This is a genomic window from Pseudomonas sp. BIC9C (genome assembly GCF_034541995.1).
Classification (GTDB): Bacteria; Pseudomonadota; Gammaproteobacteria; order Pseudomonadales; family Pseudomonadaceae; genus Aquipseudomonas; species Aquipseudomonas fluorescens_CC.
Window position 1 is genome coordinate 518,084 of sequence record NZ_JAWDGM010000003.1, and the last position, 113,697, is coordinate 631,780.

General features: G+C 58.4%; 101 protein-coding genes and 11 pseudogenes (2 of these 112 only partly in view). 62 read left to right on the forward strand and 50 right to left on the reverse strand.

Features of this window, described 5'->3' with window-relative positions; genetic code table 11:
• The 12 genes and pseudogenes from RS887_RS16980 to RS887_RS17035 form a co-directional block, all read left to right on the forward strand.
• A protein-coding gene (locus tag RS887_RS16980; protein ID WP_322616240.1) for a hypothetical protein crosses the window boundary here: on the forward strand, positions 1–323 show its 3' portion. It extends 781 nt beyond the left edge of the window; the window shows 323 of its 1,104 coding nt (coding positions 782–1,104); its start codon lies off the left edge, out of view; the stop codon is at positions 321–323.
• A gap of 33 nt (positions 324–356) precedes the next feature.
• Complete coding sequence (gene asnB / locus RS887_RS16985) at positions 357–1,547, forward strand: asparagine synthase (glutamine-hydrolyzing) (protein ID WP_322616241.1); 1,191 nt, start codon at positions 357–359, stop codon at positions 1,545–1,547.
• Positions 1,534–2,280, forward strand: a complete 747-nt coding sequence (locus RS887_RS16990) for an asparagine synthase C-terminal domain-containing protein (protein ID WP_322616242.1) — start codon at positions 1,534–1,536, stop codon at positions 2,278–2,280. The genes asnB and RS887_RS16990 overlap by 14 nt, the downstream gene beginning before the upstream one ends.
• 24 nt (positions 2,281–2,304) lie before the next feature.
• Complete coding sequence (locus tag RS887_RS16995) at positions 2,305–3,444, forward strand: glycosyltransferase family 1 protein (RefSeq protein ID WP_322616243.1); 1,140 nt, start codon at positions 2,305–2,307, stop codon at positions 3,442–3,444.
• Positions 3,445–3,447: 3 nt separating this feature from the next.
• Positions 3,448–4,692 (forward strand): glycosyltransferase family 4 protein, encoded by a 1,245-nt coding sequence (locus RS887_RS17000; protein WP_322616244.1) that lies wholly within the window; start codon positions 3,448–3,450, stop codon positions 4,690–4,692.
• Positions 4,689–5,545 (forward strand): annotated as a pseudogene (locus RS887_RS17005) (dTDP-4-dehydrorhamnose reductase family protein). Before RS887_RS17000 ends, RS887_RS17005 begins: the two are co-directional and overlap by 4 nt.
• A 33-nt stretch (positions 5,546–5,578) precedes the next feature.
• Complete coding sequence (locus tag RS887_RS17010; protein ID WP_111281838.1) at positions 5,579–6,589, forward strand: nucleoside-diphosphate sugar epimerase/dehydratase; 1,011 nt, start codon at positions 5,579–5,581, stop codon at positions 6,587–6,589.
• Positions 6,582–7,709 (forward strand): non-hydrolyzing UDP-N-acetylglucosamine 2-epimerase, encoded by a 1,128-nt coding sequence (gene wecB / locus RS887_RS17015; RefSeq protein ID WP_277530657.1) that lies wholly within the window; start codon positions 6,582–6,584, stop codon positions 7,707–7,709. The genes RS887_RS17010 and wecB overlap by 8 nt, the downstream gene beginning before the upstream one ends.
• 20 nt (positions 7,710–7,729) lie before the next feature.
• Positions 7,730–8,692 carry an SDR family oxidoreductase gene (locus tag RS887_RS17020; protein ID WP_322616245.1) on the forward strand — a complete coding sequence of 321 codons (963 nt, stop codon included), beginning with the start codon at positions 7,730–7,732 and terminating at the stop codon, positions 8,690–8,692.
• A gap of 64 nt (positions 8,693–8,756) precedes the next feature.
• A complete protein-coding gene (locus RS887_RS17025) occupies positions 8,757–9,782 on the forward strand; it encodes a glycosyltransferase family 4 protein (RefSeq protein ID WP_322616246.1) in 1,026 nt (341 codons plus the stop codon).
• A gap of 103 nt (positions 9,783–9,885) precedes the next feature.
• Positions 9,886–11,880: a nucleoside-diphosphate sugar epimerase/dehydratase gene (locus RS887_RS17030; protein WP_322616247.1), complete on the forward strand. Its 1,995-nt coding sequence runs from the start codon at positions 9,886–9,888 to the stop codon at positions 11,878–11,880.
• A 112-nt stretch (positions 11,881–11,992) separates the two neighbouring features.
• Complete coding sequence (locus RS887_RS17035) at positions 11,993–12,328, forward strand: helix-hairpin-helix domain-containing protein (protein ID WP_322616248.1); 336 nt, start codon at positions 11,993–11,995, stop codon at positions 12,326–12,328.
• A 116-nt stretch (positions 12,329–12,444) separates the two neighbouring features.
• Here RS887_RS17035 and RS887_RS17040 read toward each other — a convergent pair whose 3' ends face one another.
• Complete coding sequence (locus RS887_RS17040) at positions 12,445–14,211, reverse strand: calcium-binding protein (protein ID WP_322616249.1); 1,767 nt, start codon at positions 14,209–14,211, stop codon at positions 12,445–12,447.
• A 288-nt stretch (positions 14,212–14,499) separates the two neighbouring features.
• On the opposite strand from RS887_RS17040, the gene RS887_RS17045 reads away from it, so the two are divergent.
• The 3 genes and pseudogenes from RS887_RS17045 to RS887_RS17055 all read left to right on the forward strand — a co-directional run bounded on the left by RS887_RS17045 (position 14,500) and on the right by RS887_RS17055 (position 18,986).
• Complete coding sequence (locus RS887_RS17045; protein WP_322616351.1) at positions 14,500–16,245, forward strand: type I secretion system permease/ATPase; 1,746 nt, start codon at positions 14,500–14,502, stop codon at positions 16,243–16,245.
• 13 nt (positions 16,246–16,258) lie between these two features.
• Positions 16,259–17,581: pseudogene (locus RS887_RS17050) on the forward strand (HlyD family type I secretion periplasmic adaptor subunit).
• Positions 17,582–17,607: 26 nt separating this feature from the next.
• Positions 17,608–18,986 (forward strand): annotated as a pseudogene (locus RS887_RS17055) (TolC family outer membrane protein).
• Positions 18,987–19,131: 145 nt separating this feature from the next.
• Here the strand turns inward: RS887_RS17055 and RS887_RS17060 are convergent.
• Positions 19,132–20,412, reverse strand: coding sequence for a Wzz/FepE/Etk N-terminal domain-containing protein (locus RS887_RS17060; RefSeq protein WP_322616250.1), 1,281 nt, complete (start codon positions 20,410–20,412; stop codon positions 19,132–19,134).
• A gap of 490 nt (positions 20,413–20,902) precedes the next feature.
• Between RS887_RS17060 and RS887_RS17065 the strand changes: the two genes are divergently transcribed.
• Together RS887_RS17065 and fabF are read left to right on the forward strand one after the other, a co-directional pair.
• Entirely contained in the window at positions 20,903–21,697 is a 795-nt protein-coding gene (locus RS887_RS17065) for an SDR family oxidoreductase (RefSeq protein ID WP_322616251.1), read from the forward strand.
• Between the two features lie 31 nt (positions 21,698–21,728).
• Positions 21,729–23,002: pseudogene (gene fabF, locus RS887_RS17070) on the forward strand (beta-ketoacyl-ACP synthase II).
• Here fabF and RS887_RS17075 read toward each other — a convergent pair.
• The 6 genes from RS887_RS17075 to rfbB form a co-directional block, all read right to left on the reverse strand.
• A complete protein-coding gene (locus RS887_RS17075) occupies positions 22,999–23,556 on the reverse strand; it encodes a TetR/AcrR family transcriptional regulator (protein WP_322616252.1) in 558 nt (185 codons plus the stop codon). The pseudogene fabF and the gene RS887_RS17075 sit on opposite strands and share 4 nt — an antisense overlap.
• 167 nt (positions 23,557–23,723) lie before the next feature.
• Positions 23,724–23,891: a DUF2897 family protein gene (locus RS887_RS17080; protein WP_080963123.1), complete on the reverse strand. Its 168-nt coding sequence runs from the start codon at positions 23,889–23,891 to the stop codon at positions 23,724–23,726.
• A 140-nt stretch (positions 23,892–24,031) separates the two neighbouring features.
• On the reverse strand, positions 24,032–25,396 hold the full coding sequence (gene eat, locus RS887_RS17085; RefSeq protein WP_322616253.1) for an ethanolamine permease: 1,365 nt from the start codon (positions 25,394–25,396) through the stop codon (positions 24,032–24,034).
• A 239-nt stretch (positions 25,397–25,635) separates the two neighbouring features.
• Entirely contained in the window at positions 25,636–26,505 is an 870-nt protein-coding gene (rfbD, locus tag RS887_RS17090; protein ID WP_322616254.1) for a dTDP-4-dehydrorhamnose reductase, read from the reverse strand.
• A 46-nt stretch (positions 26,506–26,551) separates the two neighbouring features.
• Positions 26,552–27,427, reverse strand: coding sequence for a glucose-1-phosphate thymidylyltransferase RfbA (gene rfbA / locus RS887_RS17095; RefSeq protein ID WP_322616255.1), 876 nt, complete (start codon positions 27,425–27,427; stop codon positions 26,552–26,554).
• Positions 27,424–28,506 (reverse strand): dTDP-glucose 4,6-dehydratase, encoded by a 1,083-nt coding sequence (gene rfbB, locus RS887_RS17100; protein ID WP_322616256.1) that lies wholly within the window; start codon positions 28,504–28,506, stop codon positions 27,424–27,426. The genes rfbA and rfbB overlap by 4 nt, the downstream gene beginning before the upstream one ends.
• A gap of 344 nt (positions 28,507–28,850) precedes the next feature.
• Between rfbB and kdpF the strand changes: the two genes are divergently transcribed.
• The 6 genes from kdpF (at position 28,851) to RS887_RS17130 (ending at position 36,924) form a co-directional block, all read left to right on the forward strand.
• Positions 28,851–28,940, forward strand: coding sequence for a K(+)-transporting ATPase subunit F (gene kdpF / locus RS887_RS17105; RefSeq protein WP_007899818.1), 90 nt, complete (start codon positions 28,851–28,853; stop codon positions 28,938–28,940).
• An 8-nt stretch (positions 28,941–28,948) separates the two neighbouring features.
• Positions 28,949–30,643, forward strand: coding sequence for a potassium-transporting ATPase subunit KdpA (kdpA, locus tag RS887_RS17110; protein WP_322616257.1), 1,695 nt, complete (start codon positions 28,949–28,951; stop codon positions 30,641–30,643).
• Positions 30,644–30,653: 10 nt separating this feature from the next.
• Positions 30,654–32,714 (forward strand): potassium-transporting ATPase subunit KdpB, encoded by a 2,061-nt coding sequence (gene kdpB, locus RS887_RS17115; protein WP_322616258.1) that lies wholly within the window; start codon positions 30,654–30,656, stop codon positions 32,712–32,714.
• 141 nt (positions 32,715–32,855) lie between these two features.
• Complete coding sequence (gene kdpC / locus RS887_RS17120; protein ID WP_322616259.1) at positions 32,856–33,401, forward strand: potassium-transporting ATPase subunit KdpC; 546 nt, start codon at positions 32,856–32,858, stop codon at positions 33,399–33,401.
• 127 nt (positions 33,402–33,528) lie between these two features.
• Positions 33,529–36,180, forward strand: a complete 2,652-nt coding sequence (locus RS887_RS17125; protein ID WP_322616260.1) for a sensor histidine kinase KdpD — start codon at positions 33,529–33,531, stop codon at positions 36,178–36,180.
• Between the two features lie 48 nt (positions 36,181–36,228).
• Entirely contained in the window at positions 36,229–36,924 is a 696-nt protein-coding gene (locus RS887_RS17130) for a response regulator (RefSeq protein WP_322616261.1), read from the forward strand.
• Positions 36,925–37,074: 150 nt separating this feature from the next.
• Here the strand turns inward: RS887_RS17130 and RS887_RS17135 are convergent, their stop codons facing one another.
• Entirely contained in the window at positions 37,075–38,112 is a 1,038-nt protein-coding gene (locus tag RS887_RS17135) for a patatin-like phospholipase family protein (RefSeq protein WP_322616262.1), read from the reverse strand.
• 221 nt (positions 38,113–38,333) lie between these two features.
• Between RS887_RS17135 and RS887_RS17140 the strand changes: the two genes are divergently transcribed.
• The 3 genes from RS887_RS17140 to RS887_RS17150 all read left to right on the forward strand — a co-directional run bounded on the left by RS887_RS17140 (position 38,334) and on the right by RS887_RS17150 (position 40,500).
• On the forward strand, positions 38,334–38,612 hold the full coding sequence (locus RS887_RS17140) for a hypothetical protein (protein ID WP_008017838.1): 279 nt from the start codon (positions 38,334–38,336) through the stop codon (positions 38,610–38,612).
• 100 nt (positions 38,613–38,712) lie between these two features.
• A complete protein-coding gene (locus RS887_RS17145) occupies positions 38,713–39,471 on the forward strand; it encodes a CHAD domain-containing protein (RefSeq protein ID WP_322616263.1) in 759 nt (252 codons plus the stop codon).
• A 231-nt stretch (positions 39,472–39,702) separates the two neighbouring features.
• A complete protein-coding gene (locus RS887_RS17150) occupies positions 39,703–40,500 on the forward strand; it encodes a thioesterase family protein (protein WP_322616264.1) in 798 nt (265 codons plus the stop codon).
• On the opposite strand, the gene RS887_RS17155 is transcribed toward RS887_RS17150, so the two are convergent.
• The 3 genes from RS887_RS17155 to RS887_RS17165 all read right to left on the reverse strand — a co-directional run bounded on the left by RS887_RS17155 (position 40,501) and on the right by RS887_RS17165 (position 43,503).
• Complete coding sequence (locus tag RS887_RS17155) at positions 40,501–40,866, reverse strand: Mpo1-like protein (protein ID WP_322616265.1); 366 nt, start codon at positions 40,864–40,866, stop codon at positions 40,501–40,503.
• A gap of 244 nt (positions 40,867–41,110) precedes the next feature.
• A complete protein-coding gene (locus tag RS887_RS17160; RefSeq protein WP_322616266.1) occupies positions 41,111–42,592 on the reverse strand; it encodes a methyl-accepting chemotaxis protein in 1,482 nt (493 codons plus the stop codon).
• A gap of 101 nt (positions 42,593–42,693) precedes the next feature.
• The gene (locus RS887_RS17165) at positions 42,694–43,503 is read right to left on the reverse strand and encodes a TatD family hydrolase (RefSeq protein WP_322616267.1); all 810 of its coding nucleotides are present in this window, start codon (positions 43,501–43,503) and stop codon (positions 42,694–42,696) included.
• Between the two features lie 236 nt (positions 43,504–43,739).
• Here RS887_RS17165 and RS887_RS17170 point away from each other — a divergent pair, with 236 nt between their 5' ends.
• The 3 genes from RS887_RS17170 (at position 43,740) to RS887_RS17180 (ending at position 46,256) form a co-directional block, all read left to right on the forward strand.
• The gene (locus RS887_RS17170; protein WP_322616268.1) at positions 43,740–45,161 is read left to right on the forward strand and encodes a transglycosylase SLT domain-containing protein; all 1,422 of its coding nucleotides are present in this window, start codon (positions 43,740–43,742) and stop codon (positions 45,159–45,161) included.
• Between the two features lie 103 nt (positions 45,162–45,264).
• On the forward strand, positions 45,265–45,699 hold the full coding sequence (locus tag RS887_RS17175) for a DoxX family protein (protein WP_322616269.1): 435 nt from the start codon (positions 45,265–45,267) through the stop codon (positions 45,697–45,699).
• A 248-nt stretch (positions 45,700–45,947) separates the two neighbouring features.
• Positions 45,948–46,256 carry a hypothetical protein gene (locus RS887_RS17180; RefSeq protein WP_008001428.1) on the forward strand — a complete coding sequence of 103 codons (309 nt, stop codon included), beginning with the start codon at positions 45,948–45,950 and terminating at the stop codon, positions 46,254–46,256.
• 3 nt (positions 46,257–46,259) lie between these two features.
• Here the strand turns inward: RS887_RS17180 and greB are convergent, their stop codons facing one another.
• Genes greB through RS887_RS17195 form a run of 3 tightly spaced genes read right to left on the reverse strand, consistent with a single transcriptional unit; the run spans position 46,260 to position 49,979 of the window.
• Positions 46,260–46,757 (reverse strand): transcription elongation factor GreB, encoded by a 498-nt coding sequence (gene greB / locus RS887_RS17185; RefSeq protein ID WP_007973570.1) that lies wholly within the window; start codon positions 46,755–46,757, stop codon positions 46,260–46,262.
• Between the two features lie 34 nt (positions 46,758–46,791).
• Positions 46,792–49,296, reverse strand: a complete 2,505-nt coding sequence (locus RS887_RS17190; protein WP_322616270.1) for an ABC transporter permease — start codon at positions 49,294–49,296, stop codon at positions 46,792–46,794.
• On the reverse strand, positions 49,296–49,979 hold the full coding sequence (locus tag RS887_RS17195) for an ABC transporter ATP-binding protein (protein ID WP_007991765.1): 684 nt from the start codon (positions 49,977–49,979) through the stop codon (positions 49,296–49,298). Before RS887_RS17195 ends, RS887_RS17190 begins: the two co-directional genes overlap by 1 nt.
• Positions 49,980–49,989: 10 nt before the next feature.
• On the opposite strand from RS887_RS17195, the gene RS887_RS17200 reads away from it, so the two are divergent.
• The 4 genes and pseudogenes from RS887_RS17200 to RS887_RS17215 all read left to right on the forward strand — a co-directional run bounded on the left by RS887_RS17200 (position 49,990) and on the right by RS887_RS17215 (position 54,267).
• Positions 49,990–50,595 carry an arylesterase gene (locus RS887_RS17200; protein ID WP_322616271.1) on the forward strand — a complete coding sequence of 202 codons (606 nt, stop codon included), beginning with the start codon at positions 49,990–49,992 and terminating at the stop codon, positions 50,593–50,595.
• Between the two features lie 56 nt (positions 50,596–50,651).
• The gene (locus RS887_RS17205) at positions 50,652–50,945 is read left to right on the forward strand and encodes a hypothetical protein (RefSeq protein WP_003226812.1); all 294 of its coding nucleotides are present in this window, start codon (positions 50,652–50,654) and stop codon (positions 50,943–50,945) included.
• 477 nt (positions 50,946–51,422) lie between these two features.
• A pseudogene (locus tag RS887_RS17210) lies at positions 51,423–52,446 on the forward strand (IS110 family transposase).
• Between the two features lie 846 nt (positions 52,447–53,292).
• A complete protein-coding gene (locus RS887_RS17215; RefSeq protein WP_008023297.1) occupies positions 53,293–54,267 on the forward strand; it encodes a L,D-transpeptidase family protein in 975 nt (324 codons plus the stop codon).
• 123 nt (positions 54,268–54,390) lie between these two features.
• On the opposite strand, the gene oprI is transcribed toward RS887_RS17215, so the two are convergent.
• Positions 54,391–54,642 carry an outer membrane lipoprotei OprI gene (gene oprI / locus RS887_RS17220; protein WP_003199355.1) on the reverse strand — a complete coding sequence of 84 codons (252 nt, stop codon included), beginning with the start codon at positions 54,640–54,642 and terminating at the stop codon, positions 54,391–54,393.
• A gap of 639 nt (positions 54,643–55,281) precedes the next feature.
• Between oprI and RS887_RS17225 the strand changes: the two genes are divergently transcribed.
• On the forward strand, positions 55,282–55,569 hold the full coding sequence (locus RS887_RS17225) for a GNAT family N-acetyltransferase (protein ID WP_008023295.1): 288 nt from the start codon (positions 55,282–55,284) through the stop codon (positions 55,567–55,569).
• Positions 55,570–55,654: 85 nt separating this feature from the next.
• Here the strand turns inward: RS887_RS17225 and RS887_RS17230 are convergent, their stop codons facing one another.
• Both RS887_RS17230 and RS887_RS17235 read right to left on the reverse strand, forming a co-directional pair.
• Positions 55,655–56,731 (reverse strand): 3-deoxy-7-phosphoheptulonate synthase, encoded by a 1,077-nt coding sequence (locus tag RS887_RS17230; RefSeq protein WP_322616272.1) that lies wholly within the window; start codon positions 56,729–56,731, stop codon positions 55,655–55,657.
• A gap of 187 nt (positions 56,732–56,918) precedes the next feature.
• The gene (locus RS887_RS17235) at positions 56,919–57,362 is read right to left on the reverse strand and encodes a PilZ domain-containing protein (RefSeq protein ID WP_043302712.1); all 444 of its coding nucleotides are present in this window, start codon (positions 57,360–57,362) and stop codon (positions 56,919–56,921) included.
• Here RS887_RS17235 and RS887_RS17240 point away from each other — a divergent pair.
• The 5 genes from RS887_RS17240 (at position 57,361) to cysB (ending at position 61,315) form a co-directional block, all read left to right on the forward strand.
• Positions 57,361–57,747: a thioredoxin gene (locus RS887_RS17240; protein ID WP_322616273.1), complete on the forward strand. Its 387-nt coding sequence runs from the start codon at positions 57,361–57,363 to the stop codon at positions 57,745–57,747. The genes RS887_RS17235 and RS887_RS17240 overlap by 2 nt on opposite strands.
• Positions 57,744–58,697, forward strand: a complete 954-nt coding sequence (locus tag RS887_RS17245) for a putative 2-dehydropantoate 2-reductase (protein WP_322616274.1) — start codon at positions 57,744–57,746, stop codon at positions 58,695–58,697. Before RS887_RS17240 ends, RS887_RS17245 begins: the two co-directional genes overlap by 4 nt.
• 25 nt (positions 58,698–58,722) lie before the next feature.
• Positions 58,723–59,628 carry a 5'-nucleotidase gene (locus RS887_RS17250; RefSeq protein WP_057397252.1) on the forward strand — a complete coding sequence of 302 codons (906 nt, stop codon included), beginning with the start codon at positions 58,723–58,725 and terminating at the stop codon, positions 59,626–59,628.
• Positions 59,629–59,723: 95 nt separating this feature from the next.
• Positions 59,724–60,227: a universal stress protein gene (locus RS887_RS17255; protein WP_322616275.1), complete on the forward strand. Its 504-nt coding sequence runs from the start codon at positions 59,724–59,726 to the stop codon at positions 60,225–60,227.
• A 113-nt stretch (positions 60,228–60,340) separates the two neighbouring features.
• Positions 60,341–61,315 carry an HTH-type transcriptional regulator CysB gene (gene cysB, locus RS887_RS17260; RefSeq protein ID WP_008023282.1) on the forward strand — a complete coding sequence of 325 codons (975 nt, stop codon included), beginning with the start codon at positions 60,341–60,343 and terminating at the stop codon, positions 61,313–61,315.
• A gap of 9 nt (positions 61,316–61,324) precedes the next feature.
• Here the strand turns inward: cysB and RS887_RS17265 are convergent, their stop codons facing one another.
• Both RS887_RS17265 and RS887_RS17270 read right to left on the reverse strand, forming a co-directional pair.
• Positions 61,325–61,807, reverse strand: coding sequence for a GreA/GreB family elongation factor (locus RS887_RS17265; RefSeq protein WP_085715325.1), 483 nt, complete (start codon positions 61,805–61,807; stop codon positions 61,325–61,327).
• 2 nt (positions 61,808–61,809) lie between these two features.
• Entirely contained in the window at positions 61,810–62,220 is a 411-nt protein-coding gene (locus RS887_RS17270) for a hypothetical protein (protein WP_322616276.1), read from the reverse strand.
• 124 nt (positions 62,221–62,344) lie between these two features.
• Here RS887_RS17270 and earP point away from each other — a divergent pair, with 124 nt between their 5' ends.
• From earP to RS887_RS17285, 3 genes and pseudogenes are all read left to right on the forward strand, one after another.
• Positions 62,345–63,487, forward strand: a complete 1,143-nt coding sequence (gene earP / locus RS887_RS17275; RefSeq protein WP_322616277.1) for an elongation factor P maturation arginine rhamnosyltransferase EarP — start codon at positions 62,345–62,347, stop codon at positions 63,485–63,487.
• 48 nt (positions 63,488–63,535) lie between these two features.
• Positions 63,536–64,105 (forward strand): elongation factor P, encoded by a 570-nt coding sequence (locus tag RS887_RS17280; RefSeq protein WP_007983530.1) that lies wholly within the window; start codon positions 63,536–63,538, stop codon positions 64,103–64,105.
• A 124-nt stretch (positions 64,106–64,229) separates the two neighbouring features.
• Positions 64,230–65,253 (forward strand): annotated as a pseudogene (locus RS887_RS17285) (IS110 family transposase).
• A 396-nt stretch (positions 65,254–65,649) separates the two neighbouring features.
• On the opposite strand, the pseudogene RS887_RS17290 reads toward RS887_RS17285, so the two are convergent.
• The 6 genes and pseudogenes from RS887_RS17290 to RS887_RS17310 all read right to left on the reverse strand — a co-directional run bounded on the left by RS887_RS17290 (position 65,650) and on the right by RS887_RS17310 (position 70,289).
• Positions 65,650–66,665: pseudogene (locus RS887_RS17290) on the reverse strand (alpha/beta hydrolase).
• 34 nt (positions 66,666–66,699) lie between these two features.
• Positions 66,700–67,119, reverse strand: coding sequence for an organic hydroperoxide resistance protein (locus RS887_RS17295; RefSeq protein ID WP_046031808.1), 420 nt, complete (start codon positions 67,117–67,119; stop codon positions 66,700–66,702).
• A gap of 586 nt (positions 67,120–67,705) precedes the next feature.
• Complete coding sequence (locus tag RS887_RS30620; protein WP_416339977.1) at positions 67,706–68,008, reverse strand: transposase; 303 nt, start codon at positions 68,006–68,008, stop codon at positions 67,706–67,708.
• Positions 67,914–68,717, reverse strand: coding sequence for an IS110 family transposase (locus RS887_RS17300; protein WP_322616278.1), 804 nt, complete (start codon positions 68,715–68,717; stop codon positions 67,914–67,916). Before RS887_RS17300 ends, RS887_RS30620 begins: the two co-directional genes overlap by 95 nt.
• Positions 68,718–68,803: 86 nt before the next feature.
• Positions 68,804–69,264 (reverse strand): annotated as a pseudogene (locus RS887_RS17305) (MarR family winged helix-turn-helix transcriptional regulator).
• 67 nt (positions 69,265–69,331) lie between these two features.
• Positions 69,332–70,289 (reverse strand): annotated as a pseudogene (locus tag RS887_RS17310) (LysR family transcriptional regulator).
• Positions 70,290–70,399: 110 nt separating this feature from the next.
• Between RS887_RS17310 and RS887_RS17315 the strand changes: the two are divergent.
• Entirely contained in the window at positions 70,400–71,149 is a 750-nt protein-coding gene (locus RS887_RS17315; RefSeq protein WP_322616279.1) for a sulfite exporter TauE/SafE family protein, read from the forward strand.
• Here the strand turns inward: RS887_RS17315 and RS887_RS17320 are convergent.
• Positions 71,139–71,993 (reverse strand): LysR substrate-binding domain-containing protein, encoded by an 855-nt coding sequence (locus RS887_RS17320; protein ID WP_322616280.1) that lies wholly within the window; start codon positions 71,991–71,993, stop codon positions 71,139–71,141. The two genes, RS887_RS17315 and RS887_RS17320, sit on opposite strands and share 11 nt — an antisense overlap.
• Before the next feature lie 95 nt (positions 71,994–72,088).
• On the opposite strand from RS887_RS17320, the gene RS887_RS17325 reads away from it, so the two are divergent.
• Positions 72,089–72,304, forward strand: a complete 216-nt coding sequence (locus RS887_RS17325) for a DUF1127 domain-containing protein (protein ID WP_008017198.1) — start codon at positions 72,089–72,091, stop codon at positions 72,302–72,304.
• An 80-nt stretch (positions 72,305–72,384) separates the two neighbouring features.
• Positions 72,385–73,614, forward strand: a complete 1,230-nt coding sequence (locus tag RS887_RS17330) for a winged helix-turn-helix domain-containing protein (protein WP_322616281.1) — start codon at positions 72,385–72,387, stop codon at positions 73,612–73,614.
• 98 nt (positions 73,615–73,712) lie between these two features.
• Here the strand turns inward: RS887_RS17330 and RS887_RS17335 are convergent, their stop codons facing one another.
• Entirely contained in the window at positions 73,713–75,059 is a 1,347-nt protein-coding gene (locus RS887_RS17335; RefSeq protein ID WP_322616282.1) for a class II 3-deoxy-7-phosphoheptulonate synthase, read from the reverse strand.
• 150 nt (positions 75,060–75,209) lie between these two features.
• On the opposite strand from RS887_RS17335, the gene RS887_RS17340 reads away from it, so the two are divergent.
• On the forward strand, positions 75,210–75,965 hold the full coding sequence (locus RS887_RS17340) for a spermidine synthase (protein ID WP_322616283.1): 756 nt from the start codon (positions 75,210–75,212) through the stop codon (positions 75,963–75,965).
• A 111-nt stretch (positions 75,966–76,076) separates the two neighbouring features.
• Here the strand turns inward: RS887_RS17340 and RS887_RS17345 are convergent, their stop codons facing one another.
• Entirely contained in the window at positions 76,077–76,868 is a 792-nt protein-coding gene (locus RS887_RS17345; RefSeq protein WP_322616284.1) for a crotonase/enoyl-CoA hydratase family protein, read from the reverse strand.
• 423 nt (positions 76,869–77,291) lie between these two features.
• Between RS887_RS17345 and RS887_RS17350 the strand changes: the two genes are divergently transcribed.
• Complete coding sequence (locus RS887_RS17350; RefSeq protein WP_007973525.1) at positions 77,292–78,965, forward strand: DEAD/DEAH box helicase; 1,674 nt, start codon at positions 77,292–77,294, stop codon at positions 78,963–78,965.
• A 187-nt stretch (positions 78,966–79,152) separates the two neighbouring features.
• Here RS887_RS17350 and RS887_RS17355 read toward each other — a convergent pair whose 3' ends face one another.
• Positions 79,153–79,920, reverse strand: a complete 768-nt coding sequence (locus tag RS887_RS17355) for a class III extradiol ring-cleavage dioxygenase (protein WP_322616285.1) — start codon at positions 79,918–79,920, stop codon at positions 79,153–79,155.
• 102 nt (positions 79,921–80,022) lie between these two features.
• Between RS887_RS17355 and RS887_RS17360 the strand changes: the two genes are divergently transcribed.
• Positions 80,023–80,679 carry a thiopurine S-methyltransferase gene (locus tag RS887_RS17360; RefSeq protein WP_322616352.1) on the forward strand — a complete coding sequence of 219 codons (657 nt, stop codon included), beginning with the start codon at positions 80,023–80,025 and terminating at the stop codon, positions 80,677–80,679.
• Between the two features lie 180 nt (positions 80,680–80,859).
• Here RS887_RS17360 and htpX read toward each other — a convergent pair whose 3' ends face one another.
• Both htpX and RS887_RS17370 read right to left on the reverse strand, forming a co-directional pair.
• Entirely contained in the window at positions 80,860–81,750 is an 891-nt protein-coding gene (htpX, locus tag RS887_RS17365; protein ID WP_007973520.1) for a protease HtpX, read from the reverse strand.
• Positions 81,751–82,066: 316 nt separating this feature from the next.
• A complete protein-coding gene (locus RS887_RS17370) occupies positions 82,067–83,278 on the reverse strand; it encodes a pyridoxal phosphate-dependent aminotransferase (RefSeq protein ID WP_322616286.1) in 1,212 nt (403 codons plus the stop codon).
• A gap of 226 nt (positions 83,279–83,504) precedes the next feature.
• On the opposite strand from RS887_RS17370, the gene msrB reads away from it, so the two are divergent.
• The 3 genes from msrB to RS887_RS17385 all read left to right on the forward strand — a co-directional run bounded on the left by msrB (position 83,505) and on the right by RS887_RS17385 (position 85,039).
• Positions 83,505–83,900, forward strand: a complete 396-nt coding sequence (msrB, locus tag RS887_RS17375) for a peptide-methionine (R)-S-oxide reductase MsrB (protein ID WP_322616287.1) — start codon at positions 83,505–83,507, stop codon at positions 83,898–83,900.
• A gap of 195 nt (positions 83,901–84,095) precedes the next feature.
• Positions 84,096–84,581 carry a glutathione peroxidase gene (locus RS887_RS17380; RefSeq protein WP_008002671.1) on the forward strand — a complete coding sequence of 162 codons (486 nt, stop codon included), beginning with the start codon at positions 84,096–84,098 and terminating at the stop codon, positions 84,579–84,581.
• On the forward strand, positions 84,578–85,039 hold the full coding sequence (locus RS887_RS17385; RefSeq protein ID WP_322616288.1) for a MarR family winged helix-turn-helix transcriptional regulator: 462 nt from the start codon (positions 84,578–84,580) through the stop codon (positions 85,037–85,039). The genes RS887_RS17380 and RS887_RS17385 overlap by 4 nt, the downstream gene beginning before the upstream one ends.
• Here RS887_RS17385 and RS887_RS17390 read toward each other — a convergent pair.
• Complete coding sequence (locus RS887_RS17390; RefSeq protein WP_322616289.1) at positions 85,023–87,344, reverse strand: hybrid sensor histidine kinase/response regulator; 2,322 nt, start codon at positions 87,342–87,344, stop codon at positions 85,023–85,025. The genes RS887_RS17385 and RS887_RS17390 overlap by 17 nt on opposite strands.
• Positions 87,345–87,509: 165 nt before the next feature.
• Here RS887_RS17390 and RS887_RS17395 point away from each other — a divergent pair, with 165 nt between their 5' ends.
• Positions 87,510–88,400, forward strand: coding sequence for an ATP-binding protein (locus tag RS887_RS17395; protein WP_322616290.1), 891 nt, complete (start codon positions 87,510–87,512; stop codon positions 88,398–88,400).
• On the forward strand, positions 88,397–88,879 hold the full coding sequence (locus tag RS887_RS17400) for a GAF domain-containing protein (RefSeq protein WP_322616291.1): 483 nt from the start codon (positions 88,397–88,399) through the stop codon (positions 88,877–88,879). The genes RS887_RS17395 and RS887_RS17400 overlap by 4 nt, the downstream gene beginning before the upstream one ends.
• On the opposite strand, the gene RS887_RS17405 is transcribed toward RS887_RS17400, so the two are convergent.
• From RS887_RS17405 to RS887_RS17440, 8 genes are all read right to left on the reverse strand, one after another.
• Positions 88,880–91,825, reverse strand: a complete 2,946-nt coding sequence (locus RS887_RS17405; RefSeq protein ID WP_322616292.1) for an HD domain-containing phosphohydrolase — start codon at positions 91,823–91,825, stop codon at positions 88,880–88,882.
• A 49-nt stretch (positions 91,826–91,874) separates the two neighbouring features.
• Complete coding sequence (locus RS887_RS17410) at positions 91,875–95,516, reverse strand: transporter substrate-binding domain-containing protein (RefSeq protein ID WP_322616293.1); 3,642 nt, start codon at positions 95,514–95,516, stop codon at positions 91,875–91,877.
• Between the two features lie 8 nt (positions 95,517–95,524).
• Positions 95,525–96,151: a response regulator transcription factor gene (locus tag RS887_RS17415; RefSeq protein WP_322616294.1), complete on the reverse strand. Its 627-nt coding sequence runs from the start codon at positions 96,149–96,151 to the stop codon at positions 95,525–95,527.
• A 247-nt stretch (positions 96,152–96,398) separates the two neighbouring features.
• A complete protein-coding gene (locus tag RS887_RS17420) occupies positions 96,399–96,791 on the reverse strand; it encodes a response regulator (protein WP_322616295.1) in 393 nt (130 codons plus the stop codon).
• A 178-nt stretch (positions 96,792–96,969) separates the two neighbouring features.
• Positions 96,970–98,298 carry a deoxyguanosinetriphosphate triphosphohydrolase gene (locus RS887_RS17425; RefSeq protein ID WP_008020358.1) on the reverse strand — a complete coding sequence of 443 codons (1,329 nt, stop codon included), beginning with the start codon at positions 98,296–98,298 and terminating at the stop codon, positions 96,970–96,972.
• A gap of 312 nt (positions 98,299–98,610) precedes the next feature.
• Positions 98,611–98,955 (reverse strand): hypothetical protein, encoded by a 345-nt coding sequence (locus RS887_RS17430; protein ID WP_322616296.1) that lies wholly within the window; start codon positions 98,953–98,955, stop codon positions 98,611–98,613.
• On the reverse strand, positions 98,952–99,341 hold the full coding sequence (locus tag RS887_RS17435; protein ID WP_322616297.1) for a phage holin family protein: 390 nt from the start codon (positions 99,339–99,341) through the stop codon (positions 98,952–98,954). The genes RS887_RS17430 and RS887_RS17435 overlap by 4 nt, the downstream gene beginning before the upstream one ends.
• Position 99,342: 1 nt before the next feature.
• Positions 99,343–99,657 (reverse strand): DUF883 family protein, encoded by a 315-nt coding sequence (locus RS887_RS17440; RefSeq protein ID WP_008020361.1) that lies wholly within the window; start codon positions 99,655–99,657, stop codon positions 99,343–99,345.
• A gap of 330 nt (positions 99,658–99,987) precedes the next feature.
• Between RS887_RS17440 and RS887_RS17445 the strand changes: the two genes are divergently transcribed.
• From RS887_RS17445 to RS887_RS17460, 4 genes are all read left to right on the forward strand, one after another.
• A complete protein-coding gene (locus RS887_RS17445; RefSeq protein WP_322616298.1) occupies positions 99,988–101,196 on the forward strand; it encodes an ammonium transporter in 1,209 nt (402 codons plus the stop codon).
• A 140-nt stretch (positions 101,197–101,336) separates the two neighbouring features.
• Positions 101,337–101,573, forward strand: a complete 237-nt coding sequence (locus tag RS887_RS17450; protein WP_322616299.1) for a glutaredoxin family protein — start codon at positions 101,337–101,339, stop codon at positions 101,571–101,573.
• 172 nt (positions 101,574–101,745) lie between these two features.
• On the forward strand, positions 101,746–102,063 hold the full coding sequence (locus RS887_RS17455) for a transcriptional regulator (protein WP_322616300.1): 318 nt from the start codon (positions 101,746–101,748) through the stop codon (positions 102,061–102,063).
• 71 nt (positions 102,064–102,134) lie between these two features.
• Positions 102,135–103,025 carry a pseudouridine synthase gene (locus RS887_RS17460; protein ID WP_322616301.1) on the forward strand — a complete coding sequence of 297 codons (891 nt, stop codon included), beginning with the start codon at positions 102,135–102,137 and terminating at the stop codon, positions 103,023–103,025.
• Positions 103,026–103,109: 84 nt separating this feature from the next.
• Here the strand turns inward: RS887_RS17460 and RS887_RS17465 are convergent, their stop codons facing one another.
• Both RS887_RS17465 and mobA read right to left on the reverse strand, forming a co-directional pair.
• On the reverse strand, positions 103,110–103,331 hold the full coding sequence (locus tag RS887_RS17465) for a YgdI/YgdR family lipoprotein (protein ID WP_322616302.1): 222 nt from the start codon (positions 103,329–103,331) through the stop codon (positions 103,110–103,112).
• A gap of 76 nt (positions 103,332–103,407) precedes the next feature.
• Positions 103,408–104,010, reverse strand: a complete 603-nt coding sequence (mobA, locus tag RS887_RS17470) for a molybdenum cofactor guanylyltransferase MobA (protein ID WP_322616303.1) — start codon at positions 104,008–104,010, stop codon at positions 103,408–103,410.
• A gap of 81 nt (positions 104,011–104,091) precedes the next feature.
• On the opposite strand from mobA, the gene moaB reads away from it, so the two are divergent.
• Together moaB and glp are read left to right on the forward strand one after the other, a co-directional pair.
• Entirely contained in the window at positions 104,092–104,631 is a 540-nt protein-coding gene (moaB, locus tag RS887_RS17475) for a molybdenum cofactor biosynthesis protein B (RefSeq protein ID WP_008020368.1), read from the forward strand.
• Positions 104,615–105,841, forward strand: a complete 1,227-nt coding sequence (gene glp, locus RS887_RS17480; RefSeq protein WP_322616304.1) for a gephyrin-like molybdotransferase Glp — start codon at positions 104,615–104,617, stop codon at positions 105,839–105,841. The genes moaB and glp overlap by 17 nt, the downstream gene beginning before the upstream one ends.
• A 64-nt stretch (positions 105,842–105,905) precedes the next feature.
• On the opposite strand, the gene RS887_RS17485 is transcribed toward glp, so the two are convergent.
• Positions 105,906–106,196 carry a hypothetical protein gene (locus RS887_RS17485; RefSeq protein ID WP_322616305.1) on the reverse strand — a complete coding sequence of 97 codons (291 nt, stop codon included), beginning with the start codon at positions 106,194–106,196 and terminating at the stop codon, positions 105,906–105,908.
• 225 nt (positions 106,197–106,421) lie between these two features.
• Between RS887_RS17485 and RS887_RS17490 the strand changes: the two are divergent.
• Positions 106,422–106,725 (forward strand): annotated as a pseudogene (locus tag RS887_RS17490) (lipid kinase YegS); the annotation flags it as partial.
• Here the strand turns inward: RS887_RS17490 and RS887_RS17495 are convergent.
• The 3 genes from RS887_RS17495 to RS887_RS17505 form a co-directional block, all read right to left on the reverse strand.
• A complete protein-coding gene (locus RS887_RS17495) occupies positions 106,709–107,368 on the reverse strand; it encodes a response regulator transcription factor (RefSeq protein ID WP_007990177.1) in 660 nt (219 codons plus the stop codon). The pseudogene RS887_RS17490 and the gene RS887_RS17495 overlap by 17 nt on opposite strands.
• Positions 107,365–108,258, reverse strand: coding sequence for a sensor histidine kinase (locus RS887_RS17500; protein WP_322616353.1), 894 nt, complete (start codon positions 108,256–108,258; stop codon positions 107,365–107,367). The genes RS887_RS17495 and RS887_RS17500 overlap by 4 nt, the downstream gene beginning before the upstream one ends.
• Positions 108,259–108,760: 502 nt before the next feature.
• Entirely contained in the window at positions 108,761–109,231 is a 471-nt protein-coding gene (locus RS887_RS17505) for a hypothetical protein (RefSeq protein ID WP_322616306.1), read from the reverse strand.
• A 463-nt stretch (positions 109,232–109,694) separates the two neighbouring features.
• Here RS887_RS17505 and RS887_RS17510 point away from each other — a divergent pair, with 463 nt between their 5' ends.
• Both RS887_RS17510 and RS887_RS17515 read left to right on the forward strand, forming a co-directional pair.
• Positions 109,695–110,630 carry a chemotaxis protein CheV gene (locus RS887_RS17510; RefSeq protein WP_322616307.1) on the forward strand — a complete coding sequence of 312 codons (936 nt, stop codon included), beginning with the start codon at positions 109,695–109,697 and terminating at the stop codon, positions 110,628–110,630.
• 174 nt (positions 110,631–110,804) lie between these two features.
• Positions 110,805–111,611: an MOSC domain-containing protein gene (locus RS887_RS17515; protein WP_322616308.1), complete on the forward strand. Its 807-nt coding sequence runs from the start codon at positions 110,805–110,807 to the stop codon at positions 111,609–111,611.
• A 282-nt stretch (positions 111,612–111,893) separates the two neighbouring features.
• Here the strand turns inward: RS887_RS17515 and RS887_RS17520 are convergent.
• The 3 genes and pseudogenes from RS887_RS17520 to RS887_RS17530 form a co-directional block, all read right to left on the reverse strand.
• A pseudogene (locus RS887_RS17520) lies at positions 111,894–112,915 on the reverse strand (IS110 family transposase).
• Between the two features lie 147 nt (positions 112,916–113,062).
• Positions 113,063–113,347: a pyrimidine/purine nucleoside phosphorylase gene (locus tag RS887_RS17525; protein ID WP_007940055.1), complete on the reverse strand. Its 285-nt coding sequence runs from the start codon at positions 113,345–113,347 to the stop codon at positions 113,063–113,065.
• 69 nt (positions 113,348–113,416) lie between these two features.
• Positions 113,417–113,697: the 3' portion of an exonuclease domain-containing protein gene (locus RS887_RS17530; RefSeq protein WP_008020376.1), read on the reverse strand. The gene runs 262 nt beyond the window's last position; only the last 281 of its 543 coding nucleotides appear in the window; its start codon lies beyond the right edge, outside the window — the gene reads right to left on this strand; it ends in the stop codon at positions 113,417–113,419.

The following is a 113,697-nucleotide window of genomic DNA, read 5'->3' on the forward strand; positions in this document are numbered from 1 at the left end:
AAAAGCCCATTATGGTGGATAATCCGGCCCTCTGGTATTACATTACCGGACTCGGTGGGATCCACGTTGCTGGTGTGGCTTTTGAAAATTTCGGATTGTTTGGTGTTTTCCTCAATGGATTCATCAGTGTCTGCTTCTTGCGGTTGATCGACTCGCGCTGCCGCGAGGATGATTTTTTGCGGATTTTCTTATATATGCTGTGTGCCGCATCGGTCATGCACTGGGTTTGGTACGGTGAAATATATTTGCTGAACTCGTTGGTTTTTTATGTGATGGCGTTAGGGTTATTCTTCACGATGAAGCTCGTTCGGGTTTTGAAGTGAGTTTTAATATTTCATTGGATTGAGAGAGTAGGTATGTGCGGAATTGCGGGAGTTGTCGGGTGGAAGCTGGATCAGCAGGGCGCCGTTGCCGTTGGCAAGATGGTGGATGCGCTGATACATCGTGGGCCCGACGATGGAGCAGTTTGGTCAGATGCCGATAGTGGAGTGTCGCTGGGGCACCGACGGCTTTCGATCTTGGAACTGTCGGTGCACGGAAGTCAGCCGATGGTTTCCGATGATGAGCGGTTTATTATTGTTTTCAATGGTGAAATATATAACTTTAATGAGTTACGCGAGAAGCTGATTGCGTCAGGTTTGACTCGTGTTTGGCGTGGGCACTCTGATACAGAAGTGTTGCTGGCAGCGCTCGGTGCATGGGGGGTACAAAAAACCCTTGAAAATCTGGTGGGCATGTTTGCCTTTGCTGTCTGGGATAAAGTTTCCAAAACGATTACATTGGCACGAGACAGAATGGGAGAAAAACCACTCTATTACGGTATTGTGGGCAACCGTTTTGTTTTCTCCTCCGAATTGAAGGCGATCAAGGCAGCATTTGGCAGTGATCTGCGGATTGATCGTCATGCGTTAGCGAAGTTCGTAAGGTACGGCTATGTTCCGGCTCCGGAGTCTATCTATGAAGGCATTAAAAAACTGGAGCCGGCGCATTACTTGAGTGCTGGCTCGTTTTCCTGTGCGATAGAGCCCATTTCATACTGGTCGTTGCCGCAAGCTGGCGAATTAAAGTACGAGCTGGCGCAGGCCAGCGATAAGGAAGTTGTAGACCTGGTCGGTGAAAGATTGTCTGCTGCGGTAAAGTCGCAAATGATCGCCGATGTTCCACTTGGGGCGTTTTTATCGGGCGGCGTCGATTCAAGCTTGATCGTTTCGTTGATGCAATCGCAAAGCTCTACTAGCATCAACACTTATACGATCGGCTTCAACGAACCTGAGTTTGATGAAGCACCATACGCCAAGGCTATTGCCAAGCACTTGGGGACTAACCACACCGAGTTTTATCTAGGTGCCGACGATGCTGTTTCAATAATTCCGCATTTGCCGGAAATATACGACGAGCCTTTTGCTGACTCCTCTCAAATCCCTACAATCCTTGTCTCCAGGATGACAAAGCAGCATGTATCCGTTGCCTTGTCCGGTGACGGTGGCGATGAGCTTTTGCCGGATATCCCCGCTATCAGATTACTGCAGGACTATGGACGCGCATAAAAAGCTGCCGTTGCCTGCACGCCAGGTCATGGCCTATTCACTTCGCTCGCTTTCGTCCAAAGGTTGGGACAACGTCTGTTCGGTTTTGCCCGGCAGCCTTCGAGCCAAAGTTAATGGTCGACGCATCTACAGAATGTCCGAACTGTTAGGCTCTGAAAATCTGGCGCAGATGTATACCGGTTTGATGTCTCAGTGGCAGTCGAACGACAATGTCGTCCTGGGTATCGATGCTCAACATCAAGGCGTTGCGTCTTGGGAGTCGGCAGTGGATTACATCGAGGAAATGCGTCGCTGGGACGTCTCTCAGTATTTACCTGATGATTTGCTGGTTAAAGTGGATCGTGGCGCGATGAGCGCAAGCCTGGAAACCCGTGCTCCATTGCTTGATCATCGAGTTGCAGAGCTCGCATTTTCCTTGTCGTCAGACCAACTGATAAAAAATGGTGCGGGGAAATGGCCACTTCGCGAGCTTCTCAAGCGATACGTTCCTACTTCATTTTTTGAAAGGCCGAAGGCTGGCTTCTCCATTCCACTGGCGCAATGGTTACGTGGGCCGCTCAAAGAGTGGGCAGAGGAGTTGTTGACGGAGGAGCGACTCAAGAGAGAGGGCTACTTCGATTGTCAGAAAATTCGCTCGGCGTGGCTCCAGCATCAGAATGGAACATACGATCGCAGTCTTCATTTGTGGAATATTCTAATGTTCCAATCCTGGCTCGATAAAAATAGCCACTAATTCAGATTGAGCAAAAGGTTTTCCATGAAGATAGTTTTCAACGCACTCTCTGCCCGTCTTGGTGGAGGCCAGACATATCTGATTAATCTTTTTCAGTTCGTACCTGACCATGCGGATCTCGAGATTCTGGTTTTTGCACCAGCGTCACTCAAGCTGCCGGATCACCCGAGGATCAGGCGGGTCGAACCTGCCTGGCCGACTGAAAATCCGATTGTGAGAGCCGTGTGGGAGCGGTGGGTGCTGCCCGGTATTTTGAAGGCTGAGAAGGCTGACGTTCTGTTTTGTCCCGGCGGTGTAGTGGGCACCTCTGTACCAGCGGGTTGCAAAGTTGCAACGATGTTTCGGAACATGATTCCATTTGATTTGCGAGTACGCAAAAGCATCCCGCTTGGGTTGCAGCGCCTGAGAAACTGGCTGTTGAATCGTATTATGCTCAAAAGCATGCGCGAAGCAGATTTGACGATATTTATTTCCAATTACGCACGAAGTGTCATTGAGTCACTAACCAATATTAAAAACGCGGTTACGATTCCTCACGGGATTGGATCGATATTTCGCACTCATGGCGATTCTGCGGTTCCTCGGCCGGAGTTTTTACCAGTTGGTGAATACATTTTATATGTGTCGAGATTTGATGTTTACAAGCATCATCATGAAGTGGTCAGTGCTTACGCTGAGCTGCCAAAAGAGCTTCGTGACAAATTTCCATTGGTTCTTGTGGGCGAAACAAACCTGCCGGAAGCCGAACGCGTCAAGTCCCTCATTGCAACGTTAGGTCTTGAAGGTAAAGTACTGTTATTGGGCGCTATTCCCTATCAGAGTCTTCCTGAACTTTATCATCATGCCTATCTGAATCTCTTTGCCTCTTCGTGTGAGAACTGCCCTAATATTCTTCTTGAGGCGCTCGCTTCTGGCAGACCGATGATCTGCTCCAACGTAATGCCGATGCCGGAATTTGGAGCGGATGCAGCCCTGTATTTTTCTCCGTTTGATCCAAAAAATATAAATAACGTATTGTCTGAAGTATTAACAAGCCCTGATCTTTTACAGTCACTGTCCGTTGCGGCGGTGACACAGAGCGATAAGTTTGACTGGGAAAAAACCTCAAGAAAAACATGGTCAGAGTTGCTGGCATTGGCCGTGTGCCCAGAAAAAGGTGTTTGATAAATGAAGGTTCTTGTGGTGTCGCAATATTTTTGGCCAGAGTCTTTTATTATCAATGACCTGGTCAAAACATTATCTGTCCAGGGCCATGTCGTAAAAGTTCTTACCGGAAAGCCCAATTACCCGGATGGTGCAGTCTTTAGCGGCTACAGTGCTTCCGGGGCCCAGGAAGAAAAGTTCGAGTCCTCTGTCAGTGTTTTCCGTGCACCACTCAGGCCACGTGGTACATCAGGTGCGAAAAATCTCGTATTAAACTACCTGTCATTTATCTTCAATGGCTTGAAACACTACCCCCGCGCAGTAAAAGGGGAGGCTTATGACGCGATTTTTGTATTTGCGCCATCTCCAATTACATCGGTCATCCCGGCGATTTTCTTGAAGTGGAAACTCAAGAGTCATCTGGTTGTATGGGTTCAAGATCTTTGGCCGGAGAGTTTGAGTGCGACCGGGTTCATCAGGAACAAAGCAATATTGCGCGTTGTTGGCTGGCTGGTGAAAGGCATTTACGCCTTCGTCGATACGCTTCTTGTTCAGTCGAGGGCATTTCGAGAGCCAGTCGCCCGTTATGCCAAGCCTGACAAGGTTGTGTATTACCCCAACTCCTATCAGGACGTACCGCCGAGTGTAGAAGAGCCCCGGATTCCTGCACCCTTGCTCGCGGAGCTCGAACGTCATTTCTGTCTAGTTTTTGCCGGTAACCTTGGGACCGCGCAGTCGGTCGAAACCCTCGTTGAAGTTGCTGACAAGCTTCGCCATTTGTCGGAACTCAGGATTGTTTTGGTCGGAAGCGGCAGTATGTTGGGCTGGATTGAAAGCCAGAAGAAAACCCGGGCTTTGGACAACCTTATTCTTGCCGGACGCTTCGCAGCCACTGAAATGCCACATTTTTTCAGCCGTGCGGAGGGATTGTTGGTGACGTTGAAGCAGGATGAGGCGTTCTCCTATACCATCCCCAGTAAAGTTCAGGCTTACCTGGCAGCGGGGAGGCCGATCATCGCCGCTCTGGACGGGGAGGGTGCGCGCGTCATTCAAGAGGCGGGAGCCGGCCTGACCACCGCGGCGCAAGACGCCGATGGTATGGCCAACTGCATTGAGCAACTTTTTCGCATGACTTCGGATGAACGGGAATCGTTGGGACGGGCGGGTCGGGCGTACTACCTCGAGCATTTCGAGATGCAGCGGCAAAGCCAGCGTTTGGTCGAAATCCTCAGTAGCAGGATCAATGAATTAAAAGGTAGCTCAAAATGAAAGTTCTCGTGTTAGGGGTCACCGGAATGCTGGGTAGCACAGTGTTCAGGCAATTCCATGGAAACCCGCACTTTGAGGTGTGGGGCACTTTGCGCAATCCGGGCGGCGCAAAATACTTTCTGAGGACATGCACAGTTCGTTGATCAGTAACGTCGACGTGCTTGACCAGGACTCACTGGTTTCGGTTCTGGCGCGGGTCAAGCCGGATGTCGTTGTCAACTGCGTCGGGCTGATCAAACAATTGGCCGATGCCAAGGACCCCCTTTCCGCACTCCCTATCAATGCCATGTTGCCGCATCGCATTGCCAAGTTGTGCGCGTTGTCCGGTTCTCGCTTGATTCACATCAGTACCGATTGCGTGTTTTCCGGCCGTAAAGGCATGTACACCGAGGACGATATCTCCGATGCGGAGGACCTCTACGGTAAGTCCAAGTACATCGGGGAGCTTCACTCGGACCTGAATGCCATCACGCTGCGAACCTCGATCATTGGTCACGAACTGGGGAGCCAGTATTCGCTGGTGGACTGGTTCCTCTCCCAGAACGGGCCGGTCAAGGGTTATGAGAAAGCTATTTTTTCCGGGCTTCCAACCGTAGAGCTGGCGCGTGTCATTCGCGACTACGTGATCCCGAATCCACAGCTCAACGGCCTGTATCATGTTTCGGTGGCGCCGATCGACAAGCTGTCTCTTCTGAAGCTGGTAGCGGAAGTTTACGAAAAGGAAATCGATATCATCGCGGATAGCCAGGTAGCTATAGATCGCTCGCTGGACTCTTCGAAATTTCAGGCAGCAACCGGTTACGTTCCACCTTCATGGTTGGAATTGGTTAAATCGATGCGCGCGTTGCGTTGATCATTAAATTCAATCAGGTTTGGGAAGGTAGTTATGTTCGATAATAAGGTTTTGATGATCACGGGCGGTACGGGCTCGTTTGGCCATACGGTGTTGAAGCGCTTTCTGGATACCGATGTAAAGGAAATTCGCGTATTCAGCCGTGACGAGAAGAAACAGGAAGATATGCGCATTGCCTTGTCGAATGACAAAGTGAAGTTCTATATCGGTGACGTACGTGACCGCGATAGCCTCGATCAGGCGATGGTGGGGGTGGATTACATTTTCCACGCCGCAGCGCTGAAGCAGGTGCCTTCCTGCGAGTTTTATCCGATGGAAGCCGTGCGTACCAACGTCATGGGTACCGAAAACGTGTTGAATGCGGCCATCGCTTCGGGTGTGCAGCGCGTTGTTGTACTCAGTACCGACAAGGCTGTTTACCCGATCAATGCCATGGGTATTTCCAAAGCCATGGCTGAAAAGCTGATGGTTGCCAAATCGCGGATGATTCCGGCGACAGGCCCGGTGATTTGCGCAACTCGCTACGGTAACGTCATGGCATCACGCGGTTCGGTGATCCCGTTGTTCATCAATCAACTGCAGAACGGCGAACCGCTGACTGTCACCGACCCGAACATGACACGTTTCCTGATGTCGCTCGAGGACTCTGTCGACCTGGTTCTGCACGCGTTCGAGCATGCCGAGCAAGGTGATATTTTCGTCCAGAAAGCACCTGCCTCGACAGTGGCGGACCTGGCGCAAGCGCTCAAGGAACTGTTTGCTCGCGACAATGCCGTCAAGGTCATAGGTACTCGCCATGGCGAAAAGCTTTACGAGTCGCTGATCTCCCGTGAAGAAATGGCCAAGGCCGAAGACATGGGACGCTACTACCGTATTCCTTCGGACAATCGCGACCTTAACTACAAGAAGTTTTTTGTCGAGGGTGAACAGGAGATATCCGATCTCGACGACTACACCTCCCACAATACAGAACGTCTCGATGTAGAAGGCGTGAAGAAAGTTCTTTTGAATCTGGATTACATTCAGGAGCAACTTGATGCTTAAGGTCATGACGCTGGTTGGTACGCGACCAGAACTTATCAAGATGAGCCGCGTCATTGCCGAGCTTGATAAACAGGTTAATCATGTTTTGGTTCACTCGGGCCAAAACTACGACTTCGAATTGAACCAGGTTTTTTTCGATGACCTTGAAATTCGCAAGCCTGATTACTTCCTGGGTGCCGCCGGCGATACCGCAGCCAAGACCATCGCCGAAGTGATTTCGAAGGCGGATGAAGTATTTGAGGCCGAAAAGCCTGATGCACTTCTGCTTTACGGCGATACCAATACCTGTCTGGCCGTCATTGCCGCCAAGCGCCGCAAGATTCCGGTGTTCCATATGGAAGCCGGCAACCGCTGTTTTGACCAGCGCGTCCCTGAAGAACTGAATCGCAAGGTGCTCGATCACCTCAGCGATATCAATATGGTCCTGACCGAGCATGCCCGGCGTTACCTGATCGCTGAAGGGATTCGCCCTGAAACCATCATCAAGACCGGATCACACATGGAGGAGGTGCTCGACTATTACATGCCGAAAATCCTTACCTCCGACGTGCTGGCGCGAGAAGGCCTGGAGCAGGACAAGTTCTTCATCATCAGCGCTCACCGCGAGGAAAACGTCGATACGCCGGAGAACCTTCGCGACTTGCTCAAAACGCTGCGAGCCCTGGCCGACAAGTACCAGTACCCCATTATCGTTTCCACGCATCCTCGTACTCGCAAGCGTCTGGAAGCGATAGGTGAGTCGCTGGACCACCCTCTTATTCGTTTCTCGAAGCCATTCGGTCTGCTCGACTACATCAAGTTGCAGATGTCGGCGTTTTGCGTGTTGTCCGATAGCGGCACCATCACAGAGGAAGCGTCTCTGCTGAACCTGCCTGCCATTACTATTCGTAATGCGCACGAGCGTCCAGAAGGGATGGATGAGGGCACCCTCATCATGAGTGGCCTGAAAACAGAGGGCGTTCTCGATGCCGTACGTGTGGTAACCAGCCAACATGATCGTACACAGCGCGTTATCCCGGTCGTGAGGGATTACCAGGCAGGTCCTGTGTCGAAACAGGTAGTTCGGGTCGTGTTGAGTTACACCGACTACATCAATCGTACTGTCTGGTCGAAATCCTGAGCGCCGTCGAGGTTTGAAAAATGCGTGTTTTATTGACAGGTGCTACGGGTTTCGTTGGTCGCGCAGTATTGGGCCGTTTGGCGGCCTCTGACGATCTGGAACCGGTGGCAGCCATTCGTGGGCACGCCTTGCCTGACTGTCCGTCGCGCGTTACTACCATTCGAACCGCCGGGCTCAGTGCTGATACCGATTGGTCGCAGGCGCTGGATCGGGTGGAGGTTGTCATTCATGGCGCGGCTCGCGTTCACGTCATGAATGACACTGAATCCGATCCGCTGGAGGCGTTTCGCAAGGTCAATGTCGAGGGCACGTTAAGCCTCGCTCGGCAAGCCGCCTCGTCGGGTGTTCGTCGCTTTGTGTTCATCAGTTCGATCAAGGTGAATGGCGAAGGTACGCCGCTTAATCAGCCTTACTTCGCCGACGCGACACCCGCGCCTGGCGATCCGTATGGCATTTCGAAAATGGAGGCCGAGCAAGGGCTGCGCGAAATTGCGAGCGTCTCCGGGATGGAAGTGGTGATCATCCGTCCGGTGCTGGTTTACGGCCCGGGTGTGAGAGCCAACTTTTTGAACATGATGCGTTGGCTGGACAAGGGAATGCCCTTGCCATTCGGGGCTATCCATAATCGGCGCAGCCTGGTCGCGCTCGAAAATCTTTCTGATTTGATCGTGACCTGCATCCGTCATCCGGCCGCTGCCAATCAGACCTTCCTTGTCAGTGATGGGGAAGATTTGTCCACGACACAATTGTTGACGCGGATGGCGCAGGCATTGGGTAAACCTGCACGCTTGTTGCCTGTGCCGAGCGTGTTGCTCGAGCGGGCTGCACAGCTTCTGGGCAAGCGGGCTTTGTCGCAACGACTGTGCGGCTCATTGCAAGTCGATATAAGCAAAACTCGAGAGTTGCTGGGCTGGACTCCTCCGGTCAGCGTCGATGACGCGCTTGTGTCGGCTGCCAACTACTACAAGGAAAGGCAGCGCTAAGCTGGCTAATGACAGTGCCGGTTCAATTGCAGAATTGATTTTGGCTGTTTCAGGAAGTTGACTTTTGAACACAATTTGGTTGCTGGCGTTGGTGGTGGGTGTTTCATTCTTGGGCACAGGTGCATTGCGTAAATACGCGTTGGCACGCAGCTTGATAGATATTCCTAATGCGCGTAGTTCACACTCGGTCCCAACCCCTCGGGGCGGTGGTGTGGCTATCGTCCTGAGCTTTTTGCTTGCGCTGCCTGTCCTGGCCTGGACAGATACCGTCGCCTGGCCGATGGCGCTGGCTCTGCTGGGGGCCGGCAGCTGGATCGCGATCATTGGTTTTCTCGACGACCATGGGCATATTGCCGCGCGTTGGCGCCTGCTCGCGCATTTCGGTGGTGCCATTTGGGCATTGTTCTGGATTGGGGGAATGGCGCCGATCAGTCTGTTCGGCTACGAGTTCAGTCTCGGCTGGCTCGGTTATGTCATCGCAGCGTTCTATCTGGTCTGGATGCTCAACCTCTACAACTTCATGGATGGTATTGATGGCTTGGCCAGCGTCGAGGCGATTTGCGCCTGTGTCGGTGCTTGCCTGGTCTACTGGATCGCAGGCCACACCAGCCTTGCCATTGCTCCTCTTGTACTGGCTATGGCGGTGTTGGGTTTCCTTGTCTGGAATTTCCCGCCAGCGAAGATCTTCATGGGCGATGCCGGCAGTGGTTTTCTGGGTATCGTGTTGGCGGTGATGTCACTTTATGCGGCATGGACGAATCCACTGTTTCTCTGGGCCTGGCTTATCTTGTTGGGCGTCTTTATCGTCGATGCCACCTTTACCCTCATTCGTCGGCTGTTGCGCGGGGATAAGGTTTATGAGGCCCATCGCAGCCACGGATACCAGTATGCTTCACGAAAATATGGCAGCCATCGGGTGGTCACGCTGACAATCGCCGCGATCAATTTGTTGTGGTTAGTACCAGTGGCTATATTGGTCGTCATGCAATATATCGATGGCGTGGCAGGATTGGTCCTGGCCTACGTGCCTCTGGTGTTGCTGGCTTTCAAATTTCACGCAGGCGAGTTGGAAATCGCTGGCAAGGCGTGATGGACGCATTGGTTTTTGAGTATTGCTTTGTCGGTAAGTGAATTGCCGAAAGCTGTAGTTGCTGTATCAATGCTAGGAGCTTCTAGAGGTGTTTAGAGGGGTTATGGATAAGATTCGGGCAAAGTTGTTAAGTCTGCCAAGACGACATAAACGCATTCTGCAGGTTCTGACTGATATTTCATTGGTCTGGTTTGCCCTGTGGATGGCGTTTGTTGTGCGACTTGGGCTGGACGAGTTAGTCAACCCGTTCACTCAGCACGTCTGGCTTTTTGTCAGTGCACCTGTCATCGCCATTCCTCTTTTCGTCCGCTTTGGCATGTACCGTGCGGTCATGCGGTACTTTGGAAATGACGCGCTCATTGCCATTATCAAGGCGGTGACACTATCGTCCTTGATACTTGGCGTTGTGGTGTACTGGTACAGCAATCATCAAAACGTCGTTCCGCGTTCGATCATTTTCAACTATTGGTGGTTGAGCCTGATCATGATCGGCGGGCTGCGCCTGGCCATGCGTCAGTACTTCATGGGTGACTGGTTCAGCGCTGCCCAGCATGTCCCGTTCACCAGTCGGGATGACGGTCTGCCGAAAGTGGCTATCTACGGCGCGGGAGCAGCGGGTAATCAACTTGTTACCGCCTTGCGGATGGGGCGCGCCATGCGACCTGTTGCTTTTATCGACGACGATAGCGGAATCGCCGACAGGGTGATCTCCGGATTGCAGGTGTACAAGCCCAAGCACATTCAGGAGATGATCGATAACACGGGCGCTCAGGAAATTCTCCTCGCCATTCCATCGTCCAACCGTGGACGCCGTCGCGAGATTCTCGGGTTTCTCGAAGGTTTTCCGTTGCACGTACGAAGTGTCCCGGGTTTCATGGACCTGGCCAGCGGCCGGGTCAAGGTCGACGATATCCAGGAAGTAGACATTGCCGACCTGCTTGGGCGTGACGCAGTCCCGGCCCAGGCTGACTTGCTCGAACATTGCATCACGGGGCAGTCCGTGTTGGTCACGGGCGCCGGGGGCTCCATTGGCTCCGAGCTTTGCCGACAAATACTGACGCTGCGCCCGACAACGCTTCTGCTGTTTGAACACAGTGAATTCAATCTCTATTCCATCTTGTCCGAGCTGGAGCAGCGAGTCGCTCGAGAGTCGCTGTCCATCCGCCTTTTGCCGATTCTCGGGTCGGTTCGTAACCCGGACAAGTTGCTGGATGTCATGAAAACCTGGCGAGTAGACACGGTGTATCACGCCGCCGCCTACAAGCATGTCCCCATGGTCGAACACAACATTGCCGAAGGTGTGCTCAATAATGTGATAGGCACGCTTAATACGGCCCAGGCCGCACTTCAGGCAGGAGTGGCCAACTTCGTCTTGATTTCGACGGACAAGGCCGTGCGACCGACCAATGTCATGGGTAGCACCAAACGCCTTGCCGAGTTGACGTTGCAAGCGCTGAGTCGCGAGTTGGCACCGGTGTTGTTCGGTGATACGAGCAATGTTTCGCGTGTGAACAAAACGCGGTTCACGATGGTGCGGTTTGGTAATGTCCTGGGATCGTCGGGTTCGGTCATTCCGTTGTTTCACAAACAGATCAAATCGGGCGGTCCGCTGACTGTCACGCATCCGAAGATCACTCGATACTTCATGACCATCCCTGAAGCGGCGCAGTTGGTGATTCAGGCGGGCTCGATGGGGCAGGGCGGCGATGTTTTTGTCCTGGACATGGGCGAGCCGGTGAGGATCGTCGAGCTGGCCGAGAAGATGATCCATTTGTCCGGCCTGAGCGTCCGCTCGGAAAGAAACCTGCATGGCGACATCGCTATCGAGTTCACCGGGCTGCGTCCGGGTGAGAAGCTTTACGAAGAACTTCTGATCGGTGACAACGTGGCGGCCACTCAGCACCCGATGATCATGACCGCCAACGAGGACCACCTGTCCTGGGATGTGCTGAAGGTCAAACTGACCGAGTTGCTTGCCGCGGTGGATCAGGACGACTATGCGCGCGTCCGCCAGCTGTTGCGCGACACTGTCAGCGGCTATACCCCGGACGGTGAGATTGTCGACTGGATCTATCAGCAGCGCCGCCTGGAACCCTGATTGTTTCATATCCAGTAACGTACACATTTTTGACAGTCCCGTGGCATAGCCTACGTTTGGAGAGCAGCTTCGGAAAAGCTGCTTTCTAAAACGATGGCAAGGAGCTTCTCTAATGCGTACAAGCAGTTTCTACTCTCTGGTTTTTGCTCTTCTCAGCAGCATCTCTCTTACGGCAATCGCCGCGCCTGGTAGCGCACCTGAGGTGGTGAATGCGCCTCTGGTGCAGGATGTGGCCGCCAAGGCGCAATCCGGCAAAGTCGATTTGAATAGTGCTGATGCACCTACGCTACAGCGTGAGTTGGCTGGAGTGGGCGAGGCAAAAGCCAAGGCGATTGTTGCTTATCGTGAAAGTAATGGTGCATTTGCGTCGGTTGACGAATTGCTGGAAGTGAAGGGTATCGGCAAAGCGATTCTGGATGGAAACCGCGACAAGATCGAGGCGAACTAAGGGTGTGAGCGAACGACAAAGGCCGATCATTGATCGGCCTTTGTCTGTAGCGAGACTTATGCCTGGAGGGCCAGTCGTCTGTACTTGTGCGGTTCGTTAATATCGGTCACCCGAATTCAGCCAAAGTACAGGTCGGCATTGTTCAGCAGCGTGGTCTGCCCAAGTAGCGTGATATTGCCGCCGTGAGCGCCATCACCGGCGGTATCGAAGGTCACAACCAGCCCATTGTCTTGCAGCGTTTGCGTCACGGCCTTGGTAGTCGTCCAGCCGTAGACATACAGGGTGTCTTCACCTTGTTTGAAATCCTGGAGGGTATCCGAGCCTGAGCCTGCATTGAATACGAAGACATCGCGCCCATTTCCGCCAATCAACAGATCGTTGCCGGTGCCTCCGACAATGAAGTCGCTGCCGTTTCCTCCAACCAATACGTCGTCGCCATCGTGGCCGTACAGCGAGCAGTTTGCATCCGAGTGAGACTGGATGGTGTCATTGCCACTGTTTTTTCCGCTGGTACTGCCAGCCAGTTCTGCGCCTAGCGTACCGGTGTAGAGGATTTTATCTGCCGCGCTGCCGCCGTAGATTTTTTCGGCGTACCCGGCCCCAGGATTGCCGGCGACAATAGTTGTGTTGAAGCCTTTGAGTGGGTCAGCGTTGAAAATAAAAGTAGAGTCGCTGGCGGTGAGCAGCGACGTACGGCCTTCGATCAACATCCCGCCATCAAAACGTGCGTCGCCATCGATGTCGTAGCGAAGATAGACGCCGTCCGAGGTCAATTTCTGGTCGACCCTGAAATTGAACTCTTTTTCCGAAATTTGCGTACGGCCTGTACCGCCTGTACCGCTGACACCGAGGAAAACAAGTTGATCGGCACCTGTACCGAAACTGTCGATGAAGTCGTTGAAACCGTCGCCCTTCGAAAACGCATACTGGTCAGCGCCACCTCCGCCAGACATGTAGTCGTCACCTGTGCCACCGACCAGGAGATCTGTGTACTGCCCACCAATCAGGACATCATTGCCCTCATTACCGTACAGTTGACCGGCAGAAAGACGCAGCGCGAGCGTGTCATTGCCCGCGCCACCGATCAGCGTGGCGAACACCGGGCTGAGTGAACTGCCGTCATATGAAATAAAGTCCGCGCCCGAAGTTCCGGTGATCGTGGCTCTGCCATTGTTGGTAACGGCGTCGCTATCTGTAAGGTGCGTGGAGACCAGACTGCTCATGGAACTCGCCAGCGTGTAGTCGAAAACACCACTAAGCGAATTGGAAATGCTGTCCAGTAAGGTATCGCTCAAACTGTCGTTACTGGTATAGAGCTTATGCTCCGAAGTTATCATTTGGGCTGCATAGAGATTGGCCTGGCGCAAGGCATCGGCACCTGTTTCTGCCCATCCGGTCGCATTTGCATTATTAGGAATGAAAGATTCAACATCGTCTGCGTTTATCATGTCCATGACACCGATACGTTCGCCCGTGCGAACATCGGTGTAATAGACGTTATAGTCCGCGTCCTGGATTTCCCACTTGTTGGTTGTGGTATTGAAAACTTCCAGGTACGTATGTCCCTGAAAGAAACCCTGGGAGTCTGAATACGTCCAGATGCTGCGTTTTTGCAGGCCCAGCTCTGCGCAGAGGCCGCTGAACACGTTAACCATATTGCCGCACAGCAGTTCTGCACGTTCGGCAGTCGGATCGCCTGTGACCGTTTTATAAATTTGCTCGGCAGTATAGAAAGGGTCATTGCCGTGGGCAGCCCACCAGGCACCATCCGAGTGAGTGGTATTGTTGGCCAATAATTCGCGTGCGATATCCTGAAGCAACATGCCGGTTGCAGTCGCCTCTTCCCTGACGATATCGGCGAGTAAAGAAAAATAATTGATCAAGATTGACTCCGTATTGATTGGGTGCCGCTCCCGATATCCGAATCGTTGTGTAAACGGCGTTGCTGGCCAAAATTTCACATATGTTACAGTTCTTTGGCTGGTATGTTAAAGAACCATTATCAACTATTGCGAAATTATAAATCTTCAGAGAGTGACGACCAGTGCTGCTCGTCGTTTGCATTGCAACGCCAGGATACTGGCGATTTCATGCTGGAAACGGTGCTCAGGTGGTACACTCGCGCGCCCTGCAATGCCCGATCAACACACCAGGTTGTCAGTTCCGAGATGATACGCAGTACACCCGAAAACAGCTTGCAAGTAGCCCTGAGGGCCTGCAGGAACAGTTTCATGTCGGTGGGTTTTTTCAGTCTGTTCATCAACGCACTGATGTTGGTCCCGACCTTCTACATGCTTCAGGTCTACGGGCGGGTAGTCACGGGCGGTAGCCTGACGACGCTGGCCATGCTGACCATTATCCTGACCTTCCTGCTTGTGACGATGGGCCTGCTGGAGTGGGTGCGCTCACGGATCATGGTTCGCGTCAGCACCAGGCTTGACGTGTTTCTTGGCCGCGATGTCTACAGGGCCAGTTTCAAACGGGCCCTGGAAAGCGGGGGCCTGGACGCGTCGGCCCAGTCGCTCAGCGACCTGACCGGGCTGCGCCAATTCATGTCCGGGAATGGCCTGTTCGCGTTTTTCGACGCGCCGTGGCTGCCGATCTATGTCGCGGTGCTGTTCCTGTTTCACCCCTGGTATGGCTGGACGGCAATTGGTTGTGCGGTGATTTTGCTGGCGCTGGCCTGCATCAATGAGCAATCCACGGGCAAAGTTCTGGCAGAGGCCAATAAAGAGAGCATTGGCACGTCGCTGCATACCAACAAGAATTTGCGCAATGCCGAAGTGATCGAATCCATGGGCATGCTTGATTCCCTCATGTCACGCTGGAGTCTGCAGCACAAGAAGGTACTGTTGTTGCAATCCCGGGCCAGCGATCGCAGCGGGATCATCACGTCGATATCAAAAACCTTCCGTCTGCTCGTTCAATCACTGATTCTCGGCCTTGGCGCCTATCTGGCGGTTAGCCATGAGATCAGTCCCGGGCTGGTGATCGCAGGTTCCGTGCTGTTGGGTCGAACTCTGGCCCCTCTGGACTTGATGATCGGCAGTTGGAGAGGATTCATCACTGCCCGGTCACAATACGCGCGCCTGAACAGCATTCTCGACCGGCAAAATACCGAACCTGAACGTATGCAGTTGCCCGCTCCCATCGGCCATGTAACGGTAGAGAACCTCACCCTGGGGGCTCCCGGCGCAAATACCCCGATCATCAAGGGCATCGGCTTCAACGCCCCAGCAGGCGCAATGATCGGTGTCGTCGGCCCCAGCGCCTCGGGCAAGTCGACGCTTGCCAAGGCCTTGATGGGCGTGTGGAAGCCACAGCATGGCGTAGTTCGCCTGGATGCTGCCGATATCGCCAATTGGGACAAGAACCAATTGGGACCGCACCTCGGGTATTTACCGCAAGACATTGAATTGTTCGAAGGCACTATCAGCGACAACATCGCGCGTTTTGGTGTCGTGGATCCGGACAAGGTGGTGCTGGCGGCCAGGACCGCCGGTGTCCACGAAATGATTCTGATGCTGCCCAATGGTTACGATACGGTCATTGGCGAGGGAGGCATCAATCTGTCGGGTGGGCAACGACAGCGTATCGGGTTGGCCCGGGCAATCTATGGCAGCCCGCGGCTTATCGTTCTGGATGAGCCGAACGCTCACCTGGACGAGGTCGGCGAACGTGCACTGGCGTTGGCGCTGCAACAGATAAAACTTACCGGTGCGACAGTTTTCGTAATCGCCCACCGGACCTCGATCCTGGCCCAACTCGACCGCTTGCTGGTGATGAACGCCGGCACGATCAGTATGTACGGCCCGCGGGATCAGGTCCTCGCGCAACTCAATGCGCATCCATTGGCTGCCCGGCAAAAGCCTGCTGGTGCACGGGCCGGCACAGACGTCGTTTCGACCGGCGTTTGACAGGAAGCTATCGATGAACCGCACGCTCACTACTCCTGCCGATACTTTTGCAGATCTGCCCACGTCCGACAGATCCGTACGCTGCAAAGGATTTCTCATTGTCTTCGTGACGTTCGGCCTGTTTGGCGGATGGGCGGCGTTTGCTCCGCTCGATGGCGCGGCCTATGCGCCAGGTGTCGTCACCGTGCAAACGTATCGCAAGACGGTGCAGCATCTGGAGGGCGGCATCGTCAAGGACCTGCTTGCCCATGATGGCGATGTCGTGAAAAAGGGTGACCCGATCATCGTGCTCGATGACGTTCAACTGCGTTCCGAGTATGAGATGACCCGCAGCCAGGTAATCGCTGCCAGGACAATGGAAGCGCGCTTGCTCGCCGAGCGGGATGACCTGCCGGTGATCGCATTCCCGAATGACCTCAATTCCGACAGTCAGCGCAGTTCCGAGGCACGTTACGGCGAGACTCAGGTGTTCAACGCGCGGCGTAGCTCGCGGCTTGGGCAAGTCGCAGTCCTGCAGGAGCGCATTGGTTAGTTGAATCAGCAAATCAAGGGAACCGACACCATGATCGGTACCAAGACCAACTTGCAAGAATCCTACAACGGTGAAATTGCCGAATTGAAAGAGTTGCTGGCCCAGGGTTTTGTCGACAAGCAGCGGATGCTGGAACAGGCGCGCAAGCTGGACTTGCTCAAGTCTGAAGTGGCGGATCATCGCTCGACAAACATCAAGACCAGGTTGCAGATCAACGAAACCCAGTTGCAGATTCTGCAGATCGACAAAGACTTTAACGCCGACGTTACCAGGCAATTGGCAGAGACTCAGACCAAGGCCTACGACCTGCAGGAAAAAGCCTCGGCGCTGGAGGATCGACTGAGCCGGGTGGTTATCCGTGCTCCGGAAGACGGGATGGTGATTGGGATGACGGTTCACACCATCGGTGGCGTTGTGCGACCTGCGACGCCGTTGCTGGATATTGTTCCATCCGTTTCCGATCTGGTGGTCGAGGCGCAGGTCTCGCCCAATGACATTGATCGAATCGCTATCGGCAAGTTGGCGGACATTCGCTTCAGCGCCTTCAACACAGCCACGACACCCGTCATCGAAGGTCGAGTGACGAGTGTCTCCGGCGACCGCTTGATCAACGAGAAAACCAGCGCACCGTATTACCTGGCCCGGATCAGTGTGACGCGGGAGGGGGCGCGGAAACTGGGCGATCGCAAGCTGTTGGTGGGTATGCCGGCAGACGTATTGATCAACACCGGAGAGCGCACCATGTTGCAATACTTGATGCAGCCGGCACGTAACGTTATCGCCCAGTCGATGATCGAGGAGTGATCGTGCGTCTGTTTCCCTGCCTGGTGATGGGTTCGATGGCGTTGCCTGTCCACGCCGTCGAAGCGCCCACCGCACGGTTCTCTGTCACTACGCCGCCAGCGGCTTCGGTCAGTAAGCAGAACTACTCGGTTGACTTGATGCAGTTGTACCGCGAGTCGCGCCTGGAAGATCCTCGGGTGATCGCTTCTTACTCCAAGGCTCAATCCGGGGTCGAACAGCAAAACCAGGCATTTGGCAGTCTGTTGCCCTCGGTGACGGCTGACGCCGGTTACAACCGGATTAAACAGACCAACCTTCAAATCGACGAGGCCTACAACAGTCGCAATTATTCGGTGGGGTTGACCCAGCCTTTGTATAACAAGGCTGCCTGGGAAAACTACCAGCACTTCAAAAGCCTGGCAAAGCAGGCAGACGCCGAGTCAAAAGAGGCCCAGGCCGAGGCCACGGTGGATCTTGCGCAGCGTTATTTCGCTGCGCTGGCTGCCGATGATGAACTTGAACTGGTGCAGGCCGAACGCAGGGCTACCCAGAAAAACCTCGACAGGGTCAGTGCGCTTTACAGCAAACAACTGGCGATGGTTACCGATTTGCTGGATCTCAGGCTCGGGTCGATTCGCTGGCCGCCCAGGAAGTCGATGCGCGTAACCAGTCCAGTCTGAGCCGTGTGGCGTTGTCGGAAATTATCGGACGGCCGGTCAAAGAGAAGCTGAGCCGTGTGCGTAATGACGTCGAGTTGAAGGTATCCGCCGAAAGCCTGGAGAGTTGGGTCAATTTGGCGATCGCTGGCAATCCGGCCATCAAGGCCAGTGAAAATGCTCAGGAGGCTGCTGAGGCTGCCCTGCGTGCCGGTAAAGGCGGGCACTATCCCACGGTCAATCTGAACCTGAGTGCGCAACAGACCAACGAGGGATACAACAATTCGTTGGCGCCGCAGACCGACAGCTATGTTGCGGGTGTGGGAGTACAGATTCCCATATATAGCGGTGGCACGACGTCCGCGCGGGTAAGGCAGCTGTATCAGGATCAACTCACTGCAGAACAGCAATTGGTGGCGACGCGTCGTCAGGTGGTCAAGGAAACGACAAACGCGTATTTGACTGCAGACTCAAGCGTGGAAAAGATTCACGCCAATCGCAATGCACTGGCCTCGGCCGAGCAATCGCGCATTGCAGCAGAAAAAGCATTTACCTATGGCGTGGTCAATGCCGTGGATGTTTTGACCGCTGTGCAGAACGAATTCAAAGCGCGTCGCGATCTGCTCAAGGCTCAGTACGACTTTATAACCAACCTTTTTATCCTGAATCGTTGGGCCGGAAAGTTGTCGGAACAGAGTGTCGAAAGCGTCAATGTCTGGTTGAGCGGGAATGATCAAGCGATCTCTTCACCAGAGACTCTGCGGGAATAAGTTGTCGTCCGTTAAAGACTTGTCGCGTTTGACAAGATATGGATCGTCCAAAAAAATATTGTTTGTTTTTGTAGCGATAAAGGCAGGCACTAAAGCAGTGGGGCAAGCCGGGCTGCGCTTGAAGAGCAAGCGCAGCCCTCGACAATTAACGACGAGATGGGCGCAGTGAGAGTACGGCGCGGCGAATAATGGCGACACCCAGGCCAAGTATGAATCCGAAGATCAGGCCAAATCCGACGATCAGGGCTTTCTTCGGTTTTACTGGCGCTTGAGGTTCCGTCGCATCTTTATCAAGTCGAACCAGGTTGAAGTGATCGAAGTTTACATTCAGTTGCTTCAAGTGAGTCAACTCACCGCGGATGTCTGCGAAGTCCTTGAGAAACAGCTCGGGATGGTTCCGCTCTTTGAGAAGAGCTGCTTCGCGGTTGGTAGCCAGCAGGCTGAGTTCTTTTTGGATCTCATCAACCCGCGGCTCGGTGAAGTCATCGGAATGACGAGCTACCAGGGTGGCGCGTTCTGCTTCCAGTGCTGCCTGTCCCAGGAAGTACAGGGGGATTTTCTGATTGTTGACTTCCGTGCGGATCATGTTGCCCTGTCGTGCTTGTTCTCCATCTCCCAGCGCCGAGGGCGTGGTGGGTTTTACAATTCCGAGTTTCTTGGCGATGACGATGGCTTCATCAAGCTCTTTGATGCGGTTCTGCCTGCGGCTTTGCAGTTGTTGACGCAACGCTTTGAGTTCGTCTTGAAGTACTTGTTTTTTTAGCTGATCTTTTTCCAGCAAGAGGGCAATTTTAGAGTCTTTCTCCGCCTCATAGGCAGATTTTTTTGACTCCAGCTTCTTTTCTACCTGGTCGATGCGGTTGGCGATCAGTGTTTTTAAATTTGAAGCCACTTTTTCTTTTTCGTCTTTCACGACGAAATCGGTAAAGTCTTTCAAGATGCCTACTCCATCTACACCTTGAGGGTATCTGAGGCTAAGGCCAACGGCTTCGGAAAGGCTGGAGCTTTTTTTGGGGTCAACTTTTACAAGCGAAAATGATTTTTCGTTGAACTTCTCAAATGTGTTTTCAATGGTTTGCCCTGGTGCCTGCAGTGGCGCGAGGTACTGAGGATTGGCTTGGAAGAACTTCAGGCGGACATAATAAGATTGCATCGATGCGCCAATGTTATTTAGTGCGTCTTTTGGCAAGAGTTTGTAAAGTCCGGACTCATTCAGCTCGTCCAGGTCTGCCAGCGGGACAGGTCGGACATAAGTTTCAACTTCATATTCCGGAGTTGCCAAGAGGGCATAAGCGATAGCGGCGGTAACGGTGAGTGCAGTAAACAGTAAAACAATCGCCCTTTGATCCCAAAGGCTACCGATAAGCTCCTTTACTTCAGCAACTTCGTGTCGGGGGGTATCAATTGTGTTTACTGGAATATTCATCACGCGCTCTAAAAATTTGGACAGACGCTCCAAAATATTTCTGGAAAATTACCGTCATCCAGGTTGGAAAATTGTACATATGATTTTTTTTATTTTCTAGCATTTGTTAGCAAACAGCAAGGGTGAGAAACAGACGCAGATACGACCGCAGAGCGGACCAGGCATCGCGTTGATGGTCTTGAGTACGGGTTTGACGCATGGGACACCTTTCGCTCAGTCACCGTTGAAGGCGCTCCGGTCATCCCCCCCTAAAAAAAAGACATCGGTCAGTTCGCGATACCGTTCATTCCATCGCAGAGGTTTGGCTGGGTTTCGCGTTTATTCTGGGTCTACTCTCATTCTGGGCAGGCCACCGACGAGAACCGACCGTTCCTCGGGGATGAAAAATTACGACTATCATATCTGGTTTGAATTATGGCTATAATATAAATCGCTTGCGCCGAATTGCTTTGGCGCCGGGCATCCATAGGCATCCTTCAGGAGCACAGTCATGAATTCGATTCAGTCCCAAGGCACGGCCCTTGTCACAGGTGCCTCTTCCGGTATCGGGGCGGTTTACGCTGAGCGGTTGGCAGCCCGTGGTTTTGATCTGTTGCTGGTGGCTCGCGACGAGCAGCGACTGGAGGCTGCGGCGAGCAGTCTGCGTTCGCAGCATGGGATCAAGGTCGAAGTGCTGAAGGCGGATCTGACCCAAAAACAAGACGTGCTGCAGCTCGAACAGCGGTTACGCAGCGATTCGAGTATCAGCCTGTTGCTCAATAACGCCGGCGTGGCAGCGGACGGGCTATTGGCCAATGCCGATACCGATCAACTGGAACGAATGATTCAGTTGAACATTACTGCTGTCACGCGATTGGCCGCGGCGGCTGCAGCCAGTTTTACCAAGGCCGGGCGCGGCACGATCATCAATATTGCATCGGTTGTGGCATTGTTTCCCGAGCGTTTCAACGCGACGTACAGCGCCAGCAAGGCCTATGTATTGAGCTTGACTCAATCGTTGAACGCCGAGCTGGATGGCACCGGAGTGAAGATCCAGGCGGTCCTGCCCGGTGTGACACGCACCGAGATCTGGGAGCGCTCTGGTATCGATGCGTCACAGATTCCTGCGGACATGGTGATGGAAGCGGGCGAGATGGTCGATGCGGCGTTGTCGGGTCTGGACCAGGGTGAATTGATCACTATTCCTTCGTTACCGGATGCGGGCGATTGGGATGCCTTTGTGGCGGCGCGTCTTGTGATGGCGCCTAACCTTTCCAAAAGCAAGGCCGCTGCCCGTTATCGGTAAGCGCCATCAACCGGCTTGAGGTATGTGTGGTATGAGTGATCGACGCGTAGTTGTAACAGGTATGGGCCTGGTATCGCCGCTTGGGAGCGGTGTCGAAGCAGTCTGGAAGCGGCTGCTGGCCGGGCGTTCCGGGCTGCGCAATCTGCCGCAAGAGGTGGTTGCCGATCTGCCGGCCACGGTCGGTGGTGCCGTGCCTGCGCTGGCTGATGATCCGGAGGCGGGGTTCGATCCGGACCGGGCAACGCCGCCGAAGGAACAGAAGAAGATGGACCGCTTCATTCTGTTCGCCATGGAAGCGGCACGTCAGGCGCTGGAGCAAGCCGGCTGGCAAGCGCTGGATGCCAACGCCCAGGAGCGCACGGCCACCATCATCGGTTCGGGAGTAGGTGGTTTCGGTGCCATTGCCGACGCGGTGCGCACCACCGACAGCCGTGGTCCGAGACGTTTGTCACCATTCACGATCCCTTCATTTCTGGTTAACCTCGCGGCAGGTCATGTGTCGATCCAGCATGGCTTCAAGGGGCCATTAGGCGCGCCGGTCACGGCATGCGCCGCCGGGGTTCAGGCGATTGGCGACGCGGCGCGGCTGATTCGCGCGGGGGAGGCGGATATTGCGGTGTGCGGCGGCGCGGAAGCGGCGATCGATCGGGTCAGCCTTGCCGGGTTTGCGGCTGCTCGCGCCTTGTCCAGCGCTTACAACGACACGCCTGAGCGCGCTTCACGACCTTTCGACAGTGGTCGCGACGGCTTTGTCATGGGCGAAGGGGCCGGGCTGCTGGTCATCGAATCTCTGGACCATGCGCTGGCCCGGGGCGCCCAGCCCTGGCGGAGCTGGTCGGCTACGGCACCAGCGCCGATGCCTTTCACCTGACCGCCGGCCCCGAGGACGGCAGCGGTGCGCAGCGAGCGATGTCGTTGGCATTGGCACAGGCAGGTGTGTCACCGGCTCAGGTCCAGCATCTGAATGCTCATGCAACTTCGACTCCGGTGGGGGATCTGGGTGAGCTGGCGGCGATCAAAGCCTTGTTCGGGACGCAAAATGGCATCGCTGTGACATCAACCAAATCGGCGACCGGGCATTTGCTCGGTGCAGCAGGTGGGCTCGAAGCGATCTTTACGCTGCTGGCGATCCGCGATCAGATCGTGCCGGCCACCCTCAATTTCGAGAACCCGGACCCTGCCACTGAAGGTGTGGACATCGTTCATGGCGCCGCGCGGCCGATGGCCATCGAGTACGCGTTGTCCAACGGCTTCGGATTTGGCGGAGTCAATGCCAGTGTGTTGTTCAAGCGTTGGCAGGGTTAATCCTGTGAGTGTTTGAGGTGTTCGCGTGCGACGTCGAGAATCCGTTGGGCAAACTCGGCGTCGGCCACGCTGCGGGACAACAGCAAGGCACCGACCAGCGTGGACATGATGACGATGCTGCGGTCGACGGTGTGCTCTCCGTCCAGGGTGCGCTGGATCTGATCGAGTCGCGCCTGGAGCACGACGTCGCTGGTCGGGCTCGGTTGTCCACGCAGCCCCAGTTCCGAAGAGATGGTCGGCAGCGGGCAACCTTCGTGAGGCGAGGTTTGATGCCATTCGGAGAGGTAGGTGTCGATGAAGGCTTCGAGTGGATGCTCCTCTGCGAAGATTTGCGCGCACAACTCGTCGACCTGTACACCAGCCTCCTGCAAGGCTTTCTCCACCAGTTCGTCTTTGGACTTGAAGTGCGAGTAAAAGCCGCCGTGGGTCAAGCCCAGAGCTTTCATCAGGGGTTGCAGCCCGGTCGCGCCAATACCATCGCGTCGAAATCGCGCTGAAGCTTCCTTGATTATGCGTTGGTGGGTCTGGGCTTTATGGTCCTGCGAGTAACGCATCTGATATCTCCGCATCAATGCGGCCCATATTAACCAATGAAAATTGCATGGTGACTGTACTTCTACTTCTAAAAAGCATGCAGATGCTTCGATATCAGTACAAAGCGGCATGATTGCAGGCACTTTCACACCAAAACAAACCCCGCCGGTCAAGGCGGGGTTTTCAGTCAGCGGTCCCGCGCTTCCTTGGCGTCCATTTCGGCATTGCGTTCGGCGACGCGCTTACGTTGCTCTTCGGTCAGTTCGACCTTGTTGGCGGTGTCGCGCAGCATCATCAGACCACCAACGATCGAGCCGATGGCAACGACCAGAATCAACCAGGCATACCAGGGCATAGGACTCTCCTTGAAAACAGGCGGTTGGCGACGATTCGCCAACCGATCGTGCATACCACTTTGAGCGATGGGGTTTCACCGCAGTTCCATGGCTGTTACTCCCATTCTATGCCTGTTGTTCAAGGTGCACTCGAACGCATTCAATGTCCGGTGAGCATCGCATCTGCCGGTGCGTCGGCGCGCAATTGCGCGGTGAGCATGAAATACACGAAACCTGCCGCCATGAAGGCCAGGAAGATCAGACCGATCAAGGTGTTGAACCAGGCCATCGCCACCAGGCACACCACCGCCAGCATCAGTGCAATGAACGGCACCAGCGGGTAGCACGGGGCGCGGAAGCTGCGTTCCAGGTTGGGCTCGGTTTTACGCAGTTTGAACAGGCTGAGCATGCTCATGATATACATCACGATGGCGCCGAACACGGCTATGGTGATCATCGCGGCGGTCAGCGTCATGCCGCCAAGGTTGATCAGCCCGTCGCTGTAGATGGCTGCAATGCCGATTACTCCACCGGCGATGATCGCCCTGTGCGGGGTTTGAAAGCGCGACAACCTGGCCAGGGACGCCGGCAGGTAACCGGCCCGGGCGAGGGCGAAGAACTGCCGCGAGTAGCCAAGGATGATCCCGTGGAAGCTCGCTACCAGACCGAACAGACCGATCCACACCAGCATGTGCAGCCAGCCCGAGCTTTCGCCGACCACGGTTTTCATCGCCTGCGGCAGCGGGTCGTTGATGTTCGACAGGGTGCGCCAGTCGCCGACGCCACCGGCGAAGAACATCACACCCATCGCCAGCAGCACCAAGGTCAGGATGCCGCTGATGTACGCCTTGGGAATCGTGCGTTTCGGGTCCTTGGCTTCTTCGGCAGCCATGGCTGCGCCTTCGATGGCGAGGAAGAACCAGATGGCAAAGGGGATCGCCGCGAACATCCCGGCAATCGCCGGAGCACCGAACACGTCAGAGCCGGCCCAGCCATTGAGTGCGAAGTTGCTGAAGCTGAACGCCGGGGCAACCACGCCCATGAATACCAGCAATTCAGCGACCGCCAACACACAGACCACCAGTTCGAAGGTCGCCGCCAGTTTCACCCCGAGGATGTTGAGGCCCATGAATACGATATAGGCACCGACTGCCGCGTGTTTTGGGTCCAGGGCTGGAAACTGGACATTGAGGTAGGCGCCAATGGCCAGGGCAATCGCCGGTGGGGCGAAGACGAATTCGATCAGTGTCGCCAGCCCGGCAATCAACCCGCCTTTTTCGCCAAAGGCGCGACGGCTGTAGGCAAAGGGGCCGCCAGCGTGAGGAATGGCGGTGGTCAGCTCGGTGAAACTGAAGATGAAGCAGGTGTACAGGGTAGCGACCATGAACGAGGTGACCAGAAAGCCCAAAGTCCCGGCCACGCCCCAGCCATAGCTCCAGCCGAAATACTCCCCGGAAATCACCAGCCCGACCGCAATGCCCCACAGGTGCAACGTGCCCAGCGTGGGTTTGAGTTGTGTGTTCATGGGTTTGCTCCCTGAGTGGTTTGGAAAGCTCGGGGGAGGGCTGTGCAGTGGGCGTGCCATTTCGCGATTGTGCGTCGTAATGGGCTGAAAGCTGTCGTATCGGGGATGTTCGCCCCTGAATACACGAAATTTATGCGTCAGTCAGGGGCGTCGCTACTTCAAATGCCGCTTTCGCGAGCAAGCCCGCATGCCCGCTACCGTTGCAACGCGGGTATGCCGGTGCGGGCAGCGGTTGATGCTCAGGTTTGTTCGGTAAGGCATTCGCGCAACGCCGTTTGCCAGTCAGGTTGACTGACGCCCCAATCGCGTTGCAAGCGACTGCAATCCAGGCGTGAGTTGAGCGGTCGGGCGGCGGGTGTCGGGTAGTCGCTGGACGGAATCGGTAACAGGTTGGCGCAGGGCTTGCCCTGTTGTCGCAATGCCTCGCCGATCGCCTGGGCAAAGCCAAACCAGGAGGTTTCACCTTGAGCGGCCAGGTGATAGGTACCCCAGTTTGCAGCCGTGTTCGTCTGCCAGCGTTCAATCAAGGCAAGGGTGCTGTTGGCGATTGTACCGGCCCATGTAGGGGCGCCGATTTGATCGGCGACGACACGTAGCTCCGGTTTTTCTTGCAGCAAACGTTGCATCGTCAGCAGAAAGTTACGGCCATGAGTCGAATAGACCCAACTGGTACGCAGGATCAGGTGTTTACCTTGCACGTCCCTGATCGCCTGCTCACCGGCCAGCTTGCTCTTGCCGTATACCCCGAGCGGATTGGGCGTGTCGTCCTCGTTGTAAGGCCCGGCTTTCGTCCCGTCGAATACATAGTCCGTGGAGTAATGAATCAACGGGATGTCGAGAGCCAGCGCTTCTTCAGCAACAATGCCGGGAGCAACCGCGTTAATGGCAAAGGCTGATTGCGGCTCGCTTTCTGCCAGATCAACCGCCGTATGGGCCGCTGCGTTGATGATCAGATCGGGCCGGATGTTTTGCACCTGACGGCGAATCTGATCGGGTTGCGCGAGATCGAGCTGATCGCGACCCAATACGATCAGTTCGCCGACAGCCCCCAGTCGCCGCTGCAACTCATGTGAAACCTGACCGGGCCGGCCATTGATGAGTACTTTCATGGGAGCAGTCCAGTCTCGTCGCCGGGCAAATCGGGTTCACCCAGGTTCATTGCTCTTCCCCTGCCAGTTTGGCCAGGTACTGGCCATAGCCGGTTTTGCCGAAGTATCGGGCGCGCTCCAGCAACTGCTCGCAGTCGATCCAGCCATTTTCATAGGCTATCTCTTCGAGACAGGCGACTTTGAGGCCCTGGCGGTGTTCGATGGTTTGCACGTACTGAGAGGCTTCGAGCAGGCTATCGTGGGTGCCGGTGTCGAGCCAGGCGAATCCTCGACCAAAACGCTCGACCTGCAGATCCCCACGCTGCAGATAGGCATTGTTGACGTCGGTGATTTCCAGCTCGCCACGTGGCGAAGGTTTCACCGCCTTGGCGATCTCGATCACATCGTTGTCGTAGAAATACAGGCCGGTCACGGCATAGCTGGATTTCGGCTTTTTCGGTTTTTCTTCGATCGAAAGCGCACGCCCGTCGCTGTCGAAATCGATGACACCGAAGCGCTCGGGATCTTTGACCCAGTAACCGAACACGGTGGCGCCGGAGGGGCGTTTTGTCGCGTTCTGCAATTGTTCGCCAAAATGCTGACCATGGAAGATGTTGTCGCCCAGGATCAGGCACACAGGATCATCGCCAATGAACTCTTCGCCGATCAGAAAAGCCTGGGCCAGGCCGTCCGGTGATGGCTGTTCGGCAAAGCTGAAGTTCACCCCGAACTGGCTGCCGTCACCCAGCAGATTGCGATACTGAGGTAGATCCTGCGGGGTGGAGATCAGCAGGATATCCTTGATGCCGGCCAGCATCAGCACCGAGATCGGATAGTAGATCATCGGCTTGTCGTAGACCGGTAACAGCTGTTTCGACACTCCGAGCGTAATCGGGTGCAGGCGCGTGCCCGAGCCACCCGCCAAAACGATACCTTTCATCATGCGAGCAACTCCTTGGGATTGATGGCGCCAAGGCGTTCACCCTGATAGCTGCCATCTTGAACGCGGCGGCACCACTCCATGTTGTCCAGGTACCATTGAACGGTTTTGCGCAAGCCGGTTTCGAACGTTTCTTCGGGCACCCAGCCCAGTTCGCGTTCAATCTTGCTGGCATCGATGGCGTAGCGTAAGTCATGACCAGGACGATCCTGGACGAACGTGATCAGGTCGGCGTAATGCGCAACGCCCTCAGGCTTGTGCGGTGCCAGTTCTTCAAGCAGGGCGCAGATGCCCCGCACCACGTCGATGTTCTTTTGTTCGTTGTGCCCGCCGATGTTGTAGGTCTCGCCGACGGTGCCGGTGGTCACCACTTTGAGCAGTGCCCGGGCGTGATCTTCGACGAACAACCAGTCGCGCACTTGCAGGCCATTGCCATACACCGGCAGTGGCTTGCCGCCCAAAGCATTGAGGATGACCAGCGGAATCAGTTTCTCGGGGAAGTGGAACGGCCCGTAATTGTTCGAGCAATTGGTCAGCAGCACCGGCAGGCCATAGGTTCGCTGCCAGGCGCGGACCAGGTGGTCGGACGCTGCCTTGCTGGCGGAATAGGGCGAGCTCGGCGCGTAGGGCGTCGTTTCCGTAAACAGATCGTCGACACCGTGCAGGTCACCGTAAACCTCGTCAGTGGAAATGTGATGAAAGCGGAAGGCGCTTTTCTCAGGCTCCGGCAGGGCTTGCCAATAGGCGCGGGTGGCCTCGAGCAGGCTGTAGGTGCCGACGATGTTGGTCTGGATGAATTCCGATGGTCCGTCGATGGAGCGATCGACGTGGGACTCCGCTGCCAGGTGCATGATCGCGTGAGGCTGGAAACGAGCCAGCACGGCTGCGACGGTCACCTGATCCACGATATCGGCCTGAACGAACTCGTAGCGCGTATCGTTGGCAATACTGGTCAGTGATTCAAGATTGCCAGCATATGTCAGTTTGTCCAGGTTGAGCACTTCATGCTCAGTGTGTTGAATCAGCTCGCGAACAAGGGCCGAGCCTATGAAACCGGCTCCGCCGGTAATAAGGATACGCACGTTGGGCCAGCCTTTTTCAGTAATGCGAATGGCGGTAGCTTGCAGGCGCGAGCGGGGAGGTGCAAGAATTCTTGACCCCATAGGGTTGCGTCGCGCCAATCAGGCTGGATTATCCATGACTTGCGGCCACCACTCACTACTCTCGTGCAAAATTCGGGGCATCAGGCACAACACGTCCGGTTTTCTCCGTACCGGAACGCCTTCCCGCGCCCTGTAACCCCTGCGTAAACCCACTCTTTACGCTTTCTTTATGTCCCGCCCACACCCTCGATCTCGTTCCTTTACAGCCTCCTTTCCGACAATGACTCCACACGCGGCAATACGCCGTAACACGGAGAACTTCCATGAGCGTTCTGGACGGGGTGTCGCTGCTGCTGGCAGTGGGGCTGTTCATTTATCTGTTGGTTGCGCTGTTGCGCGCGGACCGGAACTAGGAGCGGCTATGCACAGTTATGACTATTGGCTGATCCTCGGCTTTTTTGCCCTGGTTTTGGTCCCGGCGCCGTTTCTCGGGCGCTTCTACTACAAGGTGATGGAAGGACAGCGCACCTGGCTGACGCCGATTCTCGGCCCGGTCGAACGGGGTTGTTATCGTCTGGCCGGCGTCGATCCGCAGGCCGAACAGAGCTGGCAGAAGTACATGCTGGCTCTGCTTGCATTCAACCTCGCGGGTTTCCTGCTGCTGTTCGCGATTCTGTTGTTCCAGGACCACTTGCCACTGAACCCGCAAAACCTGCCGGGCCAGGAGTGGACGCTGGCGTTCAACACCGCCGTCAGTTTCATGACCAACACCAACTGGCAGGCCTACAGCGGCGAAGCGTCCTTGAGCTATCTGAGCCAGATGGTCGGCCTCACCGTGCAGAACTTCGTCAGCGCCGCCACCGGCCTGGCAGTTCTGGTTGCGCTGTGCCGCGGCATCGGTCGCAAATCCACTGCATCGCTTGGCAACTTCTGGGTCGACATGACCCGCGCCACCCTCTACGGCTTGCTGCCACTGTGCCTGCTGCTGGCGCTGTATCTGGTCTGGCAGGGTGTGCCGCAAACCTTCGCGCAATATGTGAATGCGGTGACCGTGCAGGGGGTTGATCAAGTGATCCCGCTGGGCCCGGCCGCCAGCCAGATTGCGATCAAGCAATTGGGCACCAACGGTGGCGGTTTCTTCGGCGTGAACTCGGCGCATCCGTTCGAGAACCCGACGGCGTGGAGCAACCTGTTCGAAGTGGCCTCGATCATCCTGATCCCGGTGGCACTGGTGTTCACCTTCGGCCACTACGTGAAGGACCTGCGTCAGAGTCGCGCGATCATCGCCTGCATGCTGGCGCTGTTCCTGATCGGCGGCGCGACCTCGCTGTGGGCTGAATACCAACCGAACCCGGCGCTGAACAACGTCGCTGTCGAACAGACCGCGCCGCTGGAGGGCAAGGAAGCGCGCTTCGGTACCACCGCCACCGTGCTGTGGTCGGTGACCACCACGGCAGCGTCCAACGGTTCGGTGAACGGCATGCACGACAGCCTCAACCCACTGAGCGGCATGGTGGCGCTGGTCAACATGATGGTCGGCGAAGTGATCTTCGGCGGCGTCGGCGCCGGGCTCTACGGCATGCTGCTCAACGTGCTGATCGCGGTGTTCCTCGCCGGCCTGATGATCGGTCGTACTCCGGAATACCTCGGCAAGAAACTGCAAGCCACGGAAGTGCAATTGCTGGTGGTGACCTTGATGGTCATGCCGATTGGCGTACTGGTGCTCGGCGCGATCGCCGCCAGCCTGCCAGGCCCGGTGGCTGCCGTGAGCAACCCTGGCGCCCACGGTTTCAGTCAACTGCTCTACGCCTACACCTCGGCCAGTGCCAACAACGGCTCTGCGTTCGGCGGCTTTGGTGCCAACACCCCGTTCCACAACCTGATGCTGGGGCTTGGCATGTTGATCGGTCGTTTCGGTTACATCCTCCCGGTCCTGGCCCTGGCCGGCAGCCTGGCGATGAAGAAAACCGCACCGATCGGCCAGAACAGCTTTCCGACCCACGGTCCGCTGTTCGTGACCCTGCTGACCGTGACCATTTTGCTGGTGGGTGGTTTGACCTTCTTGCCGACGCTGGCGTTGGGTCCGATTGCTGAACACCTGAGCATGGGATTCTGAGGATTATTTGATGAATATGCCCGTAACTAAACCGGTCGCCACCGTCAAGGCGCCGGAACAACCGAAAACCGCGATCTCGGCCCTTTGGCGCCCGGCGCTGCTGCAAGCTTTCGTCAAGCTCGACCCACGGCAATTGCAACGTGCGCCGGTGATGTTGGTGGTCGAACTGACCGCGATCCTGACCACCGTGTTGTGCTTCGTGCCGGACACGGCGGTGCCGACCTTCGTCGCCGCGCAAATTGCCCTGTGGCTGTGGTTCACCGTGCTGTTTGCCAACTTCGCCGAAGCCTTGGCCGAAGGTCGCGGCAAGGCCCGTGCCGACAGCCTCAAGGCCGGTAGCGAAGGCCTCGGCGCCCGGCGCAAAACCAGCAACGGCACCTTTCAGGTAGTGCCGGCCACCAGCCTGCGCAAGGGCGATGTGGTGCGCGTCGAAGCAGGGGAGATGATCCCCGGTGACGGTGAAGTGATCGAAGGCATTGCGGCGGTCAACGAAGCCGCGATTACCGGTGAATCGGCACCGGTGATTCGCGAGTCCGGCGGCGACCGTTCGGCCGTCACCGGCAATACAAGGCTGGTGTCCGACTGGCTGCTGGTGAAGATTACCGCCAACCCCGGTGAGTCGACCCTGGACCGCATGATCGCCCTGGTCGAAGGCGCCAAACGCCAGAAGACTCCGAACGAAGTGGCGCTGGACATCCTGCTGATCGGCCTGACCCTGATCTTCCTGATGGTAGTCGTGACCCTGCAACCGTTCGCCCACTTTGCCAACGGCAGCCTGCCGCTGGTGTTCCTGGTGGCGTTGTTGGTCACGCTGATTCCGACCACCATCGGCGGTTTGCTGTCGGCCATCGGTATCGCCGGCATGGATCGGCTGGTACGCCTGAACGTGATCGCCAAGTCCGGTCGTGCGGTGGAAGCCGCGGGAGACGTGCACGTCCTGCTGCTGGACAAGACCGGCACCATCACCTTCGGTAACCGTCGTTGCTCGGCGGTGTATGCCGCCCCGGGTGTGACAGCCAGGGAACTGGCCGAAGGCGCATTGCTGGCTTCGCTGGCCGACGACACCGCCGAAGGCAAATCAATCGTCGAATACCTGCGTGGCACTCATCCGCAACCGGAGCCGTCCGCCGATGTGCTGACGGGCGTGCCTTTCAGTGCCGAAACCCGCTTGTCCGGTGTCGACTATCAGGGGTGCGTGTTCCGCAAAGGCGCGGTGGATTCGTTGCTGGCGTTCGTTGGTCTCAAGCGGGCTGATCTGGCTGCACCGCTGTCCCGTGAAATCGACCGGATCGCCCAAAGCGGCGGCACGCCGTTGCTGGTGTGTGCCGACGGCAAGTTGCTCGGTGCGATCCACCTCAAGGACGTGGTCAAGCCGGGCATCCGCGAGCGTTTCGCCGAGTTGCGCAAACTCGGCATTCGCACCGTCATGGTTACCGGCGACAACCCGTTGACCGCAGCCGCCATCGCCGCCGAAGCGGGTGTGGATGACGTGCTGGCGGAAGCCACACCGGAGAAAAAACTGGCGCGCATTCGTCACGAGCAAAACGACGGTCGTCTGGTCGCCATGTGCGGCGACGGCGCCAACGATGCCCCGGCATTGGCCCAGGCGGATGTCGGCATGGCGATGAACGATGGCACGCAAGCGGCACGTGAAGCGGCCAACATGGTCGACCTCGACAGCGACCCGACCAAGCTGCTGGACGTGGTGCAGATCGGCAAGGAATTGCTGGTGACCCGCGGTGCGCTGACAACCTTTTCCATCGCCAACGACGTGGCCAAGTACTTCGCGATCCTGCCGGCGCTGTTCGCCGCGATCTACCCGCAACTGGGCGTGCTCAACGTGATGCACCTGAGCAGCCCACAGAGCGCGATTCTCTCGGCGATCGTATTCAACGCCTTGATCATTGTGGTGCTGATCCCTCTGGCATTGCGCGGGGTGCGCGTGCAGGCGGCGAGTGCGGCGGCGTTGTTGCGACGCAATCTGCTGATCTATGGACTGGGCGGGATTCTGGTGCCGTTCGTGGGCATCAAGGCGATCGACATGCTGTTGACGGCGTTGCATCTGGTTTGACCTGACACCCCTGTAGGAGCGAGCCTGCTCGCGATGGTGGTTAACGATAACGCGCCCTTTCTGACAAAGCGCGGCGCCTTCAGATCCATCGCGAGCAAGCTCGCTCCCACAGGTTCTTCCTGCGAATTCGAGGATTTTGAAATGTCCACATTGATACGCCCGGCCCTGAGCCTGCTGGTCCTGATGACGCTGATCACCGGCGTCGCTTATCCACTGGTGGTCACCGGCGTGGCCCAGGTCGCGTTCCCGGACCAGGCCAACGGCAGCCTGGTGCGTGATGCCGAGGGCAAGGTCCGCGGTTCCTCGCAGATCGCCCAGGATTTCGTCGGTGACGCCTGGTTCCACCCGCGTCCTTCTACCGGAGCCTTTGCCACCGTGTCGAGCAGTGCCAGCAACCTGTCGCCGAGCAACCCGGCCCTGGCGACGCGGGTGATCGACGATGCCAACAAACTGCTGGTGCCAGGCCAGGGGCCGGTGCCATTGGCGCTGGTCACTACGTCCGGCAGTGGTCTTGATCCGCACTTGCCACCGGCGGCGATTGCCTATCAACTGGCGCGTGTTGCGGCGGCGCGCAATCTGCCGGCAGCGACACTGCAACAACTGCTGGACGCCCATATCGAGCAGCCATTGGTAGGCCCGCCGGTGGTGAATGTGCTGGAGTTGAATCTGGCGCTGGAAAAACTGTAAAGCGGCGCTGCTATTCGCGAGCAAGCCCGCTCCCACATTGGAATGCGTACTCCTGTGGGAGCGGGCTTGCTCGCGAAGACGGCAGAACAGTCACTACATCAATCCCGGTAAAAAGAGATCCCCAAGCATGAGCAACTCCGGCCGCGCCGACGCGCTGTTAGCAGACCTGCCCCGCGATGGTCGTGGCCGGCTCAAGGTATTTCTCGGCGCTGCGCCGGGGGTGGGCAAGACCTACGCCATGTTGCAAGCAGCCCACACCCAGTTACGCCAAGGGGTGAAAGTCATTGCCGGCGTCGTCGAAACCCACGGCCGGGCCGAAACCGAAGCACTGCTCGGCGGCTTGCCACAGCAGCCGTTGGTGCGCTTGGAATACCGTGGCGTGTTGCTCGAAGAGATGGACCTCGACGGTCTGATCAAAGCCAAACCGAAACTGGTGTTGGTCGATGAACTGGCGCACAGCAACGCCCCCGGCAGCCGTCACGAAAAACGCTGGCAGGACATTCAGGAGCTGCTCGCCGCCGGCATTGACGTGTACACCACGGTCAACGTCCAGCATTTGGAAAGCCTCAACGATCAGGTGCGCGGCATTACCGGCGTGCAGGTCCGTGAAACCCTGCCGGACTGGGTATTGCAGGAGGCCTACGAACTGCTGCTGATCGACTTGCCGCCACGGGAGCTGCTGGAGCGCCTGCGTGACGGCAAGGTCTATGTACCGGAACAGGCGCGGGCGGCCATCGACGCGTTCTTTTCCCAGACCAACCTGACGGCCCTGCGCGAACTGGCGATGCAAACCGCGGCGGCCCAGGTCGATAACGATCTGGCCCAGGGCTATCGCCAACTCGGTCAAGCGGCGCCAGCGGTGCGCGGGCGTTTGCTGGTAGGGGTCGACGGCGATGCCCAGGCCGAGCGTCTGGTACGCCATGCCAGTCGTGTGGCCCAACGGCGGCACCTGCCCTGGAGCCTGGTGCACGTGGACAACGGCCGCGTGCGGGACGAACAGTCGCGTCTGCGCCTGCAAAGCGCCCAGCAACTGGCCGAACGGCTGGGGGGGGAAGTGGTGTTGCTGCGGGCCGGTGAGGTGGCGAAAACCTTGATTCAGCATGCCGCCGAACGTCGTGCCAGCCTGGTGCTGGTCGGCCAGTCCCGGCCGCGCTTGCGCCGACGTCTGTTCGGTGGCGGGCTGGCGGCGCGGCTGCTGCGCAATGCCCGCGGACTGGAAATCAACGTTCTCGACAGCGATCACCAACCGCATCAACCCCATCAGCGGTCGATGCATTCACTGGTCTGGTTCGACTACGCGTTGGCCATGGTCGCGACGGTTCTGGCCAGCGCCCTGGCCTGGGCCGTGGCGAGTGCTCTGCCACTGCCGAATATTTCACTGGTTTTCCTCGCCGCCGTGTTGCTGGTGGCGGTGCGCAGCAGTCTGGGGCCGGCGCTGGCCTGTGCGGCGCTGTCGTTTCTGACCTATGACTTTCTGTTCATTCCACCGACTTTCTCGTTCAGCATCCAGCGCGAAGAAGACGTGCTGACCTTGCTGTTCTTCCTGCTGATGGCGGCCCTCACCGGCAACCTCGCGGCGCGCCAGCGTCGGCAATTGCAGGCCCTGCGCGACACCCAGGAAGAGACCACTGAATTGCTCGACCTGTCGCGCAAACTGACCGCCGCCACCGATCGCCAGGCCGTGGTCAGCGCGGCCGCCCAGCACCTCAACGGTTGGAGCGATGTGCAGCTGTGCCTGCTCAATCGCGACGGGCAAAACGGCTGGAAAGTCGAAACCGGTGGCCCGTTGGCGTTCACCGAAGCCGAACGCGCCGCCGCCGATTGGGCCTGGCAGCACGATCAACCGGCGGGTGCGGGCACCGGCACCTTGCCGTTCGGCCGCTGGTGGTGGTGGCCGTTATCGGTGGAGGACGGCCCGCTGGCGTTGCTCGGCGTGTGCGCCAGGGAAGGCCAGACCCTGAGCGGCCAGCGCCGACGCTTGTTGACCGCGCTGACCCAGCCGCTGGCCCAGGCGCTGGCCCGGGCGCAACTGGCCGATGATCTGGAAGCGGCGCGGCTGCACGGCGAAACCGAGCAGTTGCGCAGTGCCTTGCTGGCTTCGGTGTCCCACGATTTGCGCACACCGTTGACGTCCATGCGCGGCAGTATCGATAGCCTGCTGGCCCTGGGTGAAGCGATCCCGCTGGAGGATCGCCGTGAACTGCTCGAAGGCACCCGCGATGAAGCCGAGCGCCTTGACCGCTACATTCAAAACCTGCTCGATATGACCCGGCTCGGCCACGGAGCCCTGAAGCTGGCGCGGGACTGGGTATCGCCGGCAGACATCGTCGGCAGTGCGCTCAATCGTCTGCGGGCAGTCCTTGCGCCGTTGCAGGTCAGCATCGACGTGCCAGCCGAATTACCGTTGCTGTTCGTGCATGCCGCACTGATCGAACAGGCACTGATCAACGTGCTGGAAAACGCCGCGCGGTTTTCGCCGTCCCACGGGCGTTTGCAATTGCGCGCCGGGGCGGATGACAGTGAGCTGTTTTTTTCGGTCAGCGACGAGGGCCCGGGGATTCCGGAGGAGGAGCGGGCGAAGATTTTCGACATGTTCTACACCGCGGCGCGGGGTGATCGTGGCGGGCAGGGGACCGGCTTGGGGCTGGCGATTTGTCAGGGCATGGTCGGTGCCCATGGCGGGCGCATCAGCGTCGCCGACGGCATCGAGGGGCGCGGCACCTGCATCACGTTGCACCTGCCGCTACAGGCTCAGCCGGGATACGAGAGTGAAGCCTGATCGTGCTTGCGCTACTCTCTTGCCACTTCTTTGTGTTGATGTGAATACATGAGCCAGACCGCGACCATTTTGGTCATCGACGACGAACCGCAGATCCGCAAGTTCCTGCGCATCAGCCTCGCATCCCAGGGCTATAAAGTGTTGGAGGCCGGCACCGGCAGTGAAGGGTTGGCGCAAGCTGCGTTGAACAAACCGGACTTGCTGGTGCTCGACCTGGGCTTGCCGGACATGGACGGCCAACAGGTATTGCGCGATTTTCGCGAGTGGTCGACGGTGCCCGTGCTGGTGCTCTCCGTGCGCGCCGGTGAAGGGCAGAAAGTCGAGGCCCTGGATGGCGGCGCCAATGACTACGTGACCAAGCCGTTCGGCATTCAGGAATTCCTGGCGCGGATTCGTGCGCTGTTGCGCCAGGCGCCCGTCGGCGAGGTCCAGCAAGCGGCGCTGACCTTCGGTCCATTGACGGTCGACCTGGCGTATCGCCGGGTACTGCTCGACGGTACCGAAGTTGCGCTGACTCGCAAGGAATACGCCGTGCTGGCGCAACTGGCGCGACATCCCGGGCGGGTGATCACCCAGCAGCAATTGCTCAAGGACATCTGGGGGCCGACGCACACCGAAGACACTCATTACCTGCGCATCGTGGTCGGGCACTTGCGCCAGAAACTGGCGGATGACCCAACACGTCCACGGTTCATCGTGACTGAAGCGGGGGTGGGGTATCGGTTATTGAGTGAAGAGGTTTGACGTTCTGTGGTGACTGACCTGACGTCTTCGCGAGCAAGCCCGCTCCCACAATGAGCGCATCGGTCACAAATCATGTGTACGACGCGAACCTTGTGGGAGCGGGCTTGCTCGCGAAGAGGCCCTGATAGTCACCACAAAGCTTTCAGACATTCAGTTCTGCTCATTCTCATAGCGATCCAGCGTATCCCGCGCAATTTCCCGCCCCAGCGCGATCAGCTCCGGCGCCTTGTAGAACTCGAAAAACCGGCACACGCGTTTGGGCACGTTGATCAGGATGTCCGGCGGATACCCGGCAATCTTGTACTGTGCCAGCGACGTCTGCATCACCTCGAAACTCTGGTTGATCAAGTCCAGCAAGGACGCCGGTCCGACGTTGTCGATGATGAACGAGCCGGTGGCGGAGCGGGGCGCGCCACTGGTTTCCGGAGCCGCCGCGGGTTGCTGCGCCTCGGGCTCGGCGGACTCGATCCACGGGTTGAGGTCCGCACCTTCGGCCTTCAAGGCTTCCTGTTCCAGAACCAACAATTGTTCAGCCTGTTTGCGCCGGAACGGCAACTTCGAGCCGACGGAGTTGATCAGGCTGTCGAAGCGGGTCTTGAAGGCGGCGGGACGCTGGATGACCGGCAATTGATAGTGGCGCTGGTTGGTGGAGTTGAGGTTGACCGCGATGATCAGATCGCAATGGCTCGACACCACCGGCACGATCGGCAGCGGGTTGAGAATGCCGCCATCCACCAGCATGCGGTTGCCCTGCATCACCGGCGTGAACAGGCTGGGAATCGCTGCCGAGGCGCGCATGGCCTGATGCAGGCAACCTTCCTGGAACCAGATTTCCTGTTGATTAGACAGGTCGGTGGCTACCGCGGTGTAGGGGATGCGCAAATCTTCGATGTTGATCTCGCCGACGATCTTGCGGATTTGCCCGAAGACTTTCTCGCCACGAATCGCCCCCAGACGAAAACTGACGTCTACCAGACGCAGCACGTCGAGATAGTCCAGGCTCTCGATCCAGTCGCGGTAATCATTGAGTTTGCCGGCGGCGTAGATCCCGCCCACCACTGCGCCCATGGAACAACCGGCGACACAGGCGATGTCATAGCCGCGCCGTTCGATCTCTTCAATGACCCCAATATGCGCATAACCCCGGGCTCCACCCGAGCCCAATACCAGTGCGACACGCTTTTTCATGAATCGCCCTCGTTTGAATGGTTCAACAATGCACCCATCGAGGGTCATGCTTCAATCGCCATGGTCGTTCGATGGGGCAGGAGCGTCGTATTTTCGACACTCCATGGCGGCACATGGTTATTCTCGTCAGCGCTATAGTTTGCATAGCGGACCAACGGCACTTTTCAGGTGCCACACCGTCTTACCTGCACGACTGTTGACCTATCTTTGAGGAGTGAGTGATGAAAGCCTGGATCTGCGTGCCATTGATTGCCCTGGCGCTTGCCGGTTGTGCCGGCAAAACCGCCTACCGCGACAGCTGTGGCAGCCAGCTCGATGCCGCCTGGCATGAGCTGGACCTGGCCAAGGCCGAAGGTTTCGCCGGGACCGTCAGCTACTCCAAAGCCTTGTCGCTGTTGACCGCGGCCAAGACCCAGCAGCAATTCGAAGGGTTCGAAGGCTGCTCCCACAAGGCCGAGAAGGCCCGCTTCTATATTCGTGAGTCGCGCGCGGGGCGTTGAAGGCAAAAAGTAGCGTCAGGCTCTAAGCTAGGACATGCAAGACTCATCGGGCTTGCAGCTCGTAGCCTGGAGCCTGGCGCTGTTTACGGAGTAAACCCCCATGATCGATCGGTTGGTGGCTCAAGTTCTGGGCCTGGAAGTTCGTCTGCTGGCCTGTCAGGCGCGCTTGAAAGAGCGTACTGACCCTGAAGCGTTACACGATCTGCGCACAACCATGCGTCGGTTACGCAGCCTGTTGCGACCCTTGCGCGGGCTGCCCGGTGTCGAACAACTGGAAGCGGCAGCCTCCAGGGTGGGCGAGCTGACCACGCCATTACGTGATCGCGAAGTGCTGGCGGCTCACCTGCTCCAGCATCATCAACCCCAGGCCGCACAGCGGCGCATGGCGCAAATGGCCGAGGCCTATCCGGCCGTTGCGGCCAGCCCGGAGCTCGCGCAATTGCTGATCGTCCTCGATGCGTTTCCGCGTTTTCTGCGTGCCGCCCAGCGCCAGGGATTGCTCAAGGGCCTGCGCAAGCGCATCGAAAAGCGCCTGGGCAAACAGTGGAAAATACTCGACGAGGCACTGCATGACCCGGCCCACGATCGTCATCGGCTGCGCCTGCTGATCAAGCGGGTGCGCTATGGCATCGACGCTTACCCCGAACTGGACCGTTTGCCGAAAGCGGCCATGCCCCATTTGAAATCGGCCCAGGGCGCGCTGGGTGACTGGCACGATTGCGTGCAATGGCTGGCCATGGCTGAACGGGAAGCGGATTTGCAGCCCTGTGTTGCGGTCTGGACCGCCACCATGGCCGAGGCCGAAAGCCGTGCAGACCAGGTGCTGGAAAAGCTCAGCAAGGCCTGTTTCAAACCCTGAAAACACCGGAGATCCATTGTAGGAGCGAGCCTGCTCGCGATGAGGTCGTGACATTCAACATTGATGTTGGTTGTCCGGGCGCTATCGCGAGCAGGCTCGCTCTTACAGGTTATATGTTCAGCACGAGCCTTGTGCGGCTCATCTGTCAGTCAATTTGGCCGGAATAGGCGATGTATCAACTTCGCCAGATGGTTAAGATCCCTTCGTCATTTTTCGATCCTTGAGGTTTTCATGCGTTTTTCCGAACTGCTCGACGCTGTCCGTAGCCAGCCGCTGCAGCTGTCTATCCCGGCCTCCTGGGCCCAGGGGCGCGCCAGTTTCGGTGGCCTGGTGGCCGCCCTGCAGTACGAGGCCATGCGTGCCCGGGTGCCGGCGGATCGTCCGGTGCGCTCGCTGGCAATCACCTTTGTCGGCCCGGTTGAACCCGAGGCTCCGGTCAGTTTTGAAGTCGACGTGTTGCGCGAAGGCAAGGCGGTCAGCCAGGTATTGGGTCGGGTGATGCAGAAGGGGCAGGTGGTGACGTTGATCCAGGGCAGTTTTGGCGCCTCACGCCCTTCGGAGGTGGTGGTGACCGCGGAACCGGCACCTGCAATGAAGCACTGGGACGAGTGCCAGGAATTGCCTTTTGTCGAAGGCGTCCTCCCGGAGTTCATGCGGCATCTGGCGATGCGCTGGAGTGTCGGCGGGCTGCCGTTCAGCGGCAGCACATCCCGGCAAATGGGCGGCTGGGTGCGCCTGCGCGGCGACGTCAAAGAAGAGGCCATCAGCGAGGCGCATATCCTGGCACTGGTGGACGCCTGGCCGCCGGCCCTGATGCCTTTTCTGAAGAAACCGGCGATGGGCAGCACACTGACCTGGACCATCGAATTCGTGCAACCGCTGCTGGAACTGAACACCCTGGACTGGTGCAAATACCTCGTCGAAACCGAGCATGCCGCCGACGGCTACGGGCATGCCGCCGCGAAAATGTGGAGCGCGGATGGTCGGTTGATCGCCATGAGCCGGCAGACGGTGACCGTGTTTGCCTGATCAGTGACGGCGGTGGCGCTCGCGCCAGGCGCGCCACCAGCCACCGCTGAGGAAGAACCGCGGAAACGTCAGGAACTGCTCGACCATCAAGCGCGATATCGCATCCTTGCGGTCACTGAAGGGTTCGGAGGCTTGCGCCTCCAGGCTGTGACCGTGACGTTGCAAGGCCAGCGCGGCAATCACACCGATCACGCCGATGGCGATGTTCGAAAGGGTCAGGCTGAACACCCCGGACACGATCAACAGAAACGCCACGATGAACAGCGGCACCGCGATCAGGTGCAACACCAGATTGGTCGGGTGCTGATGATTGCTCGGGTACGCTCGCCATTGCCAGGCGGGAAGGTTGGGGTGACGTTTGCCCATGATGCTGTTCCTCGATCCATGTTGAATACATGTGATGAAGAATAGGCCCAGTCAATGCTGGCGGCGAATCAAGGCTGGCTATTGGCTTGATAGGCGCCATGGTCAACATTGATGTCGCCGGTTCCGGCTTCATCGCGGGCAAGTCGGATCGCCGCACCGCCGCTCCCACAGGGGTCTTCAGTGTCCGCACAATTTATGCTTCGCATTGCCCTCTGTGGGAGCGGGCTTGCCCGCGATGAGGCCCTCAAAGTTTCAGCTGACCTATCGCCTTGCTCAACTCCCCGGCTAGCGCGGCCAGCTCATTGCTGGTCGTCGCCGAAGTCACCGTCTGCTGCACCGTGTTCTCGGTCACGTCACGGATGCCCACCACCGCCCGGTTCATCTCTTCCGCCACCTGGCTCTGCTGCTCGGCCGCCACCGCGATCTGTGTATTGCTTTCACGCATCTGCACCACCGCGCCAGTGATCTCGGCCAATGCCGCGCCAGCCTCTTGCGCCTGTTGCACGCAGTCGTCGGCCTTGAACGAGCTCTCCTGCATGAAATCCACGGCGTCCCGCGTTCCGGCCTGCAACGCTGACACCATGATCGTGATTTCGTCCGTGGAGGCCTGCACGCGTTTGGCAAGGTTGCGCACTTCATCGGCGACCACGGCAAACCCGCGACCCATTTCGCCGGCCCGGGCCGCTTCGATGGCGGCGTTGAGTGCCAACAGATTGGTCTGCTCGGCGATGCTGTGAATCACGTTGACCACGCCGTTTATCTTCTGACTGTCCTCAGCCAGGCGTTGAATCATCTCGGCAGTCTGCTGGACGCCGGTGGACAGTCCGGCAATCGAGCGCTGCACCCGTGTCACGACCTCCTGGCCGCTGCCGGCCAAGGTATCGGCCGATTGCGAAAGGTCACGGGTGGCACCCGCGTGTTGGGCGATGTGATAGACCGTTGCGGTCATTTCATTGATCGCCGTGGCGGCCTGATCGGTTTCGCTTTGCTGACCGAGCATGCCGTGGCGCACTTCATTCATACTGGCCGCCAGCCGTGCGGCACCGACGTCCAGTTGCCGGGCGGTGTTGGCGACGGTGTTGACCACCCGTTGATAACCGGCCTGCATGGCGTTGAAGGCGTTGGCCATTTGCCCGACTTCGTCGCTGCAAGACAATGGCACGCGGGCTGACAGGTCGCCGGTTTTCTCCACGTGGAGCATGACGTCTTTCAAGGTATTGAGCTGGCTGAGCAGGAAGCGGATCAATAACTGCGATGCGCCGAGCATTGCCAGCATCAGGATGAACACCGCCAACGCGTAGTTGGCGAAGCGCTCGCTGAACACCTGGCTCAGGCTTGGCCCGTGGACAATCACAGCGACCTGCTGGCCGTCGGCGCGCGCGAACACTTCGGCACCCATCAATGGATTGTCACCGAACAACGGCATTGAGTTGATCTCGACCCAGCCGTTTGCATGGGTGAGTTGCGGTATGGGTTGTCCATTCAGCGATGGCGCCTGTCCGCGATTGAACGTCAGCAGGTTATCGGTCTCGGGCAGCGGTTGCCCGGCAGGCCAGGCGCCAAGCAATCGCGCCTGTGACTGAGCCGAAGCCCGGGATGCATGACTGCGGGCCTGTTGTTCGAGCTGCACGGCGTACAGCACCAGCAAAAGCGTGGTGATGAAGGCGACAGCGTTGACCGCCCAGAATTTGTATTTCAGCGAGATATTGCTAAGCCAGGCACCCATGGAGGTCTTCTCTGATAGCGGAAACAGTTTTGGCAAGGTGCCAGCATTGTGCCGCTACTCAGAAATTCGAACCTTGATACAAGTCAATGTGGGAGCAGTGTTTACAGGGCGATGGTGGGCAGCCGGTAAAACGCCCGAGCACACGCCGTAGTATGCGCCGCCAGATCTTCCTGGCTTTCCCCGCGATGCAGTGCCACTTCGCGCAATACTTCGGTCAGGTATGCAGGCTCGTTTCGCCCGTTTTTCGGCTTGGGGCGCAGGCTGCGCGGCAGCAGGTACGGTGCATCGCTTTCGAGCATCAGGCGCCCGCGCTTGATCTCCTTGACCAGCGGATGCAAATGCATGCCCCGGCGTTCGTCGCAGATCCAGCCGGTAATGCCGATGTGCAAGTCCAGGTCGAGATAGCTGAACAGTGCCTTCTGTTCGCCAGTGAAACAGTGAACAACGGCAGCCGGCAGCCGGTCGCGGAAGTCGTGCAGGATTTCCAGCAAACGCTGGCTGGCGTCGCGTTCGTGCAGAAAGACCGGCAGTTGCAATTCAACGGCCATGGCCAGATGTTCTTCGAGGACCTTTTCCTGCTGCGGGCGCGGCGAGAAGTCACGGTTGAAATCCAGCCCGCATTCACCCACGGCCACCACATTTGGCTCCTTGAGCAAGCTGCGCAAACGTCGGGCACTGTCGGCGTTCCAGTCACTGGCGCAGTGAGGGTGAATACCGGCGGTGGCGAACAGGCGCTGAGTGCTTTCGTCCAGTTGCTGGCACAGTTCAAGGGCCTGCTCGCTGCCCTCGATGCTGGTGCCGGTCAGCACCAGTTGGCATACACCGGCCGCGTAGGCACGGTCGAGTACGGCCTGGTGTTTGTCGGCAAAGCTGGGGTTGGTCAGGTTGACGCCGATATCGATGAGTTGCATGGTGCTACCTCGGGCCAAAGGCCGGAAAGCATATCAGAGCCGTGGATTTATAAGAAAAGCCAAGAACTACAACGAGTTAGCGCTGTCTCTTGAGCCGCGGGGCAGGCCGGGTTGGTGGTTTTGCCATCATTGTGCCAGTCTTTCGCACGTTGCCAGCGCCCAAGGCGCTCTGTTTTGTCGCTGCGCTTGATGCCATTTGTCATTGAAGCGTGCCTCATATTCTTTCCGGAGAGTGGATGATTCGTCCCTCGGTTTTGCTACTGCTGTGCTGTTCGCTGCTACTGCCGATGTCGGCGGTCGCGCGTCTGCCCGGGCCGCTGCAAGCCGTACCGGCCAGCAAGGTGCGCGATCTTGCGGAAATTCGCAGCAGCCGAGTGCTGCGGGTATTGGTCAACCAGAGCCGCAACAGTTCCGGCGAAGTTCAGGGGCAGGCGATCGGGGTCGAATACCATCGCCTCAGAGCGTTCGAGCAATACCTCAACGGCCACGCCCGTGACGGCCAGGAAATCACCCTCAAGATCATTCCCAAGGCCAAGGATCAACTGCTCGGCGCATTGCAACGCGGGGAGGGTGATCTGGTGGCGCCGGGAGAGTTGCTCGATCTGCAGGCGGGCTTCGCCGTCAGCACCAGTGAGCCTATTGCCAGTAACATCCCGTTGGTCTTGGTGGGCATCAAGGGCGAACGCCGCTACACCCGGCTTGAACAGCTTTCCGGCAAGACCCTGGCCTTGCCTGCCGGCAGCGCCGCCGGGGAGGATGTCAGCCAGATCAATCAAAAGCTCGCCTTGCACAAACTGCCACCCGTCAAAATCGAATGGGTCGATCCGAGCCTTGCCGTCGAGGATGTGCTGGAGATGGTCCAGGGCGGGATCTTCCACCTGACCATCGTTGAGCAGCCGATTGCCGAACGCTGGGGCAAGATCCTGCCCAAGCTGCGTTTCGACAAGCAGGTACTCGTCAGTGAGCCGGGAGAGGAGTTCTGGTTCGTGCGCCGTGATGCCTCGATGCTGCGGGCCAGCATTGATCGCTTCCTCACCGCTTACAAAAAACCATCGGATCAGGACGCCGCGTTCCTGCGGATCTATCGGCGTCTCTATCAAGTGCATTACCCGCTGGCCAAGGCGGACCGGCAGCGGCTGGAAAAACTTCGCCCGGTGCTGCAAAAACACGCCGACGCCCAAGGCATGGACTGGCTGAACCTGGCAGCGTTGGCGTTCAAGGAATCAGCGCTGCAGCCCGCAGCCCGGAGTGGCGGTGGTCCGACCGGTCTGATGCAGATCACGCCTTCTGCAGCGCAGCGGGTGGGGGTCAACAATATCCAGGACGTAGACGGCAATGTGCAGGCCGGGGCCAAGTACCTGGCGATGATCCGGCGCAAGTTTTTTGCCAGCCCAAAACTCAATGAGCGCGAACGCATGGCCTTCGTGCTGGCAGCCTACAACATCGGGCCGGAGCGGGTTCAGGGCATGCGCGCCGAAGCCCGGCGGCGAGGGTTGAATCCCAACCAGTGGTTCTTCCAGGTCGAACGGGTTGCCATGGAGCAAGTGGGCATGGGGCCCGTCAGCTATGTTAATAGCGTGAACAAGTATTACTTGGCGTTTGATCGGGAGCGGGAGTCATTGGAGCCCCAGGGACAAAAGGTTGCCTCACGTAAATAATCAACTAATCTGATTGTTATTACAGGTTTTTTGCGCTTTTAACATATGATTTACTGATTAATATAGCGGCCAACCAATACACATTAGCAAGGAATGAAACAGCATGAGCACTCTGATCAACAAGGTACTGTCCACCCGCGCTGGCTATGGCCTGACGGTTCTGCGTATCGTTGTCGGTACTGTCTTCGCCGCTCACGGTTCGCAGAAACTTTTCGGGGCATTCGGTGGTTATGGTCTGGCGGGAACCGCGCAGTACATGGAAAGCGTCGGGCTGACGCCGGGTTACCTGATGGCGGCACTGGCGGGCGGCATCGAATTCTTCGCCGGCCTGGCCCTGATCATCGGCTTGCTGGCTCGCCCGGCCGCACTTGGCCTGGCATTACTGTCGCTGGTCGCGATTTTCACGGTGCACATCAGCAACGGTCTGTTCATGGCCAACAACGGTTATGAATTCGCCCTGGCGTTGCTCGGTGGCAGTATCGCGGTACTGATCGAAGGTGCGGGCAAACTCTCGGCGGACCGTGCCATCGCCGGTTGACCGCTCTGGCTCAACGAAAAGGCCCGCATTGTGCGGGCCTTTTTTTGTTGCGCGTCATTCTTGACACTGTCCAGTCAGCTTCTCTAGGATGTTGCTCATGCGCCGATTTAAACAGCTACTTGCGGGGCGCCAGGTGACTCATTCAGTTGCCGATAGAAGCCGGAACAGGCTTCGAAATACCGCTAAAGCGCTGGTTCGGTGTTGCCTCTCACCTGCCATGCAGACTTTTGAGGCAGAGACACGACACAATGAATGCACTAAACCCTGTTGTACGTCCCGCGCCGATCACGGCACATCTCACTCAGCGCAATCCAAAAATCCTGCTTGGCGGCAAACATCAGCCGACGCTCTTGCGTTATCTCGATGGCTGGCCACGTCGTACCGGCGGTCCCGCTGCCTTCCTGATCCAGTTTGTCGAAGACGGTGAGTCGCTCGCTCGTTTCGCCGACGACAGTTTCGATCTGGCAGTGATTCAATCCCCCAGCCTCGAAGACGCTCCAGAAGTGATCAGGCAGCTGACCCGCGTTGCCCGGCAAGGGCTGATCACTCGCCGTTGAGTTTTACGGGTAGTCGATAGCCACGATATAAACACACTGCTCACCGGTCGGTGTCTGGACTCGAACTTCGGCGTCCAGTGCCTTGCCGATCAAGGCGCGGGCCAACGGCGAGTCAATGCTGATCAGGCCTTGTTTGAGGTCCAGTTCATCCGGCCCGACAATGCGGTAGCGGGACTCTTTGCCGTCTTCGTCCTCGATCGTGACCCAGGCGCCGAAATAGACCTTGTTCGGATCACTGGGTTTTTCGCTGACGACCTTGAGCGCCTCCAGACGCTTGGTGAGAAAACGCACGCGGCTGTCGATTTCTCGCAGCATCTTTTTGCCGTAGGTGTATTCGGCGTTCTCCGAACGATCACCCTGGGCCGCGGCTTCGCTGACAGCCTGGGTAACCTGGGGCCGGCGTACATGCCACAGTTCATGGAACTCGGCACGCATCCGCGCTTCACCCTCGGGGGTGATCAGCGCGGTGCCGGCGGTGCGGGGAGGGCGGTAACGGCTCATGTCAGCTTCTTTTGGTGAGGATGGCTGGAGTCTATCAACCCTCGCGCAGAACTGTCAGCGGGCTGGCGTTCAATGCCCGACGGGTGCCGAACACCCCGGCACCACCGATCAGCACGGCACCCACCAGTGGCAGCAACAACAGCCATGGATGCGGATGCCATGGCAGGTCGAAGGCGTAGCGGTAGAGCACCAGGCTCACCAGTTCCGAACCCAGTGCCGCCAGCAAACCGCTGACCGCACCGAGCAAGCCGAACTCGATGCGCCGTGCCTTGACCAGCAATTGCCGTTCAGCCCCCAGCGCTCGCAGTAATGCGCCCTGGCGAATGCGTTCGTCCAGCGTCGCCTGCAGGCCGGAAAACAGTACCGCCATCCCTGCCGCCAATACGAACAGCAACACATACTCCACCGCCAGGGTGACCTGGGCGAGAATGCTGCGCAGTTGTTCCAGCAAGGCTTCGACCTGCAGGATGGTCACCGCCGGGAACGCACGGGACAGGTCGACGATCTGTTGGTCATGACCCGGCGCCAGATAGAAACTGGTCAGGTAAGTCGCCGGCAGATCCTTCAGGGTGCCGGGCTGGAAGATCATGAAGAAGTTCGGCTGGAAGTTGTCCCAGTTGATCTCCCGCAGGCTGGTGACTTTCGCCTCGCGATTGACCCCGCCAACGCTGAAAACCAGATGGTCGCCGAGTTTGATTTTCAGGCTTTCAGCGACCTTGCCTTCCACCGACACGCCCGGAACATCGTCCGGCGACTGTTGGTTCCACCAATTGCCGGTCGTGAGCTTGTTGCCCGACGGCAGGTCCGCGGCCCAGGTCAGACTCAGGTCGCGCTGGATTGCCCGATCACCCGCCGATTCCTTGGTGACGATCTGCTGCACCGGTTCGCCGTTGATGCTGATCAGGCGCCCCGGCACCACCGGGTACAGTGGTGCCGATTGCGCCGCCACGGCGATCAGGTGATCGGTGAAGGCCTGTTTGTCCGCGGGCAGGATGTTCAGGGCGAAGTAATTGGGGGCGTTTTTCGGCAACTGGTTTTGCCAGGTATCCAGCAACTCACCGCGCAGCAGCGCAATCAGCGCCATCGACAGCAGAATCAGGCCGAACGCCAGGGACTGGCCCGCGGCGGCGAGCGGATGACGCAGCAATTGCCCGAGTCCCAGGCGCCAGGGCAGGGACGCACGGGCGAGCATGCGCCGCAGGCTCTTCAACAGCAGCAGCAACAAACCGCCCAGTACCAGTGCTGCAATCACGCCGCCGCCGAGCAGGGCAAAGGTCAGCACCAGGTCCAGGCTCAGGCGCCACATGATCAGGCCGAGGGCACTCAGTGCTGCACCGTAGACCATCCAGGTGCTGGAAGGGATGGGCAGCATGTCCCGACGCAATACGCGCAAAGGCGGAACCCGGCCCAGAGCCGCCAGTGGCGGCAAGGCGAAACCGGCCAGCGCCACCAGTCCGGTGCCGATCCCGGCAACGGCCGGAAGCAGCCCGCCCGCAGGCACGTCGGTCGGTAGCAAGTCATGCAGCAGGGCAAACAACCCCAGCTGTGCGAACCAGCCGAGGAGGGCGCCGCTGATGCTGGCCAGCAGTCCGAGGACGGTCAGTTGCAGGCTGAACAACACCAGGGTTTCCCGGCGTGACAGCCCGAGGCAGCGTAGCAAGGCACTGGCATCGAATCGGCGAGTGGCGAAGCGGGTTGCCGACAGCGCAACCGCCACGCCGGACAGCAACACCGCCACCAGGCTGGCCATGTTCAGGTAGCGTTCGGCTTTGCCCAGGGCGCCACCGATCTGCCGGTTGCCGTCGCGGGCGTCTTGCAGGCGCTGATTGGCGGCGAGACCCGGTTTTATGAGTTGCCGATAGGTTTCCAGCGCCTTGGCATCACCGCGCCACAACTCCCGATAGCTGACCCTGCTGCCGGGCTGCACCACGCCGGTGGCCGCAAGGTCGCCGAGATGGATCAGCACTCGGGGCGTCAGGCTGTAGAAATTGCCGGCGCGGTCGGGTTCGTACGTCAGCACCCGAGTCAGTTTCAGTGTTTTCATGCCGACATCGATGCTGTCGCCGATCTTCAGGTCCAGGGCAGTCAGCAGGCGTGCCTCGACCCAGGCTTCACCGGGTTTCGGTCCTCCACCGGGTTCCTCCACGGCAAAGGGCGCGGGCGCGCTTTTCAGTTCACCGCGTAGCGGGTAGGTGCTATCGGCTGCCTTGATGCTGGACAGCTGGATGCCGTTGTCGGTGGCGATAACGCTGGAGAACTCCACCACTTGAGCGTGTTCCAGACCCAGTTCGGTGCCGCTTCTTAATTGCTCGGGACGCGCCGGCGAGCTGCCTTCGAGCAGCAGGTCGGCACCGAGGAATTCGGTGGCCCGCAACAGCATGGCACCGTTCAGGCGCGCGCCAAAGTAGCCGATGGCGGTGCTGGCCGCCACGGCCACCAGCAAGGCAAAAAACAAAACGCGCAATTCACCGGCGCGAGCGTCGCGCAGCAATTGACGGATGGCGAGACTGAACAGGCGCAACAGCGGCAGACGTGCCATCAAGGCTCCAGAGGGGCGACCAGCAGGCCGGCTTCAAGACGGATCAGGCGCCGGCAGCGATGGGCCAGGCGTTCATCGTGAGTCACCAGCACCAGGGTCGTGCCGCGCTCCTTGTTGAGCTCGAACAGCAAGTCGCTGATGCGCTCGCCGGTGTGGCTGTCGAGGTTGCCGGTCGGTTCGTCGGCGAACAGCACATCGGGCTCGGCGGCAAACGCGCGGGCAATCGCCACGCGTTGTTGCTCGCCCCCCGAGAGCTGGCGCGGCGAGTGAGTCAGGCGCTGGCCCAGCCCCACGCGTTGCAGCAATTGGGTGGCGCGCTCGCGGGCGTCTTTACGGCCATCGAGTTCCAGCGGCAGCATGACGTTTTCCAGGGCATTGAGGCTGTCGAGCAACTGGAATGACTGGAACACAAAACCCACGTGCTCGGCGCGGATGCGCGCACGCTGGTCTTCATCGAGGTTGCTCAGGCCTTGCCCGGCGAGCGTGACTTCGCCGCTGCTCGGCAGGTCGAGGCCGGCGAGCAGGCCCAGCAGGGTGGATTTGCCGGAGCCCGAAGCGCCAACGATGGCCAGGCTGTCGCCCTTGTTCAGTTCCAGGCTGAGTTCGTGCAGGATGGTCAGTTCACCTTCCGCGCTGGGAACCACTTTGCTAAGGTCCTTCGCGATGAGAATGCTTGCGCCCATGGAGAGTCCGATGCGTGTCTGGTTTTTGAGTGCTGGCCTGGCCTTGTTGTGCATGGCCCAAAACGCAGCGGCGGGTACAGTCCTGATCGTTGGCGATAGTATCAGCGCCGGTTTCGGGCTGGATACCCGGCAGGGGTGGGTGTCGCTGCTTGAGCAACGGCTCAGGCGCGAAGGTTTCGACGATAAAGTGGTCAATGCGTCCATCAGTGGTGACACCAGTGCTGGAGGCCAGGCGCGCCTGCCGGCGCTGCTTGCAGAGCATAAGCCGGAGCTGGTGATCCTCGAGCTGGGCGGCAATGACGGGCTGCGCGGATTGCTGCCAATGCAATTGCAACAAAATCTTGCGTCAATGATCGACATTTCCCGGGCCAGCGGTGCCAAGGTGTTGCTGCTCGGCATGCAATTGCCACCCAATTACGGTGCCCGTTACACAAAGGCATTTGCCGAGGTCTACAGCAACCTGGCCGATGAAAAAAAGATCCCGCTGGTGCCGTTTTTCCTCGACGGCGTGGGCGGTCATCCTGACTTGATGCAGGCTGACGGCATACACCCGGCGGCCGGGGCCCAGGACAAGTTACTGGAAAATGTCTGGCCTACCCTAAAACCGCTGTTATGACACTTTTCTAGAAGCAGGCTTTCGGCTAAGGTGGCGCCCCCGATTTGGAGCCCCCGATGCCGCGTCCCGCCTGGTCACTCTTTGCCTACCAACTGATCGAGCCTGACGAACAGCTGGATCTGTTCGCCTGCCAGGAAGTGCGGGTACATCTGGTGACCCGTCAACTGGAGTTGGGCGGCTCGGCGGACCGTACCTTGTGCGGCAGCCTGTTGCCGGCACAGCCGCGCTGGTCGAGCGTTGATCGCCGGGTGTTTCAGGACCAGCGGCTGTGTTCGTTGTGCAGGGCCATCCTTGAATCGCAGAAACGTGGGACGTCGCCGATCTGGCCGGAGTTGCGTTTCGAGCTTTGATCTGTCGTTGGGGGTTTGCCCTGTTTTTTGGGTGCATATCCGTTTTTTGGGTAACGGCGGCTGGCGGTTTCGCCCTTACGGCGAGTCCCTTTTGTCAAACGACACAAAAGGAACCAAAAAGTCTCGCCCCTTACGTACGGCCCTTCGCTTAGGCTCAGGGTTCCTTCGCTCCGGCATTCATCCGGGGCATTGCCCTCCGGTTGGCTTCGCTGCACCTACATGCAATGTGTTCGACTGCGTCGAACGGCGCTGCGCGCCCATCCCCGGATGAGCACCTCCACTCAGCCTCCCGAGGGGCGGGTGGATCAAGATCAAGAGCGGCAGGCGAGCTAACGCTCGGCCTGTTGAGTGGTGAAGAGCGTGGGGGTACGCCGATCCGCCTTGATTTGCTTTGCTTTGCTCTTCTAATGAAATGGCTCCCCACACCCTGTGATCGCTCTCTAAGCTTTCACAGGGTGTCTTACGGAGGCTATTGCCATGAACAACGTTGCCATTGTCGCTATCGATCTAGGGAAACATACCTTCCATCTGCACGCGCAAGATGATCGCGGTCATGAGCTCTACCACAAGAAATTCAATCGCGCAGGTCTGGCCAGGCACCTGGCCAACCTTGAACCGTGCACGGTGGCGATGGAGGCCTGTGGTGGCGCCCACTACATGGCGCGGGAAGCGGCAAAATGGGGCCATGTGCCCAAACTCATTGCCCCACCTCGTGCGTCCCTACGTGAAAAGCAACAAGAACGACTTCGCCGATGCCATGGCGATTTGCGAGGCGGCGAGCCGCCCGACCATGCGTTTTGTGCCCCCTAAAACCGAAGCGCAACAAGCGCTGGCCATGCTCAATTCGCAACGCGACGCCTACATCAAGGAGCGTACGGCCAGCGTCAATCGGATTCACGCCGGCCTGTTAGAGGTCGGTATCAGCCTGTCCCCAGGCTTTCACGCCATCAAGGAACTGCCAGCGCTGCTGGAGGCGTGTTCATTTTCTGCGCAGATCAAACAAATCCTGCTGGGGCTGCGTGAGCACTTCAATTATCTGGACGGGCAGGTCAAGGCACTGGACAAGCAGGTTGAACGCCAGGCCGCTGAAGATGATCTGGCTTCTCGCCTGATGACAATTCCTTGCGTCGGTCCGATCACCTCCAGCGTCCTGGCTGCGGAGTTGGGCAACGGTCAGCAGTTCAAGTGCGGTCGAGACTATTCAGCCTCGATTGGGTTGGTGCCCAAGCAACACTCCACCGGCGACAAGACGGTACTTTTGGGGATCAGCAAACGCGGTGACCGGAATCAGAGACGGCTGCTTATCCAGTGCGCCCGTGTGTATCTGATGGGGCTGGAACGACAGACAGGAGCGCTGGCCGATTGGGTCCGCCAACTGCTGGCTCGCCATCATTCCAACCGTGTGGTCTGCGCCTTGGCCAACAAACTGGCAAGAATCGCCTGGTCGATCGCCGCTCACCACGATGAATTCAAGGCGGGGTCAAGCGCGATGAACGCTTGACCTCGCTGCCACCCGAGCACCACCCACCTGGTTTTGCGATGCTGGATAACAGATGACGTGAACGGCCAACCGGCCTGACGACTACCCTGGGCTCCCACAAGGCTGAAAAAGCCTTCTTTCTATGAAGGGCCGTCAGGCGCGATTCTCATCGAGGCGCAGGGTCGCCACCCAGACGCCGGATAGATGAAAGCAAGCCAAACACGCATCAAAAACAGTATTGCAGAAATGGGGGGATCCATAGATGTGGGAGCGAGCTTGCTCGCGATGGACGTCAACGATAACGCGTGCTGACTGAATGCCCGCGTTGTCCTGGCGTTTTTCGCGAGCAGGCTCGCTCCTACAGGGGAGCGCGTGCAATTGCGATCAGGCCGGCCAGCAGGCCGCCTCGCTTTTGCTTTTGCTTTTGATCTTTTTGCCCCCTCGAGAGGCCGAGTGGAGGTTCTGCGCAGTGGGCAACCCGGCATGGATGCCGGGTTAGCCGCGTACGGCCATGGATGGCCGATCGCGGCGGGCCCACGGAGCAGGACCGGAACGAGGGAATGCCGAGCCTTGGCGAGGCACCGAACGAAAGGGGCAAGAGCCCTTGGTTACTTGGGGCTTTTCCAAGTAACCCGCCGTAAGGGCGGAACCCTAAGTCGCCGTGACCGCAGAAACGGATATGTACGCCCTCAAAAGTCCACGCCGCCTGCCATACGGCCTTCGCGAGCAGGCTCGCTCCCACACGGGATCGAGGATAATCGCAAATCACCTTGCATCGCCTGCAATCGGGCCATCTCCCCGAAATAACAGACAGCGGTGTACAATCGCTTTCTTATATCTCAGTTGATCATGCGAAGGATTTTCCGGATGTTGTCGCGCTTTCCTGCCGTCACCCGCTGCCTGACTCTTGCCGCCCTTTTTGTGGCCGGTCCCGTTGCAGCATTGGAGTTTCCCCTGCCACCGCCCGGTGAGGACATCATCGGCCAGGTGCAGGTGATCAAGGCCAAGTACGAAGATACCTTCGCCGACCTTGGTACTGCCTACGATCTGGGCTACACGGAAATGGTCGCGGCCAACCCGGGTGTCGATGCATGGTTGCCTGGCGCCGGCACGGAAATCATTCTGCCGACCCGCTTCATCCTGCCACCAGGCCCGCGTGAAGGCATCGTGATCAACCTGGCCGAGTACCGCCTCTACTACTACCCGAAAGGCAAGAACGTGGTGTACACGTTCCCGTTGGGTATCGGTCGTGAAGGTTGGGGCTCGCCAATTGCCCACACCAGCATCACCGCCAAGACACCTAATCCGACCTGGACGCCTCCGGCTTCGATCAAGGCCGAGCACGCAGCAGACGGTGATCCGCTGCCCAATGTCGTGCCGGCCGGCCCTGACAACCCGCTGGGGCCGTTCAAGTTCACCCTGGGCACACCGGGCTACCTGATCCACGGCTCGAACAAGAAGTTCGGTATCGGCATGCGCACCAGCCACGGCTGCTTCCGCATGTTCAACAACAACGTGCTGGAAATGGCGGGCATGGTGCCGGTCGGTACGTCGGTACGGATCATCAACGACCCGTACAAGTTTGGCATGAGTGGCGGCAAGGTTTATCTGGAGGCGCATACGCCGCTGGACGACAAGGGCAACCCGTCGGTTGTCGACAAGCACACTGCGGTCATCAATGCGATGCTCAAGCGTGAAGACATCACCAACAACCTGCGCATGAACTGGGATGTGGTACGTGATGTGGTTGCCGCTGAAGACGGCCTGCCAGTGGAGATCGCTGTGCCGGGCAACAGCGTCGCACCGATGGTGTCGAGCACTCCGATCGACCCGATGCAGTAACGCTTGCAAAGAACCCGTCGGCGCGGACCGCGTCGACGGGTTTTTTATTGCCTGGAGAAACGCCAGGCAATAAAAAAGCCGACCCAAAAAATGGGTCGGCTTGATAACAATCCCGAAGGATTATTATTTGCGGCTAGCTTTGTCCAGCATGCGCAGAGCACGCTCGTTAGCTTCGTCAGCAGTCTGTTGTGCTTTTTGAGCAGCAGCCAGAGCTTCATCAGCTTTACGGTAGGCTTCGTCTGCACGAGCCTGGGAGCGAGCAGCTGCGTCTTCAGTAGCGGTCAGACGTGCTTCGGTTTCTTTCGATGCGCTGCTGCAACCGGTAGCCAGAACTGCGGCCAGAGCCAGAGCAGAGAATTTCAGAACGTTGTTCATCGTGTTCCCCTTCAAGGACTTTCTATTAAGTAGCTATCTCCTCCGATTGAGGAAATAGCCGGCGTACATACTACCCATTACTTGTAGTAAGTAAAACTGACGTGACGCAAGAAGCAAAAAAAATTGTAGGCGTTGATTCTTTTTCGAGCAACTTTTAACTGAACTGTTTAAAAAATATCCAGCTGCAAGGCCCGTGGCTGAGCGAACTGGCGAGAAAAAGTTCCTTCGGCGCACCGCTCTTTTTCCCGTCTGGCTAAAGTCCGCCTACATGGATTCGTCTACACTTTTGTTCGGCTTTTGCGTAGCGCCTCCCAATATCTTTCTGGATGTTCAGGTGACTTTAACAGCGGGCGCTCGTCTTAAGTCTCAACATCCGGCAATGTTCAGGCTATCGACCCGGAGTGATCTTCGGTCGAGCCATTCCTGCGTGATCCGGAGCAGCACCCGCCAACCTGCATGATGACGAGCGCACCTTGAGCATTTCTGTCAATGGTGCCTACTATTTGTACGTGCTCGTTAGCGCGAGATCGGTGCAGCTCTTCTCGGTGTCCATTCAGGCACGGGGTGGCGTAGATGTTCCTTCGCCGGAAAAACATCGGTAAGGTAGGGGTCGGAAATCCAGACCCGCGAGGAGTAGTGATGAGCGAGGCGTTGTCCATCCACCATGACCAGGCTGGTCATCAGTTCGAGACCATTGTGGACGGTCATCGTGCCTATCTGACCTATATGGATCTGGGGAAGCAGACCCTGGATATCTATCGCACCTTCGTGCCCAACGCATTGCGTGGTCGCGGTATTGCAGCAGCCTTGACCGAGAAGGCGCTGGAGTACGCTGACGAAATGGGCTACACCGTCATTCCATCGTGCTCCTACGTCGAGCGCTACATGGAGCGTCACCAGCGGCATGCGGCCAAGCTGAGCCAGTGACCTTCAATAAAACGAATGCATGAAAAAACGCCGGGTTTTGCCCGGCGTTTTTTTGTCTGCGCTTTTTGTGCGGCCAATCAGGCGATCAGCTGCGATCGCGTTTGGGCAGCACGTCCTTGAGCTTGGCATGCATGCTGCGCAAGGTGTTTTCGGTCGCGGTCCAGTCGATGCAGGCGTCGGTGATCGACACGCCGTATTGCAGGTCGGCAAGGTCTTTCGGGATCGCCTGGGCGCCCCAGTTCAGGTGGCTTTCAACCATCAGGCCGATGATCGACTTGTTGCCTTCGAGGATCTGGTTGGCGACGTTTTCCATCACCAGCGGTTGCAGGGCCGGATCCTTGTTGGAGTTGGCGTGGCTGCAATCGACCATGATGTTCGGCTTGATTTTCGCCTTGTTCAGCGCCTGCTCGCAGAGCGCAACGCTGACCGAATCGTAGTTCGGCTTGCCGTTGCCGCCGCGCAGCACCACGTGACCGTAGGCGTTGCCCTTGGTGGTCACGATCGACACGCCGCCTTCCTGGTTGATGCCCAGGAAACGGTGCGGGCTGGAAACCGACTGCAAGGCGTTGATCGCCACGGTCAGGCCGCCATCGGTGCCGTTCTTGAAGCCGACGGCCGAGGACAGACCGGACGCCATTTCACGGTGAGTCTGGGATTCGGTGGTGCGCGCGCCGATGGCCGACCAGCTGATCAGGTCCTGCAAGTATTGCGGGGAGATCGGGTCGAGGGCTTCGGTGGCGGTTGGCAGGCCTTTCTCAGCCAGGTCCAGCAGCAACTGGCGACCGATGTGCAAGCCGTCCTGGATCTTGAACGAGTCATCCAGGTACGGGTCGTTGATCAAGCCTTTCCAGCCGACGGTGGTACGTGGCTTCTCGAAATACACGCGCATGACCAGATACAGGGTATCGGACACTTCGGCAGCGAGAGCCTTCAGGCGGTCGGCATACTCGTGGGCGGCCTTGATGTCATGGATCGAGCAAGGCCCGATGACGACGAACAGGCGGTGGTCGGTGCCATCCAGAATGTTGCGAATGACTTCGCGGCCCTTGGTGACGGTGCGCAGTGCGGCGTCGCTCAGGGGAATATCGCGCTTGAGCTGATCGGGAGTGATCAGTGTCTCGTTGGAGGCGACGTTTAGGTCGTTGAACGGTAAATCAGCCATCGTTTACTCGTCAGGTCACGGGTGCCGGCCGCCAGCGAACCCGCGCGGCGGAGCACAGCAAATTAAGCGCGTCGGGGAGCCGAACCTTAGCGCGTTACACCGTGGCTCGACAATGGGCAGACACCGGTTTAGGGGCCATTCTCGCTCAGTTTCCCCAACGTGACCGGCAAACCCTTCGGCAATGCCCCTAATCCGACACAGGCTCGGCAAAAGCCTTGCGCACCGATTCGTGAGAGAACTCATCGGCATGCTCCTGGAGCCATTCGAGGGCCAGGGCCTGAATATCCTGCAAGTCCTCGTGGGCGTCATGCAGGCGGCAGTAGCGTTCGATCTGGCACACCTGCTCGCCCATCCGGGCGCTGAACAGCATTTGTTCGTCGACGAAGGCGATGCCCACCAGATAACCGCGTTTGCGCCGCAGGCACCAGGCGACATAACCCAGGTAACGCACGTCCGGACTCACGGTCGGCATGCGAACTTCCAACGCCGTGCCGTGGCGCCACGCGCGGTGATAATTGCAAGCCATGCCCCCGAGGCTGATAGTGTGCAGCTGTCGTCGCGAAATACATTCAGGTTTCAGCAACGTTAATTCGACGGGCACATCGTCAGGGTGAGGAATAAAACGTCCCATGAACACAGACTCCATGTGTCGGCCATCTGACATTGTTACACCCAGTATAGTGGTCGAATTGGAACTGACCGATTTTGACGCCGACCAACGGTTGCTGGCGATGCGCGGCGTTTCGCTGGTTATTTTCACCAGTGTCGGTTGCGCCAGTTGCCGTTTTGCCCGCGAGCAATTGCCGGCGCTCGATCTGGCGGTCGATCGACTGTGCTGGATCGATGCCGGCAATAACGGAGGGGTGGTCGAGCGTTATCAGGTCTTTCACTTGCCGGCGCTGTTTGTTGTGCGCGACGGCGAATTCTTCGGAGCACTGAAATCTCGTCTGACTGACACCGAGCTCAATCGAGCGGTGCGCCAGGCGCTGAGTCGAACAGCAGAGGAGTTGCCATGATGGGGACAGTTGCCGGGCCGACGATCGGCATTATAGGGACCGGCGCAATCGGCGGTTTCTACGGGGTGATGCTGGCGCGTGCCGGTTTTGATGTGCATTTTCTGTTGCGCAGCGAATTCTCCGCGGTGGCCGAACATGGGTTGCGCGTCGATAGCGCACCCCACGGCGCACTGACGTTGAACCCGGTGCAGGCCTATTCGAATGCTGAAGACATGCCGCCCTGCGACTGGCTGCTGGTAGGCGCGAAAACCACCAGCAATGCAGGCCTGGCACCTGCCATCCTGCAGGCGGCGGCACCGAACGCCAAGGTACTGCTGTTGCAAAACGGCCTGGACGTTGAAGACAGCCTGCGCGAGTTGCTCCCCGATTCGCTGCATGTACTCGGCGGGCTCTGCTACATCTGCGTCCATCGCGAGGCGCCAGGTGTTATCACTCATCAGGCGCTGGGCGCGGTGCATGTTGGTTATCACAGCGGTCCCGCCGATGGGCCGACACGCAGCGCCATTGTCGAGGAGGGCGTCGGTCTGTTCCGCAGTGCCGGCCTCGATTCCCAGGCCATGGCGAATCTGCATCAGGCGCGTTGGCAAAAACTGGTCTGGAATATCCCTTACAACGGGCTATCGGTTTTGCTGGGCGCGAGCACCACACCGTTGATGGCGGATGCCGACAGTCGCGAACTGATCAAGGCGCTGATGGCTGAAGTCGTGCAAGGCGCAGTCGCGTGCGGGCACGATGTACCGGCGGGGTATGCCGAGCATTTGTTCATGGTGACCGAAAAAATGCCCGACTACTGGCCGAGCATGTACCACGATTTCCTGCACAAGCGGCCGCTGGAGCTGGCGGCGATCTACGCCCGGCCACTGGCGGCAGCCAAGGCCGCGGGGTGTGAAATGCCACGCATCGAGGCCTTGTATCGCAGCTTGAGTTTCATTGATCGACGCAACACCTGAGTCGACCGACCTGAGGGGGAAGGGCATGCCGAAGACAATTGACGACAAGCTGGTGCTGGCGATTTCTTCGCGGGCGCTGTTCGATCTGAGCGAAAGCCACAAGGTCTATCTGTCGAGCGGCGTCGAAGCCTACCGGCAATATCAGATCGAACACGAAGACGAGATCCTCCAGCCCGGCGATGCCTTTCCATTGGTGCAGAAGCTCCTGAACCTCAACAACAGCCTCGGTCGCGCCCGGGTCGAGGTGATTCTGGTGTCGCGCAACAGCGCCGACACCGGGCTGCGGGTATTCAACTCGATTGACCACTACGGACTGGCGATTTCCCGTGCGGCATTTGTTGGCGGGCGCAGTCCGTATCCCTACCTCAAGGCCTTTGACTGCGACCTGTTTCTCTCGACCCACGCCGAAGACGTACGCAATGCACTGGACGCCGGTTTCGCGGCAGCGACCATTCTGTCGGGTGGTGCGAGCCGTGCAGCCAGCGACGAGTTACGCATTGCCTTCGACGGAGACGCGGTGCTGTTTTCCGATGAGTCGGAGCGCATTTATCAGGCCGGTGGTCTGGAAGCATTTCAGGCCAGCGAGCGTGAGGCCGCCCGCGAGCCGTTGCGCGGTGGGCCGTTCAAGGGTTTTCTCGCGGCCCTCAATCTGCTGCAGCGTGAGTTCCCGGAGGACGCCTGTCCGATCCGTACCGCGTTGGTCACGGCACGATCGGCGCCGGCCCATGAGCGGGTCATTCGCACGTTGCGCGAATGGGACATCCGCCTCGATGAGTCGCTGTTCCTTGGCGGCCTGACCAAGTCAGCCTTTCTCGAAGCCTTTGCGGCCGACGTGTTTTTCGACGATCAGGCCGGCCACTGTGAATTGGCCCGTGAAGTCGTCGCCACCGGTCATGTGCCCCATGGCATAAGCAACGAGCAAAAGGTTTAAGCCCGCCATTCAATGCGTTGCGCCGGACGTCGCAGTCGCCAAGGCACTGCTAAGCTGAATCAAATCTCCGCCATGTTGGCAGTTGAGGAGGTCATATGATTCGTTCGATGCTGTATGCCACAGACCTTGGCCTGTACGCGCCCGTGGTGATGCAGCATGCCCTGGAGCTGGCCCGGACCTTCAATGCCAATTTGTATGTCGTGCATGCGGTTGAACCCATGGGGTTGTTTGCCGAATCGGTGCTGCAAAGCTATCTCGATGAGCAGGCGTTGAATGAGTTTCACAGCCAGGGCCTGAATACCGTGATTGCCAGTATCGAACAGCGGGTGCTCGACAGTTTTCGTGAGGAACTGGGGGATGAAGGGGAGCACGACCTGGAGCGGATTCAGGCAGTACGGGTGCTGCAGGGCGACCCATCGCAGGTGATTCTGGACCAGGCGCAGAAACTCTCCGTGGATTTGTTGATCGTAGGAAGTCACAGCCACGGTGCCGGTGCGGAAACGCCTTTGGGCCGAACCGCCGCCCGTGTGTTGCAACTGTCCAAGGTGCCGGTCTATCTGGTGCCGCTGATGCAACGTCGTCGCCAAGGGGATCTCTAGAACACGAATAGTGGCAATCCGATAAAAAAGTTCTAGATTTATTCTTCATGCCATTAATATAGTTATATATCGTCGCTGATGCCCGTGGCGTCTACCTGCTTTGAGGGATTCATATGAAGCTTCAACAATTGCGCTACATCTGGGAAGTGGCGCACCACGACCTCAACGTTTCCGCTACAGCCCAAAGCCTTTACACCTCTCAACCGGGCATCAGCAAACAGATCCGTCTGCTGGAAGATGAACTTGGCGTCGAGGTTTTTGCCCGCAGCGGCAAGCACCTGACCCGGGTCACCCCGGCCGGTGAGCGCATCATCACCACTGCCGGCGAGATTCTGCGCAAGGTTGAAAGCATCAAGCAGATCGCCCAGGAATTCTCCAACGAGAAGAAAGGCACCCTGTCGATTGCCACCACCCACACCCAGGCGCGTTATGCGTTGCCGCCGGTGATCAGCAATTTCATCAAGCAATACCCGGACGTTGCCCTGCACATGCACCAGGGCTCGCCGATGCAAATCGCCGAAATGGCCGCTGATGGCACCGTGGACTTTGCCATCGCCACCGAGGCGCTCGAACTGTTCGGCGATCTGGTCATGATGCCGTGCTATCGCTGGAACCGTTGTGTGGTCGTGCCTCAGGGCCATCCATTGACCAAGTTGTCGAAGCTGACCCTCGAAGCGCTGGCCGAATACCCGATAGTAACCTACGTGTTTGGCTTTACCGGCCGTTCGAAACTCGACGAAGCGTTCAGCCATCGTGGCCTGACGCCGAAAGTCGTGTTCACCGCCGCCGATGCCGACGTGATCAAGACCTATGTTCGCCTGGGGCTGGGCGTGGGCATCGTGGCGAAAATGGCCGTCGACCCCAAACTCGACAGCGACCTGGTCGTGCTCGATGCCAGTGAGCTGTTCGAGTCCAGCATCACCAAGATCGGCTTCCGTCGCGGCACCTTCCTGCGTGGTTTCATGTGCGACTTCATCGAGAAGTTCGCACCGCACCTTACCCGCGAAGTCATGGCCAAGGCCATTCAATGCCACAACAAGCAGGAACTGGAAGAGCTGTTCGACGGCGTCGAACTGCCCGTTCACTGACAGAGTGTCCTAAACCACCTCGGTGACAGCGAACTGTTGCCGAGCACCCGCCACCATGATCTCCACCTCATCGCCCGCGAACTTGCCCAGCAGGCTTTTACCCAGCGGTGAGCGCGGGGTGATGACGGTTATCAGTTGCCCCACCAGATCGACCTTCAGCCCGGCCGCATCGGGAGCGAGAAACAGCCATTGTTCGCGGCCCTTTTCGTCCTCGAGCCCCAGCAGCGCCCCCACTTCGATGCCCCGCTGATCGTCATACGGGCGCAGGGCCAGGTTCTGGCAGAGGGTCAGTGACTGGCGAATCTCCTCGACCCTTCTGGCTTGTCCGGCCGCTAGATATGAAGCCTCCAGTCCTAGGGTGTCGTACTTGTTCTCGGCGATGTTTTCTTCATGGGTCGCCGTTTCGTAAGCGGTTTGCGCGGCCCGTTCAGCGATGTCGAGATCGATGCGCAGCCTGTCGAGAATCAGTTGGTGGACGCTGTGTTTATTCATGATCAATCGCAGAATTGCAGGACGTTGGCGCGGCTTTTTTCGCTGGGTGCAGTCCGGTCCTGTTGCAGCCAGAACTGACAGCTTGGGTTGGACAGGTTACGACTGCTGCTACGGGCCTGATCGAGCCGTTGCTGCTGCTCGTTCTTGCGCAGGTTTTCTTCGTATTGCTCGAACAGCGGGCTCTGGGGCGGGATGTCCGGTATCGGTTGAACCACCACCGGTGGCTTGGCCAGTTGCTCCACCGCTGCCGCTACAGGTGCCAGTTGTTCGCTGAACAGCAGGCGCGAAGCGAGCCAGCAAGTCAGCACAATGGCAATGAATCCCAGCCACATGCCGAGGGCGATGCTGCCGGTCAACTGCAGGGCGCTCAGGCGAAATGGGAAGGATCGGCGCGGAGTGGGGCGGTGGGGCATGGTTGCCTCCTGGCGAAAGGTCACTGGCGAGCGGTGATTGTCGCATGAAGAATAATCGCCGTCGGCTCTTCTGCACGGGGTAATTTATGCGGACAATCGGCGCCTTTGCCAACGGGAGCCTGGAATGCCTGAATTGAAAACCCGCTGGGATATTTTTTGCACCGTGGTCGATAACTTCGGCGACATCGGCGTGACCTGGCGACTGGCCCGGCAACTGGTGGCCGAACATGGGCTGGCGGTACGTCTATGGGTCGATGATCTGCGAGCGTTCGAGCGCCTTTGCCCGGAAATCGACACCCACGCCGCGCAGCAGTGGCAGCAAGGCGTCGAAGTGCGGCAATGGCCAGCCGAGTGGCAGCCGACGGAAGCCGCCGATGTGGTGATTGCCGCATTCGCCTGCCAATTGCCGAGCGCTTATATGGACGCCATGGCTGAAAGGGAAAAGACGCCGCTGTGGATGAACCTCGATTACCTGAGTGCCGAAGACTGGGTGATCGGCTGTCACGGTCTGCCCTCGGTGAAGTACAAAAGCGTACAGAAGTTCTTTTTCTTTCCGGGGTTCCAGAAGGGCACGGGCGGGTTGATACGGGAGCGCGGGTTGCTTGAGCGTCGTCGGCAATTTCAGCAAGACCCGCAGGCTCAAAAAGAATTTCTGCAAGGTTTGGGAATTGATCGTGCACCCGGCGCGCAGTTGATCTCATTGTTTGCCTACGAAAACACCGGGTTGGCCAGTTGGCTCGATGCGATGGCAGGCGATTCGACGTCCACTCATCTGCTGGTGCCGGAAGGGCGGATACTCGGTGACGTCGAACGCTGGCTCGGTGTCGAGGGGCTGGCAGCCGGAGCCGTGCATGTGCGTGAAGCCTTGACCGTACAAGTGCTGCCATTCGTCCGCCAGGACCAATACGACGAGTTGCTGTGGTGTTGCGATTTCAATGCCGTGCGCGGCGAAGACTCCTTTGTGCGTGCCCAATGGGCCGGCCGGCCATTTTTGTGGCACATTTACCGGCAGGAAGAAGATATCCATCTGGACAAACTCGACGCCTTCCTCGAACTCTATATAAAGGGGCTTTCGGACCCGGCGCGGGAGGCGATCAGCGGTCTCTGGCGGGCGTGGAACGCCGGTGAGAAAATGGCCGACCACTGGCAATTCACCCGTAAACACTGGCCAGAGCTGGAAAAACACGCCGAAGCGTGGTGTCTGGAACAAGCCTTGCAGGCTGATCTTGCCACGGCGCTGGTACAGTTTTATGGAAATTGGATATGATACGCGGCCTAGATTTTTGTAAATCCCATCCAAATTCGGATATTCGCAATGAAAACTGGTAAAGAACTCAAACCCGGTACCGTGATCCGTATCGACAACGATCCTTGGCTGGTTCAGAAAGCTGAATTCACCAAGTCCGGTCGTAACAGCGCGATCATGAAGACCAAGCTGAAAAACCTGCTGACCGGCTACAAGACCGAAACCGTATACGGTGCGGACGACAAGCTGGACGACGTGATCCTGGATCGCAAAGAAGCGACCCTGTCCTTCATCAGCGGTGACTCCTACACGTTCATGGACACCACCGACTACACCATGTACGAGCTGAACGCCGAAGACATCGAAGCCGTTCTGCCGTTCGTTGAAGAAGGCATGACCGACGTTTGCGAAGCCGTGTTCTTCGAAGGCCGTCTGGTTTCCGTAGAACTGCCGACCACCATCGTGCGTCAGGTTGCCTACACCGAAGGTTCCGCTCGCGGCGACACTTCCGGCAAGGTGATGAAGCCTGCCAAACTGAAGAACGGTACCGAGCTGTCGGTTGCTGACTTCATCAATATCGACGATATGATTGAGATTGATACCCGCGAAGGCGGTTCCTACAAAGGCCGTGCCAAATAAGCACAGCTTGAGGAATGAAAAAGCCCGACCATTGAGTCGGGCTTAATGAGATGGTCAGCCTGACCGAGAAGCCCTGCAGGTTTACGCTTGCAGGGCTTTTCTCGTTTTCGGCGGAGGATCTCTCATGAACACGATGACGCTTCTCGGTATCGACATTGGAAAACACAGTTTCCACCTGCACGGCCAGGACGCCAAAGGTCATCAGGTTTTACGCAAGAAAACCAGCCGCGCTCAGTTGCTCAGCACATTGGCCCAGCTGCCGGCCTGTACGGTGGTGATGGAATCGTGCGGTGGCGCCCATTGGCTGGCTCGACAGATCGGTGCAATGGGCCATGAGGTGAAGCTAATCGCCCCGCAGTACGTAAAACCATTCGTCAAAGGCAACAAAAACGACTTCATTGATGCCGAAGCGATTTGCGAGGCGGCGAGCCGCCCCGCGATGCGCTTCTGCTCGATCAAAACCCAAGAGCAGCAAACGCTTTCAGCGCTGCACCGTGTCCGCGAATCATTGATTGGCCATCGCACTGTCGCGACCAATCAGATTCATGGCTTTCTGCTGGAGTTCGGGATCAGCCTGCCTATTGGCGTTATTGCGTTGCACCGCGTGCCGGCGCTGCTGGACGATCCACAACACCCCGTTCCTGTGCGCTTGAAGGGCGTGGTGATGCGTCTTTATCGTCAAATTCAACAGCTCAATGATGAAATCAAGGACATCGAGTCCGACCTGAAGCAGCAGCTGAAAGAAGACGATGCCGGGCGTCGTTTGCAGAGTATTCCAGGCATCGGCCCGATCACTGCCAGCGCAGTACTGGCGGATGTGGGCGATGCGTCGAACTATCGAAGTGGACGCGACTTTGCCGCTTCATTAGGACTGGTGCCGAGGCAGGTATTCAACGGGAGGGAAAACAGTGCTATTGGGGATCAGCAAGCGTGGCGACAAGCACATACGCCAACTGCTGGTGCAGGGCGCGCGAGCCATCATGCGTTATATCGACAAGCGGGAAGATGCCCTGGGGCCTTGGGTTCGAGAACTGCTGACGCGCCGACATTCCAATGTCGTAGCGTGCGCGTTGGCCAACAAACTGGCGCGAATCGTGTGGGCGGTACTGGCCAAAGGCGGCCAGTACGACCCACATCCGAACGCTTGAACGTACAGCGTTATCACCGGCTTTTGCGACGTCACTGACTGATGACAGTAAACGGCAAACGGCCCGACTGAGGACCTGGCACAAAATTCAGCTTTAGAGGCTGAGGGCTTTTTCAGGACAGTCGGGAGCGGCTACTCATCGAGGGCCGAGCGTTGTTCCAGCAACGCTCACCATGAGCCCGAATACATTAGCGCAAGCCAGCTTTACCGAAAACAACCAATGAGGTTGCAGGAGATGGGCTGACCATACATTTTTGTGCCTGAAACACTCCACCCACTGTAGGAGCGAGCTTGCTCGCGATGGACGCCAGTCAACGCGGGCATTCAGATAGCCCGCGTTATCGTTAACAACCATCGCGAGCAAGCTCGCTCCTACAGGGTACAGGGTGGGGCGGTGTTACTTCTTCAGGTGTTGTTTCAGCTCTTCAGACGCCTGCAGCATCGCCGAACGCACCGCTGGCACCTGGCTCACCACGTTGAGCAAACCGTAGTCGTGGATCATGCCGTTGTAGCGAACCGCAGTGACCGGCACGCCGGCCTCGTCCAGTTTGCGGGCGTAGGCTTCGCCTTCGTCGCGCAACACGTCGGCACCGGCGGTCTGCACCAGCGCTGGAGGCAATCCCTTCAACTGGGCGGTGGTCGCGCGCAGGGGGAGGCGTAGATCTCGTTGCGCTGATTGGCGTCGGTGGTGTAGTTGTCCCAGAACCACTTCATCGCATTTTTGGTGAGGAAGTGCCCTTCGGCAAACTGGTTGTAGGACGCGGTTTCAAAGTTGGCATCGGTCACCGGCCATAACAGGACCTGGAACTTGATCGCCGGTGTGCCCTTGTCCTTGGCCATCAGCGCAACCACGGCCGCCATGTTGCCGCCGACGCTGTTGCCGGCCACCGCCAGGCGCTTGCCATCGACGTTGATCTCTTTACCGTGCTCGGCCACCCATTGGGTCGCCGCGTAAGCCTGGTTGATCGCCACCGGGTAATGCGCTTCCGGCGATGGCGTGTAGTTCACGAATACGGCCGCTGCCCCCGAACCCGTCACCAGGTCACGCACCAGCCGCTCGTGGGTCGGGAAATCTCCCAGTACCCAGCCGCCGCCATGGAAGAACATGAACACGGGCAGCTCACCCTTGACCCCGGCCGGCCGGACGATGGTCAGGCTTAGCGGTTGGCCATCGACTTGAATGGTCTTCTGGCTGACATCGGCCTTTGGCAGTGTCAGTTTCACCCCGGCCTGCGCGCCCACCAGCACGGCGCGGGCATCTTTTGGGCTGAGCTGTTCAAGCGGTTTGCCGGTGCCGGCATTCAGCACATCGAGGAACGCCTGGGTGTTGTGTTCAACGCCATCACCCGCGAATGCGCCGTTGATCGACAGGGCGAGAAGAGTACCGGTCAAGACTTTGCTGAAAGTGTTCATGTTCGTTTCCTGTTCGGGACTGGGTAGTGGGCGGTTAGACGGTCACGTGCAGGCGCACATCGACGTTGCCGCGGGTGGCGTTGGAGTACGGGCAGACCTGGTGGGCTGCGTCGACCAGTGCTTGTGCATCGGCTTGTTCCAGACCCGGCAGGCTGATGTGCAGGTCGATGTCCAGACCGAAGCCGCCAGGGATCTGGCCGATGCCGACGTGGGCGGTGATCGAAGCGTCGTTCGGGATGCTGCGCTTGGTCTGGCTGGCCACGAATTTCAAGGCGCCGATAAAGCAGGCGGAGTAGCCGGCGGCGAACAGTTGCTCGGGGTTGGTGGCTGCGCCGCCAGCACCGCCGAGTTCTTTCGGAGTGGCGAGCTTGACGTCGAGGATGTTGTCGCTGGAAACCGCACGACCGTCACGGCCACCGGTGGAAGTTGCGATTGCGGTGTAGAGAGTTTGCATGGTGAAAGCCTCGTTCAGGGGTTGTGTATTTGCGCCAAATGTTTGTGCGCTAAGTAAGTGCGAAATAAATGTATCGCGCTAATGTTTAGCGCACAAGATAAATTTTCAAGAAAATTTGGAAAGTACCAAAGGGCAGCAGGGCGGTTTTGCTTGGAAGCTTTGATTTAGAGCTGTCGGAACGAGGTTTTTCAGTCTGGTTTTTTTTTAGGAAGCGGTGGCGAACACGTTTTTCGGTACGCCGCAGAGCTACTGTGGGAGCGAGCCTGCTCGCGATTACGGTGTGTCAGCCAACATCAATGTTGAATGTGACATTGCAATCGCGAGCAGGCTCGCTCCCCCATCTAGGATCCCCCATTTCTGCAATACTGTTTTTTGATGCGTGTTTGGCTTGCTTTCATCTATCCGGCGTCTGGGTGGCGACCCTGCGCCTCGATGAGAATCGCGCCTGACGGCCCTTCATAGAAAGAGGCTTTTTCAGCCTTGTGGGAGCCAGGGTAGTCGTCAGGCCGGTTGGCCGTTCACGTCATCTGTTATCCAACATCGCAAAACCAGGTGGGTGGTGCTCGGGTGGCAGCGGGTCAAGCGTTCATCGCGCTTGACCCCGCCTTGAATTCATCGTGGTGAGCGGCGATCGACCAGGCGATTCTTGCCAGTTTGTTGGCCAGCGCAGACCACACGGTTGGAATGATGGCGAGCCAGCAGTTGGCGGACCCAATCGGCCAGCGCTCCTGTCTGTCGTTCCAGCCCCATCAGATACACGGGCGCACTGGATAAGCAGCCGTCTCTGATTCCGGTCACCGCGTTTGCTGATCCCCAAAAGTACCGTCTTGTCGCCGGTGGAGTGTTGCTTGGGCACCAACCAATCGAGGCTGAATAGTCTCGACCGCACTGAACTGCTGACCGTTGCCCAACTCCGCAGCCAGGACGCTGGAGGTGATCGGACCGACGCAAGGAATTGTCATCAGGCGAGAAGCCAGATCATCTTCAGCGGCCTGGCGTTCAACCTGCTTGTCCAGTGCCTTGACCTGCCCGTCCAGATAATTGAAGTGCTCACGCAGCCCCAGCAGGATTTGTTTGATCTGCGCAGAAAATGAACACGCCTCCAGCAGCGCTGGCAGTTCCTTGATGGCGTGAAAGCCTGGGGACAGGCTGATACCGACCTCTAACAGGCCGGCGTGAATCCGATTGACGCTGGCCGTACGCTCCTTGATGTAGGCGTCGCGTTGCGGAGTGAGCATGGCCAGCGCTTGTTGCGCTTCGGTTTTAGGGGGCACAAAACGCATGGTCGGGCGGTGGCTCGCCTCGCAAATCGCCATGGCATCGGCGAAGTCGTTCTTGTTGCTTTCACGTAGGGACGCACGAGGTGGGGGCAATGAGTTTGGGCACATGGCCCCATTTTGCCGCTTCCGCGCCATGTAGCGGGCGCCACCACAGGCCTCCATCGCCACCGTGCACGGTTTCAAGGTTGGCCAGGTGCCTGGCCAGACCTGCGCTGATTGAATTTCTTGTGGTAAGAGCTCATGACCGCGATCATCTTGCGCGTGCAGATGGAAGGTATGTTTCCCTAGATCGATAGCGACAATGGCAACGTTGTTCATGGCAATAGCCTCCGTAAGACACCCTGTGAAAGCTTAGAGAGCGATCACAGGGTGTGGGGGAGCCATTTCATTAGAGGGGCTTGAAATTACAGGCTGTCTTGAAGGTGGCTGCGCAGCGCTTGCAGTTCCGCTTGCAGGTTTTGCAGGCGCTCAAGTGTCATCCCGCTGGCGCCGAGGATGCACTGGGGAATATCACGAGCCTTGTCGCGCAACGCCCGGCCCTGTTCGGTGAGCTCGACGATCACCACGCGCTCGTCTTCACGGCTGCGGGTTCGGCTGAGCAGGCCTTCGGCTTCCAGGCGCTTGAGCAGCGGTGTCAACGAGCCTGGGTCGGTCAGCAACCGCGTGCTGATTTCGCCTACGGTCAAACCGTCCCGTTCCCACAACACCATCATCGCCAGGTATTGCGGGTGGTCAGGCCCAGCGCTTGCAGCAGAGGTTTGTAGACCTTGGTCATCATCAGCGAAGTGGAATGCAGGGCGAAGCAGGCCTGATTGTCCAGCAGCAGGTTGTCGCAGTTATCCGGGGTGTTGCGCTCGGTGGTCATGTCGAAGCCTTGGTCTGTGATCTTAAGAATCTAGCGGGCGAATCTTTAATGCGCCAGATAATTCTGATCAGTGCCGTTGCAAATGGGTTTGCAGCACCAGATCCCAGGGTGGAACCGGGCTGAAGCGGGTTTTCAGGTACTCCAGCAACAAACGACTGCGGGAGTTGGGTTGTTGTTCCAGGCGCAAGGCATAGATGCCGGCGCTTTCCGGTTTCGGCAGGCCGCTATCGCAGAACAGCGGCAGCAATTCACCCCGCAACAGGTACTCGCTGGCGAGCCAGGTTGGCAGGTGCGCGATACCCAGTCCGGCCAAGGCGCCGCATACCAACGCCTCGGCATTGTTGGCGCTCATGCGCACCCGCGCCGGCCGGTGCAACGCATTTGCCCGTCGCGCTCGAAACGCCAGGCGAAAAGCGGGGCCAGCCATCCCAGTCGAGTCCGTCGCGTGTTCGATCAGCTGTGACGGGATCGGTCGGCACGCCGCGACGCCGTAAATAATCAGGGCTGGCGCAAGCGATTCGCACCAAGCTCGCCAGTGGCGTGGCCACCAGCCGGGTGTCGGCCAATTGCCCGGCGCGCAGCACCAGATCGACCTTGCCAAGGTTCTGGCCCTGCATGTCGACGAAACTGTCGATCAGGTGCAGTTGCACATCGAGTCCCGGATAGAGCATGAGGAAGTCGGCAATCACTGGTGCCAGATGCCGGCGCCCAAAGGCTGCTGGCGCATCGATACGGATCAGACCTTCCGGCGCGCTGCTCAAGGAAACCGCTTCGGCCCGGGCCAGGCGCAACTCGGCGACGATCCGCCGTGCTCGCTCGGCAAAGGCCAGTCCCGCCGGGGTGGCACGTACCGCATGAGTGCTGCGGATGAACAGCTGACTGCCGACCGCGTTTTCCAGGCTGTCGATCCGCCGTGCCACCGCTGAGGGGGTCATCGGATGACGGCGCGAGGCGGCGGAAAAGCTACCGGTTTCCAGCACATCAAGGAACAAGGCCAGTTGATCGGTCAGTTGATTGGGGTTCATGTCAGGTCTGCGCTTGTGCGGATTTGGCACAGCCATTGTGCGTCGCTGTGCGTTTCCGCGCCATAAGCAACTGCGTAGGATCGATAGGGTGACGTGAGGAGAAATCGGCCGTGATTGAGTTTTTGATGTATCTGGTCTTCGGCGCTGCCTTGGGCACGCTTGGCGGTTTGTTTGGAATCGGCGGCGGCCTGATTGCCATTCCATTGCTGGGCGTGCTGTTCGGGCTCGACCAGCAGATTGCCCAGGGCACAGCGTTGGTGATGGTGGTGCCGAACGTGATGCTGGCGCTGTGGCGCTATCATCAACGCAACCGGATCGAACCGCGCCACGCGTTACCGCTGGCCATCATGGGGTTCTGCTTCGCCTGGCTCGGATCGATCTGGGCGGTGGGCATTGATGCACAAATCATGCGCATAGGCTTTGTCGCCTTTCTAATCGCGCTGTCGGCGTACAACCTCGTTCGCATGTTCACCGCCAGCGCACCAGCGGCTTCGCAGATGAAATACTCATGGCCCTGGCTGGGCCTGCTTGGCGCTGCATCTGGCACGATGGGCGGGTTGTTCGGCGTGGGTGGCGCGGTGGTGGCGACACCCGTGCTGACCAGTCTGTTCAGCACCAGCCAGGTGGTTGCGCAGGGGTTGTCGTTGGCGCTGGCCTTGCCGAGTACGGGGGTGACGCTGGTGACTTACGCCGTGCACCATCAGGTCAGCTGGATGATCGGCTTACCTTTGGCGGTCGGGGGGATGATGAGCATCAGTTGGGGCGTGAAGGTTGCCCACGCTTTGCCGGAACGGCTGCTGCGCGGGCTGTTTTGCGGGTTCCTGGTGTTCTGTGCGGTGATGCTCGCCTTCAAAGTTTGAAGCCTTCGATGATGTGTTCGGCCAGGCATTCGGTGATCGGTGACGGGTTATGCAGGTTGCGCACGAGCATGATGCTGGCCTCGGGCAGCAGCGGCAGGTCTTCGGCTTCACCGAGGATGCGCATGTCTGCGGTGATCAGGCTTTCAAGCTGCGCGGTGACCGCCAGGCCGGCACTGACCACCGCCATGATCGCCGACAGGCTGTCGCTGTTATACGCCACCCGGTAATCGCGCCCCTGGGCATCCAGAGCATTGCAGGCCCACAGGCGGCAGAAGCAATCACTGTTGAACATTGCCAGCGGCAGCGGCGTCTGCTCATGAGCGCTGTAGCATTGCGCCTCGGCCCAGACAAAACGTTCCTTGCGCAACAGCTGGCCGATTTCGCTGCCCGGTTCGCGGGTGACGATGGACAGGTCCAGATCTTGTCGCATCAACAATTGTTTCGATGATTCGCAGTGCACTTCTATCTGAATCAGCGGGTAGGACTGGGCAAATCGGCGCAGAATCCCCGGGAGGAATCGCATCACATAATCGTCCGGCGTACCGATGCGCACTGTGCCGATCATGTCGGGCTCACGCAGCGTATTGAAGACCTCACTGTGCAGCTTGAGGATCCGCCGCGCATAACCCAACAACACCTGGCCTTCGGCCGTCAGTCGCACCTGCCGTCCGTCGCGCTGGAACAACTGGCGCTGCAGCACATCTTCTTCCAGTCGCTTCATCTGCATGCTCACGGCTGACTGGGTGCGGTTGACCATTTCGCCGGCGCGGGTAAAGCCGCCCTGGTCGGCGATGGCGACGAAGGTGCGCAACACTTCGGTATCGATACTCGGGTAGGCGGACATCCATCAATCTCCGAGATATGTGACATCAGAAACATTCGTTGGATTGATCTTAGACCCGGCGCGAGACTGGAGCCATCCAAACGGAGGGCAACAAGATGAAAGGTCAACACGAGTTCCATGGTGCAGAAAAACACTCGATTCACCTGATATCCGATCTGCTGCACAAGTTCGGCCGCTGGTACGAACTGCATCGCGAGCGCGAACTGCTGGCGAGCTTGAGCGACGAAGCGCTCAAGGACATCGGCATGAGCCGTGCGGATGTGGAAAACGAGTCGATCAAACCGTTCTGGAATGATCCGATGCATAAATGACCCGATAATTAATTGATGAAAGCCACGCTACACAAACCCCTTACCGGTGAGGTAGGTTGCGAGCAGACAAGGAGGCACCCATGCCCGCAACATTGTCCTTTACCCTCAAACAGGCTCGGCGTCTGGCGCTGGCCGCCCAAGGGTTCAACGGGCGGCAGCCGCCAGCGGCGATCAAGGCTGTTGCGCTCAATCGCCTGATCGAACGGCTGGGCATTTTGCAGATCGATTCGGTCAACGCATTGGTGCGTTCGCACTACCTTCCGCTGTTTTCCCGCCTCGGCAATTATTCTTCCGATTTACTTGATCAGGCTGCCTGGAGTCAGGGCCGTCGACGAACACTATTCGAGTATTGGGGTCATGAAGCCTCGTTGCTGCCTCTTTCCATGTACCCGTTGATGCGCTGGCGCATGCAGCGTGCGAGCCGTGGCGAAGACATTTATCAGCAATTGGCGCGTTTCGGGCGTGAGCAGCAAGACACGATTCGGCGGGTGCTGGCATCGGTTGAGGAGCAGGGCGCGCTTGGCGCCGGGAGCCTGTCGACCCGTCAGGAGCGGGCCGGACCCTGGTGGGACTGGAGCGCGGAAAAGCATGCGCTGGAATGGCTGTTCGCTGCCGGTGAAGTGACCGTTGCCGGACGGCGCGGATTCGAAAGGCTCTACGATCTGCCGGAGCGGGTGATTCCTTCGGCGATTCTTGCGCACCCAGTCCTGAGTGAAGGCGATGCCCAGCATGGCCTGTTGCGGCATGCGGCAACGGCCTTGGGTGTCGGTACGGAGAAGGACTTGCGTGACTATTTTCGCTTGAACCCTGCGGACAGCCGCCTGCGCTTGACTGAGTTGGTCGAGGCCGGTGAATTGCTCACCTGCGAAGTCCAGGGCTGGCGACAGCCGGCTTATTGTCTGCCCGAGCCAAAAGTGCCGCGCAAAGTCGCGGCCAGCGCATTGCTCTCACCATTCGATTCGTTGATCTGGGAGCGCAGCCGGACTGAGCGGCTGTTCGATTTCCGCTATCGACTGGAAATCTACACGCCGCAGGACAAGCGCGTTTATGGCTATTACGTCCTGCCGTTTTTGCACAACGAACGGATTGCCGCACGGGTCGATCTGCGCGCCGAACGGGCGACCGGCCGTTTGGCCGTGCATGCGGTGCATGAAGAGGAGCCCGGGCTGGACGACGAGGGGATGCAGGCATTGGCGGTCAATCTGCGGCAGATGGCGGATTGGCTGGGGTTGGCGCAGGTTCAGTTGAATTGCCCGCGGGCGAGTGCGGCGCGGTTGCGGGTGGCGCTCATACAAATTGGCGGTGACTGAGCTGGCCCCATCGCGAGCAGGCTCGCTCCCACACTTGATTTGTGCACAGTGCAGAACCAATGTGGGAGCGAGCCTGCTCGCGAAGGGGGCGGCGCGATTTAGCGCCGAACCTGCTTCAGTGTCTCGGCAATCAAAAACGCCAGCTCCAGCGACTGATCGGCATTCATCCGCGGGTCGCAATGGGTGTGGTAGCGATCCGACAAGCCGTCCTCGGTAATCGGCCGCGCACCACCGATGCACTCGGTAACGTTCTGCCCGGTCATTTCGATGTGGATACCACCGGCATAGCTGCCTTCGGCTTCGTGCACCTGGAAGAACTGCTTCACCTCGCCAAGGATCTGCGCGAAGTCGCGGGTCTTGTAGCCGCTGCTGGCCTTGATCGTGTTGCCGTGCATCGGGTCGGAACTCCACAGCACCTGCTTGCCTTCACGCTGGACGGCACGGATAAGCTGCGGCAAGTGATCGCCGACCTTGTTCGCGCCCATCCGTGCGATCAGGTTCAGGCGGCCCGGGTCGTTGTCCGGGTTGAGCACGTCGATCAGGCGAATCAGGTCGTCAGGGTTCATGCTCAGGCCGACCTTGACCCCGATCGGGTTATTCACCCCGCGCAGGAATTCGACGTGGGCACCGTCGAGCTGGCGGGTGCGGTCGCCGATCCACAGCATGTGGGCCGAGCAGTCGTAGTAATCATTGGTCAGGCTGTCGCGACGCACGAAGGCTTCTTCGTAGTTCAGCAGCAGCGCTTCGTGGGCGGTGAAGAAGCTGGTTTCGCGCAGCTGCGGCGAACTGTCCATGCCGCAGGCGCGCATGAACGCCAGGGTTTCATCGATGCGGTCGGCCAGGTGGCTGTATTTTTCCGCCAACGCCGAGTTGGCGATGAAGTCCAGGTTCCACTTGTGCACCTGATGCAGATCGGCAAAACCGCCCTGGGCGAACGCGCGCAACAGGTTCAGGGTGGCGGTGGACTGGTGATAGGATTGCAACAGGCGCTCGGGGTCCGGCACGCGACTTTTTTCGTCGAAACCGATGCCGTTGACGATGTCGCCACGGTAGGCGGGCAGGGTCACGCCATCAATGGTTTCGTCGTTGGCCGAGCGCGGCTTGGCGAACTGCCCGGCCATGCGTCCGACCTTGACCACCGGGCAGCCGGCGGCAAACGTCATCACGATCGCCATCTGCAACAACACCTTGAAGGTGTCGCGAATTTTCGCGGCGGAGAATTCGGCGAAGCTTTCGGCGCAGTCGCCGCCTTGCAACAGAAACGCGCGGCCCTGGGTCACCTCGGCAAACTGACGGCGCAACTCCCGGGCTTCACCGGCAAACACCAGTGGCGGATAGCTGGCCAGGGTCTGCTCGACCTGCTGCAAATGCGCGGCGTCGGGGTATTGGGGTTGTTGCTGGATCGGCAGGGCGCGCCAGCTGTCGGGGCTCCAGGGTTGGCTCATCACGGTCTCTAGTGTTTTCGCTCGGACCTCCATGTTATCAGCAAATTAGTGCGTGACCTGTTCCCGTCGCTTCGCCGACAATCTCGCCTTTGCCGCTCTCTACACGCGGTGTTATTGCGTTGCCGGCCCCGGTGACGATCAGGAGATGAAATGACTGAGGAGCGCGTCGAGCATCTGCTCGCCGAGGTACAGGACGAGTTCGGCGTGATTCGTGTGCTGGAAGTGGCCGATTACCGTTTTCTCGAGTTCGGTGATGCCATCGAGCAAAGCTGTGTGTTCACGGCCGATCCGAGCTGGCTCGAATACGACTATACCCGGGCGATGCTGATCGGGGCGCTGTGCCATGAGCATCCGGAAAGCGCGCTGTTTCTCGGCCTCGGCGCCGGGACGCTGACTCAGGCCTGTCTCAAGTTCCTGCCGCTGGAAGATGTCGAAGCCATTGAACTGCGTCCGGACGTACCGCGCCTGGCCATTGAATACCTGGGGCTGGATGACGATCCGCGCCTGTACATCCGCGTTGGCGATGCGCTGGAGCTGCTCGAGACTGCCGAGTCGGCCGATCTGATTTTCGTCGACCTTTATACCGATGTCGGTCCAGGTGTCGGGCACCTGGCCTGGAGCTTTCTGGAAAACTGCCAGAAGCGATTGAATCCGGGTGGCTGGCTGGTCATCAATCAATGGGCAACCGACGATGGCAAACCCTTGGGCGCTGCCTTGTTGCGCGGTTTGTATCACCGGCATTACTGGGAGCTGCCGGTGAAGGAGGGCAACGTGATTCTGATCGTGCCGTCGGAGCTGGATCAGGAACTGGATATGCAAGGGCTTATTGACCGGGCTGAAGCGCTGGCGCCGCAGCTAGGTTATTCGTTGGAGTCGTTGATCAAGGCGATCCGCCCAGCAACATAAGTCACTGTCTGTGTGGCTCTCATCGCGAGCAGGCTCGCTCCCACAATTGAACCGCGATCCAATGTGGGAGCGAGCCTGCTCGCGAAGGGGCCCTTACAGTCAATACATCCCTCAAAGCCCTTTGAAGACGCCCGGCCGTCGCTCCACCATCGACCGCACACCTTCCTTGATATCCTCGCTGGCCATCAACTTCTTGACCAGCGCTGGCAATCCCTGCGCCGCTGCGGTTTCTCCTTCATACCGGGCCTGTCGCGCGGACATCAGTGTTGCCTGCACCCCAAGCGGTGCCTGGCGGGCGATCCGCTCGGCCAGTTCAACTGCCCGGGGTAGCAAGTCCTCACTGGCCATGACTTCCTGTACCAGGCCCAGGTGCAGCGCATCCCGGGCGTCGAATTCATCCCCGGTCAACAACCAACGCATGGCATTACCCCAGCCGGCGACCTGATGCAGGCGCAGGGTGGCACCGCCGAACGGGAAGATTCCCCGCTGCACCTCCATCTGGGCGAACCGGGTGTTGCTGGCGCACAGGTTGATGTCGGCAGCCAGCATCAGCTCGATGCCAATGGTCAGGCAGTAGCCTTGGGCGGCGACGATTACCGGCTTGCTGACCCTGGGACCTGCGAACACCGCCCACGGATCACAGCCGCCAGGGGGGACTTGCCAGCCGTCTGCGAGCGTGACGCTGGCATTGACCAGATCGAGCCCGGCGGTAAAGTGCTCGCCATGACCGAACACCACCGCCACGCGCGCCTCGCTGTCGGCTTCGAACTCGCCATAGGCCAGGCTCAATTCGTTGAGCAGGTCGAGGTCAAAGGCGTTGCGCTTGGCCACCCGATCCAGGCCGATCAGGAACACATGACCACGCCGTTCGCGGCTGACTCGACTGGAGCTGGGCTGATTCATGGAGCGATCCTCGGGGTAGGAAAGGCGTGCGGGGACCTGCGGTCTGCACGGCAAAGGGTGAACCGTTTTAGCGCCATCACCCGCAAGGCCGGGCCTTTGAAAAATAGACGGCTGACCGATTATTCGCAAAGCCTGTGACACAACGGTGTATCCGGTGGATCTTCGATAAAAAAAGCTCCCTTTTTGGGCGAATTCCGGTATAGTGCGCGCCGGCCTTTAACCGGGCCGCGTTTAGGTAGCGCAATTCCCCGAAGCCAGCTTCGGCTGCACGTCCGCCCAGCGGACTCTTCCTTGACGATTCTTTTCATTCATTCGTTTTCGCAAATCCCCGCCGACAAAGCTGCCAGGGCGACTCTTGAGTCTCAACACGGCATGTGCAGCTTTGGAGCATGGGTCTTTGCGGATGCACTTAGAGGCAGACCCATGACCCAGGAAATCGGCGGCTTCGCCGCTCTTGAACTTCATCCCAATATTGTCGCTGCAGTAGTCGCTACCGGCTATGAAGAGCCTTCGGCCATTCAGCAGCAGTCGATCCCGATCATTCTCGCCGGTCACGATATGATTGGTCAGGCGCAAACCGGTACCGGTAAAACCGCTGCCTTTGCCCTGCCAATTCTGCACCGCATTGATCCGTCCAAGCGCGAGCCGCAAGCTCTGATCCTGGCCCCAACTCGTGAGTTGGCGCTACAAGTTGCAACCGCTTTCGAAACCTACGCCAAGCAAATGCCGGGCGTGACTGTTGTGGCTGTCTACGGCGGCGCGCCGATGGGCCCACAATTGAAAGCAATCCGTAATGGCGCACAAATCGTTGTCGCCACCCCGGGCCGTCTGTGCGACCACCTGCGTCGCGACGAAAAAGTACTGGCGACCGTCAACCACCTGGTTCTCGACGAAGCCGACGAAATGCTCAAGCTGGGCTTCATGGATGACCTGGAAGTCATCTTCAAGGCCATGCCGGAAACCCGTCAGACCGTACTGTTCTCGGCAACCTTGCCGCAATCGATCCGTGCCATCGCCGAACGCCACCTGCGCGATCCGAAGCACGTGAAGATCCAGAGCAAGACCCAGACCGTTACCGCGATCGAGCAGGCTCATCTGCTGGTTCACGCTGACCAGAAGACTTCGGCCGTTCTCAGCTTGCTGGAAGTGGAAGATTTCGACGCCCTGATCATGTTCGTGCGCACCAAGCAAGCGACCCTGGACCTGGCCAGTGCCCTGGAAGCCAAAGGCTACAAAGCCGCCGCGCTGAACGGTGACATCGCCCAGAACCAGCGTGAGCGCGTGATCGACTCCCTCAAGGATGGCCGTCTGGACATCGTTGTGGCGACCGACGTTGCCGCTCGTGGCCTGGACGTTCCGCGCATCACTCACGTGTTCAACGTTGACATGCCGTACGATCCTGAGTCCTACGTTCACCGTATCGGCCGTACCGGCCGTGCCGGTCGCGAAGGTCGTGCACTGCTGCTGGTGACTCCGCGTGAGCGCCGCATGCTGCAAGTGATCGAGCGTGTAACCGGTCAAAAGGTTGCTGAAGTTCGCCTGCCGGACGCTCAGGCTGTTCTGGATGCGCGCATCAAGAAACTGACCAACAGCCTGTCGCCGCTGGTGGCTGAAGCCGAATCGACCCACGGTGATCTGCTGGATCGCCTGACTGCCGACATCGGTTGCAGCCCGCGTGCCCTGGCCGCAGCCCTGCTGCGCAAGGCTACCAACGGTCAAGCGCTGAACCTGGCTGCTATCGAGAAAGAGCGTCCACTGGTGCCGAACAATGCACCGCGTGGCGATCGTCCAGAGCGTTCCGGTGACCGTCCTGAGCGTGGCGACCGCGAGCGTCGTGCTCCGATGCCACTGGGTGAAGGCCGTGCACGTTGCCGTACCGCGCTGGGCGCGCGTGACGGTATCGCTGCCAAGAACCTGCTGGGCGCCATCCTCAACGAAGGTGGTCTGGCGCGTGAAGCCATCGGTCGCATCCAGGTGCGTGACAGCTTCAGCCTCGTCGAGCTGCCGGAAGATGGTCTTGAGAAGTTGCTGACCAAGCTGAAGGACACTCGCGTTGCCGGCAAGCAGTTGAAGCTGCGTCGCTACCGCGAAGATTGATCCGCTCTCGGGCTGATTGATCGAACATGAAAAATCCCCGACTGGTTCGGGGATTTTTTTTGCCTGCTGATTTGTGTTTGGCGTTCGAATTGTGATGCAGCCATCGCGAGCAGGCTCGCTCCCAAAGGTGCCGTAGATCAAATGTGGGAGCGAGCCTGCTCGCGATCGGGGCGACTCGGTCCAAAGGTTACCCGAATCGGTAAATGTCCATGCCCAGCGCACCCATGGTGAACCCCTGATGGGCAATGCTGAACTGCCCCCCGGCGGCGCGGGCAAAGTACAGCGGCAACAAGTGTTCGTCGCTGGGATGGTTGCGAGCGGCATTCGGTGCTTGCGCGCGATAGTCGTGCAATGCGGCTTCGTCGTTCGCTGCGAGTTTCTCGATCATCCAGTCGCGAAAAGCCAGGGCCCAGGGCTCCACGCTCTCGGGGCCGGCATGCCAGTCCAGTTCCCGCAGGTTGTGAGTGATGCTGCCGGAGCCGATCAGCAGGATGCCGTGCTCGCGCAGGCTGGCCAGCGCGTGGCCAACGCGGGTCTGCAGGGCGGGACCGCCACGGGTGGGCAGTGATACCTGCACAATCGGGATTTCTGCTTGCGGGTACATCAGCGATAAAGGCACCCAGACGCCATGGTCGAAAGGCCGATTGCTGTCGATACGCGCAGGAAAGCCAGCGGTTTTCAATAACTCGGTAACCTCTGTGGCGAGTCGTGGATCGCCAGGAGCCGGGTACTGGACTTCGAACAGGGCTTTGGGAAAACCACCGAAGTCATGCCAGGTTTCCGGTTGCGGATTGCCACTGACCAGCAGCTCATTGCTTTCCCAGTGCGCAGACACGATCACGATGGCCTTGGGCTTCGGTATTGTAGCGGCCAGACGGGCGAGTGCCGGCCCGCTGGCGCCGGGCTCCAGAGCGAGCATGGGGGAGCCGTGGGATATGTACAGGCTGGGGAACATGAACGAGCTCCTGAGAGTTAAGATGCAACATCTTCAGTCAGATCATTAATCTAAATCTAATATAAGTTTTAGGGTGTTTTGATCGAATTTTCGGGGTTAATTATGCAGCCGGAGTTTTGGCACAAGAAGTGGGCGTCGAATCAGATCGGCTTTCACCTTCCGCAGGTGAACCCACATCTACAGCGGTTTTGGCCACAGTTGGGCCTGGAAGAAAGCGCGCGGGTGCTGGTGCCGTTGTGCGGCAAGAGCCTGGATCTGTTGTGGCTGGCGCACTGCGGGCATGAGGTCCTGGGTATCGAATTGTCGGAGAAGGCCGTGGAGGACTTCTTCAGTGAGCATCAACTGGATCCGGCCGTCAGTGAGCAAGGGCCTTTCAGCGTCTATCGGGCGGGCTCCATCGAGCTTTGGTGTGGAGATTTTTTTGCGTTGACACCAGGCGACGTCGCTGATTGCTCTGCGCTTTACGATCGCGCCGCGTTGATTGCGTTACCGCCATCGATGCGCGAACGGTATGCGACGCATCTGAAGCGGATTCTGCCCAAGGGCTCCTTAGGGTTGTTGATCACACTGGACTACGATCAGGCTGAAATGTCCGGGCCGCCATTTGCTGTGCTCGATGATGAAGTGCAGCGGTTGTTCGGGACTTCGTGGGGATTGAAGGTCCTGGAGGATCAGGATGTCTTGAGCGAGAGCGGGAAGTTCCTTGAGGCGGGTGTGACGCGACTTGAAGAGCGGGTGTATCGGGTTTCCAGTCGGTAATAACGGTTAGCTACACTGGCCCATTCGCGAGCAGGCTCGCTCCCACATTGGACTTATGTCCAACACATAATCCCTGTGGGAGCGAGCCTGCTCGCGAAGACGGCCGAAAGAACACTCAATATTCCAGCAGACAAAAAAAGGCCCGCATCACTGCGGGCCTTTCATTTGCTGTGGAGCTTCTCAGCCGCGGCGACGAGCCAGGGCGTCGATACGCTCTTCCAGTGGCGGGTGGCTCATGAACATGCGGGCAAACCCTTGCTTGATGCCACCGTTGATGCCGAAGGCGTTCAGGGTGTCGGGCATGTGCACTGGCAGGCCTTGTTCCGCCCGCAGGCGTTGCAGGGCGCCAATCATGGCGGCGGTGCCGGCCAGGTTTGCGCCGGCTTCGTCGGCACGGAATTCGCGCTTGCGCGAGAACCACATGACAATGGCGCTGGCCAGGATGCCCAGAACCAGTTCGGCGAAGATGGTCGCCACGTAGTAGGCAATGCCCTGGCCTTCTTCGTTCTTGAAGATCACTTTGTCGACGAAATTGCCGATGATCCGTGCGAAGAACATCACGAAGGTGTTCACCACGCCCTGGATCAACGCCAGGGTAACCATGTCGCCGTTGGCTACGTGGCCGATTTCGTGGGCCAGGACGGCCTTCACTTCATCCGGCGAGAAGCGCTCGAGCAAGCCCTGGCTGACCGCGACCAATGCGTCGTTCTTGTTCCAGCCGGTGGCGAAGGCGTTTGCCTCGTAGGCCGGGAAGATACCGACTTCGGGCATCTTGATCCCGGCTTCGCGGGACAGTTGCTCGACGGTTTGCAGCAGCCATTGCTCGTGACGGGTGCGAGGCTGGGTGATGATCTGGGTGCTGGTGCTCATCTTCGCCATCCACTTGGAGATGAACAGCGAGAACAACGAACCGGCGAAACCAAAGACCGCACAGAAAATCAGCAGCTGATTGAGGTTGAGGTCAACCCCATTGGCCGCCATGAACCCGTTGAAGCCGAAAAGGCTCAGGGTGATGCTGGCAATCAGCACGACCGCCAGGTTAGTGGCCAAGAACAGCAGGATGCGCATCATGGTTGTAGAAATCTCCTCATGCTAAAGATGTAGCGTACTGCGGGGTATATAAGGTGCTGCACCGGGGTATTCAACCGGGTGACTATTTCAAACTGTGTCCTACGGCAACAGTCTAGCTGCTTGCAGGGCATTTCCGGCGCGAGTGCGGGAAGTGTTTGTCAGTCAGTTCGTGTCGAAGGCCCCGCTTTTGTCAGGCGCGAGCAGGCAACGCGTTACTCGGCGGCGGGCAAAGCGGCGGCCAGCGGCGGAATGCAAAAAAGTGTTGCCGGATGAATCACCGTGCGACGTGCAGGCGCGTCGCACGGTGACTGGCCGCTTACTGGCGGTAGGACTTGAGGAAGCCGCCGATGCGGCCGATGGCCATCTCCAGGTCATCGACACGTGGCAGGGTCACGACGCGGAAGTGGTCTGGCCATGGCCAGTTGAATGCGGTGCCTTGCACCACCAGCAGCTTTTCGGAGAGCAGCAGGTCGAGGACGAATTTCTCGTCGTTATGGATCAGGCAGACCTTGGGGTCGATCCGCGGAAAGGCATACAGCGCCCCCATCGGCTTGACGCAGCTCACACCCGGAATGTCGTTGAGCAGTTCCCAGGTGCGGTTGCGTTGTTCCAGCAAGCGGCCCGGCGGCAGCACCAGGTCATTGATGCTCTGATAGCCACCCAGGGCGGTCTGGATTGCATGCTGGCTGGGCACGTTGGCGCACAGGCGCATGTTCGCCAGCATGTCGATGCCTTCGATATAGCTCTGGGCGTGATGTTTCGGGCCGGAAATGGCGATCCAGCCGGAACGGAAACCGGCCACGCGATAGGATTTGGACAGGCCGTTGAAGGTCAGGCACAGCAAGTCCGGCGCCAGGGAGGCGGTGCAGATGTGCACGGCATCATCGTAGAGGATCTTGTCGTAAATCTCGTCGGAGAACACCACCAGATTGTGCTGGCGGGCCAGTTCCAGCATGCCCAGCAGCACTTCCTTCGAATACACAGCGCCGGTCGGGTTGTTCGGGTTGATGATCACCAGTGCCTTGGTGTTCGGGGTGATCTTGGCCTTGATGTCAGCCAGGTCCGGCCACCAGTTGGCCTGCTCGTCGCACAGGTAATGCACCGGATTACCGCCGGACAGGCTCACGGCTGCGGTCCACAACGGATAGTCAGGCGCGGGCACCAGCACTTCGTCGCCATTGTTGAGCAGGGCCTGCATCGACATCACGATCAGCTCGGAAACGCCGTTGCCCAGGTAGATGTCTTCGATGCCGACGCCTTCTACCTGCTTTTGCTGGTAATACTGCATCACGGCCTTGCGCGCACTGAACAGGCCCTTGGAGTCGCTATAGCCCTGCGCGGTCGGCAGGTTGCGGATCACGTCCTGGAGGATTTCATCCGGCGCTTCGAAACCAAAAGGCGCCGGGTTGCCGATGTTCAGCTTGAGGATGCGATGGCCTTCCTCCTCCAGGCGTTTGGCGTGCTTGAGCACCGGGCCGCGAATGTCATAGCAGACGTTGGCGAGCTTGTTCGATTTGCTGACCTGCATGGCGATGTGTTCCCGAAAATGAACGATCCAGACGGCGTTTGGACAGCCGCGCTGGGAATCCTGCGTATTCACACAGGCCTGACGCCTTGAGATGCAGCACCCATATTTCCGTTTGAATGCGCGTGGTCTGGCTGCCAGACTGGCGTTTGACGAGGCGCAATCATACGTGCCGCCCGATCGGTGGAAAAGGTACAGATCGGGCTTTTTCAGCCGCAGAGGTGTGATGATGGAAAAGTTGGAAAAAACCCTGGAAGAATGGAAGGCGATGCTCGATCCAGAGCAGTACAACGTGTGCCGCCTCAAAGGTACCGAACGACCGTTTTCCGGCAAGTACAACGACAGCAAGGTCGACGGTGTTTATCACTGCATCTGCTGTAACGAACCCTTGTTCGATTCCAGAACCAAGTTTGATTCCGGTTGTGGCTGGCCGAGCTTCTACGCGCCGATCGGCGACAGCGCCATGACCGAAATCCGTGATGTCAGCCACGGCATGATCCGCACCGAAGTGGTCTGTGCCAAATGCGACGCGCATCTGGGTCACGTTTTCCCCGACGGCCCGCCGCCGACAGGCCTGCGCTATTGCATCAACTCGGTGTGCCTGGACCTCGTACCTCGCGAGTAATGCGAGCCCTGTAGAAGCGAGCTTGCTCGCGATGGATCAGAGAACAACCCGGGGCACCAGGCTTCCCGCGTTATCGTTGACGACCATCGCGAGCAAGCTCGCTCCTACAGTGGATTGGCGTTTGATAAATTAAATTGCACACAATTCAATTGCTCGCTATGTTTGGCTCATCTTCCCGAATCCGGAGCATTCATCATGAGCGACAACCTGCTGAGCATCCCGTGCACCACCATCAAGGGCGAGCAAAAGACCTTGGCTGATTTCGCTGGTAAAGCCGTATTGGTGGTCAATACCGCCAGCAAGTGCGGTTTCACTCCGCAGTACAAAGGCCTGGAAGAACTGTGGCAGACCTACAAGGACCAGGGACTGGTGGTGCTCGGCTTTCCCTGCAACCAGTTCGGCAAGCAAGAGCCGGGCAATGAAGGGGCGATCTCCGAATTCTGCGAACTGAACTTCGGTGTCAGCTTCCCGCTGTTCAAAAAGATCGAAGTCAATGGTGCCGGCGCCCATCCCCTGTTCGTGCAGTTGAAAAAGCGCGCACCGGGTGTGCTGGGTTCCCAGGGCATCAAGTGGAACTTCACCAAGTTCCTGATCGGCAAGGACGGGCAACTGGTCAAGCGCTTCGCCCCGGCGACCAAGCCGCAGGACCTGACCCGCGAGATCGAAGCCCTGCTCAAATGAATACCTTGTCAGTGGATTCCCTGAAGCTCGACAGCCAGCTGTGTTTCAAGCTGTACGCTGCTTCCCGTGCGGTCATTCGCGCCTACAAGCCAATGCTTGATCAGTTGGGCCTGACTTACCCTCAGTACCTGGCGATGCTGGTGCTTTGGGAGTGGCAGGAAGCAGCCCCGGAGCAACCGACCGTGAAGGCATTGGGTGAGCGTCTGGCCCTGGATTCCGGCACGCTGACCCCGTTACTCAAGCGCCTCGAACAACTGCAACTGGTGCAGCGCCAGCGTTCGGCGCGCGATGAGCGTGAAGTGCATCTGAGCCTGTCGCCGGCCGGCGTGGCCTTGCGCGATCAGGTCGGGCCACTCAAGGCACGTCTATTGTGCGACAGCGGGGTCGACCTGAATCGCCTCAACGAGTTGCGCGATGGTCTCGATCACCTGTTGGGACAGATCAAGGCGCAGTCGTAGCGGGAACCCACAAGTCCAGCAGGGCGGCCAGTTCTTCTCGCCGGAAGGGTTTGGCCAGGTAGTCACTCATGCCCGCGGCACGACAGCGTTCGCGCTCTTCCGACATGGCGTTGGCCGTCAGGGCGACGATGGGCAGTTGGGGCCAGCGTCCGCTGCGGCGGATTTGCCGGCTGGCTTCATAGCCATCCATCACCGGCATGTTGCAGTCCATCAGCACCAGGTCGAATTCCCGTAGCTCGAGTTGATCCAGGGCCTCGGCACCATGAGCCGCGGTGGCGACCTCGCAGCCAAGTTTGCCGAGCATGCCCTTGGCCACCAGTTGGTTGACCGGATTGTCTTCCACCAGCAGCACGCGCCCGCGGCGTTGCGTGCTTTGCGTGTCGAGTCGGGCATCGTTGATCGGGTGGGTTTCCGGTTGCAGGATCCGCCGCAACGTCTGATACAAGGTATTGCGTGCCAGGGGGCGTGCCTGTTGTTGCAAGGGGGCGAGGGCGTTGGCCTCTTCGCTGGGCATGAAGTTGCCATAAGCGGTGACCAGCAGGATCGGGGCGCCAAGGGTGGGGCGCAAATTGAACAGACATTCGGGGCAGTCGGTGATGAGCACGTCGGCTGTCAGGCCAAGCAGCGAGTCATCCATGGAGCGCCGTTCATAGTCCAGCCCCCAGCCAGGCAACAGGCTGTTGAGCAATTCGCCCAGCCCGCTGCTGGCGGCCGTGATGGCGACGACTTTGCCCTTGAGCAAAACGGCAGGCATTGCACGGGTATGGCCGGGCAATGGCAAGTCCGCGCAGAACTGGCTGCCAAAACCCGGCTCGGAGCTGATCGTCAGGCGCCCTTGCATGGCTTCGCAAAGGTTGTAGGTCAGCGCCAGGCCCAGCCCGGTGCCACCAAATTGGCGGGTAATACCGGCACCGGCCTGGGTGAAAGGCTGAAAGATCTTGACCTGGGCATCCTGAGGGATGCCGATGCCGGTGTCGCACACTTCGATTCTGACGCCGTCCCCGAGCGTCGAAAGGTGCACGTCGACACGCCCGAAGCGGGTGAACTTGAGGGCGTTGGACAGCAGATTACTGACGATTTGCCGGACCCGAGTCGGATCGCCGAGCACCAGTGCGGGGAAGTGCGGATCGATCAGGCAGGTCAGTTCGACGCTGGGGGCGGCGTTCTGCGACAACAGGTTGGCGGTGTCTTCGATCAGCGAGCCGAGGTCGAAGGGGATGTGTTCGAGTTCGAGCTGACCGGCATCGAACTTCGACAAATCGAGAATATCGTTGAGCAATTCCACCAGCACTTTGCCTGAGTCATGGGCGATCGACAGCTGCTGCTGTTGTTCGGCATTCAGCGGCCCGTCGAGGGACAGCGCGATCATCCCGAGCAAGCCATTGAGGGGCGTGCGAATTTCATGGCTCATGTTGGCCAGGAACACCGAGCGGGCTTCGGCCATATCGAGGGCTGTACTGCGGGCGACCTCCAGTTCCTCGTTGGACTGGCTCAGCCGGTCATTGATCGCCTTGAGTTCGGCGGTGCGGGCCGAGACGATGTTTTCCAGTTGACCCAGATACTCGGTCAGGCGATTTTCCGCGTTGCGCCGCTGCTGGATTTCGGTGGCGATGTTTTTGAACTGCTGGCTGGCAACCTTGACCAGCACACCGATCTCATCGTTGGCGTGCCCGGCAGGGCATTCCAGTGACGTCGGTTCGGTACTGCTCGGGTCGCGACCGCTGAGCTCACGGATGACCCGCACCAGGGGTTTGGTCAGCATCACATAGAACAGCGCCAGCAGGATGCCGGACAGCAGCAGGCTGCGGGCGAAGCCGTTGAGCAGGGTCACTTCGGCCCGGCGCAGGAACCGGTCGCCGAAGGCGTAAGTGTCGACCTTCAGTCGCAACGTACCCAGGGACTCGTTGGGCAAGTTATCCAGGTAAAGTCGGTCTTCGAACTGTCGATTGGCGCCGAACAGGAAGTCGCTGAACATCCGGTAACCGTTTTGCACGCCGGGTCGCTTGACGCTGGCCAGCACGGTGCCGTTGTTGTCGGTCAGTTTCGCGCTGATGATCGCCGGCGAGCGCAGCAGGCCCAGGGTCAGTTCCTTGGCGAGTTCGGCGTCGATGTTGTAGGCGATTCGCGAGGCCGGGTTGTGGCTGATTTCCAGCAGCGAAAGGATTTCACGATTGATGGAGGCGTCATCACTGGCATAATCGATGCCTATTTGCAGCAGGCTGAGCAGCGTGCCCAGAATGAAGCCGACCAGCACGGTAAGCCGGGCTTGCTTGAACGACAGCCGGTTGGTGAATTTGATGTCCATGGGGGGGTGAACCACTTCCGTTTCCTTTCGCTGCTCAAGCATAGTCGATCATGCCTGCCTACTGATGTTCTCGCGAGGCCTGTACCGCGGGGGTAGCCACGTATCTGACGCTGTGTTTCGTCGCTGTATCACCATCATTACTGTGAACGTGCCCGAGGAGAAGTCGTGGATTCCCGATTGAATGCTTTTCTTGAACGCGCCGATGCCGTTCTGGCCCGTATCGAGCCGTTGCTGCCGGCACCCCGGCCAGCCATCGACTGGACACAATGCCTGGCCGCGCGCTGGCAGCGAGAGTCGCGCGGCGGTTATCTGATGCCGCTGGAGGTCAGCCTCGACATGCGCCTGTCGGACCTGATCGGCGTCGACCGGCAAGTCGAGCAGCTTGGACGCAATACCCGACAGTTCCTCGATGGCATGCCCGCCAACCACGCCTTGCTCTGGGGCTCGCGCGGCACCGGCAAGTCGTCGCTGGTGCGCGCCTTGTTGGCCGAGTACGCTCAGGCCGGTTTGCGTTTGATCGAGATTGAACGTGATCACCTGGCAGACCTGCCGCGAGTGGTCGAACAGGTTGCCAAACTGCCCCAGCGTTTCGTGCTGTTTTGCGATGATCTCTCGTTCGAGTCGGGCGAGGGCGATTACCGAGTGCTCAAAAGCGTCCTTGACGGCTCGCTGGAACAGGCGCCGGACAACGTTTTGCTGTACGCCACGTCCAACCGTCGCCACCTGGTGCCGGAAAAGGAAAGTGACAACGAAAACTGGAAACGGGTCGACGGCGAACTGCATCCCAGTGAGGCGGTGGAAGACAAGATCGCGCTGTCGGACCGCTTCGGTTTGTGGCTGTCGTTCTATCCGTTTACCCAGGAACACTTCCTGAACGTCGTCGAGCACTGGATCGGCCAGTTGGCCGGCAAGGCCGGACTGGCATGGCAGCGCACGGAAGAACTGGACATTCTGGCGGTACGCTGGGCCACCGGCCGGGGCAATCGCAATGGACGTTGCGCTTATCAATTTGCCCGTTATTGGGTCGGGCTGAAACTGTTGGAGCACAAGGCATGATCGATTTACAAAAGAGCGGCCAGGGCCTCGAAGGCTACGGCATGCTGCACGCGCAACTGGAGTCCTTGCTGGCGGACGAGCGGAATTTCATCGCCAATGCCGCACAGTTCTCGGCGTTTCTGTTCAATCAGCTCGATGACCTGAACTGGGCCGGTTTCTACCTCAATCGCAATGAGGAATTGGTGCTGGGCCCGTTTCAGGGGCAGATCGCTTGCGTGCGGATTCCGTTCGGGCGCGGGGTTTGCGGGACAGCGGCAGCCACCTTGCAGACTCAGTTGGTAGAAGATGTGCACGCGTTCCCCGGTCACATCGCCTGCGACAGTGCCTCGAACAGCGAACTGGTGGTGCCGCTGGTCAAGGACGGCCGGTTGATCGGCGTGCTGGATCTGGACAGCCCGAAACTCGCGCGCTTCAGCGCACAGGACCAGGCCGGAATCGAACAGCTGGCGGCGATTTTCCTGCGCCTGACCGACTGCTGATCAAGACGCCAGGCCTGCCTTGGCCAGCAGGCCCGACGCGTCCACCGCATCGATCTGCTCAGGGGCGAGGAAGCGCCTGGCGTACTGCAAATAGATCTGTGCCTTGATGAACAGCCCGAACAGCTCCGGATCGATGTGGGCGTCACGGCACATGAACGCCATGATGCCCAGCGCCTCGCTCAAGGTCCTGGCTTTTTTGTAGGGGCGGTCGGCGGCAGTCAACGCTTCGAAAATATCGGCAATCGCCATCATCCGCGCCGGCAGGCTCATTTCATCTCGCTTCAAGCGTTTCGGATAGCCACTGCCGTCCATTTTTTCGTGATGCCCGCCGGCTATTTCCGCGACGCTGCGCAAGTGCCCGGGGAACGGCAAATGGTTGAGCATCAGGATCGTCTGAACGATGTGGTGATTGATGACATGACGCTCCTCGCTCGTCAGGGTGCCCCGGACGATGCTCAGGTTGTACAGCTCACCCCGGTTGTATTTGTGGGGCGGGACGTCGAGTTTGAAGCCCAGGGGATTATCTTGCGGTATCACTTCGTTTTCGCTGCGTTCGAACAGGTGCTCGGGTTTGTCCGCCAGTAACGGTTCGCTGACGGGCAGGGTGGGGGCGGGTGTTCGGGCCTGACGCCGGTTTTCTTCCCAGGACACGCCCAGCCGGTCATCCAGGGTCCGGGTCCAGGTGCGTTCAGCCAGGCGGCGCAGGCGTTGCAAATCAGCGTCGGCCATGGCTTCGCCACCGAGATTGCAGCGGGCAACGAAGGCGAAATCATCATCCAGCCCGGCCAGGCTGGCATTGCGCAGCTCTGCCAGCGATTGCTCGTCACCACCCAGGGCAACGGCCTGCCAGTAGCTGATCCAGACATCGCGCTTGAGTACCTCGATGCGGGTACGGATTTCGTGGATGCGATCGGTCAGGGATTCCAGCTTCGTGGCTTTGTCTACGACGTATTCCGGCGTGGTGACCTTGCCGCAATCGTGCAGCCAGGCTGCGATGTGCAGTGCCTCCCATTCATCTTCGGTCGGCTGATAGGCGCTGAAGGCAGGTTCCTGGCTGGCTGCCGCCGCCTGGGCAAGCATCAGGGTCAGTTCCGGCACGCGCTGGCAATGGCCACCGGTATAAGGGCTTTTGGCGTCGATGGCACCGGCCAGCAGTTGAATGAAGGCGTCCAGCAGCTGTTTTTGCCGGGCTTGCAGGCGCTGGCTTTCGATGCACACGGCAGCTGCGCCGGACACCGCCTGGAGAAACGCAATGCGGTCCGGGCTCAGTTTGTCCAGATCGCTCTGCTCGCCGCTGTCGGCCAATAGCAACACCAGCAGGCCCACGGTTTCGTTGTGACGATTGTGCAGGCGGATTCCGATCAGGTGGACCCGAGGACTTTTCAGTGCGAGCAGGATTTTCTGCAGATCACCCGCCTGCTCGAAACCCAGGTTACTGACGACATTGTCGACGTTTGCCAACTGGCGCAGCCATGGGGGGCTTTGCGGGTTATCGAGCGAGTGTCCGTGGATGTCGAAGGATGGCAGGTTTTCGGCGGTGTTATTGATGACCAGTCCGTGGGGTTCCATGTGCTGGCCATCAGCTTCGCGCAGATAGATCAGGCCGGCCTGGGCCTGGCCGATTTTCACGGTTTCAAACAACACCCGCTCCAGCAGCGGGGCGAAACGGGTTTCGGCACTGAGGCTGTCAGTGATCTGGAAGAAGCTCGCCAGTGTGTCTTTCATTCGTGCCATCGACACACTCAGTTGGTCGATTTCGAGCACCAGCGAGCGACGGGAAAGCGGAAAATTGAAATCGAAACTGCGAATCGCATCGGCCTCCTGCACCAGGGCGCGCAAGGGTTTGACCAGGACTCTTGATGTCAGCCAACCCAGCGGCACGCATAACAGCAGCGTTGCCAGGGTAATGAGCGCACCTTGCCAGCGCATCCGGTAAGCGTCGACGAGCAACTCGTCTTCCGGTACCAGCAGGGCCAGTTGCAGGCCTTGGGGGCCACCTTCCTGGATGCTGCTGCGGGCCACGATCCATTGCCGGCCATTGGCGTTCAGGCGACTGCCCTGAGGGGGACTGTTGAGCAACGCACCCAGGCTGGGGCTCAGATCCGCCGCCTTGATCAGGCGGGACGTTTGATCATCGATGATCAGTCGGTGGTTGTCAGGGTAGGCAATGGCATTGCCTTGGGCATCGAACAGCACGATTTCGGTATTGGGGGTCACGACGTGCTTGGCCAGCGTCGCGCTGAGTTCGGCCAGGGTCAGGTCAGCGGCCATGATTGCCTTGTCGCCATTGCGTCGTGCCAGCGTCGTGCCAATGTTGTGGGTGGAAAAAAAGATATAGGGTTCGGTCGTGATCTGGTCATTTTCGCTGCGGGCACTGATAAACCAGGCGCGATTGCGTGGGTCATACGTGTCGTTCAGGTTTTCCTGACGGCTTACAAGTGCCAGGTTCCGGTCGAAAAACAGAGACTGGGAGTGGGCCTGGCCACTGTTGTTGTGCTCGATGCTCCAGACCTGGTAAGCCGCCGTGTCCGGTGCCCGGACCAGGGCTTTGACCTCTGGGGTGCGTAGCGGGCGGACCATGAAAAAGTCTCCATTGTCGTAGCCCAGGTACAGCGAAGCCAGATTGGGGTTGTTCTCGAGTGACTGGCTGAACGGTTCGAGCAGTGCCAGGCGTTGTTCCAGATCAGGGGACTGGCCTGCCGGATTGAGTGCCAGCAGGCTCAACAGATGACGAATGGGTTCATAGGTTGCGTGCAGGTCCAGACGGACATCCTGCTCAATGCGGTTGAACAGTTTTTCACTGCTGGACAGTATGATTTGTGTGGTTTGCTGGTAGTTGAAAAGACCCAGCACCACCCCGGTCAGCAACAACAAGAAGGTGAACATCACGCTGATATGGACATGCAGTGGAAACCGGCGTGGATCCGTGCACAGTGGGTCAGGCATTGCGGGTTTCTCCATGATGGTCAACACCCTGCCGAGGGTCCAAGCATAGTTAAGGCTCTGTCACTTTGCCTTCGTCATAATGCTCGATCTGACGTAGTAACGCGTCCTCCAGCTCCAGCATGGCGTGCTCCATGGATTTGCAGCATTCAGCCACTGTTGCGCGATCGAAATCCTCATGGCCGGCTGTTTCGAGTGCCTCGCAGCGGTCGATCAGGCGGGAGGCTTGCACTATCCGGGCCGCACCTTTGATTTTGTGGGCAATATCCTGCAGCGTCTGCGTATCCCCGGAGCTGGATAGCGACAGCAGAGTTTGCAGATCCTGGCGGTTGCTGCTCACCAACTCGTTCAGCAATCGCCGGTTCAACATTGGATTTCCCCCGGTCAGCAGTTTCAACCCGTGGAGGCTGAACGCCGGGCCTGAGTGGGTAGGTTCAATGCCCTCGAGCCATTGACTCAAGGCACCGAGGCTGAGGGGTTTGAACAGGCAGTCGTTCATTCCCGCTTGCTTGCAGCGTTGCACTTCTTCCGGTTGGGCGTTGGCGGTAAAGCCAAGAACGGTGCAGGGAGGACGATGGTTTTGTCGTTCATGCTGGCGAATGGCTTGGGCGAGTTCGTAACCGTTCATGACTGGCATGTTGCAATCGGCGATCACCAGATCAAACGGTTGGTCTTTCCATTTCTCCAGTCCCTCCTTGCCATCGACCGCGACGGTAAATCGATGCCCTAGAAACTCCAATTGCTGGCACGTGAGCAAACGATTGGCCGAGTGATCGTCGACCACCAGAACATTCAATGGGGTTGTGGCGATGACGATTTGCGTTTCGGTCACCTGGGCTGACTGTTGCCGCGGCAACGTTTCCAGCTGCAGCAGCAACTCCACTTGAGTGCCGACGCCCGGCTCGCTGCGTAATTGCAGACTGCCACCCATCATTTCACAGAGATTGCGGCTGATCACCAGCCCAAGCCCCGCGCCCCCCCTGGTCGATTGCACGGCGTTGTCGGCTTGAGCGAAGGGTTCGAACAGGCGCTGTTGATCCTGCTCGCTGATCCCGATACCACTGTCGTGAACTTGCACCCGCATTTGCACTCGCTCTGGTTGCGTTGCCGAGTGCAGGTCGACAATGACCCGGACCTGACCTTGCTCCGTAAATTTGATGGCATTGCTGATCAGGTTGGACAGCACTTGCTTGAAGCGCAAGGGGTCCAGCAACACATCGAAGGTCGGGTTGGCCGATGAAAACTCCAGCACCAGCTCGAGTTCCTTCTGTCGTGCCAGTCCATCGAAAATCCGCACGACCGAGGCCACGAGTTCACCCGGATTGACGCGCTCCGGGCTCAGGCTCAGGTGTCCTGATTCGATTCTGGCAATGTCGAGAATGTCGCCAATCAGCTCCAGCAACCCTTTCGCCGAGTTGTACGCGACATCGATGGTCGGACGTTCCGGGTGCTGATGATCAAGACGCTTGAGTGTCAGTTCAAGCATGCCAATGACCGCATTCATCGGCGTGCGGATCTCATGGCTCATCGTGGCCAGAAACGTGCTTTTGGCCCGGTTGGCGTTGTCGGCGCGTTCTTTCGCGCAACGCAGGTCATCGAGCAGTTGCCGCCGTTCGCTGATGTCAATCCAGCCACCGATAATGCCTTGCACTTTTGCGCTGGAATCCCGATAGGGAAGAATCCAGTGATAAATCGTCAGTCGCCGGCCACCTATATGCAGCTCGCGATCGACAATCAACGGTCTGCCCTCGGCCACCACGCGTTGGTAGTCAGCCTGGTACTCCCGGGCTTCGAATACATTGCTCTTCGATCCCTGCATGACGCTTTTGCCGATGACATCTTCACGCTTGGCGCAGAACGCTTGCAGATAGCTGTCGTTGCAACTTTGCAGTAGCCCCTGGCGATCACGTACGTAGATCGGATGGGGCGTGCCATTGACCAGCGATCGCATGAACTCGAACTGATCGTTCAACGCGCGCTCTGCGGCCTTGCGCTGTTTGATCTGGCGTCGCATGTAGTCGTTCCACGCAATGGAAATCAGCAGCAGCGCGCCTGCACCGAAGACGATTTGGTAGAACAATCTTTGATAGTTGCGCCAAGTGTTTTGCGAGGACGCCGAATAGCCGCGCCAGCGACTGTTGATGATGCCCAGCTCCTCCGGTGAGATGCTCAGTAAAGCCTTGTCGAGGATCGCGTTCAGCTCTTTGGCACCCCGAGCGGTGGCAAGGGAAAACGCTGCCTGCTCGGTGCCGATGGTGGTGCTGATTTGCAATGTGTGCTCGAACAGCCGCGACGAAATGAAGTAATTGGCAATGATCAGTGAGTTCACCGCCCCCTCGGCCTGACCTTCGGCGAGTAACTGGACGGCGCTGAAGGTGTCTGGGGCCTCGATCAACCTGATCCGGGGAAACTCTCTGCGCAGGTAATCCATGAGTGGATTGCCGCGGGCAATGGCCAGGCGCTTGTCCAGCAACTGCTCGAGGTTGATCGGGCTGTCGGCGGCTTTGCGGGTCAGCAGGACGTAGGAATTTTCCAGGAAGGGGCGGGTAAAGTTCAGCTGGGTTTGACGTTGGGCGCTGGGGAGCAATGGGGCGATTACATCGGCCTTGTTCTCCTTGATTTGTTTGATCATCTCGTCATCGCTGCGGCTGTGCTGGATGTCAAAGCGCAAGCCGGTGCGCAGCCTGATCAGTTCAAGCAAATCTGCGGTGACCCCGCGAAAGTTGCCATTGCTATCGAAAAACGTCAGTGGTGCAAAGGCTTCGTTGACGACGACGCGCACTATCGGGTGGTGTGCCAGCCAGCGTTCTTCCCGGTCAGTGAGTTGCAGCTTTTGATCGGTCAACAGAATGTCGCTACCGGCGCTCCAGCGTTTGGCGATGCTTTCTCGTTCACTGGTGGGGATGGCCCTGATCATCGTGTTGATGATGCCAAGCAGCTCGGGGTTGTTCCTGTTAACGGCAAAGCTGAAACCAAAGGCTTCATGTTTACCGAAGTTGGCCATCCGGATGTTGTTCAAGTACCCCTTGTTGATCATGTAGTGAGTTGAAATGGTGTCACCGAGAAACACGTCGGCCTGATCGAAAGCGACAGCGTTGATCGCATTCTGGTAGGACGGATAGGACGTGATGATCGCCTTTGGGTACAACGCGGTGACTTCCGCCAGCGGCAAATAGTGATACACCATGCTCAGGCGCAATCCGGCCAGGCCATCGGTGAGGGAACGGGTTTCCCCTTCACGGGTCACCAATACAGGTTGATCGACGGCATAGGGTATGGACAGTGCAATGCCGGCATTACCAGCTTCGAATCCATTGGCGGTGCCAAGCAGATCGACTTCGCCGTTCTCCAGTGCAGCGATCGCGGCCCCTCGGGAATCGAAGCGCTGAACCTTGACGGGTAACCCGGTTGTTTTTTCCAGAAGACCGGCGTAATCGGCGGTAAACCCTTCGTAGTCCTGGCCACTGGTGGTCAGGTCGAAAGGGGGATAGTCCGGGGCTGACGTCCCGAGCGTCAGTTGATTTTTGCGTTTTATCCATTGTCGCTGGGATTCATCCAGTCGAACCTCCAGCGCCCCGGCCTTCGATCGGCTGAGCAGCGTGTAGTGTTCATTGCCCGGTGCCCCGAACAACGAGGTGCTCACGCATAGACCTGCGGTCACTTGAACCAGAAAGACCTTCAAACGGCTGGGCATCCGGATGCTCACACTAGCGCGTTACGTTTTGCCATCTCGATGAGTTCAACCAGGGATTTGGCTTTGAGTTTCTGCATGAGACGCTTTTTGTAGGTACTCACGGTCTTGTTGCTCAGAAACATGCCCTTGGCGATTTCCTTGTTTGTGCGACCTTGGGCAAAAAGTTGCAAGACCATCAGTTCCCGGTCGTTTACGGATTTGAACAGTTCCAGTTCGATGCAGCGTGTTTCATCTCCGCGGACGGGGTTCAATGCTTCGCTCGGAAAATAGTTGTAACCTGAAAATACCGCTTTTATAGCGCTGACCAGTTCACTGATGTCTTCTTGTTTGCAGACATAGCCCGATGCACCGGATTGCATGCAACGAATGCCGAAAAGTGTTGGGCATTGTGCTGTCAATACCAGTGTTTTAAGAGGGGTACTCATTGCGTTGAATCGGGATAGCACTTCCAGACCATCCAGTTTTGGAATGCTGATGTCGAGAATGACCAGGTCCGGCATGCATTCGCGAACCATCTGCATGGCGTCGACCCCATTATCGGTTTCGCCGACGACTTTGTAACCTTCATGTTCCAGTAACATTCGAACGGCAAGGCGGATAACCGGGTGATCGTCGACAATAAAAACGGAATTCATAATAAAGTCCCATGCGAGCTCAAATAAAGCGCGCACCTTAGCTCAGATACTTGAAGGGACGCATGAACTGACTGGGCTGTAGCAATAATATAGGAGAAATCCTACAGGTTAAAAAGAATGGGGCTACGCATTAACGAGGTTTCTTGTTAGGAAGGGTGAGGGGGTTCGGCATTTGTGGGTGCTTTAAAAGGAAGTTGTTTGTAAGTTTTGTGTTGTGTGTTTTTCGGTTTTTAGATGTGTTTTTTTTCTACACTTGTGCCGAGGTCAACAAGTCTCTAAATTCAGATTGTTTCAATGGCTTTATCAAGTAACCCAATAATGGCAGACCGTGCTCAGTGGCCGTTTTTACAAGTTCATCCAGTTCAGACGTCGTCAGGCTACTCAGAACGATCGCCTGTCTGATCAGTCCTCGCTGGCTGGCGAACCGGACCAGATCGAGTCCCGTCAGATCGGGCAGGCATTGATCGCATAAAAGGATGTCGAACGGCTGGTCGGCCCCGAGCATTTGCTGCATGGCATCTTTGGCGCTGTCGGTGGTTGTCAGTCGGGTGAAGCCATAACTTTCCAGCAGGTATCGAGTGGCTATAAGTTGGAAGGGGTGGTCCTCCACCACGAGGATGCGTAGATCGTCTTCGGCCATGGGGTGCACTTCATCTGTCGAACAGAAAGGAGGGCGATTGTTTCGCGAGAGTGCCGGGCAGGCGATCAGTTTGCTCGCCATATGTTGTAGGGCGATTCGACGAAGCTTGAGTGCTGTTGGCGTTTGAAGGGGGAATCAGCCATGACGTATGCCGTAATGGCTGATCAGTCGATGTGCCTTAGTGGCTGGCACGTCCGGTCATTTCCAGGGCCATGTCACTGGCATAGCTGTCGGTCATGCCGGCGATGAAATCGATCATGCGCAAGAACGACGTATGTAATGGGCCGTGAGGGTCGGGTGCATTGTTGCCCAGCAGGTCAAGGATGCGGCGACTTTTGAACGACGGGGTCCGACCGTTATGTTGCTCCAGCGCTGCGCCGCAAAAGGCGTTGAGCAGTATTTCCAGCGTAGTGTAGGCGCCGATCTCGTGCAGGGTCTTGCGCTTGTCCTGGAAGATTTTCTTGCGGGCCATATCCTTGGCGTTCAGCACACAACGCTTGGCGGGCCCGTGCATGTGCTCCACCAGGTCGCCGGGCAATGTACCTGCCAGCAGCGCGTCCTGTTGCTCGACGAAGGCGCGTGCCGCGGCATTGGTCAAGTGCTCGATGGCTTTGCCGCGCAGGATCGCCAGTTTGCGTCGGCGCGAATCGCCGGGACCGAGCTGGCGGTAGGTCTCCGGCAAGTCATCGCCCACCAGGCCCAGCAGCAGTGACTCGACTTCGGCGTATTCCAGCAACTCCATTTCCAGGCCGTCTTCCAGGTCGATCAGCGCATAGCAGATGTCGTCGGCGGCCTCCATCAGGTACACCAGTGGATGCCGCGCCCAGCGTTGCTCCTCCAGTTGCGGCAGGCCGAGCTTATGGGCGATCTGCTCCAGTAGTGGCAGCTCGCTCTGATAACAGCCGAACTTGTGTTTCTTGTATCCCAGCGAGTCAGCGTGCTTGGCCGTCCATGGATACTTCAGGTACGTACCCAGCGTTGCATAGGTCAGACGGGTGCCGCCGTCGAACTGGTGATACTCCAGTTGAGTGAGTACCCGAAAGCCTTGGGCATTGCCTTCGAAATTCAGGAAGTCATTGCGCTCGGCTTCACTCATCGCATCCAGCCAGCCACGGCCGGCGGCTTGCTGGAACCAGTGACGGATCGCGTCTTCACCGGAATGGCCGAAGGGTGGGTTACCGATGTCGTGTGCCAGGCAAGCCGATTGCACAACCATTCCCAGATCGCTGGGTTCGCACCAGTCGGGCAGGGCATTGCGGATGGTTTCGCCGACCCGCATGCCCAGTGAGCGACCCACGCAACTGACTTCCAGCGAGTGTGTCAGGCGCGTATGAATGTGATCATTGCTGGATACCGGATGGACCTGGGTCTTGCGCCCGAGGCGGCGGAAAGCCCCCGAGAAAATGATGCGGTCGTGGTCTTTGTGAAAAGGGCTGCGGCCGAGTTCTTCAGGGCTGTGCAGAGGTTTTCCGAGACGTTCGCGAGTAAGCAGGGTGTGCCAATCCAAGGCGGGGGCTCTCCGTCGGGTGACTGATGGCCTAGCTTCCCGTTTCGCGCCATGACCTGCAAGCGGAACTACAATCCGGCGGCGTCGATGTCGATGAGCAGCAGGCGTTCGCCATTATCGAAAACTGCCCGGCGGTCAGGCAGTACTGATTGCTCTTGGCATCGCGACAGGTGCCCGTCGATCACAAGGCCACCTTGGCAAGGTCTCGTTTTTGGAGGGTGCCTGTTGACCGGACAGGCGTACGGGATGGCGCCCCTCGATAGAGGGGCGCCATCCTTCGACGTCGCAAGAATGCAGCCGGAAAGGTACTGATCAATCTTTGCGTGAAGAGCCCTGCATGATCAGTGTGATCAGCGGCCCCAGTGTGGTGCCGAGGCGGATCAGCCGGGTCAGGCTGCTGAGACCGCCGCCGTTTTTTGCACCCTTGCCGGTCAGAAAGCCCAGCAAGGTGACGGCGGCCACGCCCCAGAGCGGGGCGTGTTTGATGCCGAAACCGTCCTGCAGGTTTTGCGTCATCCCGCGCACGCGTTGCAAGGGTTGCAGCAGTTGCACGGATTCGTGGCGGATTTCCTGACGATGCATTTCCATGCGCAGGCGGATCAGGGCCTTGCGCATTTCCGCGCGTGAGCTGTTGTGTGGCAATTCAGGCAGGCTCATGGCAGCAGGCGCTCCCGATCGTTGGCCAGCTCTTCGAGTGTGCCGTGGAAGGGCGAGGACTCATCGAAAATCGCCGCTCTCAAGCGCATTCCACAAAATATGGCGGCAAGGGTGTAGAACACACAGAGGCCGATGATGGCGGCCAGGCGATACGTGTCCCAGAACACGATAAGCACCAGCGTCGACAGCCCTACCAACAGCAGCAATGCAAACACCAGCGCCAGGCCGGCAAACAGCAACAGGCTGACGGTGCGGGCTTTTTGTTCCTGCAATTCGATGCCGAACAGTTCGACATGGCTGTGCAGCAACCCAAGGAAGGCCGCACCCAGGCGCCGCGAAGAGGAGCTGGTTCCCGTTTCAGACGGGCCGGATTCACCGATCGACATATCAGCGCCGGCTAGCCAGCAGGCCGATCAGGAAACCCACGCCGGCCGCGATCCCGACCGATTGCCAAGGGTTGGCCTGGACATAGTCCTCCGTGGCGGTGACAGCAGCCTTGCCGTGTTCGCGCAGGGAGTCTTCGGTCAATTTGAGGGTTTCACGGGCACGCAAGAGACTGTCGTGAATCTGCTCGCGCAACTCGTCGGCCTGATCGCCGGCCAGGGTCGCGGTGTGCTCCAGCAACCGTTCGGTGTCACTGACCAGTGTCTGAAAGTCGTTCATCAGGATTTCTTGAGCAGTCTTTGCCTGGATGCGGGCCATGGGGGATCTCCATAAGTGGCTTTCTGATGCGTTCGAGTATGAGCCTTCGGCGAAGGTTCAGTACAAATGACTGGTACAACTTTTGCTGTGTCGTGGTGCGCCGGTGCGCACCATTGCGCTATAGCCGGGCATGATTTCAGTAAAACCGCAGGACCAACAATCAAAAACTCGCGTAAACGTCCGGGGCGCGTTTTTCCTGGACGGTGTCCGTGCGCCAAAACGGTTCAATCGAGATCGGTCCGCTGATGCTTCGAAGCCGCAACTTGGTGCATGAGCGGTCATCGCGAACTGCTTTGGTGCTTTTTTTCTGCCATAAGGTCTGCCCATCCCATGGAAAATCTGCAAAGCGCTGTGGACACCCTGGTCCATAGCTCCAACACGCTGTTCATTCTGATCGGTGCGGTCATGGTCCTGGCCATGCACGCCGGTTTTGCCTTTCTCGAAGTCGGAACCGTGCGACAGAAAAACCAGGTCAATGCGTTGTCGAAAATCCTCAGCGACTTCGCTGTTTCGACACTGGCTTACTTCTTTATAGGCTATTGGATTTCCTATGGCGTGACGTTTATGCAACCTGCAGCCGTGCTCAATGCCGACCATGGCTATGGACTGGTGAAGTTTTTCTTCCTGCTGACCTTTGCCGCGGCGATCCCGGCGATCATTTCCGGAGGGATCGCCGAGCGTGCCCGGTTTGTCCCGCAATTGTGTGCAACCGCGTTGATTGTCGCGTTCGTCTATCCGTTCTTCGAAGGCATGGTCTGGAACGGCAACCTGGGTTTGCAAGCCTGGTTGCTGGAGCGCTTTGGCGCCGGTTTCCATGATTTCGCAGGTTCCGTGGTAGTGCATGCCATGGGCGGTTGGCTGGCATTGGCGGCGGTGCTGTTGCTCGGGCCGCGTAATGGCCGTTATCGCGACGGTCGACTGGTCGCGTTCGCGCCATCGAGCATCCCGTTTCTGGCATTGGGCTCGTGGATCCTGATTGTTGGCTGGTTCGGCTTCAACGTCATGAGCGCGCAAACCCTGCAAGGTGTCAGCGGGCTGGTAGCGGTGAACTCGTTGATGGCCATGGTTGGCGGTACGGCGGCGGCGCTGATTGTCGGGCGCAACGACCCTGGCTTTCTGCACAACGGCCCGTTGGCGGGGCTCGTGGCAATCTGTGCCGGATCCGACCTGATGCATCCTGTGGGGGCACTGGTCACCGGTGCCATTGCGGGAGCTCTGTTTGTCTGGTGCTTTACCGCGGCCCAGGGCAAATGGCGTATCGACGATGTACTGGGTGTGTGGCCGTTGCATGGCCTGTGCGGCGTGTGGGGCGGCATTGCCTGCGGTATTTTCGGCCAGAGCGCCCTGGGCGGATTGGGTGGGGTCAGTCTGATCAGCCAGTTGATCGGCACTGCACTGGGCGTCACTGTGGCACTGTCCGGCGGGTTTGCGGTGTACGGCGTGATCAAGGCGTTGCATGGATTGCGCCTGAGCCAGGAAGAGGAGTATTACGGCGCGGACCTGTCGATCCACAAGATCGGCGCCGTGAGCCAGGACTGACTCGGGTCACTTCATCGTCGGCGGCATCAAGGGTTTGCCGTCCATCTTTTTGCAGAGGGCATCAGGGCAGGGGGCTCAATGGCTCGACGGTTTTTCGGGGCAGGCCTAGAATGGTCACTTCATTATCTGGTTGAGCGCTCATGCTTCCCGAATGTCAGCTGTTCGGCACCCTTGGATGCCATCTCTGTGAAGTAGCCGAAGCCATGCTGATGGAGTTTGTCGAGCGCGGTCTGCTGGTGGAACTGGTGGATATCGCTGACGATGAAGCGTGGTTCGCAGCTTACAGCCTGCGTATTCCGGTGCTGCGACGCGTCGATACCGGTGCTGAACTGGGCTGGCCGTTCAGTGCCGATGAGGTGGTGACGTTCCTGGGTTAAGCGGTTTTTGCGCTGGCGGAATGTCCCGCCTGTCGAGCTTTGCGATTGATCCCCTTGGCTTGTTCGGTATTGATCGGGTACTGTATGTGTATACAGTTATTCGCGGTGCCTGCCTTGCCGTTGCCGGTTTTCGGGAGCGAGCAGGCAAGCCCGGGCGTGAGAGGGATGAATCGTGGTCAATGTCGAACAGTTGAAGAACAGCGTGAACCGGATGTCCGCAGACGTCGTGCGCGAGGCCGTCCTGGAGTTGCGTCTGGATGGTCTGGTGACCGAGGGGAAAACGCCCTTCAACAAAACGCATTTCAATACCTGTTTCGCAGAAATCGAAGCCTTGTTTCAACGCGCGGGATATCACCGGCAACTCGATGTCGTGGGTTATCAGGGATTGTTGTACGCCCTGTATGACCCCGCTCGCTGGGAGGCGGTCGATGTACTGCGCTGGCTCAAGGAGTACACCGAAGCGACGGCGCGCAGGCAGATCCCGGCTTGAGGAATCTCCTCTAGGTTCATTCCCCTTGCTGTTGGATAATGCCGCTCTGCACTGAGGGTTAGAGCTTTCGTATGTCCACTTCTTCTTTTTCCGCGGCACACAGCCAGGCCAGTACGCTCTACTTGCCACCTGGTCCGTGGCAGACCGTTGTCGATTGCCTGTGTGAGCATTTCAGCGCCATCGGTCGTGAACAATGGCTGGACAGAATCGCCCGTGGCCGGGTCCTCGATGGGCAGGGCATGCCGATTGCCCTCGATCTGGTCTACAAGGAAGGTTTGCGGATTCATTATTTTCGCGAAGTGCCGGATGAAAAGCCGATCCCGGTGATCGAGTCGATCCTGTACGCGGACGAGCATCTGGTGGTGGCCGACAAACCGCACTTCCTACCCGTGACGCCGGCTGGCGAATACGTCGAACAGACGCTGCTGAGGCGCTTGATCCGTCGCCTGGACAATCCGCATCTGGTGCCATTGCATCGCATCGATCGGCATACCGCAGGGCTGGTACTGTTTTCCGCCAATCCGCAGAGTCGTTCGGCTTATCAGTCGTTGTTTCCAGCCCGGCAGATCGAAAAGCGCTACGAGGCCATTGCACGGGCGTTGCCTGGACTTGTTTTCCCGTTGGTTCATAAAAGCCGACTGGTCGATGGCGAACCGTTCTTCCGCATGCAGGAGGGGCCGGGGGTCAGCAACACCGAGACCGCGGTCGAAGTCAGGGAAAAACAGGGGGATCTCTGGCGTTATGGTCTTTACCCGGTGACGGGCAAGAAACATCAGCTCCGGGTACATATGGCGGCGTTGGGCGCCGCTATCTGCAACGACCCTTTTTACCCCGAGGTGCTCAAGGATGCGCAGGATGACTATTCCAACCCCTTGAAACTGCTGGCTCAGGGGCTGAAGTTCATCGATCCGGTCACGGGCCAGGAACGAGAGTTCAAGAGTGAAGTCACCCTGCAATGGTGATCAGGAAGCAACCCTGAAGAACAGTGCTTCAGGCATGAAAAAGCCCGCATCAAGCGGGCTTTTCCGTATCTGGCAGTGCCAGGATTACAGCTCTTTGACGGTACGAACCTGGTCTTTGTTGATGCGGGTCTGTTTGCCGTCGAGTTGTTCGAATTCGTAGAAACCGGAGTCCTTGTCGAACCGTGGCGTGTCGACGGCCTGGATTTCGCGACCGTCATTCAAGGTGATCACCGTAGGCGATGCGCAACCGGCGAGGGTTGCAAGGCCCAGTGCGAGCATGAAAGTGGCGAGGGGCCGTTGAATCATGAGGGTGTCTCCGAATAAGAATTCTTTGGTTACTGAACTTGAGACGTGCACTGTCTGCGCAAGTTCCTGATCAATGTCAGTCTGACACAGTGTCATGACCGCTTAACAGTTCCGGCGTGTTGAGGTTGGCCAGCCGAGGATCCTTGTCGGGGCATTGCAACGCGGTCGCGCCGAGCTTGTGCATCAACCGGCCAGGGCTGCGCTCACCTTCGTTCCAGGCATTTTCAAATGCTGCCCTGTGTAGCACAGGAATCACACACAACAACGGTTCCCAGTGGCCATCATGTCGCACCATCAGCGGCTTGTCCGGATGCAGGTTGGCGGTCTCGCGCATACTGCCGATCAACGCCGCATCAATACCCGGAACGTCACAGGGCAGGACCAGCAGATGGGTATGGCGAGCAGCTTTCAGGCCTGCTCGAATACCCGCCAGTGGCCCGGGGAAGCCACCTTCATCATCGTGGACCAACTGGTCGGCATAGGGCGCATACTTTTCAAGGTTGCGATTGCAGGAGATGATCAGGTCATCGGTCAGCGGGCGGGCCTTGCGGTGCAGATGCGCAATCAGGGGGGCACCGTGCCAGTCCAGCAACCCTTTATCCTGACCGCCCATACGTTGGCCGCGACCGCCCGCCAGGAGCAGAATGGAACAGGGTGGCAATGGTGAATTCGAGGTCATGGCAGGTCTCCATGGGAGCGGCGAAAAAACGGAGCGCTGTGATATAACACCGGGCTGTTTCTCCTACAACTGGACGAGCCTATGAAAGCCAAGGCTGATGTACCTTTCGCACCGCTGAATATTGCAGTGCTGACTGTCAGCGATACCCGCACACTGGAAACTGACACCTCGGGTCAGCTCTTTGTCGACCGCTTGACCGCTGCCGGTCATTACCTGGCAGCCCGGGTGTTGCTCAAAGATGATCTCTACAAAATTCGCGCGCAAGTCGCCAACTGGATTGCCGACGATGTCGTGCAGGTTGTGCTGATCACCGGCGGAACCGGTTTTACCGGGCGTGACAGTACACCGGAAGCCGTCAGTTGCCTGCTGGATAAACAGGTTGATGGATTTGGCGAGCTGTTCCGCCAGATCTCGGTTGCCGATATCGGCACCTCGACCGTTCAGTCCCGGACGTTGGCCGGTCTGGCCAACGGCACGCTGGTTTGCTGTTTGCCGGGCTCGACCAATGCCGTGCGCACCGGTTGGGACGGCATACTGGCCGAGCAGCTGGATTCGCGGCATCGCCCGTGCAATTTCGTGCCTCACCTGAAACAGGCGGCGCCTTGTGAATCCCGTGGGTAAGCCTGGCAAGACTGGCAGCCTGATGCCTGTCGAGCAGGCGCTTGCGCGCCTGCTGGAAATGGCCGGGACCTCAAGGATTGTCGAGCGTGAGCGCTTGCCGTTGGCGCAGGTACAGGGGCGTGTACTGGCTGAAGATTTGGTGTCGACGCTTGATCTGCCGCCCTGGCCCAACAGTGCCATGGACGGTTATGCCTTGCGCATGGCCGACTGGACGGGAGAGCCGTTGGTGGTCAGTCAGAAGGTGTTTGCCGGCCAGGCCCCCGAACCGTTGCAGCCAGGAACCTGTGCTCGGATTTTCACCGGGGCGCCTGTTCCTGCCGGTGCCGATTGCGTCGAGATGCAGGAAAACGCCGAGGTTCAGGCGGATGAGCGTGTACGTTTCACTGGCTCCTTGGCCCAAGGTCAGAACATCCGTCCGCAAGGCCAGGAAACGACCGTCGGCGAGTTGATTCTGCCGGCAGGTACGCGGCTGGGGCCGATCGAGCAAGGATTGGCTGCCTCATTGGGGTGCGCTGAGCTGGAAGTCGTTCGCAAGGTGCGTGTGGCTGTGTTGTCCACTGGCGACGAATTGATTGAACCGGGGCAGACGCTGGGAGCGGGACAGATCTACAACAGCAACCGGATGTTGTTGTGTAGCTGGTTGCAGCGTTTGGGGTGTGAGGTCGTCGACGCGGGCATCCTTGCGGACAATCTGGAAACCACGCGTTCCCGCTTGGGTGAGTTGAAGGATGTCGACCTGATCCTCTCCACCGGTGGCGTATCGGTGGGTGAAGCCGATTTTCTGGGTATCGCCTTGCGCGAAGAGGGCGAACTGACGCTGTGGAAACTCGCCATCAAGCCCGGCAAACCGCTGACGTTCGGGCATTTTCGCGGTGTGCCGGTGATTGGTTTGCCGGGCAATCCGGCATCGACCCTCGTGACCTTTGCCTTGTTGACCAGACCCTATCTCCTGCGCCGTCAGGGTGTGAAAGAAGTTGAGCCGCTGAAGGTGCAGGTACCGGCAGGGTTTGACTGGCCCCAGCCTGGCAATCGGCGTGAGTACTTGCGCGGACGGCTGGAAAACGGCAGGGCGACGATCTACAAAAACCAGAGTTCCGGTGTACTGCGTAGCGCTGCCTGGGCTGATGGACTGGTAGAAGTCCTTGAAGGTCGCACGCTGGTTCAGGGCGATGGCGTTTTTTTCATTCCGTTGAGCGAAGTCCTGGGCTGACAGCTTCAGCGGATTTGCCATGCAAAACCCGGTTGATTGAACCGGGTTTTGTGTTGATGGCAACTCAATGCGCCAGAAACAATGAAACAACCTGTTCGAAACGGCTATTGGCGATCCAGCCAAGGAGGCCAAGGATCACGGCTGTGCCGCAGGCGGAGTAGGCAAGCCTGTGCCCGATGGATTTGACGTCAACCCGGATTTCGTCCATGTCCCTGCGTATGTACTTGAGTTGTGCTTCCAACTCGGTAACACGAGGTTCCATATCAATTTCTCCCGTGGCTTTTGTGCTGCCGCATTCAGCTCGATCGCCTGCACTTTTTACAATGGCCGGTGAACCGAGGTGTTGGCTTTGCATGGCACGTCCTTGTGGTGTCCTGCGGTAACCCCAAAAGTCTACTAATTCAGATTTCCGGTCAATTGAGCCGATTCCTCACGCTTTGTAAGAAAATTCCTGTCGTGTGGGGGATCAAGACTTTCCGACGGGAAATAATTTGTCTTCTTGCGACTTTTGACGGGGGCATCGCGGTCAACATCTCCCGGATGCCATTCAAACCAGGAGTGAACTGATGGGCGATCGCAAGGCATCGGCAATGGCCGGCAGGCCGGTGGTGGGCGTTGTGCCCACAGGCACTGGTAGATGATGGTTTGCTGGATATCAGTATTTTGCCGAGACCGAAGGCTTTGGCATCGACAGCATGTTTGTCCGTGCGCACCTGCCATGGGTCGAGATCAAGGTCTCGGAAGGGCTTTACATCAACCTTGATGGTGAACCGCTGAAGGGGGACAACCTGTGTTTCTCGGTTCGCCCAGCGGCGTTACCCGTGCATCTGCCTGATGATTCGCCGCTGTTACGTGCCCGTGAAGTGCCTAGTCATCAAGGCTGATGATTTGTTCACGCACGGCAAACAGCACCAGGCCGGCCACATCGTAGATCTGCAAACGCTTCATGATCTGCGAACGGTGGGTTTCGACGGTCTTGACGCTCAGCCCCAGGCCATTGGCGATCTCTCGAGTGGATTTTCCGCGAACGATCAACCGCAGGATTTCCAGCTGACGTGCCGTCAGGTTGTGCGAGTCGGCAGGTTCGGGTTGGTGCTTCTGGTTTCGGGTCAACGCCTGATTGATCACCGTGTGGGCAATGGCCGGGCTCAGATAGCGCTCATTGTTGCGCAAGGCCTCCAGCGCGTGCTCGAGTTCAGTCGCGGTGGTGTCCTTGAGCAGGTAGCCATGGGCTCCGGACTCCAGCGCCTGCATGATGAGGGCCGGGTCGGTGTGCATCGAGAGGATCAGGACCTTGCTCTGCGGGCGCACTCGCTTGAGCTGCTGCAAGGCTTCGAGGCCGCCGGTGTGACGCATTGAAATATCCAGCAGGACAATATCCGGGGACAGATGCCCGACCATTTCGAGCAACTGCGAGCCATCATTGGCCTCGCCGATGACCGCATAGCCGGGCAGATCCATTACCAGGGCGCGTACGCCAGCCCTGATCAGCGAGTGGTCATCCACCAGTAGTAAATTACAAGTCAATGCATAACCTTATTCGAACTGGCCCGTTCGAGCGCGCGGGGCGCCCAGGGAAAAAGAGCTTCGATTTGAGTGCCTTTGCCCGGTTCGCTGGTAACGGTCAGTGTGCCGCCCAGTTGATCGATCCGTTCCGACATCCCGGCCATACCGCGTTGCCCTTCACGACCTGGGTCTGTTGCGGGCGCGAAGCCCAGGCCATCATCGCTGATCTGCAACTTCAGGCCTTGGGGCAGGCGCTGCAGGCATACCAGCAGGTTCTTGGCCTGGGCATGTCGCAGGATATTGGTGACCGCTTCCTGGGTGATGCGGAAAGCTGCCACGGCCATTTCCTCCGGTATGCCGGTCAGGCGTTGCTGGCATTCCAGGCTCCAGTGCACCGGCGTGTTGGCCAGGGTCTTGAGCAAGTGTGCCCGCAGACTGGCCTCCAGCCCGAGGCTGGTCAACTGCCGGGGATTGAGAATGGCGGATACGTCACGAACTTTGGTCAGGGTTTCTTCCAGCGTGTCGCAGAGGACCGAGCATTGCTCCTGAAGTTCTTCGGGCATCCGGCGTTTGAGCCAGTCACTTTGCAATTTTGCGGCGGTGAGCAATTGACCGATGTCGTCATGCAATTCCCGGCTCAGCCGGTGACGCTCGTTTTCCTGAACCTGTAACAGCCGGTCGGCCAGTTCCTGAGGCTGGAATTTGATGGATTTGCGCGAGAGGTGGTACTGCATGGCAACACTGGTCAGCGCAGCAATGTTGAGCGCCAGCAACGGCAGAGGCAAAGGAATGGACAAGCCATAGGCCAGCAAACTGCCGAGCGTCGAGCAGACACATAGCAGCAGCGTAAATGTGCGTGCATTTTCCCGGGACGGTGGCCACGTGGCGATTGACTTGAGGCTGGCGTGCATAACGGATGGAGCCAATGGATGTTCGCTGCGGGCAGACCGGTCATGCTGGCTGACAGGCCCCTGTTTTTTAATCTGGAGCGTAGACTTCAACGGGATGTACTTTTTTGTTGGAAGAGTCAGCTCCGAACGAAAGCGAGCTGTGTCCGGTTGCGATCACACTGCCATTAATTGGCGCCAACTAACAGGCGTCATATTAGCACTTAAGATACCGTTGGTCGCGTTCCTGAATATGCCCGGAGAGTCAGGAATTCAGGTGTCTGGACGGTGGTTCCATAATGGAAAAAACAGGGTACTCGTCGTCGCAAGAGGGCGATAGTCCTTGGGGCATTGTTGATACAAGGCAATACCCTGGACAAGACAGGCTCGCAGCTGTCGTTGGACACTATTGTTTGTTTCAATATGTCGTTAATAGCTATGAGATCTTGATTTGCGACATGTGCGCGCTCAAGTTACAGCGCGGTATTGATAACCCAATCACGCCACTCGGCATAGTTGGGTTAGTTCAGGCCTGTCGTTCCGAATAGGATACGAGGGTGAACGGCCTGGAGTGGGCCGGTGGTTGATATCGGCTTTGCCCGACCTGAAAGGCAAAGGCTTCGATAAGGGTCACCTGCTCGCTGTCGTCGAGACTGAGCTGTCCGGTGGTCTGGTCGATGAGTTCGAGTTGCCAGGCAATCAGGGTCAGGCAGTCTTTCAGGGCGCTCAGCGCCTCGTCGTGCAGGCTCATCGTGTTTTGTGCATGGTTGAGCAGGCCATGAATATGCAGGGAAAACTCAGACACGGCCGCCAACGCCAGGGCATCGGCCTTGTTGGCCAGCTTGAGCAGTGTGCTGAGCATGCAGTCGATGGCGTCCTTGTCATTGCTGATCAGCTGTAGATGACTCAGGCATTCCTCGGTTTTGGCCAGGAGTGTTTCAGCCTCGACGAGAAACTCCGGGAGCCGCTGGGCCCACTCTTTACGGTCGTTCGGCATACTTATCTCCACAACTTCGTGTCAAATGAGGGGATATCGTGTGTGTCGACGAGGGCGGTCGGGACCCCGGCATTGCCGAGTCGTCGGGTGAACGAGCTTCGGCTGGCCCGAAGGCAGGCTGGGGAACACGAGAGGGTGGTTGGCCACTTACTTGCGATCGCACACAAAAGCCTGACTCCGTTCATGCAATGAGAATGGCGTCACATTAATGGCTATTGGATATTGCGAATATCAGGTTGCACCTGATTGTTGATAGGGGAATCCCTTACGCAGCGGAACCTATCACGTGAACTGTGGTCGCGTGACGCAGGAGTGCAGCAGGTGTAATCACGGCGCCAGTAAAGCATGATGTTAATGTGACATCAATGACCGGGCGTGGCATTTTAGAGAGGGTCAAGCTTCGGAAAAAACAGCCGATAACCTTCTTTAAGTGAATTCATCCGAACAAGACCAGGAGTCATTGATGGCCGGCATTCTCGACACGGTAGACCAACGCACGCAACTGGTGGGTGAGAATCGCCTGGAAATTCTCATGTTCCGGCTCGCCGGACGGCAATTGTTCGCGATCAACGTCTTTAAAGTACAGGAAGTCTTGCAACTGCCAAAGTTGACGCTGATGCCGCAGCGACATCCTTTCGTGTGTGGCGTGGTCAACCTGCGTGGTCAGACCCTGCCGGTGATCGACCTGTCCCAGGCCATTGGCATGCGCCCATTGGTGCCGGGGCCTGGCAGCACGATTATTGTCACCGAATACAACCGTTCGGTTCAGGCCTTCCTGGTCGGTGGCGTGGACCGGATCGTCAACATGAACTGGGAAGCCATCCTGCCGCCTCCGAGCAGCGCCGGGCGCCAGCACTACCTGACGGCCATCAGCAAAGTCGACGATCAACTGGTGGAAATCATCGACGTCGAAAAGGTCCTGGCCGAAATCGTCCCGTACAACGCCAAAGTATCCCGCGACAAACTCGAAGATCCGGTACTGGAACGCGCCCGCGGCCGTGAGGTGCTGCTGGTGGATGACTCGAACGTGGCTCTGGCGCAATTGCGCGATACCCTGGGACAACTGGGCGTGAAGATGCACATCGCCAGCGACGGATTGAAGGCCTTGAACATGCTCAAGGCCTGGGCCGATACCGGCGTGGACATGACCGAAAAACTGCTGATGGTCTTCACCGATGCGGAAATGCCGGAAATGGATGGCTATCGCCTGACCACTGAAATTCGCAACGATCCACGCCTGCGCGGCTTGTACGTGGTGCTGCACACCTCGCTGTCCGGCAGCTTCAACGACTCGATGGTCAAAAAGGTCGGTTGCGACAATTTTCTCTCCAAATTCCAGCCGGACAAACTCGTCGACGTAGTGCGCCAGCGTTTGATGCTCGACGCCATCCCCGTCTGAGCCCTTGCAGGAGCGAGCTCGCTCGCGATGGTCTTTAACGATAACTCGTAAAGCCAGATGCCCAGCGGCGTCCTTGGGTTTTTCGCGAGCGAGCTCGCTCCTACAGGTTTTTGCTCTTTGATTCGGTGATCAAGCTCGTATAGGGTGGCGTTTTTGCCTACCAGGGAGCTGGCCATGTTGCGTCTGAGCGCGCTGTATCGTTATCCGTTGAAGTCCGCCAAGGGCGAGGTACTGCAACAGATCGGTCTCGATAAACTCGGGCTGGACGGCGATCGCCGCTGGATGCTGGTGGATGAGGCCAGCGGTCGCTTCCTGACCCAGCGTGCGGTGGCGCAGATGAGCCAGTTGTCGGCGTTGTGGAATGCCGAAGGCGGCTTGACCCTCAGTGCGCCCGGTCATTCGCCGATCGACATTGCCCTGCCCGGCAGTGATGCACAACTGCGTGGTGTGACGATCTGGCGCGATACCTTGCGAGTCCCCGATGCCGGCGATGAAGCAGGGGCCTGGGTCAGCCAGTTCATCGGAAAATCGACACGTCTGGTGCAAGTGCCGCTTGATCGGGCGCGAATGACGGAGGCGGGTTACGGCAAGGATGACGATCAGGTGGCGTTCGCCGATGGCTATCCGCTGTTGCTGATTGGTCAGGCCTCCCTCGAGGACTTGTCGCAACGGGTCGGGCGTCCGTTGGAGATGCTGCGTTTTCGGCCAAACCTGGTGATCGAAGGCAGTGAAGCGTTCGCCGAGGACGGCTGGAAGCGTATCCGTATCGGCGAGGTCGAGTTCCGCGTGGTCAAGTCCTGTTCACGCTGCATCCTGACCACCATCGACCCGCAAACCGGGGAACGCAGCGACGACCGCGAACCCTTGGCCACCTTGCAGAAATACCGTTCGCAGGCGGATGGCGCCATGTTCGGCCAGAACCTGGTGAACGACGGCAACGGTCGACTCGAAGTCGGCATGCCGGTGGAAATTCTGGAGTAGAAACCCTCAGTTCATCGCCCGCACAACAAAAATGTATGGTCAGCCCATCTCCTGCAACCTCATTGGTTGTTTTCGGTAAAGCTGGCTTGCGCTAATGTATTCGGGCTCATGGTGAGCGTTGCTGTAACAACGCTCGGCCCTCGATGAGTAGCCGCTCCCGACTGTCCTGAAAAAGCCCTCAGCCTCTAAAGCTGAATTTTGTGCCAGGTCCTCAGTCGGGCCGTTTGCCGTTTACTGTCATCAGTCAGTGACGTCGCAAAAGCCGGTGATAAAGCTGTACGTTCAAGCGTTCGGATGTGGGTCGTACTGGCCGCCTTTGGCCAGTACCGCCCACACGATTCGCGCCAGTTTGTTGGCCAACGCGCACGCTACGACATTGGAATGTCGGCGCGTCAGCAGTTCTCGAACCCAAGGCCCCAGTGCATCTTCCCGCTTGTCGATATAACGCATGATGGCTCGCGCGCCCTGCACCAGCAGTTGGCGTATGTGCTTGTCGCCACGCTTGCTGATCCCCAATAGCACCGTTTTCCCTCCCGTTGAATACTGCCTCGGCACCAGTCCTAATGAAGCGGCAAAGTCGCGTCCACTTCGATAGTTCGACGCATCGCCCACATCCGCCAGTACTGCGCTGGCAGTGATCGGGCCGATGCCTGGAATACTCTGCAAACGACGCCCGGCATCGTCTTCTTTCAGCTGCTGCTTCAGGTCGGACTCGATGTCCTTGATTTCATCATTGAGCTGTTGAATTTGACGATAAAGACGCATCACCACGCCCTTCAAGCGCACAGGAACGGGGTGTTGTGGATCGTCCAGCAGCGCCGGCACGCGGTGCAACGCAATAACGCCAATAGGCAGGCTGATCCCGAACTCCAGCAGAAAGCCATGAATCTGATTGGTCGCGACAGTGCGATGGCCAATCAATGATTCGCGGACACGGTGCAGCGCTGAAAGCGTTTGCTGCTCTGGGTTTTGATCGAGCAGAAGCGCATCGCGGGGCGGCTCGCCGCCTCGCAAATCGCTTCGGCATCAATGAAGTCGTTTTTGTTGCCTTTGACGAATGGTTTTACGTACTGCGGGGCGATCAGCTTCACCTCATGGCCCATTGCACCGATCTGTCGAGCCAGCCAATGGGCGCCACCGCACGATTCCATCACCACCGTACAGGCCGGCAGCTGGGCCAATGTGCTGAGCAACTGAGCGCGGCTGGTTTTCTTGCGTAAAACCTGATGACCTTTGGCGTCCTGGCCGTGCAGGTGGAAACTGTGTTTTCCAATGTCGATACCGAGAAGCGTCATCGTGTTCATGAGAGATCCTCCGCCGAAAACGAGAAAAGCCCTGCAAGCGTAAACCTGCAGGGCTTCTCGGTCAGGCTGACCATCTCATTAAGCCCGTGTCCTTGGACACGGGCTTTTTCATGGCGCTGACTTTTACTTCGGTGAAGCCCCGCGGGCTTAGCCGCGGTATTCGCACAGGTAAGCGGTGTCGACGGCCACTTTGAGCTGGAACTTGCTGTTGGCTGGCACGTTGAACTGGCTGCCGGCGGCGAAGGTTTCCCAGTCGCTGCTGTCTGGCAGTTTGACGGTCAATGCACCGCTGACTACGTGCATGATTTCACGCTGGCTGGTGCCGAATTCGTACTCGCCCGGAGCCATGACGCCGATGGTCGCCGGACCTTCTGCGGTGCCAAAGGCGATCGACTTGACGGTGCCGTCGAAGTACTCGTTGACTTTAAACATGGGCGATTCCTCGAAAAGGGCTAAAAAGGGCCGGCCAGTATGCACAAGGCCCTGAGTGTCGTCACCTGTCTAAAGCGGAAGAACCAGCGGCAGCAGTCGCGCGGTATTGCGCGCGTCTTCCAGCGCCCGGTGTTGCTGGCCGGTGAACTGCAGGCCGGCCAGTTGCAGGGCGCCGTTGAGCCCCAGCGGGCGTTCCAGGCGCCGGGCCTTGGCAAAGCGCTGCTTGAGGTTCATGTGTGGCACGTTGGCCAGCGCGCTGGCGAGTCCCAACTGCTGCCATTCCTGAAGCAATTGCTTGCGATCGTAATCGCCCCAACTGACCCAGCCTTCCAGTCGCGTGTGGTGTTGGC

Coding starts and splice junctions, on each gene's coding strand:
- asnB (WP_322616241.1), top strand. CDS start 357: ATGTGCGGAATTGCGGGAGTTGTCGGGTGGAAGCTGGATCAGCAGGGC.
- RS887_RS16990 (WP_322616242.1), top strand. CDS start 1,534: ATGGACGCGCATAAAAAGCTGCCGTTGCCTGCACGCCAGGTCATGGCC.
- RS887_RS16995 (WP_322616243.1), top strand. CDS start 2,305: ATGAAGATAGTTTTCAACGCACTCTCTGCCCGTCTTGGTGGAGGCCAG.
- RS887_RS17000 (WP_322616244.1), top strand. CDS start 3,448: ATGAAGGTTCTTGTGGTGTCGCAATATTTTTGGCCAGAGTCTTTTATT.
- RS887_RS17010 (WP_111281838.1), top strand. CDS start 5,579: ATGTTCGATAATAAGGTTTTGATGATCACGGGCGGTACGGGCTCGTTT.
- wecB (WP_277530657.1), top strand. CDS start 6,582: ATGCTTAAGGTCATGACGCTGGTTGGTACGCGACCAGAACTTATCAAG.
- RS887_RS17020 (WP_322616245.1), top strand. CDS start 7,730: ATGCGTGTTTTATTGACAGGTGCTACGGGTTTCGTTGGTCGCGCAGTA.
- RS887_RS17030 (WP_322616247.1), top strand. CDS start 9,886: ATGGATAAGATTCGGGCAAAGTTGTTAAGTCTGCCAAGACGACATAAA.
- RS887_RS17035 (WP_322616248.1), top strand. CDS start 11,993: ATGCGTACAAGCAGTTTCTACTCTCTGGTTTTTGCTCTTCTCAGCAGC.
- RS887_RS17060 (WP_322616250.1), bottom strand. CDS start 20,412: ATGAATATTCCAGTAAACACAATTGATACCCCCCGACACGAAGTTGCT.
- RS887_RS17065 (WP_322616251.1), top strand. CDS start 20,903: ATGAATTCGATTCAGTCCCAAGGCACGGCCCTTGTCACAGGTGCCTCT.
- RS887_RS17075 (WP_322616252.1), bottom strand. CDS start 23,556: ATGCGTTACTCGCAGGACCATAAAGCCCAGACCCACCAACGCATAATC.
- RS887_RS17080 (WP_080963123.1), bottom strand. CDS start 23,891: ATGCCCTGGTATGCCTGGTTGATTCTGGTCGTTGCCATCGGCTCGATC.
- eat (WP_322616253.1), bottom strand. CDS start 25,396: ATGAACACACAACTCAAACCCACGCTGGGCACGTTGCACCTGTGGGGC.
- rfbD (WP_322616254.1), bottom strand. CDS start 26,505: ATGAAAGTACTCATCAATGGCCGGCCCGGTCAGGTTTCACATGAGTTG.
- rfbA (WP_322616255.1), bottom strand. CDS start 27,427: ATGATGAAAGGTATCGTTTTGGCGGGTGGCTCGGGCACGCGCCTGCAC.
- kdpF (WP_007899818.1), top strand. CDS start 28,851: ATGAGCGTTCTGGACGGGGTGTCGCTGCTGCTGGCAGTGGGGCTGTTC.
- kdpA (WP_322616257.1), top strand. CDS start 28,949: ATGCACAGTTATGACTATTGGCTGATCCTCGGCTTTTTTGCCCTGGTT.
- kdpB (WP_322616258.1), top strand. CDS start 30,654: ATGAATATGCCCGTAACTAAACCGGTCGCCACCGTCAAGGCGCCGGAA.
- kdpC (WP_322616259.1), top strand. CDS start 32,856: ATGTCCACATTGATACGCCCGGCCCTGAGCCTGCTGGTCCTGATGACG.
- RS887_RS17125 (WP_322616260.1), top strand. CDS start 33,529: ATGAGCAACTCCGGCCGCGCCGACGCGCTGTTAGCAGACCTGCCCCGC.
- RS887_RS17130 (WP_322616261.1), top strand. CDS start 36,229: ATGAGCCAGACCGCGACCATTTTGGTCATCGACGACGAACCGCAGATC.
- RS887_RS17135 (WP_322616262.1), bottom strand. CDS start 38,112: ATGAAAAAGCGTGTCGCACTGGTATTGGGCTCGGGTGGAGCCCGGGGT.
- RS887_RS17140 (WP_008017838.1), top strand. CDS start 38,334: ATGAAAGCCTGGATCTGCGTGCCATTGATTGCCCTGGCGCTTGCCGGT.
- RS887_RS17145 (WP_322616263.1), top strand. CDS start 38,713: ATGATCGATCGGTTGGTGGCTCAAGTTCTGGGCCTGGAAGTTCGTCTG.
- RS887_RS17150 (WP_322616264.1), top strand. CDS start 39,703: ATGCGTTTTTCCGAACTGCTCGACGCTGTCCGTAGCCAGCCGCTGCAG.
- RS887_RS17155 (WP_322616265.1), bottom strand. CDS start 40,866: ATGGGCAAACGTCACCCCAACCTTCCCGCCTGGCAATGGCGAGCGTAC.
- RS887_RS17160 (WP_322616266.1), bottom strand. CDS start 42,592: ATGGGTGCCTGGCTTAGCAATATCTCGCTGAAATACAAATTCTGGGCG.
- RS887_RS17165 (WP_322616267.1), bottom strand. CDS start 43,503: ATGCAACTCATCGATATCGGCGTCAACCTGACCAACCCCAGCTTTGCC.
- RS887_RS17170 (WP_322616268.1), top strand. CDS start 43,740: ATGATTCGTCCCTCGGTTTTGCTACTGCTGTGCTGTTCGCTGCTACTG.
- RS887_RS17175 (WP_322616269.1), top strand. CDS start 45,265: ATGAGCACTCTGATCAACAAGGTACTGTCCACCCGCGCTGGCTATGGC.
- RS887_RS17180 (WP_008001428.1), top strand. CDS start 45,948: ATGAATGCACTAAACCCTGTTGTACGTCCCGCGCCGATCACGGCACAT.
- greB (WP_007973570.1), bottom strand. CDS start 46,757: ATGAGCCGTTACCGCCCTCCCCGCACCGCCGGCACCGCGCTGATCACC.
- RS887_RS17190 (WP_322616270.1), bottom strand. CDS start 49,296: ATGGCACGTCTGCCGCTGTTGCGCCTGTTCAGTCTCGCCATCCGTCAA.
- RS887_RS17195 (WP_007991765.1), bottom strand. CDS start 49,979: ATGGGCGCAAGCATTCTCATCGCGAAGGACCTTAGCAAAGTGGTTCCC.
- RS887_RS17200 (WP_322616271.1), top strand. CDS start 49,990: ATGCGTGTCTGGTTTTTGAGTGCTGGCCTGGCCTTGTTGTGCATGGCC.
- RS887_RS17205 (WP_003226812.1), top strand. CDS start 50,652: ATGCCGCGTCCCGCCTGGTCACTCTTTGCCTACCAACTGATCGAGCCT.
- RS887_RS17215 (WP_008023297.1), top strand. CDS start 53,293: ATGTTGTCGCGCTTTCCTGCCGTCACCCGCTGCCTGACTCTTGCCGCC.
- oprI (WP_003199355.1), bottom strand. CDS start 54,642: ATGAACAACGTTCTGAAATTCTCTGCTCTGGCTCTGGCCGCAGTTCTG.
- RS887_RS17225 (WP_008023295.1), top strand. CDS start 55,282: ATGAGCGAGGCGTTGTCCATCCACCATGACCAGGCTGGTCATCAGTTC.
- RS887_RS17230 (WP_322616272.1), bottom strand. CDS start 56,731: ATGGCTGATTTACCGTTCAACGACCTAAACGTCGCCTCCAACGAGACA.
- RS887_RS17240 (WP_322616273.1), top strand. CDS start 57,361: ATGAACACAGACTCCATGTGTCGGCCATCTGACATTGTTACACCCAGT.
- RS887_RS17235 (WP_043302712.1), bottom strand. CDS start 57,362: ATGGGACGTTTTATTCCTCACCCTGACGATGTGCCCGTCGAATTAACG.
- RS887_RS17245 (WP_322616274.1), top strand. CDS start 57,744: ATGATGGGGACAGTTGCCGGGCCGACGATCGGCATTATAGGGACCGGC.
- RS887_RS17250 (WP_057397252.1), top strand. CDS start 58,723: ATGCCGAAGACAATTGACGACAAGCTGGTGCTGGCGATTTCTTCGCGG.
- RS887_RS17255 (WP_322616275.1), top strand. CDS start 59,724: ATGATTCGTTCGATGCTGTATGCCACAGACCTTGGCCTGTACGCGCCC.
- cysB (WP_008023282.1), top strand. CDS start 60,341: ATGAAGCTTCAACAATTGCGCTACATCTGGGAAGTGGCGCACCACGAC.
- RS887_RS17265 (WP_085715325.1), bottom strand. CDS start 61,807: ATGAATAAACACAGCGTCCACCAACTGATTCTCGACAGGCTGCGCATC.
- RS887_RS17270 (WP_322616276.1), bottom strand. CDS start 62,220: ATGCCCCACCGCCCCACTCCGCGCCGATCCTTCCCATTTCGCCTGAGC.
- earP (WP_322616277.1), top strand. CDS start 62,345: ATGCCTGAATTGAAAACCCGCTGGGATATTTTTTGCACCGTGGTCGAT.
- RS887_RS17280 (WP_007983530.1), top strand. CDS start 63,536: ATGAAAACTGGTAAAGAACTCAAACCCGGTACCGTGATCCGTATCGAC.
- RS887_RS17295 (WP_046031808.1), bottom strand. CDS start 67,119: ATGCAAACTCTCTACACCGCAATCGCAACTTCCACCGGTGGCCGTGAC.
- RS887_RS17300 (WP_322616278.1), bottom strand. CDS start 68,717: ATGAACAACGTTGCCATTGTCGCTATCGATCTAGGGAAACATACCTTC.
- RS887_RS17320 (WP_322616280.1), bottom strand. CDS start 71,993: ATGTCCGCCTACCCGAGTATCGATACCGAAGTGTTGCGCACCTTCGTC.
- RS887_RS17325 (WP_008017198.1), top strand. CDS start 72,089: ATGAAAGGTCAACACGAGTTCCATGGTGCAGAAAAACACTCGATTCAC.
- RS887_RS17330 (WP_322616281.1), top strand. CDS start 72,385: ATGCCCGCAACATTGTCCTTTACCCTCAAACAGGCTCGGCGTCTGGCG.
- RS887_RS17335 (WP_322616282.1), bottom strand. CDS start 75,059: ATGAGCCAACCCTGGAGCCCCGACAGCTGGCGCGCCCTGCCGATCCAG.
- RS887_RS17340 (WP_322616283.1), top strand. CDS start 75,210: ATGACTGAGGAGCGCGTCGAGCATCTGCTCGCCGAGGTACAGGACGAG.
- RS887_RS17345 (WP_322616284.1), bottom strand. CDS start 76,868: ATGAATCAGCCCAGCTCCAGTCGAGTCAGCCGCGAACGGCGTGGTCAT.
- RS887_RS17350 (WP_007973525.1), top strand. CDS start 77,292: ATGACCCAGGAAATCGGCGGCTTCGCCGCTCTTGAACTTCATCCCAAT.
- RS887_RS17355 (WP_322616285.1), bottom strand. CDS start 79,920: ATGTTCCCCAGCCTGTACATATCCCACGGCTCCCCCATGCTCGCTCTG.
- RS887_RS17360 (WP_322616352.1), top strand. CDS start 80,023: ATGCAGCCGGAGTTTTGGCACAAGAAGTGGGCGTCGAATCAGATCGGC.
- htpX (WP_007973520.1), bottom strand. CDS start 81,750: ATGATGCGCATCCTGCTGTTCTTGGCCACTAACCTGGCGGTCGTGCTG.
- RS887_RS17370 (WP_322616286.1), bottom strand. CDS start 83,278: ATGCAGGTCAGCAAATCGAACAAGCTCGCCAACGTCTGCTATGACATT.
- msrB (WP_322616287.1), top strand. CDS start 83,505: ATGGAAAAGTTGGAAAAAACCCTGGAAGAATGGAAGGCGATGCTCGAT.
- RS887_RS17380 (WP_008002671.1), top strand. CDS start 84,096: ATGAGCGACAACCTGCTGAGCATCCCGTGCACCACCATCAAGGGCGAG.
- RS887_RS17385 (WP_322616288.1), top strand. CDS start 84,578: ATGAATACCTTGTCAGTGGATTCCCTGAAGCTCGACAGCCAGCTGTGT.
- RS887_RS17390 (WP_322616289.1), bottom strand. CDS start 87,344: ATGGACATCAAATTCACCAACCGGCTGTCGTTCAAGCAAGCCCGGCTT.
- RS887_RS17400 (WP_322616291.1), top strand. CDS start 88,397: ATGATCGATTTACAAAAGAGCGGCCAGGGCCTCGAAGGCTACGGCATG.
- RS887_RS17405 (WP_322616292.1), bottom strand. CDS start 91,825: ATGCCTGACCCACTGTGCACGGATCCACGCCGGTTTCCACTGCATGTC.
- RS887_RS17410 (WP_322616293.1), bottom strand. CDS start 95,516: ATGCCCAGCCGTTTGAAGGTCTTTCTGGTTCAAGTGACCGCAGGTCTA.
- RS887_RS17415 (WP_322616294.1), bottom strand. CDS start 96,151: ATGAATTCCGTTTTTATTGTCGACGATCACCCGGTTATCCGCCTTGCC.
- RS887_RS17420 (WP_322616295.1), bottom strand. CDS start 96,791: ATGGCCGAAGACGATCTACGCATCCTCGTGGTGGAGGACCACCCCTTC.
- RS887_RS17430 (WP_322616296.1), bottom strand. CDS start 98,955: ATGAGCCTGCCTGAATTGCCACACAACAGCTCACGCGCGGAAATGCGC.
- RS887_RS17435 (WP_322616297.1), bottom strand. CDS start 99,341: ATGTCGATCGGTGAATCCGGCCCGTCTGAAACGGGAACCAGCTCCTCT.
- RS887_RS17440 (WP_008020361.1), bottom strand. CDS start 99,657: ATGGCCCGCATCCAGGCAAAGACTGCTCAAGAAATCCTGATGAACGAC.
- RS887_RS17445 (WP_322616298.1), top strand. CDS start 99,988: ATGGAAAATCTGCAAAGCGCTGTGGACACCCTGGTCCATAGCTCCAAC.
- RS887_RS17450 (WP_322616299.1), top strand. CDS start 101,337: ATGCTTCCCGAATGTCAGCTGTTCGGCACCCTTGGATGCCATCTCTGT.
- RS887_RS17460 (WP_322616301.1), top strand. CDS start 102,135: ATGTCCACTTCTTCTTTTTCCGCGGCACACAGCCAGGCCAGTACGCTC.
- RS887_RS17465 (WP_322616302.1), bottom strand. CDS start 103,331: ATGATTCAACGGCCCCTCGCCACTTTCATGCTCGCACTGGGCCTTGCA.
- mobA (WP_322616303.1), bottom strand. CDS start 104,010: ATGACCTCGAATTCACCATTGCCACCCTGTTCCATTCTGCTCCTGGCG.
- moaB (WP_008020368.1), top strand. CDS start 104,092: ATGAAAGCCAAGGCTGATGTACCTTTCGCACCGCTGAATATTGCAGTG.
- RS887_RS17485 (WP_322616305.1), bottom strand. CDS start 106,196: ATGCAAAGCCAACACCTCGGTTCACCGGCCATTGTAAAAAGTGCAGGC.
- RS887_RS17500 (WP_322616353.1), bottom strand. CDS start 108,258: ATGCACGCCAGCCTCAAGTCAATCGCCACGTGGCCACCGTCCCGGGAA.
- RS887_RS17505 (WP_322616306.1), bottom strand. CDS start 109,231: ATGCCGAACGACCGTAAAGAGTGGGCCCAGCGGCTCCCGGAGTTTCTC.
- RS887_RS17510 (WP_322616307.1), top strand. CDS start 109,695: ATGGCCGGCATTCTCGACACGGTAGACCAACGCACGCAACTGGTGGGT.
- RS887_RS17515 (WP_322616308.1), top strand. CDS start 110,805: ATGTTGCGTCTGAGCGCGCTGTATCGTTATCCGTTGAAGTCCGCCAAG.
- RS887_RS17525 (WP_007940055.1), bottom strand. CDS start 113,347: ATGTTTAAAGTCAACGAGTACTTCGACGGCACCGTCAAGTCGATCGCC.